A 115,343-nucleotide genomic window follows, 5' to 3' on the forward strand; every position below is an offset into this window, starting at 1 on the left:
CACATCCCCATCGGATCCGTAAAGCGCAGCGGGTTATTCTCCACATACGTATACGCATTGAGGCTGCTTGGGCGGTTCATGAAGCCTTCGAAGCTGTCCTCCTGGATGAAGCGGCCCAGGCCGGGATCGTACCAGCGGGTGCGCAGGTATTGGAGTTCGGTGGTCGCGTCCCAATACTCGCCGGAGTAGCCGAAAGGATTGTCAACTTGCTCTTCTACGGTAAGGGGGTTGCCCCAGATTATCGTAGGTGTAATGGTTTAACTGGGTGCCGTCCGCAGCATACAGTCCTGTAACGTCGCCGTGACCGTTATGCAGGTAGTAGGCTTTGCTGCCGTTAGTATTCTCGCGGTAGAGTAATTGTTCTCCACGGGCATAGCGGGCCTTGAAGGTAACGGTATCGCCGCTCACGGTGCCTTCGGCAATGATGTTCATTCCATCATAATAGTAACGGGTGGTGGTAGCAACCCCGTCCACGGTCTCCGTGCGCTCGGTCATCAGACCATCGCCGTTGTACGCGTAGGTGACTACGGCCTCGCCACGGTTTACGCCTGTCAGTTGGTCCGCATCGTCATAGGTGTACTGAACTGTATCCGTATGCGGCACCTGCTGGCTGGATTGCAGCGTCAGGCGGTTGCCACGCTGATCGTAGGTATAGAGCTCGTTGCCTTCGGTGCTGCTGATGATCCGGTTCAACTGATCGTACGTGAAGCTGCCGCTGGTTGTGCCGTCGGTACGAGTCAGGATGTTGTCGTTGTCATCATAGGTATAGCCGAAGGTCTGCCCCAGGCCCCCGCCACTATGTGAGAGCTCGGTCAACCGGCCGAACCCGTCATGCCGGTACGTGGTGACCAAGGTCTGCGCGAGCTTCAACTGGTGGAGCTGCGAGGTCTTCAGGTAGTTCAAGTCCTCGATCGGCAAGCTATCGCGGTAGCTGTAGGCCGCCTCTTGGGTGCCCGAAGCGCTAACGCCTGTCAGCTGGTTGTCTTGATTATACGTGTACGTATACACTTCATCGAATGGATCGGTCATGGTATGACGCAGTCCGTTATCATAGTACGTATAGCTGATCCATTTGCCGTCCGGATACGTGATTCGCTCCACCTGGTTGTTCGGATAGTACGTGTAGGTGGTCGTTCCCGTCTCGTCGGTCATGGTCTTGCGCTGGCCGTTCTTCTCGTACGTGAAGCTGGCACTTTCGCTGCCGCTTGTCCAGCCTGTCAGGCGGTTACGTGCATCAAATTGATTGTTCACCGCCATGCCGCGGCGTGTCGTGCCCCCGGTCAGATTGCTGTTGTCATCGTACGTGTACCATTCACTGCCCGTGAGGGAATCGGTCTTGGACAACCGGCGTCCCCACTCATCATAGGTGTAGCTGAGTTGAGAGGCATCTGCAAACACCTTGGTCGTCAGGTTGCCTAGCTTGTTGTATTGGTAAGACGTCAGCTGCGGCGCTGCGAGTGCATCAGGAGTCTGAGTGATGGTCTGCAGCCGGTGCAGTCCATCATTGCGCATACCGGTTACGGAACCAAGTGCATCTGTCTGCTCCGTCTGGAACGGATCGCCATTCACCTCGTAGGCCGTAGACATGGTCGTTGCAAGACTGCCGGTTAGCGTATTGGCACGCTGCGTGCCCGTGGTACGACCCAGTTCATCTGTTGTGTTGGTCGTGACCTGCCCGTAATCGCTCGTATGCGTCGTCTGGCGCAGCACGTCATTGTAACTGGTCCCGACCACTCGGCCTTCTGCACTGGTCACGGCTACGAGGCGGCCAGCCGCATCATACGTATACTCCGTACGCTTGCCTTCACCATCCAGACTGTAGTCGAGCTCGCCAACCTCGTTATAATGACGCGTCTCCACATCGTAGAAAATAATATTATTACTGTTATCCTTCTGCTTTTGCATTTGCAGCTTGTGTGGACGGCCCAGCCCATCATGAATCCAACGGGTCTGACGCCCCTCCTCATCGGTCATCTCCAAGACCGATTGTTGGTTAATCGTATCGTAGCTGAAATCATAGGTGCTGACGCCGGCTTCAATTTCTCCATCCACCTTCGGATGGGTCACCTGTGTAAGCCGACCTACGGCATCGTACATGTAGGACTGCGAGGATAGCTCGGGCGTGCCTTGCTTCACTGCATTCCCATCGTGGTAGGTCAGGACTCGGCCAGTTGCCAGATCATAGGTATACCGCTGTTCAATGGTCCGCTCATTTCCATCCTCGTCCAGATATTGCTTGATGGAAGTCGGATAGGCATGCTTTGTCGTCCCGTCATAGTCGATCGTTGTACGTTGGGTACGTGTGCCCTCAAGCTGGCGTGTCATCTGCGTGACGTTGCCATAGGCATCATACAGATAGCTCTCTTGCTCAGTGGCAGGCTGACCCTGCTCATCCAGATACGACTGAACGACCTGATTCACTTGTGGCAGCTCTGCATCTACCGTGTAAGCCATATCCAGCGCTGTGACGCCGCCAATCATCGTCCGCTCGGTGGTCATCAATCCCGGATAGTGATTAGCATACGTATAGTCGCTAATATGTCCGCGTGCATTGGTGAAGCTGATCATATTGCCATACGCATCGTAGCTATATTGCTCGGTTAGCGTGTCGGTGGCGGCAGGATCCACCGTGTAATCGGTGCTGACCTCAGACAAGCTGGTTGTCAGCTCAGTTAAGGGATCGTAGGCCATCTGGATTTCTCGGCGATACTCCCCCTCCTTCTCCCATGTCGCATTCGTCACTTGATGCTTGCCGTTCAGTGTGTTCGTGACAACCAGCTTGTTCTCAGGTGAGATGTGACCCGGTGCGTTCGGGTTGCTGATCATCGTTTCTACCGTGGTGTAGCCGGTGACGGAAGGATCAGTGAAATCCACATCATCATAGGTGAAATTCACACGATTCTTTTTGCGGAAAATCCCTTCTCGAATCTCGTCATACCTGCTGGTCACCCGCGGATAGCCGATGACGCCATGCTCACCCAGACGCTTGTCGGCTGTTGTGTATTCGAAGGTCGTCCGGGAACCCGTAGGGTACGCAACCCGGGTCAGTCCAACGTACAACACGCTGTCACTACCAGACACCCGAGTATCATAATCCACGTTTACGTTAAGCTTGGTATACTCGTAGGCCGTCGTCTCCCCATTCTCATTGGTGACGGAGGCAAGCTCGCGTTCCTTGTTCGTGTTACTGATCAGCCGTTTCCGGTACACAATCTGTTGACCGTCTCCGTACCCGACTGTCATTGAATTGGAAGTATAGGCAAAGGTAATCTCCCGGTTCAGCGTATCAATAATCCGGTTCATTAATGGATATTGCATGCCTTCATTCACCGGATTATTGGCATACTCCACCACGATGACATTGCCATACGCGTCCTGGCTGCCGATCCATTTCCCATCCGCATCAAAATACACGGTGGTGCCTACCGTATCGCTCAGCTCAAAGGCTGCTGTGGCGCTTACTGCTGCTTCCGATGCATCTGTTGTCTGCAAGACGGTCGATGACGGACCAAAGGACAAATCCTGCAACGGATATCCAACCAGCCCCGCACCTCCGCTGGCTGTCTCATAAACCGACCCATCAGGCAAATGAACGAACATGGCTCCATCACGCATTTCAAGCGACGGAAAGGCAAAGGACCAGCCTGCGCCCAGATTGTAGGTGCGCTCCTTATAGGTGTCCTGTTCCATATCTGTTCCGATACCTGAGCTACCGCTGATAGCAAACGGCTCTTCCAAGTGAGCGGTATTGCTCTCATAGAGTCGTGTAATTGCGACATCCAGCCCATTGCGTCCCGGCAGGACGAAGTCCGTTTCCATCCAGCGTAGCGTACCGGATACCGGCGAGATCTGCTCGCCTTCGGAAGCGCCGGAATAAGGCGAATTGGCCACCATCTCATAGATGGAATGCGGTGTCGCTACACGGTTCAGCGTATCAACGGTGTCTGGACTCTCAACCGCTTGTACCGGCGGCGGTACGGGGACGGTTACTAAACTGATGACCAGACAGATAAGCAACAGACGATGCCATAATTTATTGTTCATGGGATGGGATTTCCTCGCTTTCGGTTACTGGAGTGACAGCGTCCGTCGATTCAAGCTCATCCGCTTCAGTCATCGCGGTTGTAGACACATCGCCAATGAACTCACGCTGGGTCAAGTTGCCTTGGGCATCATAGGTGAACACGATGCGTCCTCCCGTGGACAACTGCATCTCGCTCAGGCGCCCTTGTACATCATACGTGTAGGTGTACAGCACGTCGGCTCCAGTCATTGCTAGCAAATCGGCTGTAGACTCCTCCATTGAGAGTTCATCGGTTTGAAAATTCAGCACCTGGGTTAACTGGGCTGGGTAAGCCAAGTCAGCCCCGCTGAAGCTTAGGTCCAGATAACGCCGCTCGCCTTCGGTTCGCAGCACGGGCAACACATCTTGTTCTGTGCCCGCAGCGTCGATCAGCTGGAGCGGTTGCAGGTTCCATTGCGCCAGATCGGCATGAACGGGAAGTGAACCTACCAGCTCATACGTGAAGGTGTGAGGCGCATCCGCCGTGTGAAGTGTCCACGTTTGGACGAGCGTGTCGGCGGTTATATGTATCGTAACATCGGTGTCTAGCCACGCCGTTAGATAGGATAAGAGATTCGGTTCGTCCGTTGCCATGTCAGCTTGTGCAGAGCTGGCATCGACCGGCAGCCACTCGATCTGACTGTCTTCGAATGCGACGCGCCATCCTTCGGTGAATTTCGTGGAGACGGACAAGTCAAAAGTCCCTGCTACCTTATGCCACGTATTGTCTTGTTTTTGTTCTTGATCCACATCATCCGTATCCTCCATGGGCAGCTCTTCGACAGAGTCCGCTGCTGGGGGATGATTGTCGTTCCCTTCTGTTCCTGGGTCGTCCTGTCCCGTCTGTACTTCCACTCCCTGTTGTCCTGATGGATGTTCCGCTAGGGTTCCTGCAGCTGCCGGTACCGTTAATAGCATGGCTGCCATCGAGGTGATGGCGACATAGCTCCAACCACGTTTTTGCATGACCATTTCGTTTCATTCCTCCGACTCATATGGATTGGTCGACACACACTCCTTAAGACCCTTCCCACCCCCTGCCTTGGAGACTAGTATTGTTGTCCTCGCATCTCATGGTAGTCTAATAGACCCATGATGACACAGGGGGTACTTACACTACTTCCAGAAACATGAAACACTTCCGTTAAAAATAATTTTCTCCTTGACACAGCCAATAGACCTATGCTCATTGGCATAGGCCTCCCTAATTCCACTGTTTTAACGTGCCTTATTTCCCTTCAACCAGCCCCTCAATCTGCACCATCACACGCACCACATACGCCTCGGAATCGCGCAGCACGACCTCATCCTGAAGGTACTCCTCATACGCATCCCCAATGACGACATACTGATGTTTGTCCAAGTAATCAAAAATTTGAGGGTAGATTTTATCGGTATCTCCATAATTCGCTTGGGCATAGGAAACAAGGTAGAAACCCTCCGGCATATACACCTGTTCGTGGGCCTGTGTGGTCATCCGGCAGAACATATGGGATACGCCGTCCCCATCTCTGTGGAGCAGATCTTCCTTCGGTACAATGACGCCATTGGGATAACCGAGCGGGGCATGCTCCTGCTGCAGACGTTGCTGAAAATCCTGCCAGAGCGCCTCCGGGAATTGCGCCTTGGATCCGTGTACGCGGCGGCTCAGTAGCAATGGTACCCGAGGCTGCTCGATGACGTGCATCCGGGTTGTGTCCACGTGCATGGATTGTTCAATATTGTCGGCCCGCCTACTCACCATCTGTCTGGTCTGCTCCAGTCTGGCCAGCTGCAAGCGGAGCATCGCCTCCTGCTGTCGCAGGAGTTCTAGTGTGCCTGCCGGGGTGCGCTGCTCCAGATGCTGCCGGATGTCCTCCAGCGACATCCCCAGGTCTTTGCAGACTTGGATCACCCCGATCGTATCTAACTGGCTCCGATGATAATACCGGTATCCGTTGCCGGCTACATACGCGGGCTTGAACAGTCCCAGCCGATCATAGTAAATCAACGTTTTGCGTGGCACATCGGACAGCTTGGAAAAGGTACTAATCGGTAACAAATCGGCTTGCTGCATCATGGTTTCCTCCGTCGCCCCGTTCTTGACTGTATAGTCGCTATACAGCTTATAATAGCACGAATACCGGCCTAGTTCCTTTACAGGAATAGGTTCAACTTACATTAAGTGAAAGGCAGGCCTAACGAATGAAACCTACCATACCAACGGAACGATTGATTCTCAGAGCATTTTCGGAGGGAGATGCTGAATCCTTTTTTGCCTATGCCAGCCAACCCAGAGTAAACTGCTTCCTCAGGGATAAAGTCGCCACCCTGGAAGAAGCGGCTGAGAAGCTGCAACAGAGAAGCCGTGAGGATGACTATTTTGCCGTATGCCTGAAGGAAAACGGAACATTGATTGGCGAATTATTCTATCACAAGGAGGAGCCCGATACGTTCAGTGTGGGCTGGCATTTCAATGCGGACTGTGGGGGTGTGGGCTATGCCCGGGAAAGCGCGGAAGCCCTGCTCCGCTATCTGTTCCTTGAACAAGAAGCCAGGCGAGTCTTTGCTTATACAGAGGACGATAATGTGCCATCCCAAAAGCTCTGCGAGAAGTTAGGCATGCGCCGGGAGGGCCTTTTCATGGAATTTATCTCGTTTACTACCTACGAGGACGGCACGCCAAAATATGAAAACACGTACCAATATGCTCTGCTAAAGAAAGAATGGCTGCACCAGAAATCTAGCCAAGTGGTTAGCCGATAAAAAGCAAGACGGCAGTCGTTGGAGGCTGCCGTCTTGCTAATGAACCCCCTCAATCGTCACCTTTCCCCAGAACGACACAAAGGCTGTAGTTGTGAAATTCGGAGGTTGCGCCTGCTCATTCTCGTAGGGCCCGCCGCAGTTATATTCCAACCAGACCTTGCGGCCAAAAGGAACCTGCCACATGCTCTTCACCCCACAGTCTTCACAGTTGAACCCACACCCGTCAGACACTTCGGCGTTCAGCTGCTCGAATGCGCCAATCGTACGCTTTTTTGCATAAGACTCACTCAGCCAGGGACTCCACCTTGCAAGCATCATCAACGACACCAGACCGATTAGGACGAGCACCATCAGACTTAAGGAGCGTTGTTGCCATTTCACGATCCCTCACTCCCTCCGTATGCTCCAATATAGACGTCCGGCAAAGACGAAAGTTTCAAAAAAACAGCAAAGAACGAGATCTCGCACGTCAAGTGCTTCGACCTCGTTCTCCATTTAGTAAACTGTCACCCCGTTGCCCAGCACCGTCCGGTTCTGCACAGGGTTGCCAGCCAGATAGATCTTCTTCAAATTGGTTAACGGAAGCAGCGGCTCCAGATCCAGGATCGCGTTATTCTCCAGATGTAGGACCTCCAGCTGCTGCCAGTCCTTCATGAACCCGAGACTCTGAATAGAACCATCCTGCAGCTCGAAGGATCGGAGTCCGGTCAACCCGGTCAAATACGGGGTAATCAGGTCCATATTGCTGATATTAGCTCGATCAATCTGATAATAAGATCCATTCAGTATCAAATGCTCCAGCGTATCATTCTGGTAAGGCGGTTCCGTTAGAATATCGAATCTGCACTCTATACACTCCAATGTCGTGACATGCTGAAGCGCGAATAGTGCTTCTGTCTCTTCATAGAAATACGTTTCCTCTCCCCTGATCGTCTTCAACGCAGGAAGCTGATTCAGGGCTGCCACCTCTAGCAATTGGGAGCCTCTCCTCATATTAAGCTCCGTCAGCTGGGTGAAACGTACCAAATGCTGTGCATTCAAGCCGGTGTCTAAGTCCACGCTCAGCGATTGGAGATTGGGCGCTTCCAGCGTTGCAATAAATGAGGCTGGCAGATTGGCCCGTCGGACATGAGGCAGCTTTAGCGCCGGTGTTGTCCCATAGTAGCTTGAGATGGACAGCTCCGTCAGCGAGGTGAGATTTTCAACCACCTCCAGCGACTCAACATCCCCACTGCTGGCAAGCCGCAGCTTCGTCAACGACGTTTTGTCCCGCAGCGGTTCCAGACTGACCAGATCTGTCGATTCGATATCCAGTACCTGCAGGCTTGGCATATTTCGTACAAAATCAATGGTCTTCAGGTTGAACAGTCGCTCAAGCTTCAGCTCCTGCAGTTGACTAAGAGCAAAAAGGCTGCTGAGATCTGTCACGTCAGTTCCCACAATCGTCAACGATTCCAGGTTACTCATGGAAGAAAGCCAGTTCAGATCCTTCACAATGTCCACCTTCAGCGACCGCAGCGGCAGCTGTTGCAGGAGATGAAAATCCGTTACTTCATCGCTGGCATAGGTGAGGTGTAGAGACTGCAAATTCGAGAATTCCAGCAATAAAGCCATTTCATCATTACTTCGTATCTGAGTCGTCAGATGCAAGATCTTCGAACGGTCCCCAAAATAGCGGGCAAACGAACGGAAGGATTCATTAAAGCTGGCCGAGTAGCTCTTCAGTTTCTCCATATGGCTGTATGTAATGCTATCGCTGCGGCCGATATCGTATTCATTATTGAAGGCAAGTACGGTCAATCCGGGAAAAGCTTCAAAATCCTGTTGCTCAATTTCTTGCGCATTCAACTGCTTGTCAGCAATAACGTAATCCACCAGCTTGGCCTGCTCATTGGTGAACGGGTCATCGAAGCTGTAGGTGAAGTGCCACTGGTTATCCTGCTTGACGGCAGACAAATAACGCAAACTCGCCAGTTCCTCTTGTGTAGGCGATGCAGCGCCCTTATTAAAAATATCTCTCATCATGAATTGCAGCACTTCGCTCTGCGGCTCGGTGCGAATGACGTGGTTAGGCTGAAGCGAGCGGGTGTGACCTTCCTGATAGGAGGTCCAGATATAAAAGACCAGAATCGCCAAGAACAGAATGATGAAGCCCAAGGCCCCTTTCACAATTGTCTTGGATACTGTCTTGGCCGGGGCTGGCACAGCCGTCCCGTGATAATGATGCACCGACTGATCGACATAGTACACATGATTTTCCTTGAGCAACAGCTCCGTTCGGCAAAAAGGACACTTGAAGGTGCCTCCATCTTGTCGCTCGATTGTACCGTTGCAGTTGGGACAATTCAGTTGAATAAACGGCACCGGCCGCCCTCCCTGCTTCCGTGGAATAAGTGCAAATTTCAGGCTGTTGAAAAATAAAGCCTACAGTCACGGATCGATCTTACGATCGCTGTTGTCCCCAGATTTCTTGGTTATCTACCCCCTATAAGGAGAGAAATCCGGGGACAGCGTATGCTTTCGAAGCTAGCTTTTCTGCGAAAAGCTTGAGGCGAACGCTCCGAAGCATATGCTCCCGAAGCCGCTTTCTTTCAGAAAGCGTTGACCAGATTCGATTCCGTGCCTCTCCGGCCGTTTTCAACAGTCTGAAATGAATAGTATGTAAATTAATACGCAAGAATCGAATCAAGGTAGCATTTTAGTCTACTCTATGGATTTTAGCACATTTTGGTATAATATGAAGGTACAACAGACTTGGGTTGGGAAGTATCGCCTCTAGAGCGGAGGTGATGCGTATGCTATTTTCGTTAACTGAAGTGGTTATGCTCGGCATGCTCCTGCTGGCGTTACTCACTTATCTGCACGAACGAAAATAACCCGCCCAGGTTATCGGCCAAGGGAACGGGTTATTTTCTCTAATTCTTTGGGGGTTTCCCACCCAAATATGTTGTACGGGGAGTCGGACGGCCATCCGGCTCCTTATTTCTATCCTAATCATAACATGATGGTTTCATTCATGCAATTTCCCTTTCGTATCTCTTTAACTACCACTCACACCCAGCGCTTCTTTTGCCATCTTCACATAGTCTTCTACGCCAGAGACCAAGGCAAACTCGGCGATCGCTACGGCATAGGCCGCGTCGACCTCGATAATATGCTCCTTCATCTTGGGCCAGCTATTGCCGCCAGCTTGCTGGTAGGCATGGATCAGAGCCTCCAGACCTGCTTCGCCGAATGCTTTGTAGGTAAACACAAAATCAATGGAGACATCCGTTACCTTAGCCTCTGTCCAGTCGATTAAGCCGGTCACGTTCGCATCCTTATCAATCATGGTATGACCGGCATGGACGTCGCCGTGGATCAGTCCGGTGGTCTGAGGCCACATCTCTTCATCGTTAAGCCATGCCTGCCACCGCTCCCATAACGCCTCGCCTACACCAAACTGGGCCTTTACCGCCTCCATCCGCTGCTTCATGGAAGCTCTTGCTTCCTCTGGTGTATGCACGACCAAGCCCAGTGCCGCAGCCTTCTCTCTGGGCAGCTTGTGAAGCTCTGCGAGTACACGGCCAAGCGAGGTGTGAAAGGCTGGTGGTACATTGTCAGGATCGAGCTCCCACACATAGTTGCCTATGGCGTGATCGATGGTCCCTGCCGGTACACCGTCCAACTTCTTGTAAGCAATAAGCTCATCGGTGTAAATAGTCCAATGCGGGGCCTGGAAGGTGGTCGCCTCTTCGTGAATCAGATCCAGGATTTGCTTTTCCACCTTGGTTCGGGGCATGACGTCTTCACGCCGCGGTAGTCGCAGCACCCATTCCTTCCCTTGCTCATCCAAGGCAAACACCACTTGAAAATCAAGCCCCGACTCATTGAATTCCATCGTGTCTTCTTTAATCTGAAGCTGATGTCTTGCTGCCATCTCCAACACCTGGTGGATGTCTTTACTCATGGTTATCCCTCCGTTCTTGTCATTTGATTGGCTACGGCTTCGAATAGCAGTTCTCGCATCCGCTCATAATTGTAAGGCTCCAGATTCCCTTTTTGAGCTCCGATGAGCATAGCCGATTTCAGCACACCGGCAATGACCTGCGGTTCTTCTTCGATTAAAGCTCCCACGGCTTGCCGCGATTGGATGAACTCCGTGAGAGGAACAATGCTTCTCAGGTTCTCGGAGCCTACATAATATGGATTCAGCTTACGGCAGACCAGTTTATACTCTTCCAGGTCATAGACCATCCGCGCTGTCAGTACATTTGTTTCCATGGCCATCACCATCTCATGCAGATAAGTCTTGATTGCCGATCTGGTATCTCTTGCAGCCGCAACCCGAGTCCACACCTGCTGTTCAACCCGCTCTCCTTCCTGAGCAAGCAAGGTCATATAGAGCATTTCTTTGGATTCAAAAAATACGTAAAACGTACTTTTGGCAATTCCGACCGACGATGTGATTTCCTCAAGCGAGGTACTCTTAAAGCCCTTATCGACAAAAAGACGATACGCCACGTCAAGTAAATCAGTCCTTAGGCTTTCTTTTTCGGCTGCTGTAAATTTAGCTATAGCTTATTGCCACCTCCATATCACAAAAACATAAAAACAAATTGTTAATTTGTTTTTATAATAATGGGAGAAGGGCAAAAAAGCAAGCTTTGTTCACGCCAAAAAGCAGATCACATCGACTGCAATCTGCTTATGGGCCTATTCTTTTGTTTCTTTCCATTGTTGAGCGTTCTCCGCAGCATGGTCACTTTAAGATTCTGACCAGTTCACAGTCAGTTCAATGACGCCTTCCCGGCTCGCCATCGCTCCGCCAATCACCGACCAGTGCTGTTGCGTATTCGGGTCCGTTCCTTGAATGATAATGTTTTTATCATCCAATAGCGAGGCTGCGTCCGTCATGCCTTTGTCGTCAAAGTATTGCTTGTAGAGCTGGGATACCGTCTTCATATCTTCTTCCGAAGTAAAGATAACCATCGCCGATTTTTTGCCTTCGTTTTCGCCGGAATTGGCAAAGGTAATCACCGCATCCTCAGGTAACGGGAAATCATCTGGCAACTCTGCGGGCAGCTCATCTGAAGCAGACGAAGAGGTAGTAGGGGTATCCTCTGGGGCCGGCTGCTCATTGGTCCCCGAGGTTGCTTCCGTATTTGTCGGTCCGTTTGCATTGGCAGGCTGATCGTTTGTATCGCTACAAGCGACCAAGGTCAACATGAGTGCCAGAGAGGCAGTGGCCACCCAGGTCATTTTTGTCTTCTTCATCGTCATTCACTCTCCGTCTTCTTGAATTCTTCCGTTATTTACTCTTCATTACCCAAAAAGACATGGAAAAATAAAGCAAGGTCAAAAATATTTTTCGACGGTGTTCCTGAGAAGATGCTCTGACACACAGAAGACTGGCGACGAGGCTGGATAAAACCAAATAAGACCACCCAACTCCGCTGAATATGCGGGACTTGGGTGGTCTCATGGAGTTTGACTAATTTTACTTGAGCCTATTCTAACCGATTATTAGTGGGATACTCCGGCAGACTGCCAAGCCGTTCATTGCTCCAGAAAGGAAAGCCGTTATGTCCGTATTCGTGACTCCGGATGTACCGGCGGAAGTGCTCACCCGGCTTCGGGTCCCAATCGATGAGGCCGCCGGGTGCTGTATCCCGCTCTATTGAGGGCGATCCTTCACCGTTGCCATTGACAGCCGCTACACTGTACACGGCATAGACCCCATCTTCGCTAGGTGCACCGTCTGTGTCCACGGTATCCCTCGCATCCACAGCTTGACGGGTCTCCTCGACGTTCAGAGCATGCCGAACCTTTCCCGCCTTCGGATCAACACCAATCGTCTCGTCCCGATACGAACGAGCTTCACCCTCGTACACGAGTTCACGCTCCGCGCGAACACCGCCACCTACGATCTGCCTGTACAGCCGGTAACACTTCGCCCCGAGTACCATGCCCCATGACACCTCAACTGCCCCATCCTGGCGTCGCAGCCGCAGACCATCCGGGGCACTTGGCGCCTCGGCCGATGGATAGATCGGATAGGGCTCGCTCCACCGGCCGGCTGCCTGCCCCCGCCACGGACGCAGCCGCACATGCAGCTTGGTGCCGGGCACCAGTCCCTCCAGGCGGTAGCGCGCTTCACCGATACTGTCGTGTGCAGTACGCCATGAACGGCAACCATCCCGGCTCACTGCAATCTCATAGCGGTCGGCTCCCGCAGCCGCATCCCAGGCCAGCTCTGCTGCCCCGGGCCCAACGAGCCAGAGGTGCAGAGGTCCCGCCTCTCCAGGAGCCGCGTCGCCAGCAGTCCACTGCCATTCCGAGCTGCCGGCCGGGAGGGTGAATGTCAGTACAGCCTGCCCGTTAGGACTACTCCGCCAAACTGCGGTCTCGCTCACTTCTCCTCCAATATAGAGATGATGTGCTTCCGATCCCCACGACGCGGGCAACTCCAGCCGTACGCTCATGGACTCAGCTGCAGCGGCTTGACCGCTCAGCTTGCCTCCGGTGGTCGTGAAAGCAAATCCACCAACCTCAGCCGCGCGATCTACTGTCGGCTTGAAGCCTGGCGTAACGGTCACACCCGCACCAACTCCAACCTCGTCAGAGCCTGACGCACCCGCCTCCGCTGCTCGACCTGCCGTTGCCCAATTCATGGCATCCACCTGCCCAGCCCGGTCGTTGGCCTTACCTGCGCCGCTATCTGGCTCAATCACCACCCGAATACCAGCGACCGCAAGCGAGCGTCCACGGAACAGCGCTGCTTCCACCTGCTGCCCATCATACCGCCGAACGATGCCCGCATAGCCGTCAAAAACCAGTTCTCCATCGTTATGCCTGATTCGGGTTGCGCTGCGGAACACCTCGTCAACCCGGCCGGCCAGTGTCACCCGGGCGCCATAGCTCGTCGCCTTCACATTCAGAATCTGCGGCTGCCAGGACCCACGGTGGGTGACGACGGTGAGGAAGTCGCCGAAGCCGTCATAGTAGCGGCCTATTGACCCGTCAGGATAGCCCTTGGCTGGCCGGTTCAGCTTATACGTACCCGGCGGCAGCTGCGGGCCGTCTACGGGGCCCGCCAGTTGAACGGGTGACGCGGCCACTCCAGGCTTCAACTGGTAGATCGCAGGCGCGGGATCGTCGCGATGCGTGAACCAGGAGAAGCGCCCCCGTACGCGCATATCTGCCACCTCATCATAGATGACAATATAGTCATTGCCCGACATCAGCACACTGCGGGAGCGATAGTGCGGTCGCGCCGATGGCCCTGCCTCCAGGAGGGCAAATTGGGCGAAGCCGAAGTCATGTAGCGGTGCCGTCAATTCGTGACGGCCAATGCTCTTGTATTCGTGCCCGTCCAGCACCGCGAAGGTCGAGCTGCCCTCCCCGGTTCCCATGTTGTCATCGCCGACGTCCTCGGCACGGTTGTAGCTGTAGCGCTTGCCGTCCGCATAGTAGTAGATAATACCGTTGCCACCATCGCCCGAGCGGCCCCAGCGGTAATTGGGACCCTCATCAATCTGCTGCAGGTGGACCGACATTTCACCGCCAGTCCCCACACCGGAACGCAGGACGAAGCCATAGCCAGTATATTTTGCCGATTGCAGCTGCGGCGGCGTGCCAGTATTGGCTGCCGTCTCGCCAGCCAGCATTAACCGCCAGATATCGCCGGGCTTGCGGCTCTCGAAGCCCGCCGAGTCCACCGGGCAGACCGCCAGCAGCCGCTCTGCCAGCAGCGGCTCGTAGCGCAGCAGCATCTCGCCCACCAGGCGCAGCGCATACGGCGGTAGCTGGGGATCCTCATGCACACCGGAGTGCGCACCTTGCTGCGGATAGGAACGACCCTGCGGCAGCGGCGCACTAAGGCTGTTCAGCAGCCAGTCTGCCAGCTTGGCGAGATTGGGATACAAGAGTGTGTGATCGCCATAGGTCTTGTACAGACACCAGGCTGCCCGCACGGTAGGCACCAGCATAGCCCAAACGTAACAGCCCAGATTTTCCGTCCAGCGGCCACCCTTGGCATCCCATGCCGGCACATCCGGACGGGTGTGATACTTCAGGTTGAGCGCCATCGCTTTTTCAACATGCGCCCGCCACCGACCCGCGTGTGGATGATTAGGGAACAACGCCGACATATAGGCCGGTACCATCTTGTAGTCCGCAAGGAAATTCGGATGCCCGGCCAGCATCGTCTCGATGGGCGCCACGTACTCATCCTCCCGCACATACGCCATGAAGACGCTCGCCGCCTTCAACCGTCGGAACTGCTCTGGCGTCATCGCACGCGCAGACAGATCGAAGACCGGTGTCCAGTAGGCAAACTCCCGGCTTGCCACCGGCGCCGTCCCCTCGACCTGATTGAACTGGAAGCTCAGCTTGCCCACAATCTCCTCCATATCCTCCGGTACCGGCGGTCCTTGCAGATCGAAGTACCAGAGGTGCATCGTGTCCGGCAGCTGCTCTGGATCGAACAATCGCGGATAGCTCTCCTGCGGCTCCTCCCAGTCCAGTACCCAATCCTTGACCTTATCGAGCGCCAGAAAACAGTGCCACAACGCCAGCTCGTCGATTAACGGCAGCTCGCTGCCCACCGCTGGCTGCTTGATTGCGGCTGTTGCCTCCGCCGCTTGCTGCCGATCCGCAGGGTAGAGCGCAAGCTTGGTGGAGCGGATACCTGAGGCCAGCGGATAATGCCAACTCAGCAGCTCGGACTGGCCTGCCTGCTCTGCTGCGTTCACACGCTCCGCTCCCCCCGATTCACTGACTCTCCGCCCATACTTGAAGCTGATCGCCAACGTATCCGACGAGCGCCACAGCGCATACTCCCCGTCGTTCCACCGTAGCGGATCGCCATGGAATAGTCCTGCAGCTAGACCCTTTGCTTCGTCGACAAAGGCCATGGAGCGGCCCCGGCGCCATGAATGAGAGTTGTCGTAGGGGATGATCCGCAAAGGGAGCTCTCCCTGCTCTTCCAGATAGGCATCGATAGCCTCTTCGCCCCGGCTGCGGGTATAGCGCCAGGTAGGTGCGAAGCCATGCCACACGATATCCAGCCTGGCACCTGCCGCATCCTGCATCTCCTCCTCGAGCTCCAGATAGGGCATCGAGGCGAAAAGCCGGAGCTGCAGGACATACTGACCGCCATCCTCCCAGATCACCGTAATCCGCTGTTCATGCAGGACGGGACCGGCAGCCAGACATTTGCTCCGGATCTCGCATATTTGCCCCGGACCGACCAGCCTGGCGACTGCCAGTTCACCGCCATCAGGGCTGCCGATACGGAATAGCTCCATTTCATTTGGAAGTTTTTCTTCCTTGCCCGAGGTCAGGGTGAAGCCGCCATCCGGAAGTTTCACTTGGATGAGATGGTTACCGAATTGGAAGCCTCCCTCATTTTTATAATAGGTTCTGCCTTGATTCACGCAGCCTTCCTCTACCCCCCGCTCACCAGCTTGCGGTCCGTAATGCAGCTCATACCGGTGCTTGCCCCCTTGCGGCAGGTCTGTCAAGAAGCATACCTCACCCTGAATCACGAAGCCGTCCTGCAGCTCACTCTCCACCACCTGCACCGGTAGCGGCTGTCCGGTACTATTCAATAGCCGGAAGCTCTCCGGGTGTGCTTCGCGAGGTGCGAACGTGACCGGATAACGGACGGGAGATAGCGGCCATGCATACTTGTGATGATGCAGGTGATCTTGCAGTTCAATGACATATATACCCATCGTAGTACCTCCTGTGCCCATGGGTAAAACGTGCTGTGCACGCACAGCACGTTGATCCCTAGAAGCATTTAATCAAGTAGACTATTGCAACGAGTCGTACAGCTCCTGAGCCTCTGTCCGCAGCTGTTCGCCACCCATACTGTTCCACTGCTCTACGAAGCTGTCAAAGTAGTCGATCGGCTGATCGCCCCGGATGATGGCGGCGTAGGCTTCGATCTTCAGCTTTTTCAGATCGCCCCAGTATTGACCTGCCGACGGCAGAATGTCTGGCTTACCGAATAGATCCGCGACCGGATTGCCCGCGTATGTTTCATTAATTTCTTTTAACCGCTCACCATAATACTTGTAGAAAAGATCGAAGTTCGGACGGCCGCCAAAGAACGTCTCGCCGCCTTTGATTCCCTCTTCTCTCAGCTTGACGGTATCGTCATACGGCGGCAGCTGCTTCACGCCCATTGTCAGGTCGGTGCCATTGCGATATTCCCAATGGGTGCCTTGTTGGCCGTACGCTAACTCGACGAATACCTCTTCATCGTTGATGACGCTATCAATGATCTCGAGCGCTCGCTGGATCTTCTCTGGCTCATTCTCCATATGGGCACCGAAGTGGATGCCGTTGGCCGCCGTTCCCCATGACCAGCCGCCACTCTCCCCGCGAGGTCCGGTTGGCAGCGGACCGAATTTAATGTCTCCCTCCGGATTGATATTTTTCAGCGCTGAGAGTGCCGAATTTGGATCAGTTTCATCAATAGAGAAGATTGAGGAATTGTCATTGTAAGCAAAAATTCCGTCAAGGAACTTCGGCCCCAGGTCCTGCCCAGTGACAAACTCTGGATCAATGTAGCCTTTTTGATACCAGTCGGCCAGCAGGGTCAGCGCTTCTTTGGCTTCTGGCATTACCGCACCGTTCATCATCTGGCCGTCACGCTCGGTCCATTGAATCGGCATAACCCCGAAGGCGCCGAAGATCTTCTGGAACGTCAGGTAATCCGAATTGCCGTTAGAGCTCATGCCGTATACCCCGATGCCCTTGAGGGCTTCGAATGCGGCTTCCATCTCTTCAATCGTACCTGGAATCTCGGTCACACCAGCTTTCTCCAGCAGGTCGACGCGCCAAGATCCGGGTGTCGTTGTTTTGCCGCCGAAGAGCGTCGGGATGCCGTAATTCTTGCCACGATGCTCGGTGTAGTACCAGCCCTGCGGGGCATTGGCATCCAGCTCTGCCTTTGTCCGAGGCGCGTATTGCTCGATCATCTCCATCGGCACCTCGGCAAGGAGTCCCTGATCGGCATATTTTTTCATCTCATTGGGATCCATGACGATCATGACATCCGGCACATCGCCTGTCGTCATCATGATCTGCTGGCGCTGGGCATAATCCGCACGAGGAATGGAGACAATGTTCAGCTTCACATTGAACTTCTCTTCCACGTACGTCTCGCCAAAGGAATCCGGCAGCATCACATCATTGACCATCCAGGTCAGCTCAATCGTCTCCGGCTGATCGTCACCCGGCTGGTTCTCCCCCGCTTGCCCCGCATTTCCGCCAGGCTGCTCTGTCTGGGCCGGCCCGTTATTCGGCGTATTATTGCCAGAACACCCCGCCACCACCAGCATGATGGCCATTAGCAGCAAAGCAGCTTGCAGTCCCCAGGTTTTCTTACCTTTTCGTTGACCCATCGTATGTCCCCCATTCGCATTGTCAATTCATCTATTGTATAAAGTCTTTCGACCCGATACCGCATTACCCTTTTACGGAGCCCAGCATAATTCCCTTCACGAAGAAGCGCTGGATGAACGGATACACACACAGGATAGGCAGCGTCGCGATCATGACGGTTGCCGCCTTCAGCGTTTCTTTGGAATAGGAGGTGGCGTGCATGAGCTCGGTTTGGGAAGCGAGCGCGTCGCTCTCCTCGATAACCGTGCGGCGGACGAACAGTTGTAGCACCTGCTTGTCGAGATCCTGAATGTAGATCATCGCGTCGAACCAGGCGTTCCAGTGACTGACCCCCGACCAGAGGGCGATCACGGCAAGCACTGGCATCGACAACGGCAGCACGACCGAGGTGAAGGTTCGCAGCTCGCCGGCACCGTCGATTTTGGCCGAATCAATGATTTCCTCCGGGATCGACTGGAAGAAGTTCCGCATGATGATCAGATTGAACGCCGTTACCACACCTGGCAGCAGCAGCGCCCACATGGTGTTGAGTAGACCCAGATTCCGAATGAGCAGATACATCGGGATCAGGCCGCCATTGAACAACATGCTGAACACGAACAATTTCATAAACAGGCCACGATGCGGAAACGATTTCCGCGATAGCGGATAAGCCGTGAGCGAAGTGAACACCAGTACCAGCGTAATGCCGCCCACCGTCCGGATCGTTGTATTGACAAAAGCCTGCAGGATGCCGCTCTGCGTCAGTACCTTGTTGTACGCCTCCAGCGTCGGGTTCATCGGCAGCAGATGGAGACCCGGCATCTTGGCATCCACCGGCGTACTGAGCGACATCGTCAGCGTATACATAAATGGATACAGCGTAAGAAAGGCGAGCGCCAGCAAAAGCACCATATTCACGCCGTCAAAAACCTTCTCACCCCATGTGCGATGATGCATAACCTTTCCCTCCTACCAGATCCCCTGATCTTTGTCGTAGAGCTTGACTAGCCGGTTCGCGACGACGACCAGGAGCAAACCAAATGTGGAGCTGAACAATCCTGCCGCAGCACCCAGCTCGTAGTTCATCGTCAGCAAGCGGCGCAGCACATACGTATCCAGAATGTCGCCGACCTCGGAGGTCGTGGCTGTCATCAGATTGTAGATCTGATCGAAACCAACGGACAGGAAATTGCCGATCGACAGCAGCAGCATAATGGTAATCGTCGGTGCCAGCGCGGGTAGCGTAATGTGCCAGATTCTGCGCCAGCGGCTAGCGCCGTCTGCAACGGCCGCTTCGTACAAGGTCGGATCAATGCCGGCCAGCGCAGCAAAATAGATGATGGAGCCCCAGCCTACGCTCTGCCACACGTCTGTTGCCACGATAATGCCATAGAAGTAAGACGGCTCAATCAGCCAGCTGACTGGCTGGACCCCGAAGTAGCTAAGGATGCGATTGAACCCGCCGTCCCGGCCAAGGAACGTGAACAGAATACCGCCCAGGATGACCCACGAGAAAAAATGCGGCAAATACGTCACCGTCTGTATGGTACGCCGGAACCAGTTGAGCCGAATTTCATTCAGCAGAATCGCCAGGATGATTGGCGCCGGGAAGACAAAAGCGTATTTGAGCAGCGCGATGATGAGCGTATTGCGCAGCGCATTGGTGAAGCCCGCCCCTGCAAACAAGTACTCAAAATGCTTTAGCCCCGCCCACGGGCTGCCCAGGATCCCGTCGATGATCCGAAAATCCTTGAAGGCGATGAGGATGCCGTACATGGGCACATATTGAAATAACAGAAACAATAGAAAACCAGGTAAAAACATAAGCAGCAAATATTTATTCGACGCATAGGAACGAATCGCTGCGCGGAACCGATTATGCTTCACCCTATCCCTCCTAACGCAGTTGGTATCGGCTCAGGTGTATGTGGCCTGCTCTTACTGTAGAGGGGAAGGGCGTTTCACTTCCATTCACACTTTTTGAAACCGTTCACACCAGTGGTGACAAGGGTTTGGAGGCTCGGCAAAAGGGGGGATTTCATTCGGAATGCTTGAGAGGCAGGCTACTTTTGAGGGGGATGAAGAGGATGAGCTGTTTTTGGCAGGTGGTTGGGGGGGTGGTGGATGGATTGCGCTGAACTTAGTGAGATATGGCGGACGGATGGCAAGTGGATCATAAACTGCATCCACATCATGGGCAAGAATACGGTGATATCAGCTTTACCATCCAGATGCTCGGTATGGACGATGCGGTTTTTGTTGGAATCGCTAAAAGTTACGAGAAGAAACCAATCAAACCAACTGACAAGAAGGCATATGAGATGCTTCAACAGTTTGTATATAAATGCAAGGACAATACGGTTAATGTCTTAGGCATCGTTGTAGTTGGTTACCTTGAATAGGGTTTTGTAGCGATTCTTCAAGACTTGGCAGGTAAATATCGAAAGAAGGTAGTGATGTGGACTCACGAGGAACTTATGTTAGTAACTGACTTCGCCATTAGGAGTTATGGTTTAACAACTGCAGAGAACATAAAGGAATTAAAGGCTGATGTCATACGAAGAAAAAAAATCCAGCAAGTTAACTCGCCACAGAGTTCACTCCATAAGGCAAGGATGGTTTTAAGAAACACCATCCTTGTCCACTTCATTTACTGACCCTTCTAGAGGCCACTTACTTGATAAATCGGTACATAGATAGGTCATATTGCGATCTTGTTAAGGATGAAACCAATCTTGTAGCATTGTTACTAAAGGAAATGTCATCCAAATTATTGTTCGAGAGAAACGCCCCTTCAATATCGAGTATTTTCCCTGACTTAATGTATCGGGACAACTGCAATGCAAGATACTGTGCCAGTGAGTTTTTTTCGTTCGTCCCTTGACCTCCCACCTGGTATCTAAGTTCTGAAGCTATCTCTGGGAATCGATCATTGAGTTCAATAGCTATTTGATAAGCAGTAAGAAAAGGAGTACCAAAATGATGGTCAGACTTACTAAGGTATTCCACATTGGAAAGAATGTCCCTGATTTTCGACTCAATACCATGAACTTCCCATACACTCACACAGATCGCCCTCCGTTTAAAATTTGTTGTCTTCCACTGTAAAATTAGTCCAAAAGATTACTTGTTTATCTCATATCACCCGCCGCGGCTAAACGTAGCTGAATTACTTATTTTTGTCCCCTGGGATAAAATCATTTCGACACCACCTAACAAAATTGTAAGAATGGGTAAGGTAGGTTTTGGCAGTATTATTTTTAAGTGTTCCAATTTTCAAGTTCCCTGTTACCTCTTTCTCATACGCTTCATACAGAAGATCTAACTGCTTAATGAAATCTTGTGGCGCTCTCATTGGAAACAACTCCTCTACTTATATATTAATTCCAATATATCTGATTATTCGCATAAGTAATCAGAGCAATGTGATTAGACTGATGTGAGCGAAGACTGTGACTATAATAGTGAATATACAAAAAGCAGGTAGTTAGATACCCATATGAAAATAAGCTGCCTTTAATCACGACAGCTGTAGAACCCCTTAGGAGAGATTAAATTCACCCTCTAATGGGAAGGAGCCTCTTTGAATTAGTTCTTTTTATATGAAGGATAGATTTAAGCACCTCCAATTTATATGTAAGTGTAGTTGACTTTTCTTTATATAGTTCTATAACAGCAGTAAGTCCTCCGATCAGCTTTACCGAACTCAGCATCGTTACACAGACTCAATGTCCCGCATGTCGATCCAGTAGCCATCAATGAGTATACGCTGCCGCTGCACGTGGACGCGGTCGACACAGCCTGTCACTATCTGCTTCTCGTACGGATGGTATACGCGCAGTCCTGTGCTCCAGCGACTCTGCCAGGCACTCCTGCATTTGCTCAAGTTCTTGCTCATCCAGATTAATGCGATCCCGGCGCTGGAGCAGCCGCCGCTGTTCCTTGTGCCTTGTACGATGCTCCGGCAGTATCATGCGGCTCGATTCCCACAGGCCATTACCTTCTAGTTTCTCTACCATTAAGCTCCCTCCTTGATTTGTCCGACAGCAATGATATTGACCAGATTGAGGAAACGCGGCGCCTGCGCCTTATGGCAATAGACATGAGCCCGGCCATTCTTGCCGTTGCGGACATCGACGACCCTCTCGCTAAAGTTACCGCTCTGGTCCATATAGATGATTTCGCCGGTTCTGCCAACGTATTTTCTAAACATGATGCTCCCCCATTCGAACATTTGTTCTTACATATAAAACGAACAAACGTTCTTAAATCAAGAAGAAAAAGAGCCATGCCGGATTACTCCGCTGGCTCTACCTTTAATCGTGCTTAGAGACACTTCAAAGTTGATACTAACTTTTCGTCTATTAGTTATTTATGTTTCGATGTTAAAAACAACCAAGACCAGATGTTTGTAATTGTAGTGAGCGATTCCAAGTATCATTCACTTTAAATCCAACAGGGACACCATACATTTCAGCTCCGATTAAATAATATCCTTGTATAACAAAGTTAGCCGTATCTTTCTCCCAGCATGTATTAGAATACGTTTTAGTACCAGTTGTCTGATTCCATGTTACTGCAATTTGCAGACCAGTTAGGTAGGAGGAAATTGATGATACACCAGTGAAATATGGTCTACTGTTGCCGTTGGTGCGAAATTCATAGTCATAGACAATCGCTATATTTTTCCAAGCAGCAACCCCACCCAGTACTCCGGCAAATGGTGCCCACCAATTCAAAGTGTGTGATGTCTGATACATAGGAGTAATAGTTGAATCAGTCTTCAGCGGTACTTCTAAAACAGATTTCTGAACGGTATCAACCTTCTTTAACTCACTTACTGATTCTGCCACAAAAGATTCATATTCATCAAAATCGTTGAAACTCGGTAGAGGTCCATTCTTTTCGAGCTCTTCCAATTCGCTGTCGCTTAAAACGAAAACTTCTACTTCGTATTTTTGAGCAATTTCTTTCAGTTGGGAATCATCTAAAACGTTAGTCTGTGCAGCTACAGGTTGTAAAGAGACTGAGAGTATAATAGTGGCTAGGACGAAAGAGAGAAAATTCTTTTTTCTGATTTTCAATGGTTTATATCAACCCTTTCTGTTATAATAAACCAATGATATCACAGCAGGAACATATTTACAATGAATATGCATAATTTCCTTCTGCTGTATTTAAATATTTATTATGGGAGTGAGATAAAATTATGAAAAATAACAAATTAGTTAAAATTTCTTTACCAGTAAAAGCGATTATTCTAGCAGTGTGTTTGTTACTACCATTAATCTCAATATATTTTTCCAAGTATGAAGCAATGGATGGCAACCGATATGCCTTAGGGTTACCATTTCGATTTTTGAGTTATTATGGTGAGAACTTACCTGCTCATAAATATGAGTTATTTACATGGGATGTCTTTACTCAACATGTTACGTTTAATGTACCTCTATATTTTCTTAATGCCTTCCTTGTTTTTTTAATTATTCTTGTTGTAATTCTACTTGTAGTACGTACAAAAAACACCAAGCGAACTACTTCCGCTAAGTAACAATCACACACTGTTCATTATTTTGGTCTACTAATGTCCTTGTTCTTAATCTCTCTCACTAACTGCATAAATTGAAGATTTACCACTTTAATATGGCTTACTATTGGGCACCTCAATCTAGGGCAGTCTTCGTTTTTTCAGCTCACGTTTGATCGTGCTTTCACTAATTCGGGTCATGCGAGAAACTTGCTTGATAGTATTCTTATCGAGTAAGTCAATCGCATGATCAATTTGCAACTTTGAAAACTTGCGTGGCCCCCCCTCTCTGAAGCCAATTTTCTGTCTTGCAATATCTTTCCCTTCCTCTGTCCGCTCTACAATCATGTCTCTCTCAAATTCAGCAAATGTGAAAAAGATATTTCTGATTAATCGAGAAGTGGCCGTGTTATCCATACTGCCGATGTTTTGGATATGCACCCTAACACCTCTATTAATAAAATCATTCACAATCTATGCTCCTTGAATCATACTGGGATCGAATCGATCCAGTTGCGTAGGAGGATCGTGGTGGAGTAACTGCCATATGGCAGTTGGATGGGGCGGCGTAGGAGGATGGCGGTGGATTAACTGCCTTTTGGCATGTCGCCCGGCCCCCTGTCCCCCGCCCGACTCCTACACGTAACATTCTGCACCTAACCCAGCTTAAGAGCGTCATTCGAGCTCATTCAAGTAACAGCAAAGAGGGAGACTGGACTTGGCCCGACACTAAGCCGCACCACCCCCACTCTCCCTCCCCCTCTCTCTCCTTACCCCGCCGACTTCTCGCGGTATTCGCCCGGTGTCATGCCGAGCCGTTTCTTGAACACGCGGAACATCTGCTGCACACTCGTATAGCCGATGGCATCGGCGATCTGCTGCATGGTCAGGTCGGTCTCCACCAGCAGCTGCTGCGCATGCTCCAGGCGGATGCGGGTCACATAATCAATGAACGTCTCGCCGAGCTGCTCCTTGAACAGCTTGCTCAGGTACGAGACGCTGATCCCCATCTCCTCTGCGACCGTCTGTAGCGATAGATCCGATACATAGCGCTGGTGAATCAGCTCCACAGTTTGGCGGATCATGGCATCGGTCGTGCGCCGCTTCACGGAATCCATATAGCCCACAATCGTGGATAGCAGACGGGTACGAAACCACTGGTCGATCTGCGGAATCGATTCCATGCGGAAGAAGGATTCATACGGATTCTCGCCGAACACGGCGACGATATCCTCCTCGTACTCCTGCACCAGTCGGATCACAGCAACCAACAGCTGGAGGTAAAAGGTCTTGGCCATGTGCAGCGACGCAAGATCCATCTCCAGCTTCGAGCGGAACTCGCGCAGGCTGCCGGCAGCCGCCTCTGCATCCCGCGTGCGGAGCGCATGCAACAGATCCTGCTCCTCAGCAGCAGGATATTGAACCAGCCGCTCTGCTACCAGCGTCATGTTGGCATATGGCAACACTTCATCGTAGGCATTGGCCAGATTCATATGCAGTGCCTGGATCGCCTCCCGGTAGGAGTAGACCAGGGCATGAGCCGTCGCCACCCCTGTACCGACGCCGATTGTGATCGTCTGCTTCAGGATCTGTTTGACGACCGAACGAAGCCGGTCAGCCAGCTGGGCTGGTAGCCCTTCGGCCTCCTCACCGCTCGGATAGTTGACGATAAGCACCGTATGGCGATCGGTGATGACCGTTTCAATGCGAAAAGGGACTTCTTCCGGCTGCTGCAGCTTGCTCAGCTCCGTCCCGATATTGGACACGGCGAACAAGAACAGCTCCCGTTCTTGGCGGAAGGAGCTAGTCGTGGAATCGTCCATCTGAGCCAGCAGAACGCCGTATCGGTCATAGGGGAAAATCTCGCTGTTCTCCACCTCATGCGCCAGCCGGGAGATATCCAGGGCATTCCCATGGATTAGGGCATGCAGATAATGCGTACGCAACAAGGGCAGATGGATCGTCTGCCTGTGCTGCCCCTCCTTGACCTCTTCAAGCAACCGGTTGACCTGATCGCCGATCTCCGTAATCGCGTCGCCTCCGGTTGTCGCTCCACCCGCAGCCTTTCCAGGGGAGATTCTATCCAGAATGGTACGGATGCTGCGCTGAAAATTACTATGCGTAAAATATCCCGCATACACAGACAACAGACAAAGAACGACGGTGATGAGAATAATCGTCTGCCCGAACCGTTCAACCTGCTGACGGGGGACGCTGGATGGAACGGCGATGGCATAGGTCCAGCCGCTATCCGGAGACTGTACCATGGACAGGAAGTGGCGATCCACCTGGCGGGAAGCAGAGCTGTCAGGAGCGACGAGTGCCATCTCGCGGAGGAACGATTCGTCTCTTCCTCGATCGCTTGACCCACCTGGCATCTGAGCAATCAACTGGCCTTCCGCATTCATCACCAGCAGTTGGCCGTTTGAGTCCAATGGGAACCGGGCCATCGTCCGGCTGAGGAAGTCCGGCAGCAGATTGACCACAATAGCCGCCTTCGGATGATTGGACAGCATCGGCAGCACCCGGATATGAGACAAGGTCTGAACCGAATGATCATTCAGGAATACCATTTGTCGGGGCGTGACCCACATCTGCGATTGGCTGGACTCCACCATTGACTCCACATGCCCGAGCCAGGATAGATCCCGGAATACCCGAGCTTCATGTGTATACGTTACCAAATCATGACTGATTACAACCTGCTGACCCATATGATAGAAGTATATCGAATGAATCGTATCGGTCACATTCTTCATCCGGAGTAAAAGATCACGCACCTCATTGACCTTGGGCACCGTTCCCAGCTTAATCCCATTCGGGACATTCATGACGTCTATAATATTGGATTGCAACGCCAGCTGACTGGTCATCTGCTCAATATTCACCATGTTGGCTTCGACTTGATGCCGGACCTGAGACAGACTTTCCATAGAGGAGCGGTGAATCTCCTCCTGAACGATCCGGGCGCCCATCATATACATTAGGGTACCGAAAAGGATAACGGGAACAATCGATAGCAGCAGTGTATGTGTAATCCATTTCTTCACCCGGCGGTCCCCCTGTATGTGACGGATTCTTTTTCTCCTATCATGCCATATCCGCCATTCCGATACCATTAACATTTTTGGTTGTGGGCATGAGAATCCCTACGTGACGGGCTTTTCGCTCCGCCTTGCTCCGCGAACGCAGTAGGGTCGAACAGAGAGATATTCTCGTTAGTATTTACTAGTTAAAAAAAATGAAATATACCAATAAGAATAGGCTTCCGCCAATCATGATGGTGTAAAAGAAATAGCCAAACCAGCGTATAGGCCAGGGCAGCGTTTTGAAGTCGACGCGCTTGCTGGGCATGCCCATAATCGTCCGATGATGGTCAGTGGCGTCATTGAATGAAGGCACATCTGTGGGCGTGTGGCGAGTCTCTTCTTTTTTCTCATTGACATCGTAATGCTTCATAGGCTCCTCCCTTCAACCAATGGTAGGACACCTTGAGTATAGTGGCAGCTTCCAGGTTTTTCAAGGGCGTTACTGATCCCAATGCGCGGTTTCGATATCGATGAGCCAATGACTCTTGAGCATGAGGGCTCGTTCAATGCCAGCGATTGCAGCGGCAACACCGAGGGTAACATTACTCCAAATAGACAGCTGGATGGGCGATTCAAAGGTACCGATTCGTTCAGTGACCGGGGGAATAATGGTGATGGTTTCAAGGAGCTGAGGCAAGCCCAAGGCAATGGAGATCAGCAGGATGACAACGGCAAGCATACCAATGCTGGCGCTAAGCGTCGGAAATCGGCGATGCACCCACATGCGAAAACCTCGGATGGAACGTTTATCGGGGGATACGGAAAAATGGTCTTCTGTAGCTGTAACATAACGAATACCATTGATGCCGCTAGACCCGTGTGTGATTTCAATGACACCATTGTCTACGGGTAAGGCTGCCGGGAGTTTCGAGAAGGCTACATGCCTGTTCTCACGGTACAAATCGACACAAGGCTCTTCTGCAAAATACTTCGATTTTATCGCGTAGGGTGTGGTTATCCCGCTCTGATGATTCGTAATTCGAATGTGGAACAAAGAATGCGTGAATAGGTTCCATACTCGGTATGGTTTCAACAGATGTCCATCGCCCGGTTTTACTTTTTTCAATTGTTTCCGACGTTTGCGTTGGCGAAAGTATTGAAACATTGGATGGAATACCTCCTTGGTTTAAATTTGAATGAGCATTTTAAATCCTGATCGATCAATCAAATTTAAATCAAAAAAATAGGGCTGCTTTACTCACGTTTGGTTAGTGGTGAATCATTTTTAAAACATTCTTTGTCACCTGTTCCGTGTAATGCTTGAAGCTCAACACACTCTCGTCTAGGGGCAATGACATGGATAGTGACACAGCTCCTCTAATCATCATGGTAACCACTCGCGGATCCAAATCATCTTTAAACGCCTTGGATTCCACTCCTTTTCGAAGGAGCTCCTCTAACAAGACGCTCAGCTCATCCTCAGGTCGCAATTCTTGCCGAAAATAAGGTACATTATCTGGGTTACGGACATTAAATACAATTTCCAATAACGCCGTGGTGTTCCCCCGTTTTGTCGCGCGGTATTCAATCCCGGCTTCTATAAAAGCCATCAATTTTTCCAGAATGGATGATTTCTGTTCCACTCGCTCTATGATAAAATCTTTCTCTAGCTCAACCAGATAGAGCAACGTGTTGTTCATCAAATCTTCCTTGCCCGAGAAATGGTACGAGATAAGCCCCGTACTTGTATTTGCTTTGTTTGCGATTTTGGACAGGCTGGTGCTGAAATATCCGATTTCTGTTAGAACCTCAATTGCAGCATGAATAATCTGTTCCCTGCGGGCATCAGCGATCATATATTGTTTGTTTTTCATCTCTTTATCCCGCCTTTTTCAAAGTAGAGTTGAATGATCGTTTTTATTTTTGATCGATCAATCAGTTTTATGGTAACGCTCATACAGTCTCCTGTCAAGTTAGAGCTGTCTCGTCCTCAGATTGAGACACAATACCTCAAGATGCAACGTATCCCCCCGAGTTGTCGTATATAGTGTTAGCTTACAAAAAAAAGGAGGCTGCACGCGATGGAGTTATATTTCAATGACCGCTTCTTCAGCTCCGGCCAAACGGATATTATGAACGCCGAGGAGGCCCGAATCGGGAGTGTCGATCTGGAGAGCATGATGACGTCAAGTCTCTCGGTGTATGGCGCTGACGATGCGCTGCGGTACTCGGGCAAGTTCCGATTCTTCTCGAACAAATGGGAAGTGTCAGATTCGAACGGTAATATAGTCGGCGTGCTTCGCATACGGTTTTCGTTTTTCACCAAGAAATTTGAGTATGAGACTGACACTCGTGGCGTCTACTCCATTGAGTCACCGGGGTTCTCGCGCGCCTATACTATCCATGACCACAGCGGGGCGACCGTCGCTTCGTTTGACCAGATTAACAACTGGCTGCAAGCCGGTGCATTCTGTCTTCGCAACCAATCGCCCCTGCTCGATGATTACGAGCTCATTGCCGTAGTTCTTGGTGTGCACAACATCCGCAAACGAAGCAATGCAGCAGCTGGTGGCAGCGCTGGCGGGGGAGGTGGGGGCGGCGGCTAATCTACAGTCGGTCCCCCACTTCCCCCGCCAACCGTATCACTCTGCACAGGTCTCAGCCCGCCCTCCCACTGGATGTCCAGCGATTTGGAGCTAAACAGGTCGGCGCCGTTGGACACCTGAAAGTGGAGATGCGCTTCACTGGAGTTGCCCGAGTTGCCGGCCAGGCCAATGATGTCGCCTTGCTTAACTGTGTCCCCTACCTTCACGGTAGCCGAGCCTAATTTCAAATGAGCAAGCGAGCTAAACTCTCCTCCGTGGTCTATGACGACGACGTTACCTGCTGGCTGTTGGTCATTCATTACGCCGACGGGTTCATTATCCGGGATGTCGTTGATGACTGAGACGACAATGCCGTCAGCAGGGGCAAGCAGTGGTTGTCCGAAGGCATAGTAGCTCTCATTTTTCGTTGGATCGCCTGCATAGGAGTACCCGTCCTTCACAATGATAAAATCGTAGGCATGCCGCTGGTCCTCGTATTCCGCATGATAATTAGTTACCACATCATCACCGCCCCAGAATACGAACCATTCCTCCTGAAAAGGCAGCGCATAGATCCTGTTGGTCAACTGAGGTGGGGTTGGATTGACCGGTGGCATGTCTTGTAGATGCAGACCAACAATGATGCCATCCGTATCAAAAGCGACGCGTACGGCCATCTTCCGGTCGGAATCGGTCCACATTCGCATATCCTCACCATTAATGACGAGCTTGTTAATAAGCACTAATTCGACGCCAGCCAGTGACTGGTCAATCACAGTCTTCAAATCGGACAATGAGATGTCTTGTTGAAACTGTTTGCTCAATCTGGTATAGATGGCTTCGGCGTTCCCCTCCATTAGCAGCGTAGAGAAATTCTCAGGTGTAACGGTCACTTTTTTTTGTTCCATACAAATCCCTCCTCCATTATCATGGTCTATCTTACCAGATTTGGTGTTGTCTCAGATATTCCTATTTCCCTTATCACCGCTTCCATTGCACGTCATGCTCTGATGAGACTACACTCGCCGAACCCTACAAGTAGTACAACTTACACCCTACGCTACCGCTGGGCCGACACGCTAACGAAACTGGGTAACGCTATATCGCACAAAAAGGAACTTGCAGCATCCTAACGAAACTACAGCGTCTTATTGGGGCCTCACGTCGCATGTTTTGAAGGTTTTGGAGCAAATAAGGTTATGTAGTTTCGTTAGCTTTCGTAATTTGGTGGGTTTGGGCGAAATAAGGCATAGCAAGGCCCGGAGCTGCTGGAGCAGATCCGGGCCTGTAAATGACTATTCCGCTCGCCACAACTTTAATGTGAGGCGAAGAACCGGGGCGGACGGGCGGATGCTGGCGAGGCGGTATTCCCCATTCCGATTGCCCCAGCGCCCCTCCTCCAGCTCCAGATGACTCTGCGTTAACAGGCTGTAGCGAGAAGCACCCAGCATCACGGTTAGCTGCACCACATCTCCGATCCGCTTGATCGTCATGCCGCTCTCCTCTGCACCGTTGCTGCAGAAGAGCGGCACCCTGTAGCGGATCATCCCTGTCGTCGGCTGCGCACGCATCATCTCGCGAGGCACCGGCACTTCGTCGGTCCCCCATGCTTCCACCTTAGAGCCACCTAGCTCTGAACCCGCGCCGGCCGCCAGTATCTCGCTTACCGTGCCGCCATATGCAGACCCTCCGTCTAACGCCAGCACCTCGCCTGCCGAGTCGCCATGCGCACGCATTCCATCTAACTCCAAACCAGCCTGGATATCCAGTCCATCCAGCGACAGCGTATAGGTCTCCCGCAAGGCAAGGCCTTCCGGCATATCGCCTCCCGAATAGACAACCGTGAATGCTACGCGATCCGCCTCTTCTTCCTGTACCGTGACCCGGTGCTCCAGCCCCGTGCCCATCTCCGCAAGATAGGCGAATGTCCCATCTGCCCATTCCCAGCCTGGACCAATGGCCACGGCTCGCGCAGAGACGCCTTCCGGCAACAAGTATCCGGGATTCCCACTTAGCGGCGAGGACAGTCCCAACTCAGCAGGTATCCCATTGCGGTGGTAGCGTCCCACCCCCGTCGCATCATACCCACCATTAGCGGCGAGATCCAGTTGGATAGACTGTCCGCCAGCTGCAGCGACGAGCTGGTGAAACGCTGGCGAGGTGGCCAGCACATAGCCGCCGACCTCCGCAGGACAGGGTTGCTCGGGAATGCCGTCATCGGCAAACAGATAAGCCATATAGGCAAAGCTGCCGAGCGTCACCATATACTTGTCATAGTAGGCATACGGCTCGGTCCCATAGCCGGAATCAATTCTGTAGCCGTTTTTGACATGACGCGGCGGCGCCATATCCAACACCCAGCAGCGCACCGCCCGAACCGACAGTCTCGCGCTCCGCTTGAACGCGCCCGCCAGCTTGGCCCGGCCCGCACGCTGATGACGGGCTGCCTCATACTCCGCGCACGCAGCGGCTAGCGCTTCATTGAATTGAAACTGGCTGCTGCGTCCGCCGAAGGGGATATGCCCGGCCGCTGACTGCAAGAACAATGTCATCATGCCCCCGGACTCCAGATGACGATCCAACTCTTCCACATATGGCCCCTGATAACCATAAGCCAGCATCAGCTGAATATGGCAGCGGGAGGCCAGATCGTAGAGCAGCGGGCAGCCGGGATCGCGGTACATACCGTTTTCGTCGAATTTGCCAACCTGAATCGGCCAGTGGGCATTCAGATAGGAAGACGCCTCAGTCATGCCCTCTGTCTCTCGCAAATACTCACCGGCCATATTGTACAGGTTAATATTATGCAACCGGCTAGGATCGGAGACGGCATCCCGCGTATGGACATAATTAACCTCGGGATCGATACCGGAGAGTAGAGCCGCCCAATCTTGCTGCTGCGCCACTGTAACGTGGGGCCTCATCGCCTTGTAGGCCAGCAGCAGCTCCTTGGTGGCAAAATCCGCCATCTGGTCCCCAGTCATCCGGGGCAACTGACGACAAGCCGCCTCCATCATGTGCTCCCACAACGGCTGCAGCTCCACCCGCCAGCCAGCACTTATGAGTCCGCCCAGCACACACACGATACGAGAGAAGGCCTGCATATCCTTGGGCTTCCCTTCTCTATCCCTTCCCCAATTCGAGTCCGCGCGTTCCAAGGCGTACCCCGCGAGGGAGGCCTCCATCAATTGAAGGTAGGCCTCTTTACTCTCCCCGGTCGGTACAAAATCCACAGGCACTTCCATCTCGTCCATATAGGTGTATAGCTTGGAAACCGTTTGACTTGCATTCATGTTCATCTTCAAAACTTCCTTCTTCACTCCGTCGCTCCCGACGTAAACTGGAACGTACTGCTCACTGTGGAGCCATTGGCATTCCGAGCGGTGACCCGCCAGTAATACAGCGTGCCCGGCTCCAGCTCTGCCAACTCATAGGTGGTACCTGTGACCGTTGTCTGCACCAGCGGATCGGTGAAGTTAGCATCATCCGCAATCTCAACCGTATAGGTATCCGCTCCACTCGGCGCGAACGTCCGGTTGGCAATCGTCTGGGTCCAGTTCAGCGTGACAGAGGTACCTGCTAACACAGTATTATTGGTTGGTGAAGCCAAGGTAAAAGCAGCTGGCGCAGCGCCTGTAATATCCAGATGGGCCACATTGACACTATTGTTCGCGGCCGAGCTGGTGTTGACGATTTCTACCGTATGCAGGCCCGGTGTCGCGATACTCAAGCTGCCTTCATAGCTCTGCCAAGCGCCCGTCAGTGTCCATTCGGTATCCGGCACGATCTGTCCGTCCACGCGCACCCGCAACGAGACGGCGGGACCATCTCCATAGGCGCGCAAGGCAAACGAATAGTCTCCCGCTTCCGGGAAATGAACCGACCAGCGCATCGGCTGCGCGCTTTGCCAGATCTTGCCCCAGCCCAGCGGCGTCTGCTGGGCGCTGCCCGGCCAATCGGATGCCGTTTTGCGCTCATTGGCGCCTAGGGCATATTGCCCGGGGAATCGAACGGGCGCCAGCACTTTCTCCGGTGTCGTCACAGATACGGTATGGCTTGGCGGTGATTCCTGTCCCGTTCCTCCAAGCGCAGTAATATGGAATGCATAGTTGGTCTGCTGCTGCAGGCCGGTTACTTCATAGCTGACTGCTCCCGAACCCGCCGTTCCGACAAGCACACTGTCCTGGTACACCCCGTATCCCGTCAGCCCGCGGTCATCCAACGGCGGTGTCCATTCCAGCACTGCTGAAGCGTCTGTGAATGATACCACGTGCAGATTTAGTGGTGCCCCTGGGATGCCCGATGGTGTAGAGACGGAGGTCACCGTCGGCCCCGGCTGCACCGCCGTTTGTACAGCAGCCGTATGGGTGTCCGTCGTCCGGACGTAGAACTGGTGCGGGCCGCGAACATGGCTCAAGGAGAGAATATAGCGTTTGCCATCCGTCACATCGCGATCCGTTACGTCTGCTTCAACCATCGAATGCACCACGCCGTCCACAATGAGCTGTACATCATGAGGCAGATCATTGTCCGCATCCGTGTACACGACGGAATAATGAAAGGTTGTCTCCTCATCTCCAGTTAATGCATGAACCTCTGTATCGGACAAGGCCGGCGCACTGCCAGAGGTCTCGTTGCCGGCATAGATGTTGTCGATCCACACATCACCCGCCTGTGTACCTCCGCGTAGCCAGAACGTCAGCTCAATCGCGCTTTTGTTCAGGTTCGCCATCTGATCCAGATCAATCCGAAGTGTCGTCCACTCATCGGGCGCGGTCATCAGACCGCCGTTCACGTCCCGCGCGTTAATCTGAGCCTTGAATTGCAGGCCCGGATGGCGGCCGGAGTTTTTGAATGTGACATAGAGATACTGGTAACCCGACAGGTCGGCCTTGTAATGCCAAGGCTGGAACTTGGCCTGCGCCTGTGGCGAAGACGGCTCATGCGTGAAGATGCCGACTGAAACGCCGTCCTCGATTCCCCGGACATAGCTGCCGTCTGTCGTGTTGGCCGGTTGAGACCCCTGAGTCCACCAGTTCATCCACGCCAGATTCTGGCTGCCCCAGATTCCTCCGCCTTCGAAGTTATCGAATAACAATGGAGCCTCGGGACTCGGCAGTGGCGGAGCCACGGTGTAATGGGCATTTGCAGACACCACGCCTCCACTACCCTCCGTTCCTTTCGCCCTCAACCGCCCATTGGCATAGGGCCGGGAAGCGCTAGTATCCACCGCCCCCTTCCAGACCTCGCCGGTCTGCGTCATCGCCGTGTTGCCCAGTTGCACATTTGTTACACCTGGAGATGCTGCTGCAATGACCTGCACCTCGCCGGTGACGAGATCACCGATCTGCGGGCTCAGGATCGTTAGGGCATCGTCGCTTCCAGCAGGTACGGAAGGCTCATCCAGCGCGCCAAGCGCTATAATGGAGTAGAACAGGCCTGCCTGAATACTAATGCTGAACTCGTTGTAGCGCCATTGATGGACGTCATCTATCAGCATCGTCCGATCCTGATACCATGGACTTGTTACGCTATTGGGAAGGGTCGGATCCTTCACATTCGGTCCACTCACCATCGCACCAGGAATGATGATGCCTGGATTATTGGGATTACGGATTTCCGTATCGAACCGTGTGTGCAGATAGCGGACATGGTTCTCCCCTACGCCGGATACCCAGCTGGTGCTCCAAGGATTGTTGCCGAATACCCAGTACAGCCCTTTCTTGGCGGCGCTGAGCACCTCCGGGTCGCCGAACAGCTCGTAATAGCGGACCAGGTCGCCTACATACGAGACATGAGGCTCGTTCACCCCGAAATTGCTGAATTCATTCAGCACACCATAAGGTGTGTCCTCGGCCACCGACATGAAATAATCGACGCGGGACTTCAGCAGCTCCTGAATGCGCGCTTGTGTGACCGCATCCGCCACAGGATAGAGCTCGACCATGGCCATCGGCCGCATACTCCAATAATTGGTGGAGCTGATGTCCCCCTCCTCCAGCAGCGCCACTCGCTGCACCGCCCGATCATAGTAGAGCGAATCTCCGGTCAGCAGGTAGAGCTCGACCTCTGCCCACAGCATCGCGTTGGTGATATCGAGGTTCGTATGATAGCTGCCTTGCGACTTTTCCCGGTTAATGTAGGCATATTCGTAGGTTTTGACGGCTCCGGCTGCAGCTCTTGTCCTAAAAGCCTCTGCATCCGCATCCGTTATAGCATACTCATCCAGCCAAGCCTCGTAAGCGCGTGCCGCCGAAGCCATCACGCCTGCAGCTTTGAAGGAGCCTCCGATGCCGAGCCGTCCAACCGTACGGTCATCCGGATTGCCCACAGGAGACAGCGGGATATTATCCGTCAGCAGCTCCGGGTGCCGGAAGCCGCCTTTCTCCGGAATATCGAACACGGCGCCATCGAACTGGTCCGTGAACTTCAGCACATACTCCGTCGCCACACGCACCTCGTCCAGAATATCCGGGACGCCGTTATGGTCATAGTCAAATTGCACGGTATCGGACTCGACAAACCGCAGGTAAGATAGCGCCAGCTGGCCGCCCACCCATTGGTTGCCAGCGTACTTGCCGTAGTCACCCGCATCGTAATGGCCGCCTGTCAGATCGTAATGCAAGCCGGGGGCGGGCCGGGTGCCATCCAAGAGCGTGATGTCATAGGTGGCGAAGACATCGTTCTTGTCCCAGGCATCATCCAGATGTCCGGCTTGATGGTACGCCTTTGGCGACAACGGGGTGTCCGTGTAGCCGGTCGGCAGCACATCGATCGTGTCGACACTCGCCCGCAAGCTGCGGTAGAAGGCTGTCATTTCATCCCTGTAGCGCAGCCAGATGTTGTCTTCAATGAGGAATAACGGCGACTGTGCCCCTCCCGCATGCAGCCGCAAGGCGGCTCCAGTCTGCTGAAGGACGGTAAAATCAGCCGTATACACATGCTCGCCCCACACGAATCCTTCGTACTGCAAGGTCCCGTTGAACACAGCACTTCCGCCATCCGGCACAATCGAAAACGCCAGCTCGGGCAGCAAGCGTGGGGACACGACAGAGCCCAGCTTCATGTCCTCCTTGCTGTAGCCTGCCTGGGACACGGCCACCTGGACGGATGCGGCGTTGGTGGTGCTGGCAGCATTGGCAGCCTTCCCCCTGTTGCCACCAGGAATCCATACCGAAGACAAAACAAGCAGAAGGGCCAGCAGTGACAGCGTGAGCTTACGGTAGCGTACGTACAATATACACAACCTCCCGGTTTCGTTATGCGGTCAGCCTTTCAGCGAACCGATCATGACACCTTTAACAAAATATTTCTGAATAAACGGATACACGCACAGGATTGGAATGGTCGCCACAACGATCAAGGAGTATTTGAGCACCGCCGCCGCATGGGCATTTGCAATTTGCAGCTCAGGATCCATGATCATGCTGACATCCACCTGATTCATAATGAGAATCTCGCGCAAAATGATCTGCAGCGGGTAGAGCGAACGATCGTTAAGGAACATCAAGGCGTTGAAATACGCGTTCCAGTGACCGACTGCCGAAAACAGCGTAATAACGGCGATGACCGCCTTGGAGAGCGGCAGCACGAAGGAGAAAAAGAAACGAACGTCACTGCAGCCGTCGATACTGGTGGCCTCCACCAGCTCCTTCGGAATCGAGGATTGGATAAACGTCCGCGCAATAATCATGTTGTACACGGATAAGGCACCTGGAATGACCATGGCCCACATTGTGTTCAGTAGTTGGAGATCCTTCATCAGAATATAGAACGGAATCAGACCACCGCTGAAGAACATCGTGAACGTAAAGAGCATCATGAACAACCCGCGCCCCTTGAGCCCAGGTCTGGAGAGACCGTAGGCACAGGTCATCACGACACACACGTTGAGCGCAGTCCCCAGTATCGTATACAGGAAGGTGTTACCGTACGCTCGCAGGATATCCTTGTTTTTGAATACCGCCTCATACCCCTCCAGACTGAAATCAACGGGCCACAGCAGCACCTGGCCGGAGGAGACGGCGTTACCGGAGGAGAACGAAGCCGACAACACATACAACAGCGGATAGGAAACCGCAATGAGAACAAACGTCAGACAAAAGCCTGAAATGATGTAATACGCCCGATCTGAAGCCGGATGGGTAGAGAACTTCTTTTTCTTCTCCTTGTAAGCGCCCATCTGCGCTTGGGTCTTTGCCATAATTCACATTCCTTCCTACCACAAGCTGGTGTTGCTGAATTTCCTGGCGGCATAGTTCACCATAACCAGCAACGCGAAGTTAATGACAGAGTTGAAGAGGCCAATAGCGGTAGCGAATGAAAAATCCCCTGTACCGATCGTGAGGCCTACCTTGTACACATAGGTGGATATAACCTCACTGCGGGAGATATTCAGCTCGTTCTGCATCAGGAACACCTTCTCGAAGCCAACCTCCATGACGTTGCCTACCGCAAGAATCAGCATGATCGTCGCCGTGGGCAGAATGGAAGGAAAATCGATGTGTCGTACCCGCTGCAGCCGCGACGCACCATCGATCTGAGCCGCTTCGTGCAAATGCTCGTCGACAGAGGACAAGGCGGCAATATAGATGATGCTGCTCCAGCCGATACCCTGCCAGATGCCAGACCAGACGTACAGATGCTGGAAGGCTCCAGGGTTGGCGAATGCATCCGGCAGCATGTCACCTGTGAAGAACGTATACAGTGCCCCGAAGGCGCCCGTCCGCGGGTTAAAGATCTGCACCAGCATACCGACGATAACGACCGTCGAGATGAAATGGGGCATATACGAAACGGACTGGACAATTTTCTTGAATTTGAGGCCCGTAAAGGAATTTAGCACCAAGGCGAAAATAATAGGCAGCGGAAACGAAATCAGCAAACTGTACAGCGACAGACTGATCGTATTCCAGATAATCGTCTCGAACTGATAGGATTCGAAGAAGCGCCGAAAGTTTTCCAGCCCGATCCACTCACTGCCCCAGATACCGAGATTAAAGTTGTAGTTTTTGAATGCAATCTGAACCCCGGCCATCGGTACATAAGCGAAAATAATAATGTATATGGTAGCGGGGAGCAGAAACAAGTAGAGCTGCCAGCTCGGGAGAAATTCTCTCTTCGGGTGGTTTAACGTTTTGTTTGCTCGCATAAACTGGTCTCCGTTCTGGTCCGGTTGCACAATCCGGAGACAGGCGCTAAGCGCGCCTGCCCGGATCGGTCCGAACCGTCTTGTTATTCCGAACGCTCGTATGCAGCCTGGATAACCTCCAGGTATTGATCCAGCCCCATTTTGTTCAGCTCAGCCAGATAATCATCCCATTGCGTAAGTGGACGGTTACCGGTAATGAACGCAACCGCGCTCTCATTGACATAGTTATCAATAGCCGTTTTGCTGTTGGCAATGTTGCGCAGCTCTTCCGGCGTGTAGTTCAGCTTGACTATGACTTCCTCAGGGAAGGTTGGAACATATCCCTCCATGTATGCGGGACGCCAGTTCGGCACCGTATGGTCCTCGCCTTTCTTGAGGTTGGAGGCCGTGCGGCTAATCTCCAGCGGACGGTAGGCCGGGTTGGCATCATTCCAGTGCTTATTCTGCGGATTGTTCCACAGCGAAGGATTCAGCTCAGCCACGGCGGCAGCCAATCCTTGCGATTCTTCAAAAGGACCCAGATAGTCCGCCGTGACAGCCGGGTCATCGCTCCAATCCACATCTTTTTCCCCGTAACGACTTGCCAGCGACATCTCCGGGTCCAGCATGAAATCGCCAACCTTGAAGGCTAGCTCCGGATCCTTCGCGTCTTTGGTAATAAACCACAGCTGGGTTGGCAGGGATGGGCTATACGGCGTCGCTGCCAGTCCAGAAGGCCCCGTGACAGGAGGCAGCAGCGTCATCTTGCTGTCCAGCTCCGGTCCAAATGTGCTATAGCTGCCTGCTGTTACCATGCCGGCCATACCGCCTGGCACGTTGATGAGTGCCTTCAGCTGCGTCTCATCCTGCGTGAAGGATTGGGAGGAGAACAGCCCTTCTTTGACCAGCTTGTTCATGTACTCCAGCCCTTCCTTCCATTCCGGCTGGGTGAAGGCAGGATACACCTCGCCGTCCTTCACATTCATGTAGCTCTTGCCCGGATCCGCGTAGATAAATGCGTTCATCAGATAGACACGCGGATTTTGCGACCAGCCATTCAGCGAGCCCACCAGGCCGACCTCATCCCGTCTGCCGTTCTCGTTTGGATCCTGTTCTACAAAAGCCTTCAGTGTCTCGTACAGCTCATCCGTCGTCTGCGGGACGTCCAATCCCAGTTTCTCCAGCCACTCGCCGTTGATCCAGGCCCGGTTGGAGCCTTCGTTCCATTCGTTCGGCGCATAACGAGGCAGCGCATAGACCTTGCCGTCCGGTAGTTTCATGGCGTTGTAGACAAAATCCTTATCCGGAATGTTATTGAAATTGGCTGCAAGCTCCGGGTTGTTCAAATACTCATCTTGTGGGATGAACACGCCCTTGGACGCGTAATCATACACCGTCGATTCATTTAAATAGATGTTGATGACATCCGGCAGTTCTGCCCCGGAGGATACCATCAAGGAGAGCTTCGTTAATGCCTCCTCCACTTGACTCGGCAGCTCCAGAAACTCCAGCTCGACGTCCATCGCTTCCTCAACGAGCTTTGTATAATGATTGGTTTTATAATCTTCCACGTTCGGATTGGCTTGCACGGCTACCGTAATGACGGGACGCGCCCCTGTTCCTTCCCCTTCACCTGCAGGTGTCGTCGTATTCGGCTGGTTGTTGCCGGAACAGCCTGCCAGCAGACCGCCCACCATTGCAAAGGCCAGTAGAGATGCTGGCAGCTTCTTTCTTAGTTGTACTTGTTTCCTCACTCTGTATTCCTCCCTTTTAATGATTGAGCCATGAGATATCAGATCGTTGAAAAATAGTGCCTACGGTCACGGATCGTTCTTCCGATCGCTGTTGTCCCCTGATTTCTTGATCATTTGACCGCTTCAGCGGTTGAAATCAGGGGACAGCATATGCTTCCGAAGCTAGCTTTTCTGCGAAAAGCTTTCAGCCGAGCGCTTCGCTTCTCCAGAAACGATTCCGTGCCTCTTCGGCCTTTTCAAATATCTGATGGTATCGCTTTCATTCACATTGTAGAATGTAGTGCTCGCGGCGAAAACCGCTAGTTCTTGAAACCGCTGTCAGCGGGTAAGAATCGGGGCACTATCATTTTTGGATGGCGCTGTCATTCCGTATGATCGCGGTGATTTGCCCGCCATACGGTAGGTGTGACGCCGTGTTTTTTGGAGAAAGCGCGGTAGAATGTATTCTCGCTGCCGAACCCGCACTGCCGCCAAATCCAACTGTTGGCCTGCTCGGTATCCAGCAGGAACTTCTCCGCATTCGTCAACCGGATGTCCTCAATGTACTTGCCGAGGGTTTTGCCCGTTTGCTCCTTGACGAAGGAGAACACATATTTCTCGGAGATGAGCAAATCGCTGGCAATCGTTCCAGCCGACAAGCCAGGATCATTCGCGTGCTCCCCGATATAATTCAGTAGGTTGGCCTTCAGCTTGTCGTTATTGCTCTTCTTGCTGCCAATAACGACCTCACATAATTCCAGTGCTGTCCGCCGCAGCTGATCCGCGAGCCGGACGATATCCTGCGATTGATCATAGACTGGGAGCTCCAGCAGCCGCTGATCTTCGCCGACTGTCCCGCCACCGATTACGTTATAGGCACTGGAAACGGTCTGGCGGACGGAGAAAAACAGCTGCAACTGGTCCTGCTCGGGCAGCGAATAACTGACCAGCCGGCCCAGACACCCATCCATAAGCTGACTCACCAGGCTCGTTTCACCTGCAATCAGCGCATCATATAGCTTTAACAAGACGGCATTATCGAACGCGGGACCCGGATCAGCCCCAGCCATTGGCTCAAATAGGTAGACCCCGCTTGCCACTTCATTTTCGTTAATGCCGAGTGCGTATTTGGCCTGCTGATAGGCTGCCTTCGCTGCTCCCGGACCCGACATCGTCTCACTGAGCCCGATGTTAATCGTAACAGGAAGCGGCGCGTCCGCAGATAGCGAGCGGATCAGCTCGGACAAGCGGGCTTTGAGCTCCTGCCGCCCTGCCCGTTCTTCACCCGGGTCAAGGAACAGGACAAATACCGTTTCATCAGCATGAAAGTTCAGGGCTAGCGGTCGCTGACTCAGCATGGAGCCGCATCCCGCCTCCAGCCGCAGGCCCATATTTTGTTGAGCGGCTCTGGACATGGCTGGGCTCTCATCCTCTGCCCGATAGACCGCCTTCGCCACCACGAACCGATCGAATGCAGGGCCGAAATACGCGGTTGCCTCTTCTTTTTCCCGCTCCGTAAACACACCGAGGATCAGCAGATGCTTGGCAATGGAATACTTGATGGAATCGTTCAAGGCCTCAATTTGTCCGTGCTGCTCTTCATTAATCGTATGGATTTCAGTAAAGGCGTTGTTCAGATATTTGAATTCATTATTGAGGGTAAACCCGGTCTTGGTCGAGCGGGATGCCGTATCTACCAGCTTCTTAATTGAGAGCGCCTCTCTTATGGAGAACAGAAACGCCAGCAGCACGATCAACCCAACCCCCGAGACAATATAGAGCAACACCAGTTGCAGCAGCGAATTGACGTTATGCTCGAAGGAAGCGGCCGGTATACCGACCACCGCCGTTACCCCCAGCAGCTCACTCGGCTGTGACAGCGCGAGATACGACACGCCAGACACTTCAATGCCATCAACCAAGCCGCCGGTAGGCCCCACCTGTTCCAGCGGATGAGCAGCATCATAGTTGTGAGATAGCAGCATACGCCCCTCGCTGTCCGCGATATATACGAAATGATCCGTCCATTGGTCCGCATAGATCAGCTTGTCGAGCAGATCTCTGCGATCCAAATCAATGGCCAGCACGCTTTGCGGCTCAAAGGCATTGAAGTAGGAATTGTTGACGATAGCGGTCATGCCGTCGAACGGTTCGCGGCTATAATAGGAGGAATACACCTGCTCCGCCGGATACAGCTTCACGATATAGTTCTCGCCGAACAGCCGCTGCTGCCACTCCTCCGCTGACAGGTTGCTGTATTGGTAGAAGCGTCCATACACATCCTCATAATCGTCCGCAGAAATATGGTTGGAGATGAATACCGGATTGTCCTTAAAACGCAGATACGCGTTGGAGTACATGTCCTGGGTCAAGGCCAGATTTTTCAGCTTGGTCTGCACCACGTGGATATCCGGATAGTACTCACTCGAAGGGTCTCCTTTCAGAAAAAAAAGACGCTTGAACGCCTCCTCCTGACGCAGCATATTCGTAATCGTCTGGGCCTGCAGCACCTGCTGCTCCAACAGCTCAACGCCATCCAACAGCTTGGATTCACTATTGTCCAGTGTTAACTGCTTGGCCAGCCCGTAGGATTTGTAATACAGCGGAACAATCATGAGAAGCAAAATGACCAAAATCAGGCCATATTTCATGAATCGTTTGCCAAAAATCAACCCTGCTGGATGTCTCTTCATCCATTCCTTCATTGTCATTGCTCCCCCTTACCCATACTCTCTATTATGTAGAAATCGCTTTCAAAAACCCGAACTTCCTAGACATTCATGCATTCAACAATATAGCATTTTACCCTTGGGTTAAACCTTCAATTTCTGCTAACCACTGTCACAGGGTACGAATATCCTTGATATGACGGGCTTTTTGGCGTTGGAAGTAGCCACTCGGTCTGGCGACAGACCGAAGGATAGCATTCAAACAAGCTGGCGTGAAAACACAAGGTTTTCGTCCCAGTTTTATGTCTGCTGCTTCGTCCAATTGTGCCGCTTGCTGCGCTAACGGCCACCAGTGCCGCTATTACAACCAAATCGAGCTACTTTAATTTCTAACGGCCACCAGTGCCGTTATTTGTAGGTTTTTGAGGGTTCGGCAGTCTGTTTGGGCACAATAGGCGCATATATGGCCGTTAGAAATGTTCAGCCCCCTTTTCAGGGCAAATAAGGGGATATATGGCCGTTAGACGGAGCGGGGGCGGGTGGTGAGCAGGATCGGGGCCGGGTGGTGAGCGGGATCGGGAGCGGATTCCTCGCCGCTGAACCGTTCCTCCCAGCTGGGGAATCCCGGGCTGTTACCTTTGAATATAATCATGGATTAGCCTCCTCCAGATTTCGTTCCAGCAGGGCTCCCAGCCGCTGGGCCATGACGGTCGGAGAGAGTGGGCGTTCGTGCTTGAACCACCACTCCACGACACCAACGATCGCCGCACCCAGGAATTGGTGATCCACCTCCTGCGCTGTCGTGATTTCACTCTCGCTACGCTTTAACTCATCAAGGAAAAACGCCAGGAAATGGGCGCGAAAAAACGGACTGCCCTTACTCCCCAACATGGCAGAGAAGAAGAGATAGTGGTGTTCAAAATAGGCGAACCATACCTCTCCCATGCTAATATAATCGGCGTCATCCTCTGCCTTCTCACAGACCTCTCGCATCTCGTCAATATGTTCTTTGATGAGCTTATCCAGCAGATCATATTTGTCCAAATAATGAAGATAGATCGTTCTCCGGCTCACATCGGCGCGGTCCGAAATATTTTGAATGGTAATCTGATCAAACTGCTTCTCGAGCATCAACTCAATAAAGGCCCTTTTTATCGCTTCTTGAGATTTGCGTATTCTTCGATCGGTCTTCGCCACCCCTAGTTCACCAGCTTTCCTATAGAAATTGCACAATACAGGCAAAGGTGCGAATTAATACACAGAACCTGCTTTTTTAATCATGGTGAAATTTTAATTTCTGTTTACAATTATACATAGTCGTTTCTTATTACACTAGTGTGCATTTACTACGAACGAACAAAGGGGCCTATCTATGAAAATTGCAGTTATAGGAGCAACCGGTGGAACAGGGAAAAAAGTTGTAGAACGCGCCCTCGAGTTGGGGCATGAGGTGGTAGCTGTCGCCCGGCGGCCCGAAGCCGTCGCATCCGCTAACCAGCTTACAATTCGAAAAGGAGATGTATACGATGCCGCGAGTATGGTTCTTGCCATTTCCGGTGCCGATGTGGTCATCAGTTGCATTGGTCCACCCAGCAACATCTCAGAAGACCCAGCCAAGAAGGGTAACCTTCTCGTAAATCTCCGTGCGGGAATGAAAGTCATGGCAGCCAATTTCTCTCCGGGAACCATCATGTCGGAGGGCATGCCAAATGTTGTGGCGGCTTGTGGGCGCGCTGGCGTGAAGCGGCTGATTATGCAGAGTGGTATTAACCTGACCGACGGCAAAGAACTAACGCTGGGCAATCGGCTGGCTGTAGGTACGATGCGACGCATCTTTTGGCGAGCGATCAAGGACAAAGCCATGGCCGAGCATGCCGTGATGAGCAGCGGGTTGGAGTGGGTCATTGTGAGGGCATCCGTACTGCAATTTGCAGATGGTACTTTGAACTATACAGCAGGCCCTGCTGCTCGCATTGCTCCCCTCCAGGCCCTACCTTTTGCCGATTGTGCAGACAGCCTGGTGCGGGCAGCAGCTAGTGAGCCGGCGTGGACCCGCAAGATCATCAATGTTGGGCGATAATCGTGTGAAACGAAACCTCCTTCCCCTCGTATAAGAGCTTTACACGAGTGAAAAGGAGGTCGTCAGAGTGGAGCTGTATTTTAATGATCGCCTATTCAGCAGAGGCCGGTCCGAGATAAAAGACGCCAACGGCGTGAAGGCCGGAACCATAGATCTGGAGCGCGCCAGAATCTTAAAGATGACCTCGGACCTGTCTGTCTATGGACCGGACGCGCAGCTGCGCTGCTCCGCCAACTACCGCTTTAGGTCCAACCGCTGGGAGATTAGTGATGCGACTGGCACCCTGCTGGGTTGGATGAAAATCCGCGCTTCGTTCTTCAGCAAGAAGTTCCAGTATGATGCCGACAGCCGCGGTGTCTATACCATCGAGGCGCCTGCGTTCTCCCGCTCCTACACGATTGTTGATCAGAACGGGAGTCGTGTGGCCTCCTTCGAGCAAACGAACAACTGGCTGCGTCCCGGCGCGTTTCGTCTACTGAACGAGTCTCCGCTGCTCGATGATTATGAGCTGGTTGCCGTCATTATGGGCATTCACAACATTCGGAAACGCGAGAATCGGTTTGAGCCGCCGGACTAAACTAGTCGAAGCCTCCATTACGCCGCTCCTTCTCCGCTCTGCTGCTCATTGCGGAAACCAGGCGGACCACCTTGTCCTCCTCTTCCGCCGCCTCCTCCGCCCTGGGAGCCAAGAGCTTGCAAATTGACAGACGACGCATCAATCAGCGCACTGTCATCCTGCTGCTGTGCTTCCGTTGTCGACGGGATCGTCCCATCCAGCTGCCCCTGAATACTCTCTGCGCGGAGTACGCCCAATTTCTTGAGTTCGGCAACTCCCGCCGTAAACTCCTCGTAGGTATAAAACGCCGTAGGATCGTTCTTCACATATTCATCCATCAACGCGCTCATTTGATCAATCGTCTGCTCGAACTTGCCATCTGCGAAATAACCATCGACGATTTCTTGCAGGTACTGATGATAGGTGTCCAGATATTCAGGCACTTCAAGCAGCTTGGCCAGCAATGGACGCTCCTCCATATCTATGCCTGATACCGGCGTATCGATTGGGAAATTGACCACACTTGATGCGCTGCCCGCTTGGAAACCACCGAAGGCTAGGTTGTAATCCCAAGGAAGAATGCTAATCTGGCCATCGTTCTCGTACAGATAGTAGTTGTGGCCCATATTAGAAACATAGCTGTCGAGGTTAACCACCACCGTGTGAGCGGCAAAATACCGGAGCACAGCGTCCACATCCACATAGGTTTCCAAATCGTTGCCTTCAGAGAGGTTCTTTAACGCTTCAATGACGCGCTGATGATCTTCTTCATTTGTCTTGGTCTCTGCATTGTCAAAGATGGCGGAGTAACTATCAATCTCATCATCGGTATACTGAAGGGAGACGCCATTGGCCGACATCCCTCGCATGCCGCCCATGCCACCTCGATCTTCGCCGTCCTGGCCAAACATGGGTGGTACGCCATCAAAATCAGGCCAATTGCCCTCCTCTCCCTCTGGCATAGCTGGGGCCCCATCTGCTCCGTCAGGCATCCCTTGCTCGCCGGCTGCTCCCATTGGTGCTTGGCGCTCGCCATTCATACCTTCGGGCATTGGTCGCTCACCATTCATGCCCTCCGGCATCTGTCCTCCGCCAAAGCCCCCTGCGCCCATCTCCGATTCAGGCTTATACATTTCGCCCTCGCCATTAAAGACCCGGTCGCGGTAACCACTGTCCATTTCCTCTACAGCCAGATAGAAGCCCCAGGTCTCGCCGTTAAGCGAGATATCTGCAAAAGCGAATAAGGGTGCATCGACGCCGATATAAGACATGATGTCATAAGAGAGGTATTCTTTCAGACTCGTCGCATCGGAGAAATTACTGTTCAGTACGATTTTGTCGAGCCCGAGCCAAGTCTGGTCCTCCACATACTCGTCGAATTTAATTTTGAAGCTGTAGCGGTCAGTTGTATCATCCCGCACAACCGCCGAGAGACTGGAATTGCCCTTTGGACGAATACCGACATTTTCAATGGTTGTACCGTTGATGGTAATGTCTGCTGGAATATATTCTTTGTCCGCCGCATTGTCCAGCATCGTCTGCCATTCGGTTTCATCCACAGAGATTGCGAAGGTCATGATCTGCGTTTTGTCGATCTCCTCCGCATAACCCAGCGATACATTCCGGATTTCGCTATCTGAAACCACCTCAGTCGATGCAGAATCAGACGTTTCCAGGGAATTGGAACACCCCGCAAGCATCCACCCTACCGTTAGAACCAACAACAAGCATATAACCCTATGTGTTTTCTTAATCATGGTATCCTCGCCTTTCCTTCAGCTTAGCGGCTCGATCTCAAGCTCACTGTGCTGAGTATAGCGACTCAACCTTTAAGAATCCTTAACACGACATTTTGACTCTTTGTTGACCCTACCCAACAGTTATGTTGTTTTTTTATAAATCTGATTTAATTTTTCTATGGAGGGCTTCCCGGGCAGGGCTTTATACTTTTTCGAGAGATACACATTTTTTATTGAAAAATCCAATGTGTGGAAATTAAATCATAAGATCGTGCCAATTTGAGATAGCGGTTACATAGAAGACGGATTGTGTGTACCTCCCTTTGGCAGATTATATTTGAAGGAGGTTTTATTTGTGATCCACCCCTATACTCCAGGTCAAGTTGATTGTGCCCCAGAGGAAGTTGGCTATGAAGCTTCGAGAATTGAAGTGCTTCATGCTCACTTCCAGAAGTTGATGGACGAGAATAAAATTCAGTCCGCATCCTACTGTGTATCCAGGTATGGAAAAACCTTTATGCACGGCGCCATAGGCCCCCGCTCCTTCCGCAAAAACGGGGAACCTCTACTGCCGACAACGATCCATCGCGTGGCCTCGATTACCAAAGCTGTCGTCACCGTGGCTATCGCCAAGCTGGTTGAAGACGGACGACTCCGATTCGATGATCCGGTAGGCAGCTTCCTGCCACCCTTCAATGTCGCTCCGTTCAACACAATTGATGTGTACAGTCTGCTCACACATACCTCGGGCCTGTATCCGGACTGCGCTAGTATGGTGCCCTATCATAAGTCGTATTGGAACCTCATCTCCGATTATTTTCAAGGCTATGATGCTGCGAACGGTGAACCGGACTGGATTACTGCCTCCCTTGGCCTTGGGATGAACAAACAGGTTGGCGAGGAGTGGCAATATTGCTCTTATGGCTTTTGTTTGCTAGGGGAAATTATTCATAAGGTGACTGGCTATACCGCAGCCCAATATATTGAAGAACAAATCACTGAGCCTCTGGGTATGCAGGATACGCGGTTCGAGCTGACACCTCAACAAGCCAAGCGCTCCATCATCCGCAATGAAAGACGCGAGGAGCAACTGAATAATCTGATTGAAGGGCGCCTGCCTGAGCCATCCTCCTTTGAGAAGCTATGGGATACCGTTCCTCCAACCGGAGGGGGGCTGCACTCCACTCCATCTGACCTGATCCGCTTCGCGAATATGCTGCTGGGCATGGGTAAATTGGGCGACTGCAGGATGCTTGGACGCAAAACCGTGGAAAAAATAACCACCCGAACGCTACATGGCATCCCTGATTATTGCTGGGGCAGCACGAACCCTGACAGGAGCTACGGTATTGGACTGGATATGCGGACAGGTCCAGGGTACCTCTATTCCCCATCGACGTACCTTCATGAGGGCGCTGGCGCCTGCTCGATGGTGATTGATCCCACCGAACAGCTCGCGGCTGTCTGGTTTGTCCCTTTTACGGATGATGAGTGGCATGGCGATGCCTTATACAATGTAACGAATATTATCTGGTCAGGGCTCAATTAATGTCTGGCTTCAAGCATCAATGGCGGGTGTTCAAGACGGTGGCGGATGTGACCTACAAGGAATGGGGCGCCTATCGTACTCATTCCATGGTATCGATTATCGTAGGTCCCGTCTATTTTGTGGTACAGTATTTCATCTGGACAGCCGTCTATGGCGATCAGAGCTCTTTACAGGGCATCGAGTTATCCCAGATGATTCGCTACTTCGGAGCCACTGCGCTGATCGGTTATCTCATCATGGACTTTGCCGACTGGAATTTGTCCATGCTCGTTCGCACAGGCAAGTTTCTCACTTTCCACCTGAGGCCAATCCATCATCGCTCCTTCGCCTTGTTTCAGAAGGTCGGTCATCGGCTCCTGGGTTTTCTGTTTGAATTTCTCCCCTGTTTGCTTATTTTCATCTTTATCTTTGGGGTGGATATGCGGCCAGCAAGCTATCTCTGGTCGTTCCTGTCTGTTGCGCTGGCATTTCTCATGAATTTCTATGTGAACTATACCATCGGCTTGACCTCATTCTGGCTCGTCCAATCCAGCGGCATCCGTAGCGCATTTATACTGGTTGCCGGTATTTTTTCCGGGGCACTGATTCCGCTTGATTTCTTTCCGCAATGGCTTCAGATTCTTCAATTCTTCTTGCCCTTCCAGTACATTGTCTATATGCCCGCAATGGTATTTACCGGTCAGTATTCATTAGGCGGCATACAGCTTGCTATGGAACAGGTTGTCGGGCTCCAAGCAGTCGCCGTACTCATTACCTTCGGAATGAATGAGCTTGTGCGACGGCGAGCCATGAAGCAGTTTACTGCCGTTGGCGCTTAATTGACTTGTGAAGGGACACGTTCTGCCATGAAACGGTATTTCAAGATCTACTGGACATGCATGCGATCGGCTTTCCTGGCCGCTATCGCGTATCGCATGGATTTCATTGTGAGCAGTATTATCACGCTTGTTGGCAATGTTTTGTTCCCACTCGTTACGCTTCTGATTTATAGGTCGGGAGCCAGCTTTCCTGGCTGGACGCTGTACGAGGTGCTCCTCATCCAGTCTGTATTTACGATGTCCGGCGGACTTGCCAATCTGATCTTCGGCGGTGTGTTATGGACGACGATGTCCCACATCCGCGAGGGGAGCTTTGAGGTTATTCTGCTCAAGCCGCTGAATCCGTTGTTCTTTATTGTTGCCACTACCTTTTCGCCTGACAGTATCGGCGTGTTGGTGGGAGGAATTGCGCTCTTTCTATTCTCCGTCGCCCATGTGGACGCGATTCCGCTCCTGTCCTGGCTTCCTTTCGCCGCGCTGTTCGCCGCTGGCACAGCCGTCATGGCCGGCATCACCCTGATGATGGCTGCGATGTCCTTCAAGTGGGTGGGCAATTCCAGAATATCGGAGCTCGCAGACAGTGTCCTGCACTTTGGCAAGTATCCGCTCCCGATTTTTCCAAAATCGATTCAAGCCGTCATGACGCTAGTAATCCCCGTGGGCATGGTCGGATTCCTCCCCGCCTCTGCCCTTCTTGGCCGAGTGGAGGCGACTGATTTTGCAGCGGTGCTGCCTTGCTTCTTATTCATGGCTGCAGGAGCCTGGATTTATCGACATATGATACGTTTATACGAGGGGGTAGGCGGATGAGACCGGTTATTGACGTCCAACACTTGACCAAGACTTATCGTACATACAAGCGAGGAGCGGGCATGGGTCAAACGATCAGAAGCTTTTTCCGCCGCGAAGAAGTTATCGTGCATGCCGTGAAGGATATCAGCTTTGCTATTGGTCAGGGGGAAATCTGCGGGGTACTAGGTCCAAACGGAGCCGGAAAATCAACCACGATCAAAATGCTATGCGGAGCGCTATATCCTACGTCTGGAGACATTCAAGTGCTGGGCTTCTCCCCTTCGCGTGACCGCAAGCGCTATGTGAGCCGGATCGGTGCCGTATTCGGCCAGAAATCCCAGTTAATCTGGGACATTCCGCCCATCGATAGCTTCCATATGAACAAGGCCATCTACGGCATTTCGGATGCTGACTTCAAGTCTCGTCTGGAGGAGTTGGCCGAGCTGCTGGATATTGCACACGTGATGGAAAAGCCTACCCGGGTTCTCTCCCTGGGTGAACGGATGAAATGTGAATTCGTGATGGCCATGCTGCATCGGCCCGACGTTCTCTTTCTCGATGAGCCGACGATTGGACTCGATGTGGTCGCCAAGGTCAAGATTCGCGAATTTGTCCGGGAAATGAATCGCAAGCAGCGCATGACCTGTATTCTGACGACACATGATTTGGAGGATGTAGAGGAGTTGGCTCAGCGGGTGATCGTTATCAACCATGGGGAGAAGGTATTCGACGATTCGCTGCAGAGACTACAGCTGTTTCTGGGAGATAAGAAGCTTGTCCGCTTTACCTTTACGGATTCCACTCGCGGTGCCCATTTTGAGAATGCCTATACTCGGGTTATCGAGCGTCCTTCGGATCTTCAGATTACGTTAGAGGTGGATACCTCCCTTATCTCAATCAGCGAGTTTATTGAGAGCATTGCAAGGAAGCACCATTTCTCCGACATTGCGGTCAAGGAGCTCCCCATCCAGCAGGTCGTCATGAAGCTATACGAAGGGGAGCAAAGCCCCCCTGATATGCAATCAACTCCGGAAGTCTCGCTGTCGCGTTAAACGCACAAGTCTATCTAACACCGCAGCAACAGCAATGCCAATCGTATATCGCACCAAATCAACGACAAGGAAGCCTTTGCCCAATACAAGTCCACCAAGCACGGTAGAACGAATCGCATGGATCCAATCCGCCTGGTACAGCTGGCTGAACTCGATGGCGAAGCAGAACAACAGACTCCAGGCCATTGCAGTAAGCAGGCTCCCGCGCGGGTTGATAAACCTGAATCCATAATAAATCATGGCCGCCCACAAGGCATCACCAAAATGGCTGACAATAAATGATGGTAGATGCGCTGCATAAGCTCTCGACCCCAACCCAAGCAGCATAACGACTACAATGAAGAGCAGATACATGAGGCGGAGCTTTAGCATTTTATTATGGATTGGTTTCAATACGCCCACGTCCTCGGCCGCGGTTGCTCCACGTTCAGCATCTTGACCAGCATTCGTTTTCGCATGTCCTGCAATACGTCCTGATATTCAGGCTTACTGACGACATTGTCATATTGCATGGGGTCTTTTCTTAAATCGTACAAGGCTTCTCTACCATCCGACTCGCACAAATATCTGAAATCCTTGGTCCTGATATTCTTCCAGCCATGGAACTCCATGAGCGCAATCTCTTTCCCTGCGAAGGGTTCGTTGTGGAGCAATCGACGAAAGGACTCGCCTTGCATAGCCCCTGGGATCGGGATGCCTATGCATTCCAAGAGGGTTGGCAGCACATCAACTGCCTCGACAATTCCCTCAAACGTCCGTCCCGCCCCCTTAATCCCCTCATTCCACTGGAGAATACAGGGGACACGGCTGATACAGTCTTCGCCTGGATAACCCTTCTGATACCGCAGGTGATCGCCCAGATACTCGCCATGGTCCGATGTAAAGACAATCATGGTATTGTCCAAAATGTCCAAGCGTTCTAACTGCGCCACCAGCTCACCCACATAATGATCCACCTCACTAATCATGGCGTAGTAGCCATGCTTGACCGAGCGCAGCTCCTGATCGGAATAATAGGAGGCTGAACGCTGTTCATCGAGGTGCCCTGGATAGTCGGGGATTGATAAGGTGTCCGGATCGTATAAGTCCAAAAATTCTTGCGGAGCTACCCACGGCGTGTGCGGCGAATAAAAGCCCGCGATACACAACCACGGCTCCTTATGGTGCTGCTCAATGAACGCTTGGGTTTGATCCGCAACGAATGCGGAATGCGTCACATCTGATCGACCTGGAAAAGCCACCGCCCGCTTGGGCTCCCGCTCCGGATGTTGGATCGTATCACTTAAGCCCATAACTTGCTGCCAGGTCTCAGCTGCGGGTGGCATGCCCAGGCTCAGGTGCTCCAATTGGTCAGGCGCTTTGGCGCGCACCCAGGCGCGGTACGCATCCTCATAGCATCCCGGCTCATCGGATATGGCCAGGTGATGGAATCCGTAGCTCGGATGAACGTCACGATGATCCCTATTGGCATGCGGGAGAAAATGCAGCTTCCCCATGTTCCCCGTTACATACCCATAATTCCGCACGACCTGCGGCAGCGTCACTACGGATTCAGGAACAGGCACTCCCATGTGAGTAATCCCGAGGGCCGAAGGATATCTTCCGCTCAGGAAACTGACACGGCTAGGCATACAGAGTGGATTTTGCACAAAATAGTGATCCAGATTGACGCCGTTCTTGGCGAGCTTGTCCAAATTGGGTGTGTGGATTTCAGTGTTTCCGTTGGCCCCCAGCGCATCCCATCGCTGCTGATCGGTATAGATGAGTAGAATATTCGGTTGCTTCATGCTGCATCACTCCCTATCGTTCGCTTCATTAGGACAAGTGTAACCCAACCGACTATCCGCGACAAACCAAACCTTCTCCCCTGCCTCTTCAACCACTACAACCAACGAACTACAGATAATCCAAGCTAAAGAACACCATCATCAGTCCCACGATGCACATGATCCACGAGGCTGCCGATCCGGCATGCTTGGCCAGCTTGACCTGAAGCCATGCCAAGGGTCTCTGCATCGCTTGCCCGGATACCATGTGCACGATCAGCAGAAGCAGGGGTGGAAGAATCATGATCAGATTATACCCCGCGATCAAAGGGAGCCACTGAACCACATCCAGCTCCGAGGTCGTCATCAGGCCAATCGCGGCAAAGTACGGCAAGGCCGTTCCAACTTCAATTAATGCCGTCGTAAAGCCAAGTCCGACCATGGCGGCCTTGCTCTTGGTTTTGGGCTTGGGCCACTCGGCTTTGCGGCGTTTGGGGTAGTAAAAGCTGGCGATGAACAAGCCTCCCCCGATGATCAGCATGGTCCAACTGACGATTTGATGTTGGAAGAAGGAGGAGAAGGCCACCAGCAGCGCATCCAGCCCCAGCATGAAGGCCACCCCGACTGAAAAATAGAAGCCCGCAACTGTAACCAAATAAAGCAGGAGCCGGGAACGCAACCGCTCCTGTTCCGTTAACAATAGATAGACGGTGACGGCAACAGTTGCAGGACTAAGCATGTCTAATAGCGCTAATCCTCCGATCATCCCCAGGAGTTCATTGGTCATTGGAGATTCCCTGTTTGATCAGATACCCCACGCCCAGCCCGATTAATACACCTGGCAAGGCTTGATCCAGCATCAGTCCAACCCCTGCCCCGATAATAACACAGGCATAAATAATAACATCTTCCCGTTTCATAAGTTCGCTCCTTTTCGAATGATCTCATTCATCAAGGATTGATTATACAAAATGACGCAACGTCAATTTCAAGGGGGTTCCTAGAAAAAGATGACTGCCAGGTACGTTTCGACGAAAAGTCCAGCTAACTTGGATTTGAGGATTGTGTTTCAGAGTTATCGCCTATTACCCCAACTTGAAACGAACAAGCAGGAAGAGTAGTATATGGAAGAAGAACCGCTTAAGGCGGATTCCATTCATTCGAAAGCTGGAGGTGCCCTGATGAAGTACAGAAGACTTGGGTCTACGGAATTGAAGGTGTCTGTTGTCGGCGTAGGAACTTGGCAGTTCGGAGGAGATTGGGGCAAGGCATTCACGCAGCGTGAAGTGGATGAGATTCTGGATAAGGCGTACGAGCTGGGCATCAACCTGCTCGACACGGCGGAATGCTATGGTCCGCATCACCGCTCGGAAACGTTCATCGGCGACTACCTGTCGCGGCGTGGACGAGACCGCTGGGTGCTTGCTACGAAGTTCGGTCATCATTGGGAGGACAAATGGCAGCACGATTGGTCCGCAGCATCTGTGCATCGGCAGCTGGACGAATCCCTGAAAGCGCTACAAACGGACTACATCGATCTCTATCAGTTCCATTCCGGCGATAACGACGTGTTCGACAACGACGAGCTGTGGACAATGCTGGACAAGCAGGTGCAGGAAGGCAAGATCCGGAACCTCGGCATCTCGATCGGCAGTAATGATAATCTGCATCAGACGAGCAAGGCGAAGGAACTGAACGCCAAAGCCATTCAGGTCGTCTACAACCGGCTCGACAAAAAGCCCGAGACACGCGTATTCCCCTCCTGCATTGAGCAGGATCTGGGCGTACTTGCCCGCGTGCCGCTGGCAAGCGGCTTCCTGAGCGGGAAATACAAGCCAGGTGCTGTGTTTGAAGACAACGTGCGGAAAAACCGCGACCGTACGGACATGGATGCCCAACTGGCCGAGGTCGAGACGATCGCAAGAGAGGAAGTGCCTCAGGGCACCGACATGGCAACCTGGGCACTGGCCTGGTGCTTGAAGCATCCAGCCGTGACGACCGTCATCCCCGGTTGCAAGAGCCCCGAGCAGGTTGAAGCCAACGCGGCCTCCGCGTCTCTGGAGCTCGTGAAGGATGATCATCCGCAGGCCTGGAAAGCATAAGACCGTCGGTTAGCTGCCGCGAAGTGTAGATTGCGGACCCCAACCTGTTGCGACGGACATCCGTGTTGGAGCCTGAGATGGAGCGGAAGGCTTTCGCAGCCCCGGGCTTTGGTGCCACGTGGAGCGGGAGACGTTACGCAGCGACATTGATGCGCAACCACATCCTCGGATCCGGTTGCGTATCAACGGCCTTAAGCCGCCGGACCTTCGGGTCCGGCGGCTTCACTCTGTGCGGGAAACAACTGGCCGCCGCTAGTCCGCTACGGGTTTTCGACTCGTAAACTCGTCGAGCAACGCATGCGCCTCCGCACTGGAATTCACGTTCACTAATCGATTCCGAAGATCACCTGCTCGGAATAGCGATCCTGCAGGTCCAGATGTACCAAACTATAGGCCGATTAAGAAGTCATGTGTCCATTCTACTTATCCATTTCCATGCTGAAGAATAACAGGTCCAATTAATCCCGTTGGTTCTTGCTGACCGTATACGGACAGAGAGTCGCGCTGTGCTTTACCAAGTGTATTCGTTACATCAACTGTAATGCGATTTTGTCCTTCATGGATAAGCACTCCGATCTCAAACCTATAAGGTGGACTTATCCGCACACCTGCAGGTAATCCATTCACGCTTACCTCAGCAGTCTCGTACACTTCTCCAAGATCTAGCCATACCGGTTCTTTCTCATGGCCCCATTCAACTGTTGTCTCATATCGAATCGTTCCCCCGAAGGTTGGCAGCTTCTCTGGTCGTCCCATATCACATAGCGTGTCAAGCAACTCATATTTCGTAAAATTCGGGTATTGCATGGCATCTGCGATCTCAACCGTCCATGGTCCTGCTACAGGAGTAACTGTAGGTCCGATGGGAGCACGAGTGATAGGTTGTACATTGTCCGTACCCGCTCCAACCAGTACAGCTACAGCCTCGTAAGGGGCCAACTTCAACAGCAAACTTTTTCCCTTCTCCCCCTCGCTAGTTTCGGGAGATATCACTTCATTATGATAAGCATCGTACAGGTAGAAGTTACCCTGCAGAGGAATAGCCAATGTTGTGTCAATGGCTCGAAGGGGATGCTCATTCACGAACATAAACACATCCATGTCACTATGTGCTACGTGAAAGCTTCTTAAATAGGGCTCATAACTGCTTGCTTCTATTTCATAGTAGCCAGCCTGCTTCAATGCAGCAACAAGATCAGGCAACTGGACAGTCTGTACTGAATGTAAGTTTTGCAATTGCTCAAGCTCATATTGTACATCTTCTCCACAGCTAGCGCGAAGGGGTAATCCACTCACAAAGAAAAGAGGAAGTCCTTGCTCTGCAAGACTGCATAATTGCTGTAAACTACCTGCAGGAAGTGCCTCGCAATATGGAATGATAAGACACTCGAATGTTTCGCCATGAGACTTCAACGTCCCGCTCTCCACCTGAATATCACCGAATAGTGCATCACAAGGGATAATATCGCAATCGATCTGATGTCGCATCAATTCCTTGACCGGCTTATGAAAATACATGTACTCACCGGAAGACCATTCCGCCTCAGCATGATAAAGTACAGCAGCTGTAGCTTTATGCTCCCCTCCGGATAACAGATGGCACATACGATTCGTATACCGGTTTAAATAGTGATAATATTTAAATTGAGGATTATGACCTTGCGCATACATATGAGGTGGACAGTCTGGGTCCGGGTATTCTTTGGCTGAGAACGCATGGGGAACAAAGTGATTAATGCCGCGAACGAGCATATGATCCGTAAGCCATTTCATGAGCTTCAGACCCTCCGTCCAGCCATAAGCGCCAAACACCTCCGCTAGCGCTCTCCCTTTCTTCTTTGGATCCAGGTGACCGAGTGAAGCCCCCATTTTTGCCATGCCGTATTGGAAAAATTCACTATCCCCATCAGCCGCTGCCCATCGAAACGGGACTTCGTCGAAGCCAGGTGCCAATTGCCATAACACGACATCTACACCTGCCATGTCTTGCCCCCACAGCGCACGATAGAAATGTCCAGCTCCACAACCAAGCCGTGCATGCACATTGTTATCTTCGATAATATGACCGATATACTCGACGCCCCGTTCTCGGCACCAGTTACCGATCTGCATGCCGAAGTTCTCCTTGTACAAGCTACTGACTAGATCCATATATATATATCGGAGAGATGAGGATTCCTCACCGCAGTCATGGAATAACAGCGGTAATTGACACCTGTAATCCGCACCTAACCGATCCCTAAGTTGATCTGCTAATTCCCCACTCCATGGCAGTGGCACAGGACGACCCGGCTTCGAATGAAACTCATAGGTGTTGGGATCATTGTAGAAACCTGGTTCGTCAGAGAAGAAGCCAGCAAACGTATGTCCGAAGTCGTCCTTATATCTCGCATAATATGCCTCATATACGGTATCAATTAGCAGTCGAACTGAATTTCTATTCAGCGGATTAAAATAATCCTTCATTTGCGGACTTCCACCCTCATCCGTCTCTTCTATAACAAAAATGCGCCAGTAGCCTTCCGGGACGGGCCAATAGAGCATTCCTCCCTCTACGTGGGATGTGACATCAATCATTTGTCCTGTTAATGCTCCGTTGGTCGCATCGCGCTCGGCTGCGATAACAGCATACAAAGAACGGTAGCCCCCTGAAGGTTGTTCTATAATGAATGAAGCGTAGGGCGCTGGCCCCAAGGCATCCATATGGCGCTCACTCAAAAAAAGTCTTCGCAGCTCTGAAGGCCCCTTTTTCAGCTTGCCGGCCACGTGTCCGGTCGGAAAATGATCATCATCCCATGCCCAAACCCGCATCCCTAGCTTCTTTGCTTCATCCATAATGGCATCTGTAATTTTCCAGAACGGTTCACACAAAAAATCCGGATGCGGACGCGGCTCTATGGTTACCGCTCGAATGCCTGACTCGTAAACTTTACGTATTTCTTCACGCATTGTTTCTTCATTTTCGCCTTGTAACCAGAATAAAGGAAGGATATAGTTATCCTCGCGTGCCTCTAATACCGCCTGTAATCTATTGTTCATACATTTTCACACTCCTTCATGACAGGAAGCTGGCCCGTCAACTAAGAAATTGAGGGGCGACCAGCCAATTAATTATAGCCTTCTAAAGTCTCAATTGCCTTTTCAAATCCATCTTGATAAAAGGCACTGACCGATTCCACGCCCAACGCTTTCAGCTTTTCGATGATTTCGGCTTTCTTTTGATCATAAGCAGCTTGGTCCTTAGACATAATCAGTGTTGGAATAGCAGTCATGATATAGTCATTAATCTTTGTCTCGGTGCGCTTTTGATCTGCATTTGCAATCGGTATGAGAGAATCAATTCCTTGATTGACTGAATTTTTAAACTTCCTCATTTCAATAACACCCAACTTACTGTCTGCTCCATAATGTTTCATGTATTCCTCGTCAGCTGCTGTATATGATTCCTTGACTACATCTGGCTCGAGGAACAAGTCAAGACTTTGACCGTTCTCTCCCAGTGAATCATAGTCGAGTCCCACAATATTCTCATATTTATGGATAGCTTGCTGTGTTCGATAGTCGGGATTTGCATTGATTTGATCTATGGCCTCTGGCTTCACTTGATATTCTCCATTTGATTCTGACCATATAACGTCCTGTACACCAGTGAATACAGTTCGTGCTCCCTCTTCCGAATACAGATAATCTAACAGTCTGATCACCGCCTCGGGATGTTTTGTTTTAGATGAAACGACATAACTGCGGCTCGAGAAACCGAATGGCACAGAACGGTCATACCAAGCTGAATACTCCTCTGTATCTGCTAGCGGAATATCTTGATATGCAGCCAAACCATTTGTCGAATCTGCCAATCTCGCGTTAATTGAAGAGATAAACCATTCTGCATTTACCGCCATAATTTGACCCTCATCTACTTTCTGTCCAAAATTAGAACTATTTTGGGTAAAGCTTTCAGGGTCCAACAAACCTTCACGATAGGCCTTGTTGTACAGACTGCTGGATTTCCAAAGCAAAGCGCGATCATCCAAAATCGGCACGTATTCTCTGGATTCATTGTAATAATTGTCGAAAGGGCCAAACGTGTTCAGACCGGAATATTTCGAATAAAACGTGCTAAAGTGATAGCCCCACATTCCCCAGTCCGCAAAGGTAGAGAAGCCGTAAACCTTTTTTCCATCTGCTGTAGTCGGATGGTTAGCGACCATGTCCTTGACCACCTGGATTAGGTCGTCCTCATTATTAATTGCAGGTAAGCCTAATTCCTTGTAATAATCCCATCTCAGAAAATTTCCGTACTGGGAAGTGGCAATAGGTGACTTCTCCTGCTTGGCACGAGCCGGAAGCACGTATACTGCATCCTCGCCCCCACTGAACACATCACGACTATACTGAAGCGCCATCGCAGCATTTTTTTGAAGGTTTGGCGCTTGATCAAGATAAGGTGATAGATCAAGAAGTTCTCCTGCCTGAATGAGTGGTCCGACCATGTCAGGCGATATCATGGTCAGATCAGGCAAATCTCCACTTGCTGCCATGACTTTAATTTTGTCTGCATTTGTTGAGATTTCCATATCCATGATTACACCAGTCACACGTTCGATCTCTTTTGCAACAGGGTCTTTCTGAATACCGGAGACAATCGGAGTTGTGCTTCCTGGCACATACATTTTTACGGTGACGGTTTCTGCGGCCTGCGAACTATTGTCGTTTGAGGAACGATCATTCTGATTGCTACTATCCGAATTTTCACCGCAGCCTGTAAGCATTAAAACAGTACACATGATTAAAACGAGCGCTTTCATTTTGTGATTAACCATCCTTCATCCTCCATTTTTGTTTTTTATAAACCATCTTCGACATGTTTAACGTTCCTACTAGCCTTTCACAGCACCTAACATGATGCCACTTACGAAGTAGCGCTGAATGATCGGGTAGACCAGTAAGACTGGTATGGTGACAACCATCGTCACAGTCATTCTCAATGAGAAAGGTGATATCTGGTAACCAGCAGCATTGCCCCCTTCCTTCACCTGGGCCGCAATCATTTCCGCTTGGTTCAAATATTGCAACAAGATATACTGAAGCGTATTTAACTTATTGTTGTTAATAAGCAGTAAATTGTCCATCCAAGTGTTCCATTGTCCCACTGCAGTAAACACGGCCACTGCTGCGAGAACGGGAATGCTTAAGGGCATCATAATTCGAGAATAGATAGTCCAATAACCAGCTCCATCCATGCGCGCCGATTCCTCAAGAGCGGATGGTACATTCTCCATAAACGTCTTAATCAGAATAACATTGAATACAGAAACTGCTCCTGGCAGCACATATAGTAAGAAAGTATCATTTAGATGATAATTGCGCATGACGATATACCAAGGAATCAGTCCAGCATTTAAATACATGGACAAAATCGAGATCCGGTACAAAATCTTCCGACCTGGCAACTCCTTTTTCATCAGGGTGTAAGCAAATATGCTAGAGAAGAATAATGAGATAACCGTACCTAAGACTGTTCGCAATACGGATATAATGAAGGCAAGAGCTAACCCTGGAAGAGCGAACACTTCCACATAGTTTTGTAAGGTGAAGCCCAAGGGATAAAGGGCTACAATGTTACGAGAAGACTCAATTGGGTCGCTGAAGGACTGAATCAGTATGAAATAGAACGGGTAGAGACAGATTAGCAAAAGCAAAGTAAATACAATTAAGTTAGCTATCTGGAACACCCATTCGCGCCATCCCAATTTCATAGTCGCCATACGTTTTTTTCAACTCCTTGTTTATAGAATGCCACGATCAGCAATCTTGCGGGAAAGCAGATTGGCACCAAGTAACAAACAGATACTGATAATGGTTTTCAAAATACTAAAAGCTGTCGCTACTGGAACATCGTTCAAAGCAAGGCCAACCTTGTACACATAATAATCTAGGACCTCCAGTTTTGATTGAACAAGTGGATTCATAAATACGTAATATTGTTCAAAGCCGTTTGACAATAGCGAGCCGATGTTGAGTAATAGCAACACAATGAACGTCGGCATCATTCCAGGAACAGTGATATGCCAAATTTTCATATATCGGCCTGCTCCGTCTACATCCGCAGCTTCATGCAACTCTCGGTCTATTGAAGCGATAGCGGCGAAAAAAATAATCGCACTGTACCCTAGACCTTTCCAGATAAACAACGCCGCCTGAAAAAACCATGCCCATTGATTGTTTGCCATCGGATTGAGAGGAGTATCGATAATACCGATCTGCAATAGAATACGATTCATCAGCCCACTTTCTGGAGAGAACAATGCGAACGATAAGGAGAACACGATAATCCAGCTGATAAAATGGGGCAGCGTGGAAGCCGTTTGAACAAACTTCTGGTACTTCTTCCACTTCATCTCTGACAAGAAGATCGCGAACAGTGCGGCTAACGGCAGACTTAACAGACCAAGAAAGCTAATCGCAAGCGTGTTGAGTAATACTCGAAGAATATCTGGATCTGAGAACGCAATACGAAAATAATGCAAGCCCATAAACTCAGCTTGGCTCAGCCTCATACCGATTCGGTAATCAAAAAAAGCATATATCCATCCGAAGATTGGACCATAAGCAAACAACAATAGAAAAATGAACGACGGTAGCGCCATGCCTAAAAGTGTAAATCGCCCCACCGTCCAGTACCGTCTCTTATTATTGAATGCAATTGATTCTGAGATACTCACTTGTGGCTTCATTTATCTTTCTCTCCTTTCTTATTTTTCATTCTAGCAGCGTTGCTATTCCAGTTCGACTTCAAAAAACTCACATTTCACTTCAATATTTTTGTGATAAGTGCAGACCATGTTAGCGCAAAAAGGCCATCAAAACTTCAGTCTTCCCTGAGTGAAGTTTTGATGGCTCGCCTTCATTATTTTATATGTCTCCGCGAAATTCAGCAGGTGACAACCCGGTAGCCTTCTTGAAAATAGTAAAGAAATAATTTGTATTTATATACCCACTCTTCGAAGCTACTTCTCCAATTTTCAAAGTGGTTTCGAGTAGCAATTCCTTAGCCTTTTCTATACGTATCATATTCAAGTATTCCGTAAATGATTGTTCAATTTCTTTTTTAAATTGCTGTCCCAAATAGGTGGGATGAACACGAAATGTCGCTGCAACTGTCTTTAAATTAATACTTTCTACATAATGCATTTGAATATAATCAATGACCTGACCAACAAGAGGCGTCGGAGAATGTTGTCTCTCAAGGACAAACTTCATATGTTCTTGTGCAACGATGGATAGCCAATTCTTACAGTCCTCAACTGTCTCCAATTCGAAAACGTTTGACAGCATCACATTCATGTCCGTCCATCTCATTTGAATACTAGCATCGAGGGACCTGGTGGCCCTGGTAACCGTGAAGAAGATTTCGACGACCATGGCCTGAATGAATTCTGGTGTAATGAATTCTAGCGTCTTTAGTTCGGCGAACGTTCTGTCAATATGCGTTACAACCGCTTCGATGCTTCCGTTCTTTATGGCTCCAGCAATCTCTATTAAATAGGACTGTAGATCGAATGCTTTTCGTGAAACCTCAGCGGGAACATTCTCAAAAAAGACGACTTTATTTGTCCCTGCAACCATGCTAAAATTCAACATTTTTTTAGCATGATGATAACTCTTATGGACAGAGCGATGGTCTTTGACATAGCCTCCAACTGCAGTAAATACATCTATTTTCAAGGTATGCTTCAAGTTTCTCATGCACTCATTTAGTCCATCCTCCAACTGATTACCACATTTCTCACTGTCAACATTACAAAAAATAATAATAAGCTCGTCATCCAAGTTATAAAACGGGATTGATTCAAATTTACTGTTTAACGTATCTTGGCATATATTTCGGACGGCAAACCTTAAGCTGATTCGATCGTTTTGAAATGTTTCGGGTACGGAGAGTACTTTAATGACTGCGACCGAAAAGCCTTCTGCTTTGAGATTGATCTGCGAGAGTTGTGCCTTTTGACGAAGTTCACGCTCTCGGATGTCTCCAGTTACCCACATGTACAATGTATTATCTCGCAGTACATGGAGACCTTCTCTAATCTCAATTTGTTTGGTAAATTCATTTTCCAGCTTTTTCTTCGTTTCAACTAGCGTAAGCGTCAATTCCTTGGCATCAACCGGTTTGAGCAAATAATTTTCAATTCCAATCCGGGCAGCCTGTTTAACGTATTCGAAGTCATTATAGCCGCTTAGCACGATAAATTTTATGTTCCTCCCCCATTCGCTCGCAATTCGAATCAGATCGAGTCCATCCATCTTGGGCATTCGAATATCAGTAATAATAATGTGTACTGTATAGGATTCGATAATTTCCAATGCTTCCTTGCCATTAGAAGCAAAGCCGACAATGTCTAATTCGAGTTCATCCCAATTAAGTAACGCTGGTAAGCCATCCAAAATCATCGGTTCATCATCAACAATTAGTACTTTATACATCGGCTCCGAACTCCTCTACCTTCATTGCGGCTAAAGTGATGACTACCTTTGTACCCTTGCTGGCCTTACTTTGAATATGGATACCATAATTTGACCCCATGGCTAGCCGTATGCGTTCATTAACATTCTTCAAACCAATGCTGTCAGTATCCTGTTCTGGAGTTTGAAGTTGATTAAGAATATGGTCCAATTTCTCCTCAGGTATGCCGCTTCCATTATCTTCAATTTCAATTCGAATAAGTTTTTCTAGCTTGATTGTCTTAATCCATATTTGATTGTCTGATAAGCTGCCATCAAAACCGTGGATCACATAATTTTCGAGAATGGGCTGCAATGTGTGTCGCATGATACCATAATCTAACGTTTCTTCGTCAATTTCAAATGATATCCTTAATCTGTCGCCAAAACGAATATGAAAAAGCTCTAGATATAATCTAATATTTTCAAGTTCTTCATTAATAGTCGTAATAGTCTCTTTATCAACTGCGTTACGAAATAACTTGGACAAAATAAATATCATTTCTGCTGCTTCTTCAGCACCAGTACTGATTGCCCTGAGTCGTATCGCTTCCAGCGTATTATAAAGATAATGAGGATTGATTTGCGCTTGTAAAGCAGACATCTCCGCCTTTCTCTGACGAAGTTCAGAGATATATACTTTATTGATATAGTTCTGTAGATCATCGCACATTGTATTGAAACCATCAGAGATCTCATGCAGTTCGTCCATCGACTTCGGCAGACGTATTCTAGTTTCTAAAAAGCCTTTCCTAACTTTGCGAAACGCAGTCAGGATGGAGCTAATTCTGTTTGAGAATACTTTGGTCACAATGAGAGAAAAAATAAACATAATTAATATACACAGGGAAGATAAAAAATAGACGAGTTTCTGCATCCATTTTATCTCGGAAAGTGCTTCTATTTTGTGCATGGTACCTACGATCCTCAAATCGAGTTCCTCGCTGTATACTTCATTGTACAGCCTAGCTTGAGAATCAAAGCTCCTTAGTTCTTTATCCAGCTTTACTATCGCCTCGCTCTGGTGCTCTCCCTTGTTACCGCCATCTGTAGTATAGATAACATTGCCCTCACCATTTTCAATATGGATCATTCCTATCGGCTTCTCATAATGTTGCTTATACGTTTCTTCGATACCAGTGGTATTAAACTCTACCAATAGTATCCCCACTGTCTCGTAGGTTTCGATTGATTTCAAATTTATGGCCATTGTATAAAAAGACCCATCCACAATAGAGTCGGTCAATCTTCCAGGATAAACGGAAACTTTTGTACTGTTCTTCTCCATTTTCTTCAACATCCCGTTATAGTCCGCCATGCCTGCATTTATAATTGTGGTCCGAAATCTAGACACATTGTAATACGAATCCGTCGACAGCTTATATATGCTAACTGCGGTGATGTTTGAGTCGAAAGCATATACTGACTCCATATATTCAATCAGGCGTTTGCGAGAGAAGAAATATTCGTTATCCTGCGAGTTAGGCTGTTCAAGAAAGATGGACGGACGCTCTTCGTTACCAGATCGGTAGTGAATGTGCTGGGCTGCTTGGAGCAGTACCCCCTTTTTTTCTTGAATGTAACGTTCCACATTGTATAGCACAAGCTTATTGTAGTTGATACTGCTTTTGAGGGAATCGCTCGCGAAGCTACCCGTAATAATTTGTGCCATTATGAATACAGAGACTGCAAAAATGACAGTATAAATTAACAAAACCTTGTGGAAAAATTTCATCCCCCTAGTAAACATGTCAGGCCTCCTATCCAATAGCAGTCAAATCGTAGAGTAGCATAACCTATACAATACGTCGACTACTTGTATGCCAGTTAAGAACACGACACGTCAAAAAACGGGAGCGCCGTAGTTGACACTTCCCGTTTTTTTTCTTTTTGTTTTTCGGCAATTTTCAACAGCTTACAGCTCGCCTGCCACTTCCAGCAGCACTCCGCTCTCTGCGCACGCCAGCTGCAGCTTCTCATCCGGCTGTTGATCCGTGATGATTCGATCCACGCCAGATAAGCCTGCAAAGGAAACGAGCATCCGGTTCCCGAACTTGGAATGGTCCAGCAAAATGTTGCATTCCGAAGCCTGTCGGATCGCGATCTGTTTGATCTCTGCCTCATAGAGGTTGGAATTACTGAAGCCATGCTCCATACTGAGACCAGTCGCCCCGAGGAAAACCCGGTCGAACGCCATGCTCCCCAGGTTCTGTGCAGCGATTGGCCCCACCAGCGAATTCGTGGCTTCCAGCAGCATACCACCGGTCATCAGCACCGGGATTTGCTTGACCGAGAGCTCTGTTGCCACGTTCAGTGCGTTCGTCACCACGGTAATGTTCATCCCGGTCGGCAGAAACTTGGCCACCTGCAAGGTGGTCGTCCCTCCATCAATAAATACGGATTCTCCCGAGCGAATGAAACTTGCAGCATATCGTCCGATCCGAGCCTTCTCTTCCATCAAGATGCCCGCTCTCTCCTGCAGCGCGATATCCTTGCCGATGAAAATCGCACCGCCGAAGGTACGCCTGACCGCCCCCGTCTCCTCGAGCTTCTCCAGGTCGCGACGAATCGTCATCTCAGTCACATGGTAGGCTTCTTTCAAAGTCGCGATTCGCAGCTCACCTTCACGGGAGAGGTGCTCCAGCATCTGCTGCTGTCTGGCGTTCAACCCTTGTGTTGCGCTTGGTTTCATAAGTAATGGCCTCCGATGACCTCTGGTATGCCTCTATTATCCACGCTCATGGGCTGACATTCAACTCCAACTACTCATCCTCTACCACGACAGGCATCCGCTCCACCGACGGATCGGTGAAGATATCCAGCTCATCCCTGCTCGTACTGGAGAACTCGGAGATGATGGCCCCCTCCGCTCCGCTCTGAAACCAATGGTACGTGCTGGGCGGAATCGTGTATTGCTCGCCAGGCGAGAGGATAATCTCATGGAACACCGTGTAGGAGGACTCACTCCCTGCCGGCAAGATCGCTTGCCCATTAGGCGTTGGCTCACCCTCTACATATAACAGCACGCGGCCCCAGCGGCAGCGGAACGTCTCCATCTTGCCTGGCATACCGTCCAAGGAAGGATGCAGATGCTGAGGACAGGTCTGTCGGGGGAATAGGACCAGCTCTTTGGCACAATAACGATCTGTGTTCACATATGTGATCAGTTGGAGACCCTGGACATTCAGATTGCCCAGGCCAAAACCGGCTACCTCGATATGGCCCTGTTCTTCCTCGCTTAGTACGATGCCTGCAGTAGCAATCATCGCGGCTGCACGTGCCTGCGCCTGTCGGACTTCACTTCTTGTAAGTGTCATTCCCATCCCTCCTGTCTATCTGTGTCGTTCGTTCATGGTGCAGCCGCTTCCCAGATTGCTCCCCCTGGGCGAGGAGACCAGCCTGGCAGGGTCAAGGACAGATCCCGTTGTTGCCAGCCTGAAGCGATGCGTGCCTGCACCTTCTCCCAGCTCGGAATACCACTGATCGCGTCTGCCTGCTCGACATTACACGCTCCCGTACCGACGGCGCCAAGCACCATTTCTTCCATGGTCAATCCTTTGGCAAGTCCAGCCAGAAAGCCTGCGATCGTACAATCGCCCGCCCCCGTCGTACCGACCGTCTCGACGACATAGCATGGCGCCAGCAGCTGCCGCCCCGTCCAGTTCTCCAGTCTGTTGGCCGGAGGCGCGCACCTTCCCATGGATTGCAGACGTTCGGGATTCGCTGTCGTCCGCAGATAGAGGCCATGCTCGCCAAGCTTCAGCCCGACAATCGCGGCTCCCATGTCCAGCAGCTGCTGCGATAACGCTTCCAGCAATTCGCCATCGGCGCAAGCCAGGAGCTCGGTCGTACCGTGCGTCTCACACAGTTCTCGATATTGCTCAGGCCGCAGCATATATAGAATCTCTTCGAAGCTTGGCAGGAACACATCCACCAGCGGCAAGACGCGCGCCAGAACCTTACGCCAATCTACCTGCCCCGCAGGCGAGTCTGGCTCCGGCCTTGCCATGTCCAGCGAGACCGTCACTGCATGCGCCTTGACCCTGGACAACAGACGCTCCAGCTCGGCGCCTTCCTGCTCATACATCCTGCGCATGAGCGGCGGATAGCCGAAATGGAACAGCCTTGTGCCTGGGAGTGCTGCATCCGGCACATCCGTTGCCGTGAACGTATCATTGGCTCCCGTACAATGCAGGAAGATCCGGTCCACTCCAGGCGGACTGATCACCAGCGAGTAAGAGCTGTGCTCACCGTGAGCGACGATCATTCCTTCGGAGAGCGAACGCCCGTAGGCATTGAGGCTGTTCAGAATTGCGTCGCCGAACAGATCGTGACCGATCTTGCCCATCAGCTGGACGGGCAATCCTAACCGGTGCAAGGCCAACCCTGTATTGGACACCGTCCCCCCAGTCGACAGCTGGACCGGGCCGATGTCTACCAGCTTGCCGGGAGCGAGCAGTTCTCCGATCCCTTGTCCCTGGCCCGAGTTGTGCATCGCCGGGATGACGTCCAGACAGATATGTCCGGCTACGATAATATCCGGCCGGACCTCCACCTGGCTGCTCACACCAAGCCCTCCCAGTCGACAGCTACGGTGCCGCCCGAACGCTCGGATGCCAGCGCAGCCGTGAACAACGCGTGACTCCCCGCTGCTTCCTCTGGTAGGGCACAGGTGAAGCGCTGACTCATGCCGTCTCGCCCATGAACGATCTCATCACAGAATGCCGCCCACATCTGCAGGATCGAATCCGAGAAGCCAAACTCGAAGATGCCGCCCGTAATCGTGCCGTAAGCCGATTTATAAGGTGCATCGACAATATGCCAGGCCTGCTGTCCTCCTGGTTCATAGGGCAGCGAGGCAACCTGTTTGGGATTCTTCGTCGTAAACTCCGCAGACATCGCGGTGCCTTGGATGCGAATAAACCACGTATTCGCATGTCCCGGCGCAATCCGCTTGGTCGAGAGCACCATCGGAAATTGCTGCGTCTCCGTCTTCACTTCACAAGCAAGAATCGCATTGTCCCACGTCTCACAAGGTGCGGTTCCGCCTTGACCATCCGGACGCTCAGCCACGATCTGGGATAACAAGGCACGGACGTTTGCCGGCTTCCAGCCAAACCGCATGGGCAAATGCAGCACATGCAGGCCGAGATCACCCATGCAGCCATATTCACCGTTGGTGGCGATTCGGCGTTTCCAGTTGATGGGCTTGGTTGGATCAAGATCGCTCGAATGCCAGAAGCCTGCCTCGACCTCGATAATCTTGCCGAACTTCCCTTCATTCACCCACTGCACGAGTTGCTGCGCCCCCGGGAAAAAAGGGAATTCAGAGGAGCTGCGCACGACAACTTGAGGGTGTTCCTGGATGGCGGCCAGAATCGCCTGGTTCGCCTCGCGATCGATCCCGAACGGCTTCTCTCCCAACAGATGTTTGCCGGAGCGGATAATGTCAATATAGATCTGTTCATGCAGATTGTGCGGGACCGCGCAGTAGATCGCTTCCACAGCAGGGTCCGCCAGCAGCTCCTTGTAATCCATATACGCTTGCTTGACGCTCGGCACCTGATCTTGGAACCACTGAGTCGCTGCCGGATTCGCATCGCACACGGCGACGATTCGCGGCTCGAAGTCCACATCGGTCAGATGACACCAGCGTGCTGCCGCGCTTGCGAATTCCTTGCCCATCAGACCGCAGCCAATGACGCCGAATGAGATGATCTGCTTGGTCATCGCTGCGCTTCTCCCTTGAGAATCGCCAATGCTTGCTCCGCTGTCGCGCCATCATGAACCACGCTCATGAGCGCAGCCGTCATGCCTGCTGGATCCGGATGCTGCACGACATTGCGACCATAGACGATACCCGAGGCACCTTGCTTCATGAGCTCGACCGTGCGCTCGACAATCTCTTCATCACTCGCACGTCCGCCACCTCGCACCAATACCGGGATGCCAGAGGCCACCTCAATGACGCGGTGATATTCCCTCACGTCATCGCAAGGGTCCGCCTTGATAACATCTGCGCCAAGCTCGACACCTTGACGCACCAGCGGCATAATCTTGTTCAGGTCGCCATCTACCATATAGCCGCCTTTCTCTTCATTCGGCAGCATGACGAGCGGCTCAACCATCAGCGGCATGCCGTACTTCTCGCATTCTGTCTTCAACAGCGCCACATTGCGCACGCATTGGTGATGCAACTCGGGCTGGCCCGGGAGCAGCAGCAGATTGACACACACCGCGACGGCATCGAGACGAACCGCCTGCTCGACTGCGCGGTCGATCAGCTCGCTGAACAGGAAGCGCGGCAGTTCATTGCCATAGATGTTGGCCGCATCCGTACGAAGGACAAGTCCAGGCTTCTGCTTGCCGGGGATATTCTGCAAGTGCCTCGCCTGCCCTGTACTTAACTGGACGCAGTCCGGCCCCGCCTGAACGACGGTTTCTACTGCAAGCTGCATATTCTCAATACCAGACAAAAAGGAATATTCATTAAAAAAACCGTGGTCGATGGCAACATCAAAGCATTTGCCTTGAGCGCTGAACATGCGGTTTAGCCTGACTTTAGTTGACAATTACATCTCTCCTCATAAAAACAGTATGTTTATGTTCGTTTATAACATTATAATATAACAAACAAACATTTTCGTCTACCGTAATTTGTGAGAGGATATAACAAGAGAAGCTGCGCATCCCGTGTGCACACTGCGCGTATGCAAACAAAAAAAGACCCTTTCGAGTCTTCATCACAGTCGTGTATTAAAAACAGGAACCGGGCTTACGATTCATTGCGCATAGTGGTTAGCAAAGAGACGGTGTCTACGAGATGATTATCAAAAATCTGCTTGGCTACCACCAACAATTCCTGAATGAGCGGGTCCCGCAAGGAATAAACCACCGATGTCCCTTCCTTTACCCCCCGGACAATATTTTTGTTCCTGAGTACCGCCAGTTGCTGGGAAACCGCCGACCCCTCAGACCCCAACACGGCCTGCAGCTCGTTAACCGTCTTCTCACCTTCGCTGAGCACCTCCAGAATTCGGATCCGCATCGGGTGAGCCAGCGCTTTAAAAAAATCCGCTTTAAACTGCTGAATATTGTCGTGCATCGTCATACCACCTCCTACAAACCGAACAGGTCTTGTCCTAGCATATAGCATTCATTATATAATATATTCCCCCTTCCGCCAGCATGAACGAGCAAATAAACGATTATACGGGAATTAAAGGCTGTTGACACGGTTGACAGAGAGCCTGATCGGGACTTATATTCTATATATTCAAATAATCAGATATTTAAAAAAGAAGGGTTGATCATGTTCCGTTCGGATCGCTTCGAAGGCTATTCGGTTGCTTCCTTTCGCCAGGATGTGTTGTCTGGTATCGTGGTCGGCATCATTGCCCTGCCTCTGGGAATGGCTTTTGCCATCGCTTCTGGCGTTAGCCCCGAATACGGCATTATTACGACTGTCGTAGCCGGTATTCTGACTTCTCTGCTTGGAGGCTCGCGGTTCCAGATCGGCGGTCCGACCGGCGCATTTATCCCGGTTTTATTCGCCATTGTCATGCAATACGGGTATGAGAATCTGTTGATTGCGGGGTGTCTTGCAGGGGCGATGCTAGTGGTCATGGGGCTGCTGAAGCTCGGCTCGCTGATTCAATTCATCCCCCGGCCGGTTATCACCGGCTTTACGACCGGAATTGCCGTCATCATCTTCAGCGGCCAGCTCGCTAATTTTCTGGGACTTAGCGATCTGCCTAAGCATGAGGACTTTCTCTCCAACATGCGGGAGATTGCCCTTCATGTTACTCAGATCAATCTCTATGCCGTGGTCATTGCCTTATCTGGCCTCGCCGCCATGCTGCTGACCGCACGGTATGCTCGCAAGCTTCCGCCGGCTTTGACAGGGATTGTTATCGCGACTGCGGTTTCCATGTTATTGTTCAAGGGGCAATCGGCTACCATCGGCAGCGCATTCGGCGTCATGTCCGGCTCCTTCCCTGCCCCGGCCTTGCCCGAATTCACCTGGGCCCGCATCGTCGAGATGCTGCGGCCTGCCCTAGTGATCGCCATGCTTGGCGGGATCGAATCGTTACTGTCCGCTGTCGTCGCTGACCGCATGACAGGCACCAAGCATAACAGCAACAGGGAGCTCATTGGCCAGGGCATAGCGAATCTCGTGACGCCGCTGTTTGGCGGCATCCCCGCGACCGGCGCAATCGCCCGTACAGCAGCCAATATTCGCAACGGCGCCGTTTCCCCTCTGTCCGGCATGATTCATGGACTATTCGTGCTGTTGGTATTGCTGCTGCTCGCACCTTACGCTTCGCATATCCCCTTGGCTGCCATGGCGCCGATCCTGATGGTGGTGGCTTGGAATATGAGTGAACGCAAGGAGTTCGTTCGCACCCTGCGCACCAAGACCGGGGATTCTCTCGTCTTGGTCGTTACCTTCCTGCTGACCGTGTTCGCCTCGCTGCCGACGGCCGTGGAGGTTGGACTGCTGCTGGCTGCTGTCATCTTCATCAAACGGATGAGCGAGTCAATGCGGATGTCGCGCGTCCTTCCCGACACGGAGCAGCGGCATGGTAAAGTAAACACGCGCCGGGTCGAACTTGGACACGCTTGTCCACAAGTCCGACTCCTCTCGGTCGAGGGCTCGTTGTTCTTCGGCGCGTCGGGCGGGCTGGCCAGCGCCATCGCCGTCAGGGAGCTGGACGGAGCCAGGATCGTGCTGCTGCGGATGGGCAGAATGCCCTACCTTGATATGACAGGCGAGTCCGAACTGGGAGAGCTGCTGGAGATGATCTGCCAGTCAGGAGGACAGCTGCTGCTGTCTGGACTGCACCGGCAGCCCGCCAATCTGCTCGCCAGGACCGGTCTGCTCGGCAAGGTTGGGGAGGATCAGATCTTTGCGCATACCGGTGAAGCCATCGCACGCGCCCTGGAGCTGCTGGATACCGATCGATGCAAGGGATGCACCCGCTTTGCCTTCCGGGAATGCGAGGCTCTATCAAGGCAAGATTCATCAACAGCCTGATGATTCGTTCCCAAGGCTGAAGATGATGTCATCCTTTGGATTTCGCAATTGAGATCATATAAGCTTGCTCTCCTTATGCTATCCTGATGATAAGAAGGGAGAGGAAGCTTATATGCAGCAAGACGAGATCGAAAAGGTAATGCGTTATATAGAAGAGCATCTGACAAGACCGTTTTCGTTACAGGAGGTAGCGCAACACTGCAACTATTCTCCCTATCACTTTTCCGTGTTTTTTCATCGGACCTTCGGTGAGACGATGAGAAGCTACCTCCGCAAGCGTCGGCTTACCCGTGCAGCAGAGCAGCTCAGAGATACGGAACTTAGCATTCTATCCATTGGGTTAACCTTCGGATACGGCTCGCAGGAAGCCTTCTCCCGAGCATTCGTCGAGCGATTCGGGCTCACGCCTCGCCAGTATCGGGAGACGCAAGCGCCGATTCAGGAAACGTATCCCCAGCCCCTCCTGCTGCCATCGCAAGGAAATGACGGGATACAGAAGAAAATTCAGCACCTGCAAGAGCAAATAGGCGCACCCGCTGAGGTGAACATTTTGCATGTGCTTAACGGCTCTTGCATGCTGGAGCGATTCAAGACGAGCGAGCTGATGCAAGACGATGCCACGTATGTCTCCTTTAATGAAGCCATGTGCTGGGGAGAGACGGACCCCCAGGTGTTCTCGCCATCGTTTAACCAGAGAAGAGTACATGCTCTGCAGACGACGGAGGCCGAATACCGCAGCATCGTCATCGAGTCGCTGCGGCCGCTCTTCGAGGAGCGCTTCGATATTATCGTCCTCTGGTTTGGCGACGATATGTTTTGTCAGCTCAATCTAATTACGATGCTGGCCTACCTGGACCAGATCGGCTATGAAGGTGATGTTTTTTTCTGTATGGCGCTGGAGCGGATCGATGACATCCTGGCGGATGCGTATGAGATTGACCCTCGCGGCTATGCGGAGATCTACAAGTCAGTGCTGTGCGAGCATCGGAAGCCCGACTCGGCGATGATGCCGGTGACGTATCAGGCAATCCGCATGTACTTGTCGTATCGGGGTCCCGACAGCCCGATCATCCGATATATCCAGCGGCATCGCGGCAAGGAACATCTCGTAGCCGACCTGCTGAAGCAGTTTCCCGACTATGGGCTTGGCGACCGGCAGTATGAATGGATGATTAATCAATTACGGACGCCATGAGCGTCCGCTCAGGACTGGGAGTGCTCAATTATCACTTGAAAAAACTTCAGCGTCGCCTGAATCTCTGATTCGGTCAAATGACTCATCGCCGCTACGAATCGCTCCTCAAACATTTCGTGCATGGCAACATGCAAATCAAAAATCTTTTTGCCCTTCGGGGTAAGCGAAAAAAAGACCTCTTTTTTATTGTCCACCATCTGGCTTCGTTTGATGTACCCCTCTTGAAGCAGCTTATGGCTAATCTTGGAAATGCTGGCTTTGGACAAATTCATTTTCTCAGCAATTGATGTATTATTAATCGGCTCATGGGTACCGATGCAATCCAGCACATGTACACTTGTCAAATTGCTAGGAATAGCGGTCACGCCATGTATCTCTGCCAATTCCGTAAACTGGCTGCTCTCTGCTGCAAACACTTGCTCGCTTAGATGTGTAAAGTGAAGAAACCGCTCGTACAGCGCACGCTTTAACCCCTCAGACATGATGTAACCTCCCCTTACCAAAACGAATGGCTTTCGCCACACTTAAATCATTTATTGTTTACATATAAATAATTTTATCATCCAATTACATCCCGGTCAATTGCTAAACCTTGCTATAAAAAGAAGTTGACAGCAATATCACTTGTATAATATAGTTTCCTCGTTAACAATAATTATATAGGGTGCTGCAAAGGAGGACCGACTGTGAATCTTGTCCAAACGATCATGGAACGGCGAAGTGTTCGGAAGTATAAAGGTGAGCCTGTTCAAGTGGAATTAATGAACTCCTTGCTCCAGCAAGCCGCAAGCTTGTGGACATCCGAGATGTCGTCCCATTGGCGTTGCCTTTATTATGACTCCATGGAGGCGCGCGTAAGATTGGCAGAGAGTATGATCGCCAAGGTAACAGGCAGCCAGTGGGGGAAACTGATTCCGTCGAAGGTAACAGGGCTGCTCACCAAAACCGTGCTTAACACGCCGGCTCTTCTCGTTTTTATTGCGGAGGATGCAGCCAATGAGCGACAACGTGACGAGAACTATGCCGCCGTCTGCAGCATCATGCAAAACCTTCAATTGCTTGGCTGGCAACACGGATTGGGGATGCTCTGGTACACAGAACCTTTCATGAGCAATCCGTCCTTTTTTAATGAAATTGGCCTGAAGTCAGGGGAACGGTTAGTCGGAGTATTAAATATTGGCTATTTCGATAAATCGCCTAAAGCCCGAAAAAGAACGCCTGCAGAGCAGAACTGGACGGAACTCGCAGCAACGGCGAAGCCGACTCAAGCTGCCAAGGGCCAGTATGTAGCTTCCAAGGACGTCCTGGAAGCCTTAAACATTGCCGTTTGGGCGCCAAATGACGGCATGCGCGAGCCCTGGCATTTCATCTATGTGACCGATCATGAAGCCGTCGCGCGGCTCACACCCTCTCCTGTCAATGGCTCGCCCTCCTTCCTTATCGTTGCGGCCAAAAAAGAAGCCGACCCGCACAAGCAACAGGAGGATTATGCCGCAGTCTGTTGTTTGGTTCAGAACTTCCAACTCGTCGCTGCCGATAAAGGCTGGTCTGCTCGTCGTTCCATCCCGGAATGGATCTATGAACATCAGCTTCCTATATCGCTTCCGCTCGATCCGCAAGAGCGAATCGTTGCTGTGCTGGAAATCGGGACTGCGACGCAGACTCCTTATTCACCCGCCACTTCACCGACTTTTAATATCGCACGCCTGTGAATACGAAGTAAACACAAAGATGATCCCAAGCTAGTCATGGCCAGGGATCATCTTGGGTGGTACCTCTCTGTCGTTCATTGGTTCAATGTACTCGTAAACTCGTCGAGCAACGCATGCGCCTCCGCACTGGACTTCACGTTCACTAATCGATTCCGAAGATCACCTGCCCCCGAGAATCCGCGCACATAAATCTTGAAGAAGCGCGTAAGCGCGCTGAACGAACGCGGCACCTGCTCGGAATAGCGATCCTGGAGATCCAGATGCAGGCGGAGCAGATTCAGCAGCTCTTCCGTGCTATGCGGTCTTGGCTGCTTCTCAAAAGCAAAGGGATTCGTAAAAATTCCTCGTCCAATCATAATCCCGTCCACGCCATATTGCTCTGCGAGCTTCAGGCCGGTCTGACGGTCCGGAATATCCCCGTTGATGGTCAGCAGGGTATTCGGAGCGACCTCATCCCGAAGCTTCTTAATCTCCGGAATCAGTTCCCAGTGCGCATCGTATTTGCTCATTTCCTTGCGAGTACGCAGGTGAATGGACAGATTGACAATATCTTGTCTGAGCACATGGGTTAACCAGTCGCGCCATTCGTCTACCGCTTTGAAGCCAAGCCTTGTTTTCACACTGACTGGCAATCCTCCGGCCTTCGCAGCCTGAATAATATCCGCCGCTGTGTCGGGACGGCAGATCAGTCCGCTGCCCTTTCCATTGTCGACCACATTGGGAACTGGACAGCCCATATTAATATCAATGCCCTTGAAGCCTTCCTTCGCCATCCCGATGCTCATCTCGCGGAAGTGTTCCGGCTTATCTCCCCAGATATGGGCCACAATCGGCTGTTCGTCCGCTGTAAACGTCAGACGACCGCGCACGCTTTTGTTTCCTTCCGGGTGACAATAGCTCTCCGAGTTCGCAAACTCCGTGAAAAACACATCGGGTTTGCCCGCGTTGCTGACGACATGACGAAACACCACATCCGTCACATCTTCCATCGGCGCCAGGATAAAGAAAGGCCGTGGCAATTCACGCCAAAAATTTTCTGTCATCACTAAGACTCCTCCATCAAAATCAGACCCCATTGTACCAAACTATAGGCCGATTGAGAAGTCACCGGTCGTTTTACTCCGTCACCGTCCACGTATCCATGGCGAAATCACGAACCGCCTCGTGCTCATGGCTCCGGTACGCTCTCAACCGATCAGCACTAGCCCGATTCCACAATAATGCCTCTCCAGCTACTTGTATCAGAGACAGCCCTATCACATGTGACTGCCACTGCGGTCTATCATTCATTCGGTCTACGAGATCTAACAAGACTTCGGGTTTCCAAAAGCCCTGGCTGTCTCGGACAACCGCAGCGACCTGCCTACTGACGAAGTCCAGCAGATGTGGCTGGTCATGCAGTATGCGAATGACCGGTTCCAACCCAGCGTCCGCTTCTTCCGACTGATTCCATTCAATAATGGCCAAATGAAGGTTAATCACGTCACGCTTCATTGTTGCGTGCGGTTCAAGACAGTTAATAAGACCACGATATAAAGGAATGAGTAAGCGTCTGGTATGTTGAGGCAATTCCATCAATCTGTCTAGCAAGGCCAGTAGACGCTGCCGATGTGGCAGATCCCGCTCTGCCCCGGCTTCCCACTCCGCCCTCGTCACCGTCTCAGCCAACTGCTTGCATAGACCGATGACCTGTTCGTTAATCTTCCCATCCCTGCAAGCCGCAAGGAGAGGATTCAATGCCGTTCGCCATCTGGATGTATCATTCAGGTCAGCAATCGCTTGGCAGGCACAAGCCGCAATCTGTGTCTCATTGCCATTGACCCAACGGCTCAGTGTATAGAGCGCGTCTCTTCCTATAACCCCGTCTGCATGACTTGCGATTCCTGCAATCAGTTCTACATAACTAGGTCGACTCTTCAATGGCAGGGTATCCGGCTGCTGATCCAGCAGGCTTCTGGCAATATCACGTTGCTGGGAGGCGGCCATATCTTTCAGTATGATCCAACTGCGCTCATCCTCTAACCATCGTCTTGCCGCATGTCCGATGGCAATCATGACATCCTTATGCACGTTGGGCTTCTCGTACTCCCGCAGCAAGAGTTCCATACTTGACGTGCTTTTATATGTACCAAGCAGCCGGATGGTTTCCTTTCGAACGGTTATTTTCAAGTGCTCCCGATTCAGGAGGGTTGAGAGAATAGTAGTGAGTTCATCCGGATTCATTCTACGAACGCATCTGGGGATGGAATACATCGCAACACGAGCACGGTCCCCATCCAGATTATCGAGCAACACAGGAAGTGCCTGCTCCGGCTCTTCTCCCAGGGAATACGCATGCAATGCAGCCTCCACCACATGCACCTCTTTATCCTTCAATAGCTGTGACAGGGCATCCGAGGCATAATCCGGCATCTTCGTTAGACTTCGAATGGCCGATGCCCGTTCATAGAAGCTTCGATTCGCATCCAGGGCGACTCTTTCGAGCAGGGCAGCAAGCGCCTTCTGCTGTCGCGGTAGCCACCTGTGGAACCCGTCTTCGGCAGGTACCAGATAGATCGTTTTGCCAGATAGATACTTGCCTTTGATTGATTTCCCCGATATGTATGGGTCCAGCCAGTCCTGACGCCTCAGGTGCACATGCATAAACACGTCGCGGAACGAAATGAAGGAGGGATCCTTGGCAAGCAGAGCTTTTACCCGCTCATCCCGTGTTTCAACTGGAGCCAGCCAGTGATGGATGGCTTGGTGGGACACCGTTTTCGCCTTCACCAGCTCCTGCAGCAGAAGTTGAAGCTTCGGTAGACGTTCACCTTTTTTGCCAAACGTATTCGCCATCCGCAGAACTAAGTTATAGCTTTCCCGCTTATTAGCTTCTAAACCCAAGGTATATACCTCATCAAATAAGATCGCTAGAGCTTGATCAGGCACACTGTCCCAGTTCAGCGCATGCGTCATAAATTGCCCGTCCCGCACTGCCATTCTCCCGAACGTTCGCAAAGCAAACTGAAATAACCGGTTCCCCGGGTCCGAAGCATGTTCCCGCAGCAAAACAAAAGCCAGCTTTTCCACGGAAGCCCTCGTATCATAAGAAGTATCTCTGGCTTCCACGACACTGTCCACTAGCAACGACAGGTCTTCTACATGCGCCTCCATGTACATATAGGCTGGGCAGTCCGATAATGCGCCCATAACAGCGCCGCGCACGGGATCTTGATCGTTTTTGACCCTGGTCAGGAAGTGTAGTGTCTCCTCCATCCCGGTACGTGACAAGGCGGTGCTGCGTATAAGGTGGGTATAGGCTGCCGCACGCTCATCCGCGTTGGATACCTGTACGGCTTCCTGCAGTTCTTCTCTTGCATGGATAATCGAGCGGCGCGCCGTGATTTCGAGCGTACGGTCCCGGTATTCACGAATGTCTCGAATGGCCAACATCCGAATAGCTTCCTGTTCGCGTAGACGATGAGGCAAGCCATCCAAAAGCGCTACCGGGAATAAACGCCGCTGGCGGCCCTCTTCTCCATAAGCCGCCTCGAACACCTCCCCACGCCGGGAAGGCGCCAAGGCATCCAGTATCTTGGCCACATGCATGGGATGATTATGCAGCAAGGCAGCCAGTTCTCCCCATTGTTTCGTGGAAAGCAGTTTATTCCGGGTTAGAATGCCTCCAGGCACGCCATGTTGGAGCAGATCATCCCTTGCCTCTTCTCGAATCAGGAGCTTGAATACCCCCTCCGGGCTGGCCTGGAACAGAGTGCCCAAATGCTTGCGTAGCACGGGATGAATGAGATGATGAGGTCCATGCGCCAGAGCACACTCCAGTACAAAGGCTGGTCTCCCTGCACTCAATATGTGGACGGCAGTAGAGAACCGCCACCAGACGCTGACCTTCTCCTGCTGCGTGGCGTTCTGCAGAACCGATTGCATATGTTCTGTCACTTGGACTGGATGTCTCTTCGCCAAGTTCCGCCAGCTCTTAAGCGCATACCCCAACTCGGGGAGCGTACGTTGGACCGTGTGCTCGCTGCATGCGGGGAGCAGGGAGGCAGCTTCGCTCGCGCCCCACTGGGCAAGCACGAGCGGCAGCAGCCGTTCCGCCCAGTCCTGATGTCTCGCAATCACGATGCTGCCCAACAATTGGCGGCGACCATGGGCCGATAAAGTCAAAACTTCGGATTCGATTGAATAATCCGGGTCGGTCATAACTATAGGTAGCAATCCAGCGGCACGGCCCCTGACCCCTGCCTTGGGATGCTGCAAAGCAAGCTGAACTGTGGGTGCATCCTTCGCCGTACTCGCGCCTGTCAGTGCCAAATGGCCTTCGTAAGCACTACCGCTTGTCAATAGAGCTGCAAGTAGGGCTGAGTAACCTGGCTCTCTGCCATGATCCCGTCCCAAGAGTGCCATGCGCTTCATTCGATCCGAATACCGCAGCGCATCTAGTTCCTTAAGCAGCTTATCTTTGTCCAGTGAAGCTTGGTTAATGGTCATCCTTCCACTTCCCTTCTATAGACCTCCCAAATTTTAGATGATATCTACCATCATACAACAATCATTCAATCGATCGTATATTCCTCCTATCTTCGAGAAAGATTCGAGATAATCAGTATGAAGAATTTCCCAAAAAAATATAGCGGCGCACGGCGCCGCTATATCGAGAAACGAAAGGTGATCATCTCCCCTTCATTTGGGTGATTCCCCATCTCTTCCGTGTAGTTGCCTTTCGTACAGGCCTCAAGCGTCTTACGCCAAAACCGTTGGGCACGCTCATTTCGAATGGTCGGATTGGTCTGAAGTTCCCAATGTCCGGGCATCTTCTCCAACAGTTGGCGCATCACCTGCTCACCAACTCCCTTCCCTCGGTACCAACGCAGCAAAAAAAACTCATTCAAATAATAATCAATCGTAGGAGGACATGGAATATAAGGCGAAGTTGCGACGAAGGCCAGTCCCGCCGGGAGATCATTAACTTTAATAAGATAGGGAAACAGTACGCCAGGGTGCTCCCACCATATATCAAAAATTCGATTTTGCTCGGTTAGTGTCCGAGTATCATTGTCTTCAAACACGCCGTAACGATTCGTTTGACGCTCCCAAATCTCAGAAAGATCATGGAGATAAAGCGGATAGATATTATTGATGATAAACTTGTCCTCACTGCTACACAGCTGTAACTCAACATTCATGGCTTGCCATCCCCTTAAATTGGTTAATCAGTTGTTAACTAATCCAAAGTGTACAGGGTCTCGCCTATAAATCATAGGCAGACAATGCTTATAACTGTTTATGCAATCAATGAAAAGGCTCGTGTCGGGTACCATCCCAACCGAGCCTACAGTTATCGTTCTTTTTTATACACGATCTTTTTAATAGTGTCTTCAGAAAGACAGTACGACTCCGAAAGCTGCTCAATTCCTTTGCCATTCCGGAACAATTGTTTGATCTCTGCATTTCGCTTTTGCAGATACGCTCTTTGACCCGAAAGATGCCCCCATTTTTTCCTCTCCCCTTTTGGAGAAGGGACATACAGCACCTTGCCTTGGACATATTTTTGAATTTCAATAAGTAAATGTGTAGGTAAAATTTCGCTTGCCGATACATATTTCATTGGCTTCGCCCTTTCAATCTAGAATTAGATGGTCAGGTGGCAAAGCCCGCATGACAAACGGACTACTATTGTTAGAATATAGTGCGGTTAAGTCTTGTGGCCCCATGCAAATAACCGCTTCGCCTGTCACGTAGACTTTGCATGGAGCGAATCCTGAAACCTAACATCGCAGCAAGAATGAACGGATTCCTGGTCATTACGATTCCCTCTCTTTCTTTAAAACATAGGATTTGTTAATCGATTTTCACAGGTTCAATGACGTCGAATAGAAATGGACTTCCCTTTAAAAAGTCTCTTATGTAGGCTAGGGCATATTTTTGCTCAGCAATCAAACTGACTGTTTCTCTCGGATCAGAGGCATGATGGCAATAGTTCTCGATCATGGTCATCACAAAAAAAGCATTCCAGCTGACGAACATAATTCGCTTCCAGCTTTCTTATGCGTTCGTAACCTTGGATCAACATCCATCGATGCTTGGGCCAAAGCCCCAGCATGGTGCCTGCTATATCGTAAAGATAATATCCATACCCACACCTTCCAAAATCAATGAGAAAGGGCTGATCATCAACAAAAACCATATTCCCTGTGTGTAAATCTGCATGAATAAGTCCATACACTTGGTCATTTTCAGGTATCGCATGGAGTTCAGTTAAGACTTTCTCGGCTGCTTCCTGGTACATCATCCACGCTTCATCAGATAAGAAACACGAATAGTACTGAGATAACCTAGTCAATTTACGCCTAAATTGATCTGCTCCCCACTTAGGCCGAGCAAAATTAGCAGGCGGTTTGAAGCTCCCGGTGGCGTTGTGAAGCCTCCCAATCAGTTCACCCATGTTGTAGACACAGGTATCTGTAAATTCTCGACCAGCAGGCTCTCCTTCTACCCAACGCATCATCGTCACATAAGGGCACCGATATCCTGCTTCGGTTTCCACTTCCAATACATAAGAGCCATCATCGCTTGCTACACCTTCGGGTACAAGGAGTGTATTGCCTTTATTTAATGTCTGCAATAATTGTAGCTCCGAACGGATCTCGTCTTGGGTCAATCGATCGGAATGAATACGAAGCAGATAATTGTGGTTTGTAACATTGGTTTCAATTTTGTACGTAATCGTATCCGATAGTTGAATGAACTGTATATGTTCCCAAGCCAAGTCATACCGTTGGATGGCTGTTAAAGCGACTTTCCTTGCTCTCCTTAGTAGTGACTGCCTATTCTCATCCGTATCATATCTAAAAAATTCTTTCACATGATACACCTCCCGCAAGGATTGTGATGAAGGCAAGTATACCAATAGTAGTGCATTGGAAATAGGCAATAAACAGTTGGAAACTATATTCTACCTAACGATTAAAACTCTGGACGTTTTCTATTCTCAGCCGCTCTTCGAATGTTTTTAACAAAAACATCGACATCCTGGTTTTGAAGAGTAGACATGATCGAATCCGTGTTTAAAAAACCATTCGGGTTGTTTGGTTTGGATTGAACGATACCGTTCTGGACTCTCCAGATGCCGTCTTCGTACATATATGACCAATAATAGTTGTCTTCCGTTTTGTTTAACAGCAGGACAACCTCTTCATGGGTCTCCAGATATGATGTTTCTGGACTCGTCTTCGCAGTTCCGTGTTGCAAAAATGTGATGGCGGCTTCATCTAACTCACCGTAAATGACTTCCTCTATCGCAACAATAGACGGCGTCACATCGTAGGTAAAATTAACCTTCTCAGGCAGTCCAGCGTTTCTGTTGAATGGCCCTTCTTGATCTACCACTGTACCTCTGACGATTAAATCGACAAAATACATTTCTTCTTCCAGGCTTCTCGTTGCCACAGGTGTATCGCCAGGTGAACTACTACCCAGCGAAAAACCTACTATTACCAATAAGCCCAATGCCAAGATCGCAACTGAAATTCTACTAAGCACAATTCCACCTTCTTCTAAGCGAAGTATCATGAAGAATGGTCCTCATCCTCTATGTATGAAAAAGCCCCTGCTCCACCATCGTCTTCAACCGTCTAACATCCTCAAACGCGTCATATTGGTCATCCTGCAGGTACTCAATGGACACCGGGCCCGAATAGCTGCGACGCCTCAAGGCGTGGAAGATCCATTCAAAATCAACGGAACCCTGCCCCAGCCGGGTCTGCATATGGCCGTAGGCCGCATCGCGCAGATGCACATAAATGCTCCGGTCCATGAGCCACTCGGTCTCCCGAAGCGGTACGCCTTGCATGACAAGATGACTGGGGTCGTAGACGACCTTCAGATCCGGCACCAGCTCGATAAGGGCTCTGGCTTGATCCAGCATCTCAAATGGGCTGAAGACGTGTAGCTCAAGAGCCAGCTCCACTCCGGAAGGGACGGCAATGGCTTGCATCTCCTTCCAGGTGGCCGCGCAGTCCCGCACGACGTCGGCATACGGACGGGACGCGTCTCTGGCTCGTGGTTGAATGACGGCGATGGATACAGAAAGCTTGTTCATCAGCTGGATCATCGCTTGCATCTCCCGTTTTCTGGACGCGATCGCCTCAGGGGCTCGGTCATGAAGATCGGTCCGTGTGCCAATGTTCAGTGCAATAGGAGTCAATTGGTACCGCGTGAGCAGATCGGTGATACGGTCGTATCCCGCTTCCCCTTGATCGGCCAGATCCTCCGGGTTGATGTGTGCCCATCCGTGGATAGCCAGCAAATCGACGGTCGAAAACCCGTTTTCCTGAATGCTGTGCAGAACTGACTCCAACTCCTGCTTGTACCCGACTGTCGTAGAACACGCAATATTCATCGCCAGCCCTCCCTTTCTCAGCGTACAATTCTCAAATCGTATTCACCCGTATGGCATAAAAATATTGCACAATCGGATGCTTGAGCTTCACCTTCTCGCTAATATTCAAGATCCGCTTCTTCCCGACGCGCCGGTCGATCAGAGCTAACACATTCAATAGGATATCGTCGCTCTCCAGGCTCTCTTCAATTGATGTAGCCAAGAACTTCGTAGCGACGACCATGAAGTTGGATTTACTCAAAGCAGACTGGGCGGTCATAAGCTCCTTGGCCAAGACCCCTATTTTTCGACCTCTTGCAATGACCTGCAGACGCTCCTCCGGTACATTCCCCTGCGTCTCTTCTCGAAGCGCATCGAGCTCTTCCTTACTGATTGGAATTTGAATCGAGGCATCCTGCTTGATCTCTTGCTCCGACTGATACCAGCGAATGCGATTGGTGGGATCATTCATTTGCAGGACATTTTTTTTGTTGACCGTCAGGTAACACTGACCGGCTTTATCAGGGACATACCGATAGCTGGTGGCCCGATACTCCACTTTCCCCTGCAAGGCCGGACTGAGAAAACCCTCCAGTTGTTGCTTTACTTTGCTCCAGGACATGAAACCTCCTAAATATTAGATGATATCTACCATCATACACTAACCTACTCAATGATCCTACCCAAGTTCTGAAGCAGGGGAGCTGAGTAAAATTCCACTAATTGCACATACTCCAATTACATCCCGTTTTTATCCTGGAGGTTTGTGCCTATGAACAACTCCCGCCCCATTCATATTCTATCGCTTTTCTTTATCATTCTTCTCAGCCTGGGCATGATGAATCATGTCATGATTATCCCGATGCTGCTCGGGGCTGCATCGCGGGATGCATGGCTCGTACCGATTCTCTTTTTCCCTATTCTCGTACTGTGGCTCGCACTCTTTCACTACATTCTCAAGCGAATATCCCCCTTATCCTTCAAGGATTGGCTGGATCATCGCTTTGGCCGGACGATCTCGTGGTGCCTACGGATTTTCTTGTCCCTCGTGACCCTATTCATGGGCATGACTACGCTATTCGATACGGTGAACTGGACAACCACAACCTATCTGCCAGCTACGCCAATCGTTGTCGTCGCAGCCCTATGTCTCATTGTCAGTGGAACGGTCGCTGTAATCGGCATCGGTCCCCTTGCCATTACCTCCGGTGTGCTGCTGCCCCTCGTCAGTCTGCTTGGCTACTTTGTCTCGTTTACCAACCAGAAGTATAAAGAGTACAAGTATCTCTTTCCCCTTCTGGAACACGGGTGGAGCCCGATCTGGCATGGTATGGTCCATGTTGCAGGTGGCTTACTGGAGCTATGGGTCGTTCTCATTATTCGGCACCGGATAAAGGGACAGATTCGCTACTGGCATCTGCTTGGGCTTTTTGCTCATTGGGCTTATCATTGGACCCACAATTGGCGCGATCACGGAGTTTGGTCCCATTGAAGCTGCGTACCAGCGTGATCCTGCCTATGAGCAATGGCGGCTTGTGAAGATCGGTCGATTTATCGAGCACGTGGACTTCCTCAGTATCTTTCAATGGCTCAGCGGCGCTTATATCCGGATTGCTTTAGCAATTTATCTGAGCCTTGAGCTCTGGAATCTGCAGCAGTTAAAGCACCGGGTGATTGCCACTTTTTTGATTAGCGGCTTCTTACTTCTTGGCACTGTGGTCAGGTCTGCACGAACATCGATTGAGCTATTTCTTCAACAATTGCAATTTCCCGTATCTCTTACCATCTCCCTGGCACTTACTTGCTTCCTTGGATTGTTCCTGCTTCTCTTTCGTCATGGAAAGGATGAACCTCTATGAACAGTGCAGTACATACTATCGATGAAGCCGTCCTCCGACAATGGTTTGCAGATTGCGGAGACGTTACGTGCATCTCGCATCCCATCGGTAAGGAAGAGCACGACCGCAAGGTATGGCTTATTTATTCCTCCGGCCTGATCGACAGCTCCAAAATCACGCAGTTTGTGCTGCCCCCGCTGCAGAATATCCCGCTAGGGATCGACAAAACCATCCCGCTGCTGCCCATCGAGCTCGTCGCACTCCGACCCGATCAATACAACGAACAAGAGATCGGGACTCTCGTATTCTCTGGCAAGCTTGTCCTTTTTTTCGAGGCCAATGCCAAGCTCTATTTTTTTGATATCGCAGACATCCCTGGAAGACCTCCAGAAGAATCGAATCTGGAAGTATCAATTCGCGGCCCCAAGGATGGGTTTACGGACAATATTGAACAAAATCTGGCTCTCATTCGCAAACGTATCCGCTCGACGACGCTATCCTGTGAACTCTGGGAGCTCGGCACTCGCTCACAGACCAAGACTGCCCTGCTGTACCTGAAAGACGTAGCGGAAGATGAGATGATTGACGACATTCGAAACCGCCTCAATCACATTTCCATCGACTCGATCCTAACCTTAGCTCATTTGGAGGATGTGCTTAACGATTCGCATGTCCCCCTGTTTCCTCTGCTCGCCCATTCCGGACGCCCGGATTTTATTGCGCAATGTTTAATCAACGGCCGGTTTGTTCTCCTGCTTGACGGCAATCCTACAGCTTCAGTTGCGCCCGCGACATTGCCGCTGCTCTTGAAGAGTCCGGAGGACGCACACTTTCCTTTTCTATCCGTTGCTTTCGCAAGATTTCTGCGTCTGATCGGGTTCTTTATCTCCATCTTCCTGCCCGGATTCTTCATTTCGCTGAACAATTTCCATCAGGATCAACTGCCTTTTCCCTTGCTGGCGACGATTACGAATTCCCGGTTAGGGCTGCCCTTCTCGGCGGCGCAGGAAATGCTGTTCATTCTGATTCTCATGGAAATCTTCCGGGAAGCCGGAGCACGTCTGCCCACCTCTATAGGCCAGACCTTAACCGTGGTGGGCGGCTTAATCATCGGGGATGCGGCAATCCGCGCAGGCCTCATCTCGCCTACCATGGTCGTCGTCACCGCCATCACGATTGTCGCCTCCTCGACGATTGGCAACCAGACACTGGGTGGGGTACTAGCCACCCTGAGATTTACGGTATTTTTTATCTCGGCCATCCTCGGCTTGTTCGGCTTTTTTATGTGTTTTCTGCTGCTGCTCATTTACTTGGGCAGTATGAATTCATTTGGTGTGCCTTACTTATCGCCTATCGCACCGCTGAATATCCGCGACCTGCCCAAGGCCCTTTTTAAGCTGCCTAGAAAAGAGTACCGGCGGCGGCCAGCGGCGCTCAACACCAAAGAACCCGACAAAGGAGAGGACCAGCAATGAATGGGCGTACCTGGAGAATCACCTCGTGGTGTAAACGTCTCACAAAAACAGCTCTGCTGCTGGTGGCTCTCCTTCCCCTGACAGGCTGCTGGGATGTGAAGGAAGTCCAATATATCAATTACATTACTGCATGCGGGATTGATTATGTGGATGGTGAATTTATTACTTATGTTCAAGCCCTTGATTTCTCTGCGATTTCCAGTAGTGTGAATGGCGTAAAACAAAGTGGGGAGCCTGGCGTCTGGGTGGGAAAAGGGACAGGGAAAACCTTGAATACAGCCTTCAACTCCCTCTTCAAAACATCGCAGCAGACCGTTTCCTGGGGACATACCACCGCTTACGTCCTAACCGAACGAGCATTGAAGAACCGGGATCTGCAGCTGTTTGAAACCATCTCCCGTTACCAGGATACAAGAAACCAGGCCTGGTATTTTGGGACGCAAGAGAACCTGGAAGAGCTGCTCCTGGCAACTCCCTTCTACAAACAAACACCGCTCGTATCGATTCTGCATGAGCCGGAAAGCACCTATGTTCAGCAGTCGGTCCTGCCGCCGCAAACGTTATTGCGCTATATGTCCGAATCGCGCGAGCCAGGCATGACTACCTATTTGCCAACACTGGCTCTGAACAAGACGCAATGGAATGAGAACGGCAAGCCCCATCCCATGCTCTTCATTGACGGCGCCTTCTTTCTGACGGGAGAACAGTGGAACGGCTGGCTCTCACGAGACCAGTTATATGGGTACCAATGGTTGAACAAACAAACGGTTACTGCGCCCATGCTGCTGGAGGATCAGCCATCCAATGCGTCCGTGCAACTAGACAAACCGAAGTTTACCATTCATTCATATATCGAGGCAGATACCATGAAGTTCCGCATCAAAGTGAAGCTTACCGGCACCTTGCTGGAGCTGGATGATGACATGGAGACATCTCAGGTAGAAAAGCTTGCAAGCCACATCGTCAAGGACAGCATCCTTAAGGTATACCGGGAAGGGATTGCTATTCAGGCCGATGTCCTGCGACTCGGCGATAGGTTGTATCGCAAGCAGCCTGATACATGGCGCAAACTTACCTCCAACGGCCAGCGTTTCGCGCTGAAGGAAGATTCTATCGCGAGTCTTGAAGTGAACGTGAATTTGCGTTCCGCCGGACGTTACAAGCTGCCGGATTTGAAATGATGTGAAACTGTTCTTGCAGCCTACCTGGTCAGTAGCGGCAGCTCTTCAATGGGCAGCAAACGTGAATCTTCAATCGCTGCCGTTCGGTGTCCAATACCGCTCAAATATTCTTGATGACTTGAAAAAGCAAGGAACGACTGCACATTACTCTGGCGGATCAACATGACAAAGTCCCATCTTTCATCCTCGGGCCCGATGAGGAATGCACCGCCAGTGCCAAGAAACATCATGTCTCCTCCGCTCTCACGAAGATAGGGCAAGGTATGTTCAATATAGAGGTTGAATGCCTCTGCTCCGCTGATGGGTTCCTCCGGTTTCAGTTCGGGAGTAGCTGTATAGTCGGCCACATCACGAAAACGCAATAAGTTCAACATAATGACATTGCCTTTTATATCACGTTGCATGAACGTCATGCCTGCGCGTTGTGAGGGTTCGATGTAACGAATCGTTTTAAATTCAGTCATAAGCAGCTCCTTAATGTTTTTTATCACTGTCTTTCGCCAGTAAACGCATCAACGGCTAATTTTCGAATATGGTTTCGGATATCTGGTGCCCACTCTGCGATGCTGTTGTAAAAACGATCGGAATCGCCAGCATAGAGGAATCGGAGGGCTTCTTCGTATTGCGGAAAGTTTCCGGCCATGGCTGTCATAAAGTGATAGATCACCTCTTGTGACGCTCGCACCTTATTCTGACCTCCAACGCGGCGCGCCTCGTCTATCAACTTACGCAAAGTCACTGAAGCCCCACCAGGCTGGCCCTTAAGCCATTCCCAATGACGTGGCAATAAGGTAACCTCACCGGATACAACCCCCAGCTTAGGACGTCCAACCCGCCGAGGGGAATCGTCGGTGTTCTCCAATTGTCCCAACACACCATCATTCCGAAAATCAACATCGATTTGCTTTCCTGTAGCATCGTCAAAGATAAGCAGTTGTACCCATTCTCTCTCCTCTAGTGTTGCCTTTGCATTAGAAATTACGTGTTGTAACGAACCTGTTGCAACCATTTCCACACCTAAAAATGCCGTGTAGTTAAGGCTGGTATCGTCATTTTTCATACAGCACCCCTCCCTTAAAATCCTCGTTATTTTACCCGGATAAAATAACAAAGTCAATATTACCCGGGTAAAATATCGATTGGCATAGCCGACCAAAAGAGCCGATACCCAGCCGCCAAATAAAAAAAGCGACGCTATGCGCCGCTTATCCTTTTGGTGGAAGTAATATTATGTTTCGTCTATGTACACTCCTTCAGAAATGCAACAGCATCATCGTAGTTATTCCAGTGACTTTCTGTGGTATGCTCGGATTGTCGGGCCGAACGCTTTAACTGGAGTTTGGAGATGGCACCCGTGACGACGACTGCCGCCCGCTGCATGCCGAAGCTTAAGATCGACTTCTGATGCTCAACTAATTTGACTTGCGACTCTGGTGAGAACGCTTGCACTTCACGCATATCAACAAGGACATCAAATGCACCACCCAAGTCCCTGCTTAGCGTCTCAATTTCACCGGTAACCCGATCAAAATCTTGTGGTTGTGCACTCTGATACCACACAATCTCAATAATCTTATTTTCCTTATCGAACAGTCTAGCAGATGACGTCATCGCCTAACCCCCGTGTATATGATGATAATTTTTCCATATGCCTACATACACTTATTATATACCTTTTGAATCAGGAAAGTGAGTCTTTAGGACTATAAAATAACATTCATAAAAGTAGCCCCTCACCAGACTAGCTAGCCTACTAAATTCTTGAACCGCCTACGTTTCAAGATTAGTTTATTGCAGACAATTTTTATCTTGGCACCTGAATGCAATAGAATTTCATGTTGTAAATACTTATCATTATATGACGTTATTTCATCATAGGCCCACTCTTCAAGTCCATTTTTATCTTCTTCAATTATAAAATATTCCTCGTCTCGATCCGTGCTATACACCTTTTTATTTCCATCGAATGCAAAATCAAATTTCTTTACACCAATCCAATTAAAAACAAACTCAAACCCACTACAATCGTATACTACCGCTTTGATAGTTGTAGGATCCACAGTGTTTTTTAAGATCGAAGTATTCTCAATCTCCAGGCTCTTAAGAACATGATCATACATGGAGTATTGCATTATATTTCGAAAGGTTTCTTTTGCTCCGTCCTTCACGGCAACACCATGTCCTAAATGAACTCCGGATGTTTCTAAGAGACTGATCCCCCTGCTCTGACGACCGCTCTGGTGCGTTACAGCGGCCGACCAGCAGGTTGCCAGACAAATAGAGGAACATTGGTGCGTTACAGCAGCCGACCAGCAGGTTGCCAGACAAATAGAGGAACAAAGGTGCGTTACAGCAGCCGACCAGCGGGTTGCCGAGCAAATAGAGGAACATTGGTGCGTTACAGCAGCCGACCAGCAGGTTGCCAGACAAATAGAGGAACAAAGGTGCGTTACAGCGGCCGACCAACTGGTTGATGGACACATCTTATCCACAACATACAAAAATCATAGCTTCCTATACAACAAAAAAATGCTGTGTCTAACCGTGGGGCCATACGTATCCGTCCTCGAAGTGGAGCTGCCACTCAAAATCCAACTGTTGCACGGACTCGCCATCCAGCTCCAGCTCCGGGTAATCCGTAGCATAGTGGATGGTGTAGGGAATCACGTATTCGACAGTTGAGGAAGATTCTCCAGTCTCGTCTGTCGGCATTTGCGGGTCGGAGAGGATCCCTTGGTCACTCGCAAATTGCTCCAGGGTCACGGATTCATCAATCTGCCCTGAAGCAATTGCCATGTTATAGTGATTCTCTAACTCTCTGTAGAAAGCGGGTCGCGGCACTGCCTGCTCTGTCAGATCGATCTCATCGTATACCGCTCCGTCTTTTTTAACTTGCAGCAGCACTTTCTCTAGTCCAGCTCCCGGAATCCCCGGATCTTCTAATTCAAAGAAAAATTCCGTCGCCATCCGCTCATCTTCCGTTGAAGTTGCCCCGCCCACATTTTTCACTCGCCGAATATATAGTTCATCATGCAATGACAGCGGGAACCCCCCGGCGTTCAACAGCCGCTGCCCGCTCTCGCTTCGCTCCCATACGCTAATCTCATAGTTATGCTCCACAGACAGCTCAAGCCCGGCACCGTAGCGCATCCCGCCTTGCGGCTCAAGCGCTACTTGCAGTGGCTCACCTTCACTTTCTCGGTTCAGGGTGACTGCAATTTCAGCCGATGCAGCTACCTCGGTTAGTTCAACCTGCAGTTCAATCTTCGCTTGCTTTTGCTCTATATTCACATCGGTCCACGCATAGTCAAATGACTTCACCACATCGTCTTTGGTCATCAGTTCGTGGCGGACGCTGCTCAAGATGTCATGCTCCAGCTGCTGTACCTGCTGCTGAAGCATGCGAAATTCCGTTTCTCGCTCGGCGTTGCTGCTGCGAACTGCACTATGAAGCGTGTAACCGATATATACGACTGCCAATGCATTTATCACCAGCATGATCAAGATCGGCTTTGATTTGTCCATTTTACCTCCTTGTCACTCAACGTATGGTTCCCATTATATACACATTTTTCATGCGTTGGGAATAAGCATTCTAGTATTTTATTTTACTAGCTTGACGTACTCTTTAAATCGATGTTAGTATACCTAACATAAAAGATAGAAGGAGTTGGGAGATATTGTTTACCATTGAGAGGCGTAGCAGACGCTACGCCGAAGGAGAGAAGACGAATTCAAGTCTTAGTCGCTCTTCCTCTAAGCGATTTTTCAAGAAAAGTTCCGTTGTTTCAGCCGCCCTATCCCTTTCACTTATCGTTTCAGGATTGCTGCCTGCTGCAACCACAAGCGCGTTAACTTATGTAACTCCACAAGAAGGATTGACTTGGCAAATTCACGATGCTTTTGCTCCTAATCTGGACACCGGTAGCATTCGAGCTGCAGCCAATACCCCCATTCAAGGCTTTGGCAATATCTTCGTACAGGTATCTACTACTAATCCGGAACCACGAATGAATGGTCAGATGATGAGAGATTTTGGACTTACATATAATGGTGCAGATACATTTGAAACGACGAAATCTGTTAACCTCGGCAACGTCTGGATTACTCGCGATGTTTATATTGCCGGCTCAAGTAATCATGTCCGTTTCTTCGATACCTTTACCAACACTACCACTCAGCCTATTACTGTCGACGTCTCATTTGGCGGTTCCCTCGGCTATAATAACGGTGCTTATCAATCCAGCGTCAGAGATACCTCAAGCGGGGATACAACGATTACGCCTGAAGATTCATGGGTGCTGATTGCCAATCAACGCACGCAGGATCGTCCGATCGGTGTCGTTCTCGGAACACCCGGGCCTTTTGCCGGAGCCATGACCGGAACAGGCAACCAGCAGCAGGGTCCGTTTGACACGCCACTTCCCACGAGTGGCAATGACGCCAACTTTTATGGCTTCATTAACCAACTGACGATTGAACCAGGCCATACCCAGTCACTCATCAGATACGTCTACGCCGGAGAGATCGGTCCTGATGGATTGACAAGCACCGCAGCATCCCTGGAAGAAATCGCAAAAACACCCGATCTTACCAATCTGACGCCAGCGGAAGTGTGTACCGTGAGCAACTGGGACTTGAACGCGTTGGATGATGCGTTAGAGGACTTCAACGCCGCAGATTGTGCAGGTGTGACGCGACTGGACATTCCAAACGCGCCAGCTCCTGCAGCGCTGTTCACTACATCGAGCTATGATGTGTTCGACAAAACCATCGAGCAGCTTCAGAACGACATGGAGAATGGCATCACGACTTCCGAAGCCATTACCCGGGCTTATCTGGATCGCATTGCAGCTTATGACCAAGGCCAACTGGGCTTGCACTCCTTCCTGCATGTTTCGTCCACTGCCATAGAGCAAGCGCGAGCGGCCGATGCGGAACGCAGAACAGGTCGCACGGGAGAGCTTCTGGGTATTCCGATTGCCATCAAAGATATATTTGATACAAAGGATATGCCAACAACCGGCGGTAGCAAGGCGCTCGCTGGCTGGCAGCCTCAGTCCGATGCTTATCAGGTGGAGAAACTGCGGGAAGCAGGCGCCGTGATCATCGGTAAAACGAACACCTCAGAATTTGCCAACAGCGGCAGCTTCAGCGAAAGCGGCTGGATGCAAACCTGGAATGCGCTGTATCCTTCCAAGACCTCCTTCGGCTCCAGCGGAGGCTCAGGGACTTCTGTAGCGGCAAGCTTTGCTTCGGCGGCCTTGGGCTCGCAAACAGGCGTCTCCTTGTATGCACCGACTACCGGCGCAAGCTTGACGACGTTCCGTGGTACTGACGGTATGGCCAGTACGAACGGCGTGATGCCCCTGACTTGGGGACAGGACTATGCCGGACCGATCGCACGGACGGTCACAGATCTTGCTTATCTACTCAATGCGACAACAGGTACAGACCCGGGAGATATATGGACTGTTGATGCCGATACCAAAAGACCGGAAGACTGGACAGCAGCCTTGGATGCCAATGCCTTGCAGGGCAAACGGATCGGCTACATTCCAGCAGCCTTCGTTTCCTCCTTTGCTGATGACGGAACGGGCCAGGCTGTCATGGATCGTTTTCAGGATTTGGTGAGCGCCGGGGCTGAGATGGTTGAGATGACAGCGCCCGACACTAGTACATTAGGAACTAATCCGGGTGGAGGAAAGCAAGGAGCTGAGGGCTGGGCGCGTTACATCTCGCTGCATAACAACTTCCCTTATGCTACAGGTGATCACTTGCTGGCTTCGGATGATGTGTTGGTCTACAACAAACGCAACTTGAACATCCGTACAAGAATGACCGACACCGAAGTTGAAGGTTATATTGCCTACAGAACGAGATACAAGGAGATTATTGCCGACTGGATGACTGCAGCCAATGTCGATATCCTTGTCTATCCAGGATTCATTAGCGATATGTACAACAACGATGCGGCATCCGCTTCACTCAGCTCGGACCGGGCTAGCGGCGTGCTGACTTCCAATGTGGGCCTTCCGACCGTAGTTGTGCCGGTAGGTACCAGCCCTAATGGGTATTCCATCTCCATGCAATTAGTAGGTAAAGCATGGGATGACGCTAATGTCCTTGCCATGGGTTATGCACTGGAGCAGCAAACGGATGCTCGTACGGTAACGACCTATGTACCGGCATTGAGATATCAAGGGCCTTCTACGCCTCCGGTTTATCCTGATCCGACACTACCGCCAGTTACTGAAGAACAAGAACAAGAGCAAGAGAACCAGGAACAGCAACAAGGCTCCCAGCAGGAGCAAGAAGGTACGGAGGAGCCTCTGCCGGAAGTTGAATCGTTCCCGGATACCCTTCAGCATTGGGCGAAGGCTGATATTGATTTCCTCATTCAAAAAGGATTGTTATCCGGCTATCCAGATGGAACTTTCCGCCCTAATGTAGGCATTAGCCGTGCAGAAGCGGTAAAGGTATTGGCTGTCCAGCTTGAATTGGGCGCTTCACCGAGCACCTTTACAGATGTATCTGCTACCCACTGGGCCTCGAATTACATTGGGGCCGCGGCTCTATCCGGCGTTCTGAATGGGTACACAGATGGAACTTTCCGGCCAGACATGCAGCTGACCCGGGCCGAGATGGCAGCTCTAATCGTGAGAGCCTTCCAGTTAAGCGGTGGCAGCGGCAGCTCCACGTTCTCTGACGTGAGCAGTACTTCCTGGGCCTTGGAATACATTGAGGCTTTGACAGCAAACCAGATTACCAATGGCTATGAGGACGGCTCCTACCGTCCAGACCGCATGATTACACGGGCAGAATTTGCAACTATGATTGCTCGAATCCTTAAAATGTAAATCTCAAGACGGCTGCTTGTTTGTTAAGCAGCCGTCTTTTGTTGTCAGGGGAACGGCGAGCGTCGTCCAACAAAAAAGGGGGGCTGTCCAAAAAGTCAGTGAAAGCTGACGGTGGACGGCCCCTTTAAATAATCACTTCTACTCTAACGGCAGCCAGAGCGCTTCTAGAGATTTTCTAACGGCCACCACAGCCGCTATTTCGCCCAAATTGAGTCGCTTTGAATTCTAACGGCCACCAGCGCAGTTATTGGAGGGTTTTCGAGGCTCCAGTGGTCTGTTTGGCCACAATAGGCGCATATATGGCCGTTAGAAATGATGAGCTACCTTTTCAGGGCAAATAAGCGCATATATGGCCGTTAGCTGGGAGGGCAGCGAGGACGCGCAGGGTAGGCGACGCCTAGCAAGGTCGCCGGCTGGACAACCATCTTCCTCTTATCTAACGGCCACCACGAGAGCGTCGATTAATAAGCCGACCCCAAAGGGGAACCTGCTAACGGACATCAGAGCGCTTCTAAAACCAGACCTTTCGGCTGAAAACGCGTGAATAACGGCGCTCCTGTCCATTAGAATTGCAAATGGGATTTTTAAGGCCTAATAGGTGCTGTGGTGTCCGTTAGAGCCCCAGCCAGCGCTTTTCGTTTTGTCGATTTTCAAGACAAAAAGGCTGGACGGCAAACCTAACGGTTTCTCGCCCAACCTTTTTTTGTTTGGGGACTTATAGGATAGCCCCTTTGATAGGCGTGTCTAGCTTGGACCGCCCCTCAGCACAATCGGATGAAAGCTCCCGGAATCCCATACGGTACCGGTGCCCCAGCCGTAGAAGCCGCCTTCCGAACGTGCAACGGTTCGAGAGGCTTGCGAGTCAATTGTAGCGCCTAGAGGCATTTCTTAAGATCGGGTTCGGCATACTCGTACCCCAATGCATCGGCAACCGGCTTGTTAGTGACCCGGCCGCTATACGTATTAAGGCCAGCCAAGAGACCACCGTCCTCGCCCAGAGCTCGGTGAACGCCTTTATTGGCAATCTGCAGGAGATAAGGAAAAGTAGCTGCTTCCAGCGCAAAGGTCGAGGTCCTCGGGACCGCGCCCGGCATATTGGCCACGGAGTAGTGAATGACGCCATGCTTCTCGTAGCACGGCTGATCATGGGTCGTTACGCGGTCGATCGTCTCGATCGAGCCGCCCTGGTCAATCGCGACATCAACGATGACTGATCCCTTCTTCATCGTCTTGACCATCGCTTCGGTGACGAGCTTAGGCGCCTTCGAGCCTGCGACCAGCACGGCGCCGATGAGCAGATCGGCGCTCGCCACGGCCCGCTCCATATTATAGGCATTGCAGATCAGCGTCGATACGCGGCCGCCAAAGATATCGTCCAGATAGGCCAACCTGCTTTTGCTCACGTCCAGGATTGTGACACGAGCGCCAAGTCCGATCGCCATCTTCGCGGCATTCGTCCCGACCACCCCGCCCCCGATGATCACGACCTCGCCGCGGCTGACGCCGGGCACACCGCCGAGCAGGATCCCCATGCCGCCGTTATACTTTTGCAGCAGCGCCGCCCCAATCTGCACGGACATGCGACCAGCCACTTCGCTCATCGGAGCCAACAACGGCAGCTGCCCGTTAGGGAGCTGTACAGTCTCATAGGCAATTCCCGTGACCTTCCGTTCCATCAGCATCTCCGTCAGCGGGCGGTTGGGAGCCAGATGCAGATAGGTGTACAGCGTCTGCCCCGGCCGGAACAGCGCATACTCCTCTTCGAGTGGTTCTTTCACCTTGACGATGATTTCCGCTTGTTGGAACAGCTCTGCCTTATCGGCCAGCAACGTCGCGCCAGCCTCCACATACTGCGCATCCTCAAAACCGCTCCCCAAGCCGGCTGCCTGCTCAACAAGCACCGTGTGCCCGTTCCGGGTCAGCTCACTGACGCCGCCCGGCGTCAGTGCCACCCGATTTTCGTTGTTCTTGATCTCTTTCACCAAACCAATGATCATTGCCTATCCCCCCGTAGATTAGACCAGTCTGACTTCAATTCCGGCTTCTTCAAAGGCCGCTATTTCTTCCTTGTTGGCATTGTGATTGGAGATGATGCAGTCGATCTGGTCGATGTCCGAAATATGCGAGAAGTCGGCGCGACCAATCTTCGTATAGTCCGCTACAACGATCGTCTTGTTCACCCGCGCGATCATCTGTCGGTTCAGCTCTGCTTCCATATGATGATAGGTGGTCACTCCAAACTCCGAGCTTACGCCGTCAGAGGAAAGAATGAGCTTATCCGCTTTGTACTTGCTGAGCTGACTAATGGCGTCGTCGCCGGAGGTGAATTGATATTCCCCGTTGAAGTTCCCCCCGAGCAAGACGACGAACTTGATGTTCGGGTTGCGACTTGCTTCCTGAACAACGGATAGGGAGTTCGTCAGGAGAATCAGATTTCTCTGCTCCTTTAATTCTCTCACGACATATAACGGCGTTGTCCCCGAGCCAAGGATGAGCGTATCGCCATCATTGATCATCGCTGCCGCTTCCATCGCAATCCTTCGTTTCTCCTCCTGATTGGCTTCCATCCGGTCGTTGAAGTTCATTGCGTAGTAGCTCTTATAATTGCTAATGGCACCGCCATGTACGCGCTCGAGCAGTCCCTCCTGCTCCAAGGCGTCCAGGTCCCCCCGGATCGTAACCTCGGATATGGCGAACCGCTTGCTTAATTCGACCACCTTGACTTTGCCTTCTTCGTTCAGCAGGGATAGGATTGTTTTTCTTCGTTCTTCCAGGTTCCTGTCCATATTCGTCTCATCCGCCTTATTCGTTAATAATCACCGTCGGCCAGCCCATCAGCTCGCCCAGCTCGGTTAGCGCTCGCAGCACATCCCCGTAGACGATAGCGCCATGATGTGTGCCGCCCTGCCGGCTATAGGCCGTCAGGAAATCCGCGACGGGCACGGGCGGCTCGAACCAGCCGCGTATACTGCCTGCCATCCGGTCCTCTCCCTCGACCTCCGTCATCGTAATCGGCGAGAGGATTAGACGATACTCGCCCTCTCTGCCCGGCGCCAGGTTAACATAGACCGCCTGACCGCCGCGGAACCGCCCATAGGCGACCACCGGATTGTCCGCATCCGTGAACGGGAAGCTCATCTCCCGCAGAACGGGCTTGCCGGAGCAAACCTTGAGATTCATCTCGCCCATATGGCTGAGGAAGACGCGGTTATGCTTCCAGTCCGGACAGAACATCTCGGTGAAGGACGTCTCTGGGTAGACCGCCAATAGCGCACCCACCAGCGCCGCCGTCAGCACATCCCCTTCACCTGCGTAGCCGATGCCTCTGCCCATCGCCTTGCTCACCTCGAGGAACGGCATGCTGGATAGACCGGATTGTCCGGTTACATCGAGGAAGTTGACCGTAAATGCGGTCAGCCGATGCTCCTCGATCAGCTGGCGCATCGTAAGGCAAGCGCGCGTCGACTGTCTGTGGACGGCAGCATCGACGCCGGCCGATTCGTACGCGCGCTGATCCTCCTGCATCTCCTGCTCGATCGCCGCATCGGAGATAGCGGACGCCGCTCCTTCGCCCAGGCTGCTCGCATCCAGAATGACGGTCTCCAGCCCGATTGTGCGGCGCAGCACGTCGGTCGGCACATCGAAGTCGCCCATGCCCGCGAACGTCTTGCCTAATCGGCCGACTCGGGCATGCCGCAGATGATGGACAATCCGGGCCGCCTTGACGCCCTCAACCACACGATCCAGCACATCCGATTCCGACCAATGGCCGGCCTCCAGCAGGAAGCGCTTATCGCTGCGCAGCAGCAGATTGCACAGATCCTGCACGCCGTGGATGCCGTGATTGTACATTAGCTCTTCCGGGTCCTGCTGCGGACTGTAATCGTACGTCGGCGTCGTATCAAGCACGATCACCGGCAGCTCCGTCGCGGCGAGGACGGCTGCCGACTCCAGCGACGGCGAGTAGGCCAGATGCAGCGTCACCAGCGCATCGACTCCCTGCGTCTCGAACCGATGGACGGCCTCTGCGCACTCGGAACGAACCTTGCACATGCCGCTCTCGACCACCTCGACCCCTCTCTGCTCGAAGGAGCGAACAATCGTCGCGTAGAAGGCCTCGATCCGTGGCCGTAGTTGCGCGAAGTAATCATCATACAACTGGATGTACAGCGGCAGCAAGCCGATCCGCAGCTTCTTCATCGGGCGACCTCCTTCACCCGTCCGATGAGGGCAGCCGCGTTGCCGTAGAATACATCCTCGATGTCCTGCCTGCTCAAGCCTTCGGCCTCGGCCGCCAGCCGGAACGCCTCGATCTGCTCGTAGAGGAAATAGGAAAGCTGCTCGGCCTCAGGGCCTTCAGTCTCGCGCATATTGCGATCGCCGGATACATCCCCGTACAGTCCGCGAGGCACGACATTTATGTACCTGCCCTGCTCGTAGATGCGCTTCATCCGCATGCGGACGATGGGCAGGTCGCTTCCGAACAGGATGCGCTTGGGCCCAACCGCCTGGATCAACTGCCGGAATACGTTCGCGTTGGTATTAGCGCTGAAGTCGAAGACCATGGTGCGGGTCTTGGCCAGAATGTCCAGCGCATCGCCCACATCCTCCTCGCAGTATGCCCGCCCGACATGGGCGATGATCAGCTTGAGCTGCGGATACAGCTGCTCGATCTCCAGCATCTGCGCCAGATTGACCGGGTCCTTGAGCCGGCCGTCTCTGGGGATATGCAGCATCGCCATCCAGCCGCGCTTGTTCAGCACCTCCAACTGATGTGGAGGCAGGAAGTCGTAAATCCGTATTTCCTTCTCCGGGATATAAGGGGCTGCATAATTCAAGTATACCTTGCAGCCGAGGAATCCGCCTCGCTCGATGTCCGCTTCGAAGGCGGCAGCGCTCTGCTCCGGCTTGGTCACCATCAGCGCAGGGAGCTTGCGGGCGGCCGCGCATTCACTTACGTAACGGTTGCCCAGCTCCAGATTGGTGCTTCTCGATACCTGCGAGAACATCAGCGGCGTCACCTGCTTGCCCGGCAGCATCAGCCGATACGTCTCCATCAGATCCTCAATGGAGTTGCTCGAGGCGACACGTCCAGGCCAGGTGACGGCTCGCACGAGTGCGGGATCGCTCGGCGCCACGAATTCCTCCAACCAGACATGCGTATGGATATCGATAATACGCTCCGGCAAGAACGGCTGCAGCTTCTGTTCATAAAACAAACGGTCGACTTCGTTGACTTCGAATAGTGTCCCCATCTAGGCCCCTCCAAGATTGCTGTATTGGTTAACAAAACGCTGGTATTGCTCGTCATAGAACCGGCTGACTGCCGGATCGGGCGTGCGCACGAGGGCCGGAAACGCCATCGTCCGCAGCGCCTCACGTTCGTCCGCATACAGTCCGACGCCGATGCCGGCCAGGATAGCGCTGCCTACAGCTCCCGCACAGGAGCCGTTGGTCGTCGCCAGCTCGATCCCGAGCACGTCGGCGACGATCTGCGGCCACGGGAAGGTCTCCGACGGGCCGCCTACCATCGTGACGGAGCGAGCCGCGAGACCGGCGGCCGCCAGCCCGTCAATCTTCATCCGGAGCAGATACGCCGTCCCTTCCATAAGCGCCCGCGCCACATCGGCAGGGGCGTAGGCCGACAGGTCGGCATCGGCCGCCCGCTCCGGATGCAGGAGCAGTCCGCCTGCGCCGGGCTGAGCGGTCGCCGCCAGTCGGCTGAACGTCTCGTTGCGGTCCGGCCCCGCCGATAGATACCGGCTGACGCATCGGTCGACGGACGTCGCAATGGCTGGCAGCGAGAACAACCCGCCCCACGCGCCATCAGGCTGAAGGAACGGATCGGTCAACAGCCCGTTGCCGATCGCTTGCGACCGATCCTGCAGCGGATAGAAGCCGACCCAGGAGGTGCCGCAGGAGAGCAGCAGTTGCCCCTCGCCGAGCACGCCCGCCCCCCGCGCGGCGCTCGGATGGTCAAAGGCGCCTAACACGACCGGGGTGCGGACCGACAATCCCGTCTGCCCGGCCGCTTGCGCCGAGATACGTCCGAGGACCGTGCCTGGCTGGTGGAGGCGCGGCAGCTTCTCCTCGGCGATCCCGAGCTTCGCCAGATAGGGAGCATACCAGCTACCCGCCTGCTGATCCTGCAGATAGAAGGTCGTCGCCGTCGAGCTGTCGATGCCCCATTCGCCGGTCAGGCGATAGAGGATATAGTCTGTCGTCATCCCTACCCGCGCCGCGCGATCGAGCAGCTCCGGCTCATGACATCTGAGCCAGGAAAGATGCGCCAGCGGGAAGCTGTCCAGCAGCGGCCAGCCGATCCGCTCATGGACCTCAGCCGCATCCAGCTTGCCGAATACCTCCGCGATCTCGCTGCGCGCACGCGCATCCATCCAACTGAACGCTGGATGCAGCGGCTTGCCTCCCTCGTCCAGGAGCACGGTGTTGCCGCTCGCCGAAGCGATGGACAGCGCGGCGAGCATGGCCCGGTCCGGCAGCGCTGCCGCAAGCTCGTGGATCGCGCTCGTGACCCGGGCGTACAAGTCGTCCGCATCGAGCTGCACCCGGCCGTCCACAGAAGTCTGCACCTGCACCTGGCGTTGCGCTCTAGCTGCGATCGTGCCGTCCGCGCGCAGCAGGACGCCCTTGACGGCGGAGGTGCCGATGTCCAGGCCGATGAGATAGCTCATGCTTGCGCGGCCTCATGCGGCTCTTGCGCAAGCTGCATGAGCGCCTCGTCCATCTGCGCCAGCATATAGTCGAGCATGGCCGTCGTGGCAATGATCGGCGGCTTCGTCAGCGCGGTCGGCGGACATTGGGCTTTGTACGTCTGGGAGCTGATATCGATGCACTTGCCATTGAGCTTCTCGGTGAAGCGCACCACCTGCTCCGTCTCGTGGAAGAAGATCGTCGCCAGATGCCCGCTACCCTCGATGCACATGATCAGCGACGGATATCGCGCGGCCAGCTCCCGCAGCTTCGTCTCGTAATACTCACCCATCCGTCCCGTATACGCCGCATTCTCCTCCGCGAAGCACATGGTTATGAGGTAGGCGAGCGCCGCCAGCTCCTCCTGGCCATTGGTGACGAGCGCTCCGAACTGGCTCAGCGTATCCATCTCGTGCGTCGTAAGAATGCGGGAGGCGGAGTATTCTCCTCCGGGGAAGCCCTTGCCGATAATGACGAAGTCGGGATCCAGTCCGTAGGCTCGGAACAGGAACATCCCCGGATACCACATACAGGACTGGATCTCGTCGCACATGACCGGCGTATCGTGAGCATGGCATAGCTCGTAAGCCTCCTGCAAAAACTGCCGCTCCAGCTTGATCCCACCATAATTCATCATGATAATCTCGTGGATGAATCCGGCCGTCTTGAACGGCGGTCGGTTGTACTGCTCCAGCTTGGCTCTGAAATCGTCGATGTCATTGATGTTGACCGGGCACACTTGGAGGATACCCGCGGCCTCCATCTTGTCGTACAGCTCCGGCCAGAGACCGCGCATCGTCTGGGCGATCACGGTCGTGCCGTGATAGTTGGCTCTTCCCTTGCCTTCATTGTCCGCGATGACAAAAAACACCGGCGTGCGGCCCTTGTACAGCGGCTCGGGGCTATGATCCTCCAGCTTGTAAAAGCGGGCCAGCATCATCTTGATCCCCGCCTCGCAGGCCAGGGAGCCGGTATCGAGATTGATAACGCGGTTCAGAACATGCGACTCCCGGGAGGACAATCGCGCCTCCAGCTCCTCCTCGTCGGCGCGGTCCAGGCCGTTCGCGGTCCGGATCAGCTCCCGCTCCAGCAGGCGGGTGATATGGCCCCGCGTATTGTTGTGCGTCGCATTGGTAATCCCGAGCTGCCGGGCGCGGTCGATCAGCTGATAGCCCGGGAAGTTATGTCCGAGCGGGATGTGGTAGTGCTCGCTCTTGGCGGCCAGATACAGTCGGCCGTCCTCGCCCAGACGCAGATAGCCCAGCCCCCCGAGCGGGCTCGCTTGCGGATTGGCGGCCTTGCGGAACGAATCAGTCGGCGCCCCCGAGCTGGAGCCTTGCAGCGGCGCGATTACGCGCTGGCCCACTTGGGAGAGCAGCCGATCCATCTTCTCCCTGTAGGCCTGCGGCATAAACTCCATTTCTTCATTTGCTAGCCTGTGCGCTTCCACAAGGTCCATATCTTTCAGTACCGCAGCCCCGGCCACGACCGAATCCATGTAATTCTGGCCTAGCAGCTGCGCCAGTGATCGCTTCACCGTCTTCATGGTTCCCTCACCCTCTATTTCGTTATGGTTATATTTAAATCTTATATACTTTCGTTTATATTGTCAATTTGTTTCTTTTTTATTTCGAAATAATAAAACTTAAGGATAGTCTCCAAGACGACGACAACTCAAAAGGACCCGTCAGGTTAAATCCCGACGAGCCCTTGGGCTGTTCAACTTCTATTGCCGAGTAAATGCTCGGGTAACTTCCAGTGGCCCTGTCCGACGTTCGCGGTTATCCATTCCGTTCGTGAGCAACGATTCGAATGCCGTCCGGCAATTCAAGAATATTGGGCTCCTTCAGGTTCTGGTTCCACCCTGCAGTGATCTGCCCGTAAGGCGTCGGAATGTGCCCCCAGCATGTCTTGAAGCCCTCGATGGGCTGCATCCGCAACGATATCGCTCGGTAACCGGGTTCAACCGGAGTGACACCCAATACACGCGATACTATCCAGTGAATAGGGGTCGCTGCCCAGCTATGACATAAGCTGATCCTGTACGAATCATACGCGGTGTAGGTGGTCAACGCATCATGAAAATCACGTTCATGCTGCAAAGTGATGCTTTCCCAGCAAGCTGTCGCGCCTTCGGAGAGCATTTTACCCCATACCAGGGAGACAACTTGCCAGGCCTTCTCCTGCAGGCCGAACCGGGAGCAGCAATCCGCTAGCCAGTAAGCCGACAAGGGGGTAATTGGATCCGACACCGTGTACCTCCGCAGGAAATGTTCCGCCTCCTGCTCCCCGACATACCCGGAAATAATCCCCAGCAGAGGGGTGATTAACTGCTCTCCCATCATGAATGGCTCTTCTCCGATGCTCGGGTACCCCCAGTCCGGGAGCGCATCCAACGCTGGCAGGTAACGCTTCAGCTTGCGCACATTCTCTCCCGTCAGACGCAGTAGCGCCTGCATGCAGAGATGGCCTTCGCCAGCATCCATCGGGACCCACTCGATGAGCATTGAATTCGACCGCATCAGCTCGCCACTGTCGGAGTGAATGTTATGGATCACTTGCTGGATATGCCGGTTTAATTCGCCTTCAAGCGAGAGCACAAACGCGTCGTCTCCGGTATGCAAATAATACTCCCATATATTGTTGATCCACCATAACGTATATGCGGGAATGTCGTTCATCCAGTAGCCGACTGGCGTTCCCTTGCCTAATTCCAGGATCGAACGTCGGAGTACCGACAGGTCGTCCCAGAGCACATAGTCGGCTTTGGCTGCCAGATAGAAATCATAAGCCCAGTTAAGCCGATCCCGTTTGATGCCGTCCCACAGACCGATCTGATGACAGATTCGGTTTGTGTGCAGCGACATATCATAGATGTCCCGTAACAACGGGGAATCCGTGTGCAGGCTACCGAGCTGCTGCATGGGAACAACGACCTCTTCCGGATACCATACCAGGTCAAATGCCTCTCCCTCCTCCACAAGGATCGTCATTCGGACATAACGAAGTCCCTGCGGCAGCGTGACTTGAGTGGCAAGCGGCTCCAGCCGGACAACCTCTGTCATCAGACCGGCATAGTTCTCCAGCTCCTGCAGCGACTCTGCGCCCTGCCAGATAATGATCAGACTCGACGAGCAACGATTGCGAAGATGGAAGCGCACGTTGTATTCCTTGCCCAGATCCACCGTGCACGCAGGCAATAAAGATCTGTCCAACCGTTGCAGTTGCTCATTCATATCAAGCCACTCGGCTTGTTTGCGCACATGATAGAACAGATGAAGCTGCTGCCGTGCCGGAACCGGCACCGACGGTACCCCCCGTCCCATTCCACTCACCTGCAGCCCTTCTGTGGATGAGCTAACTTCCGCAAGGCGGGCTGACAAATGGACCCAACCCGAGAGGGGCATCGTCTCAATATCGCCGAATCCGCCGGCGACGAACCAGGCCGGGGCGTCCTCTACATCGCCAAAGGGCTCTTCGCCAAGCAAGCATACCTTTTTAGCAGCTGTGCCGCCGGCGCTCCAGGAATCATCCGTACGGAGCCAAAAACCGTCCGCCGTCAAAAATGCCGCGCAGCCCACAGTCCGCTCATGCAAATGCATGCTGACCGGTGCCGTCGGCATATATACGGAGCAAGCGATGCGTAATCGAATCGTATGCTCCCCCGCAGCCAAGGTAGCCGGAAATGCAGCCATTCGGTGAAATGCGCATACATTGGCTGCACTTTCTTCCAGCTGCCCGGCCGCCATACCATCAATCTCCACCTCGACCGCTCCCGTCAAAGCAATGCGGAATTCCGCATCGCTCACAGGACTTTCCAAAACGAAGTTGCGGACCAGCTCTAGGCTTGGCGCCCCATGCAGATCCCTATGCCAAATCCACTGGGGGATACGTTCAGCCGTTCGCATACTCACCATCGTCAACCGCCCTCCTCTACAGCTTCAATGCGCCTTGTGTCATGCCTTGAATATAATATTTCATGCCGAAAGTAAAAATCAGCAACAACGGGATGGACGAGATCGCATACGCTGCAAATTGAGGGCCCATATCCGTAATGCCGAACTGCTTTGTAAAGATGGTTAGCCCCACGGAGATAACCTGCAGGCTGCTGTCCTGAATCGTCAACAGCGGCCATATATAATCATTATAAACGCCGACCGATTGCATGATGAACAGCGTTGCCAGAATGGGGAGCGAGAGCGGAAGCACGATTTGTGCAAAAACGCGGGCTTCCGAAGCGCCGTCCATACGGGCTGCCTCGAACAATTCCCCCGGCAGTCCAGCCATATACGTCCGGCAGAGGAAAGTGCCGAACACCTGGCCGCCGGCCGCGCTTGAGATGATGATCGCCCACGGCGTATTCGTCAGCCCCATATTCTTGTACAGCACGTACGAGGGAATCAAGGTGAGAACACTGGGAATCATCATCATAGCCAGCATCATAAGGAAAAGAACATTTTTGCCCGGAAATGATTTCTTGGCGAACAGGTAGCCGGACAGTGCGGACAATAAAATGACAGCGAGGCTCCCGCTCACAGCATAATACACCGTATTAACCACGTACCGCCAAATGCTATGAAATGCATCGATATAATTCGACCATCGAGCGGGCGAAGGCAGGGCCCAGAAATTGCCGAGGATCTGGGCATTGCTCTTGAGCGAGCTCAAAATCATGAATAAAATCGGAACTAGCGTCAGAAAGACAAGCAGAGCCAGCAGCACAATAATGGCTAATTGTCGGATCTTAAAGGACTTCAACATAGAACAGCCTCTCCTTCCTTAGTCTTCCGACGATCTGATGAATCGCATACTGAGTATCGTGATGACCAGGATGACCGCAAACATGCTGACACCCAGCGCGGATGCGTAGCCAAGGTCGTTGAATTTGGTCGCGGCATAATACATCTGCAGCGCGGGAACGTAGGTAGAATCCATCGGTCCGCCCCCGGTGACGATCAGAATACCATTGAAATCTTGAATGATGCCGATCAGCCCCATAATGATCAAAAACTTGAATTGGCCTGCCAGCAAGGGCAAATGAATCGACCGGATGATCCTTGGCAAACCTGCGCCGTCCATACGGGCTGCTTCCGTTAGTTCATGAGGAATGGCCAGTAATCCTGCATAGAGGACGAGCAATTGCAGGATGCCCACGAAAGGAAATCCGATAAAAATCAGCGCCCACAACGCGGTATTCGGATCTCCCAGCCAGCCGTGCGCCCAAGAGCCTAAGCCGATTAATTGCAGGAAGTGGTTGAACAACCCCATATTCGGGTCGTAAAAGTTCTGCCATATGAGCAACCCTGCTACGCCGGGAATGACCATCGAAGCCGTAAATGCAGTGCGGAATCCGTACTGCAAGGTCTTGCTCCGCAAATGGTAGATTAATTCCGCAACAATCAGCGGGGGAATTATCGCTTTTATAAGTCCGGTGACGATCAGGATCATCAAATTCCCGAGTCCCTTCAATACGTAAGGGTCTCGGACCATTCGCTCAAAATTGTCAAGGCCGATAAACGTGGTCTTGCCGCCGGGCTGCCACTGGTATAACGAATGGAACAATCCTGAGAAGGCCGGAAAATACATAAATATAAAGAGAAGCGCAAAGCTAGGGAGTAGTCCGGCGTATACCCATCTGGATCGCCATATTGCCTTAAACACACCAAATCGTTTCCGTTTTTTCAAATAGATCAACCAAGCCGTCACGAGAACGCCTACCGCCAGCGCGCCCGCAATCCAATAGATTAATCTCAATTTCGCCTGACTCTTCGCATCCGCGATGACGCTCCCGACATCAAGCGGCCGGATACTTCCATCCGCCTGGCCGGCGTAGAGAATCCTACCATCAGGTGAGAAAGCAACCGCCCGTCCGATCTGGCTGCCTTTAGACTCCCAGAGCTTGCTGCCATCTGTGTTGAATAAATAAAAGTATCCAGACAAATCCGACACAGCAAGTATTTGCTCTTGCATCGAGAAGGCGATCGAGGACACGTTGTCTCGTGTAGCCAGCGATTGGACCCTGGTACCTGTCTTGTCGAATAACTCGGCTTGCCTGGCATTTGTACCAATAGCCACCTCACCGTCATTGGTCACTGCCAGAGACTGGACTTGCCCCCCTGCGCCAAAACGACTTAGAAGCTTGCCGTCCTTATCCAGCAAATATACAAACTGATCGGCTCCCGCTGCCGCGATCCATAAGCCATTGGCCGACACCTTCGCCATCTTCAGAATCGAGTCCACCGGGTACGAGCCCGCAGTCTCGCCCGTTGCGGCATCAACCCGTACAACTTCTTTGTTGCGCTGCATCACCACGATAATGACCGAGCCGTCCGTCGAAGCGGAAACACTCTTCACCTGTCGCTTCATATCACTGTCCCAGAGAAGCTGTCCCTCCGATCCGTAAGCGTACAGATGTCTATCATCTGAGGCGACAAGCAGCGTTCCATCTTCGAGCAGATCAACAGCCGTAATGACATTGCCGGCGGTCGTTTCCATCAGCCGTTGGCCCTCCTGATCGAACACAACCGCTTTGGAACCATGACTCCCCATTGCCACGCGACTTCCATCCGCTGATACGGCAATCGAGGTAATATCCTCCGCCCCTTCGCTGGACCACTGTACTTGCGCCGAAGCATTCGACGGAGCGATTCCCAGAAGGAGCAGGATTGCCAATAGAATCCATGCTGTTCTCCTCATATGCCCTTCCTACCCTTCTCCAAAGCGATTGATCGACCAAAGCGCCCCACGCAAGTCCAATCTACACAGGCCGCCAAGGGCCTGTGTAGATTGGAGCCATTATTTATTGCGTACCGGCGGCCGTTTTTCCGGCGTGTTTAGATCCGACAACTCCAAATTCCGCTCTTTGAGCGCGGCTTCAAAATACGTATCGATGTTCGTTTGCAGCTCCTCCAAATATTGCTCCGTCGTAATGGTACCTGCAAAAAACTTTTGCACGCTGCCTACCCAGTCTTGAACGGAAGGCTGGTAATCCCACAATCCACGAGCCAAAATATTCGCTGCGCTGTCATATCCCTCCGTGTTGCCGATCGGGGCAAAATCCGCGAATGCGGCCGTCATCTCTTCCGGAAGCGTAATGTCCTTCAGGGCCGGTGCCCCATCCAGGGAAGCATCGGGACTGTTCTGAATCGCTTCGACGTAAACGAGGTACCCCTCGGGGCTCGTCAGGAACATCATGAAGTCCATATTCAAGGCGTTCTGCTCCGCCGATTTGTTGACGATTCCGTAGGAGCCTACTGGAATCTGAATTGTGCGCGCCGCCCCCTTCACTTCCGGCCCTTCCATGGAAGGCATGTTAAAAAATCCGTAATCGAACGGCTCGACGCCCCCGGTAGCGCCCGTCTTCTCTTCATCAGAGAAATCCTTGGGCAGCTTCCAATACGAACCCGGGGTAGACATCATCGTGGCAGCCTTGCCCGTCAGGAACAATTGGTACGCTTGCGTGTCCTTCACCCCGAAGAAGCCATCAGGCGTGTAGGAGAACAAGGTCTTCAGATTTTCGGAGTAGGCAGCCCATGCAGGGTTGCCCGCCACTTGAAAAGGTCCTGTTTTCTCCCGGATGGCCTTCCAGGCCCGTAGGGCATTCTTCGTCACTTTACTGTTTGCATCATTATAGGGATCGCTCGGATCATAAGACCAACTATCATCCACTTCTGGCAAATAGGTATAGTCCTGCGGCTCGGAGCGCGTAACGGTAACGAAGTCCCGCAGGTACTGGTCGGCGTAGATCCGGGCCAGCCAACCGGCCGTACTGCTCCACATCGAGTTCGCGTCTCCCGCCAGTCCGAGAGGAATATATCCGGCGGCCTTAATCTTGTCAAAGGCTGCAATCAATTCATTGAAGGTTTTCGGCGTCTCGGTCACACCTGCTTTTTCGAAAATCTCCTTGTTGTATACCCAGACAATCTGGACGGATTCAAAGTTCAGGTTCCACAGATGATCCTCCGCTCCAACACCTTCGAGATTAATACCCATGGCATCCAGATCAAATGATTCCTTCCACGCTTTGCCGGTGTAGGGATTTTCATTTTCGAAATAAGGATAAAAATCCACGAATTTCTGGTCATTGGCCAGGTTCAGAACCTCGTTGTTTGTAATGAGATCGACATCGGGCGTGCCCGCAGCAAATTGGGCCGTCAACCACTCTTTAAAGCCTTCCTGAGGCTTATGGTCAACTGTAACCTTAACGCCGGGGTTATGGGCCATGTAAGCTTGCGCAACAGCGTTCCACACCACGGATGAAGCATTGGGCAGCGAGATTTTAATTTCGCCTTCCAGACTGGACGCAGATGAATCATTTGTCGAGCCATCGGGCACAGGATCTTGCGGAGTCGTTTCCGGTGTGACGTTGTTACTACAGGCGGATAATAGTGCCGATACAACCAGCATAGTGATCAGCAGGATCATAAAGTTTTTCTTCCGCATGTCGTTCTCCCCTTATCATTTTTAAAATGTGGATAAAGCGCTTACTGATGATTCATACCTTTGTCGTCTCTGGGATTGCAAAGTATCCTTCATTTTATTTTGTATACTTTACATTTAAAAGTATACTCTACCGATCCATCCGTTGCAACATCTTTTTTAATGTGCCGTCACACACAAAAAAGGCTGTCCGCTCTCACGACAGCCTCTGCCCGCTCTTCTCGGCCTATTCACATCCCTGCTCAGCCTTCGCTTGAGCGCTTAGGAGGGGGCCGGCCCGGTGCTGCCCCGGGGAATCAGCGTAGGCACGATCTCGTCTTTTACGGGTTGCTGCGCCTCCTCTGCGAACTCGAATAATAGCATTTCCGCAGCGCGCTCTCCCAGCTTTCTCGTATTCTGGTTCACTGTAGACAGGGACGGATAGGCAATAGCACTGATGTTCAAGTCGTCATATCCCATAATACTGATGTCCCCTGGGACTTGCATCCCCGCCTTTCTGGCGGCATTCATGGCCCCAATCGCCTTATAATCGCTGGTTGCGAAGATGGCGGTGGGCGGACGCTCCAGCTCGATCAGCCGTTTGAAGCCCTCCGCTCCCAGCTCCATAGATTCCTGCTCCTCGTCCATGAAGACGACAAGCTCTGGTTCAAAAGGAATCTGATGCTGCGATAGAGCGAGCCGGTACCCTTGCAGGCGGAGCGAGAATTCCTGGTTAAGCTCCAATATGGACTTTCCAGTAAGAATCATGCCGATCCGGCGATGTCCCAGCGATATCAAGTGCTGGGTCGCCAGATATCCGCCGGTGAGATTATCTACAATGACATATGGAATCCCCAGGTGAGGGTAATAGAAATGGACCGTTACGATTCTCCGGTTCTCCTGTCGCCAGGCCGCAAGCCGCTCCATATCGAACGAATCGACAGCTGTGGTAGTCAATAGTACAATACCCGCCTGCGGATCTTCCGGCAGCTGATAGTCATCGCCTATATCCCAGAGGTGGAAATTCACGCCATTTTCCTCACACACCTCTTGGATGCCCTCGAACATTTCGCTGAAGAAGGGATGGCTGAACCGAGTCAAATCATGATTTAAGTGTGCAAAGAACAATGTTCGAATCGGCCGTGAGTCCGCATCTGCCGACTTCTCTTGGATAAAGCTTCCCTTCCCGCGAATCCGGTAGACATACCCTTCCTGCACAAGATCGGAGAGCGCACGGCGGGACGTAATTTCGCTGGTATTGTACTCCTTGGCCAGGTCGATCTGGGTCGGCAGTGGATCATGAGCGCGCAGCTCCCCGGTTTCAATCTTGCGTTTAATGTCGTTCATAATATATTGGTACATCGGTGTTTTATCCGATTTTTCCGATTCCATCATCCATCCCTCCTATGAATGGAATAAGTATACTTTAGAGGTTAGCTTTTCGCAACAGCAATAGACGGAAGGAGCATCGCTCGCTCTCCCTTCCACCTGCTGGATTCCGGTTCCCTCTACTGTCCTATGCGATGGAGATGTCCTCGCCTGCCCGGGTTGACCGAGCCTGATCCGGGAAGCGCATCACGCCGCTAAGCGAGATGATGCCGTCGGCTTCCGTCTGCTGCATCTGCTCCATATCAACCTCAACGGTGGCGAAAGCAGCGGGCACCGCGGCCTGTATAATCAGGCTCCCGTCCTCTTGCCTGTGCCATTCAATCCGCAGATCCCCATGCTTGGTCGGTATGACGCCTTCCGCCCAATCGATGCCCGGTGCAGGCGTTGGCCGGATCGCTACCTTGCCCGTCCCCGCTTCTGAGAGATCTGCGCCCAGGATCTCCCGGCTCAGCAGATACGTCGGAGACGCCCCCCAGCCGTGGGACAGGCTGACCGGGATGGAATCTTGCAGATAGGTTGGGGTGTGCCCCATGTATGGACTAGGGGTTGTGGGGAAGGGAAGCGCCAGATCGAACGTCTCCCACCAGGTTGTGGCGCCTCTCTCCAGCATGGCTCCCCAATAGCTCCTTATCAACCGCGTCGCTTCTTCGGCGAAGGCGTAGCGAAATAACGTTTCGAGCACGATATGGTAGAAGAACGCTCCGCGTATGGGCGGCAGGTGCCCGCCCGCGTACTGATCCTGCACGAAGGCGATGACTTCCCCCTCCTCCATAATCCCCGACCAGGCCGCGGCGAAGTTGGTTTGCGCGGTCACGCTGGAGGACAACCCCTCGTCTGTCAGACAATCGGCGTAGACAGAGGTGCCGGGCACGCGCAGCTGCGTCCGGATTTCCATACGCAGCCGTTCCGCCCGGCGGAGAAACGCACGCCCTAGCTCGGGTTCCTGCATCGTATCGGCCATTCGGGCGATGGTCTGCAAAAACTTGTAATAGTAGCAGGAGATTGCCGTCACGCGATCGCGTCTTTCGATGTCATCTGACCAATCGATAAAGCACCACCAGCCTTGGCGATCCGCCTTAGCAAACAAACCCGACTCGTCCTCCTGCTGTTCGAACCACGCAGCCAGGCGGACAGCATGCGGCCATATTTCCTGTAGGAACAAGTCATCGCCGGAATAGGCGTAATACTCCCAGGCGCCCAGCAGCCAAAAAGCACAGAAATCCGGCAGCAAAAACTGATTGCGATGCGGCCCGGTGCCAGGAATGGAGCCGTCTTTATTTTGAATTCTCGCCGCTTGCAGCAGCGATTTCCGGACAATATCCGGGTTACGATACGTTTGGTACACCACTTTGGCCATCACAACCGCGTCGGCCACCCACAAAGCGGCTTCGCGATGCGGACAATCTTCAAAATGGTGCTGGCTGTTGACCACCGTCGTATAACGCCCCGTTTCCCAGATGCGGTTTAACAAGTCGTCGCTGCAGCGAAAGGCCGGTTCTCCTTCGAACGGATAGTGAACAAAACGGACGTCCAGACGATGAACCTGAACCGCGGCGGGGGTCGCCATCGCCGCGATTTTCAAATAGCGGAATGCCCGGCGGCCCATCGGAGTCAAGCGGTTAAGCCCCTTCTTCAAAAGAAAGGTATCGGTCAGCAGCAGCTCCAGTGACTCGCCATAGAACAATTGTACAACTCCGCCTTCTTCCGCTTGAAGCTCCAGCTCCGGGAAGCCAACGATCTCCGAGCCAAAGTCATACGTAAGCTGCGGAAGGGAGCCGGGAGTCGAGGCATCCAGGACAACCACCTGCGCTTCCTTGTGGCCAAGCAACAAGGCCTCAGGCGTCTCCACCCTGCCCAAGTAAGATTCAGCCGCCACTACCGCCACCGGTTGTACCAACGTCTCCTGCAGCAGCGGAATCTCGCGAGGCAGCAAGCGCGGCCATGGCGCATCTGTCTGCTCCGTACGGGCGACGACGACGGCAGCCGGCCAAGCGGAGTCGTCGTAGGCTGCCAGCTCCCAGCCATCCTCCGCCTGGAGATCGATGATCTCGCGATAGCCACCCCACAGATGCAGCCGGCTTGCGTTCGGCTTCCAGCGGGGAGACCGTCGGCAGGGCCAGTCCGCGCCACTTGCAATCGAGCGTACCGGCACCTCAGCGTCAGATGCATCGAACAGATCGATCTGGCAGATCACCCCGCCCGGTCCTTGAAGCTGCTGCGTCACAATCTCTTCCTGTCCGAAATTATGAGCAATGATCGCCACAGCATTCGGCCCGTTATGCAGACAAGCCCCAATATCATAAGTATCGAATGACATCCACGACAGATCGGCGGGTGCCGGCCCCCTTCCCAGTTCATGGCCATTTATATATAACCTGTACGTTTGATTGGCCGATATCCGCAGGACGGCGCGAGACGGCAGCGATGCCAGGTCGAACCGTTTGCGAGTTTCCACGTAGACGTTATTTTCCTCCAATCCTTCGCTTGCCCATATCCATGCTGCTTGCCATTGTGCTCTATCCATAAATGACACCCTCCCACTGAGTGGATCAAAGAATATAAAAGTATACTTACTAAAATCATAATATACTTTTATCTATTGATCCGCAACAACTATAAGTTAGGGTGCCAATTTTCGACAAAAAAAGCGGTGAGGCAGATAAACCGCACCTGCCTCACCGCTTCTCTCATTCACTCAGCCATCGATTTGCAAAGTCGTACGATTGCTCACCGTTCCATACATGTCCGCCTGCAAAAACATGATGGACGAAACGATCTCCCGCCCCTGTCAATCGGTAAGCTCGAGCAGTAATCTCCACCTGCTCTGTCACGTTATCGACTCCCCGCTCGCCGTTCAGCGGATCCTGATCCCCCGTTTCGATCAGCAGGGCCCGCGGAGCGATCAGGGCAGCGACATCGCCCATATCTACATGCTCCCACAGCCCGGGGACGTAGTTGCAGGAGCAGTTGTACAACTTCAACAAGGCGTCTTTGTATCCGTAAAAGTAGCCGCTGACGATGGCGCAGCTCACCCGCTCATCAAGCGCCGCCAGCCACAGCGTCTGTAATCCCCCGCCTGACAACCCGCAGCAGCCGATATGGTCCTGACTGATGTCCTGCCGGGTCCCGATATAGTCGATAAGCCGCTGCAGATCCCATGTCCACATCCCAGTAAGCGATAATCCCATGCTGATCGCCATGACATTCAGGTGGTTGCAAGTACTGGACATAAACACGTGTTCCTCGTCGCCTTGCCCCGAGGATTCTCGACGTTCCCCGAATCCTCGGGCATCCGGGCAGAGCACGATATAGCCCCTTCGGACAAAGGACA

Annotated in this window: 95 protein-coding genes (1 of these 95 running past the window's edge); 19 read left to right on the forward strand and 76 right to left on the reverse strand. The window is 51.9% G+C overall.

Going from position 1 to position 115,343, the window contains the following annotated elements; translation table 11 throughout:
- The 4 genes from F556_RS39255 to F556_RS0120620 all read right to left on the reverse strand — a co-directional run.
- The coding region (locus F556_RS39255; protein ID WP_157272881.1) for an RHS repeat-associated core domain-containing protein at nucleotides 1–254 on the reverse strand (254 nt) is incomplete at its 3' end.
- On the reverse strand, nucleotides 202–4,044 hold the full coding sequence (locus tag F556_RS0120610; protein WP_020618893.1) for an RHS repeat protein: 3,843 nt from the start codon (nucleotides 4,042–4,044) through the stop codon (nucleotides 202–204). The genes F556_RS0120610 and F556_RS39255, both read right to left, overlap by 53 nt.
- Nucleotides 4,034–5,029 (reverse strand): RHS repeat protein, encoded by a 996-nt coding sequence (locus F556_RS0120615; protein ID WP_169447617.1) that lies wholly within the window; start codon nucleotides 5,027–5,029, stop codon nucleotides 4,034–4,036. Before F556_RS0120615 ends, F556_RS0120610 begins: the two co-directional genes overlap by 11 nt.
- Before the next feature lie 262 nt (nucleotides 5,030–5,291).
- Nucleotides 5,292–6,122, reverse strand: a complete 831-nt coding sequence (locus F556_RS0120620; RefSeq protein ID WP_083938075.1) for a MerR family transcriptional regulator — start codon at nucleotides 6,120–6,122, stop codon at nucleotides 5,292–5,294.
- A 125-nt stretch (nucleotides 6,123–6,247) separates the two neighbouring features.
- Between F556_RS0120620 and F556_RS0120625 the strand changes: the two genes are divergently transcribed.
- Nucleotides 6,248–6,808: a GNAT family N-acetyltransferase gene (locus F556_RS0120625; RefSeq protein ID WP_020618896.1), complete on the forward strand. Its 561-nt coding sequence runs from the start codon at nucleotides 6,248–6,250 to the stop codon at nucleotides 6,806–6,808.
- Between the two features lie 36 nt (nucleotides 6,809–6,844).
- Here F556_RS0120625 and F556_RS0120630 read toward each other — a convergent pair whose 3' ends face one another.
- From F556_RS0120630 to F556_RS0120675, 9 genes are all read right to left on the reverse strand, one after another.
- Nucleotides 6,845–7,189, reverse strand: coding sequence for a hypothetical protein (locus tag F556_RS0120630; RefSeq protein WP_020618897.1), 345 nt, complete (start codon nucleotides 7,187–7,189; stop codon nucleotides 6,845–6,847).
- 114 nt (nucleotides 7,190–7,303) lie between these two features.
- A complete protein-coding gene (locus F556_RS0120635; protein ID WP_020618898.1) occupies nucleotides 7,304–9,172 on the reverse strand; it encodes a leucine-rich repeat domain-containing protein in 1,869 nt (622 codons plus the stop codon).
- A 676-nt stretch (nucleotides 9,173–9,848) separates the two neighbouring features.
- The gene (locus tag F556_RS0120645; RefSeq protein ID WP_020618899.1) at nucleotides 9,849–10,757 is read right to left on the reverse strand and encodes a macrolide 2'-phosphotransferase; all 909 of its coding nucleotides are present in this window, start codon (nucleotides 10,755–10,757) and stop codon (nucleotides 9,849–9,851) included.
- Nucleotides 10,758–10,759: 2 nt separating this feature from the next.
- Nucleotides 10,760–11,311, reverse strand: coding sequence for a TetR/AcrR family transcriptional regulator (locus F556_RS0120650; protein ID WP_020618900.1), 552 nt, complete (start codon nucleotides 11,309–11,311; stop codon nucleotides 10,760–10,762).
- Nucleotides 11,312–11,554: 243 nt separating this feature from the next.
- A complete protein-coding gene (locus F556_RS0120655; protein WP_157272869.1) occupies nucleotides 11,555–12,064 on the reverse strand; it encodes a superantigen-like protein SSL4 in 510 nt (169 codons plus the stop codon).
- A 233-nt stretch (nucleotides 12,065–12,297) separates the two neighbouring features.
- Nucleotides 12,298–16,527, reverse strand: coding sequence for a fibronectin type III domain-containing protein (locus F556_RS0120660; RefSeq protein WP_020618902.1), 4,230 nt, complete (start codon nucleotides 16,525–16,527; stop codon nucleotides 12,298–12,300).
- Nucleotides 16,528–16,608: 81 nt separating this feature from the next.
- Nucleotides 16,609–18,207 carry an extracellular solute-binding protein gene (locus F556_RS0120665; RefSeq protein WP_020618903.1) on the reverse strand — a complete coding sequence of 533 codons (1,599 nt, stop codon included), beginning with the start codon at nucleotides 18,205–18,207 and terminating at the stop codon, nucleotides 16,609–16,611.
- Nucleotides 18,208–18,271: 64 nt separating this feature from the next.
- Nucleotides 18,272–19,147 carry a carbohydrate ABC transporter permease gene (locus F556_RS0120670; protein ID WP_020618904.1) on the reverse strand — a complete coding sequence of 292 codons (876 nt, stop codon included), beginning with the start codon at nucleotides 19,145–19,147 and terminating at the stop codon, nucleotides 18,272–18,274.
- A gap of 12 nt (nucleotides 19,148–19,159) precedes the next feature.
- Nucleotides 19,160–20,077, reverse strand: coding sequence for an ABC transporter permease (locus F556_RS0120675; protein WP_020618905.1), 918 nt, complete (start codon nucleotides 20,075–20,077; stop codon nucleotides 19,160–19,162).
- 263 nt (nucleotides 20,078–20,340) lie between these two features.
- On the opposite strand from F556_RS0120675, the gene F556_RS0120680 reads away from it, so the two are divergent.
- On the forward strand, nucleotides 20,341–20,592 hold the full coding sequence (locus F556_RS0120680; protein ID WP_020618906.1) for a hypothetical protein: 252 nt from the start codon (nucleotides 20,341–20,343) through the stop codon (nucleotides 20,590–20,592).
- Nucleotides 20,593–20,863: 271 nt separating this feature from the next.
- On the opposite strand, the gene F556_RS0120690 is transcribed toward F556_RS0120680, so the two are convergent.
- The 4 genes from F556_RS0120690 to F556_RS0120710 form a co-directional block, all read right to left on the reverse strand.
- Nucleotides 20,864–21,256, reverse strand: a complete 393-nt coding sequence (locus tag F556_RS0120690) for a hypothetical protein (RefSeq protein ID WP_020618908.1) — start codon at nucleotides 21,254–21,256, stop codon at nucleotides 20,864–20,866.
- Nucleotides 21,257–21,945: 689 nt separating this feature from the next.
- On the reverse strand, nucleotides 21,946–22,209 hold the full coding sequence (locus tag F556_RS34695; protein WP_245583106.1) for a YolD-like family protein: 264 nt from the start codon (nucleotides 22,207–22,209) through the stop codon (nucleotides 21,946–21,948).
- The gene (locus F556_RS0120705; protein ID WP_020618910.1) at nucleotides 22,209–22,403 is read right to left on the reverse strand and encodes a hypothetical protein; all 195 of its coding nucleotides are present in this window, start codon (nucleotides 22,401–22,403) and stop codon (nucleotides 22,209–22,211) included. The genes F556_RS34695 and F556_RS0120705 overlap by 1 nt, the downstream gene beginning before the upstream one ends.
- A gap of 172 nt (nucleotides 22,404–22,575) precedes the next feature.
- Nucleotides 22,576–23,274: a hypothetical protein gene (locus F556_RS0120710; RefSeq protein ID WP_020618911.1), complete on the reverse strand. Its 699-nt coding sequence runs from the start codon at nucleotides 23,272–23,274 to the stop codon at nucleotides 22,576–22,578.
- A 125-nt stretch (nucleotides 23,275–23,399) separates the two neighbouring features.
- Between F556_RS0120710 and F556_RS37965 the strand changes: the two genes are divergently transcribed.
- Complete coding sequence (locus tag F556_RS37965; RefSeq protein WP_157272870.1) at nucleotides 23,400–23,741, forward strand: hypothetical protein; 342 nt, start codon at nucleotides 23,400–23,402, stop codon at nucleotides 23,739–23,741.
- Between the two features lie 117 nt (nucleotides 23,742–23,858).
- On the opposite strand, the gene F556_RS34700 is transcribed toward F556_RS37965, so the two are convergent.
- The 5 genes from F556_RS34700 to F556_RS0120735 form a co-directional block, all read right to left on the reverse strand.
- Nucleotides 23,859–24,188 (reverse strand): recombinase family protein, encoded by a 330-nt coding sequence (locus F556_RS34700; protein WP_020618912.1) that lies wholly within the window; start codon nucleotides 24,186–24,188, stop codon nucleotides 23,859–23,861.
- Between the two features lie 299 nt (nucleotides 24,189–24,487).
- Nucleotides 24,488–26,767 carry a helix-turn-helix domain-containing protein gene (locus F556_RS0120720; protein ID WP_020618913.1) on the reverse strand — a complete coding sequence of 760 codons (2,280 nt, stop codon included), beginning with the start codon at nucleotides 26,765–26,767 and terminating at the stop codon, nucleotides 24,488–24,490.
- 178 nt (nucleotides 26,768–26,945) lie between these two features.
- Nucleotides 26,946–27,176 carry a hypothetical protein gene (locus F556_RS0120725; protein WP_020618914.1) on the reverse strand — a complete coding sequence of 77 codons (231 nt, stop codon included), beginning with the start codon at nucleotides 27,174–27,176 and terminating at the stop codon, nucleotides 26,946–26,948.
- A gap of 69 nt (nucleotides 27,177–27,245) precedes the next feature.
- Nucleotides 27,246–27,839 carry a hypothetical protein gene (locus F556_RS0120730; protein ID WP_245583107.1) on the reverse strand — a complete coding sequence of 198 codons (594 nt, stop codon included), beginning with the start codon at nucleotides 27,837–27,839 and terminating at the stop codon, nucleotides 27,246–27,248.
- Nucleotides 27,840–28,014: 175 nt separating this feature from the next.
- Complete coding sequence (locus F556_RS0120735) at nucleotides 28,015–28,620, reverse strand: TetR/AcrR family transcriptional regulator (protein WP_020618916.1); 606 nt, start codon at nucleotides 28,618–28,620, stop codon at nucleotides 28,015–28,017.
- 207 nt (nucleotides 28,621–28,827) lie between these two features.
- Here F556_RS0120735 and F556_RS0120745 point away from each other — a divergent pair, with 207 nt between their 5' ends.
- Complete coding sequence (locus F556_RS0120745) at nucleotides 28,828–29,352, forward strand: hypothetical protein (protein WP_020618917.1); 525 nt, start codon at nucleotides 28,828–28,830, stop codon at nucleotides 29,350–29,352.
- On the opposite strand, the gene F556_RS0120750 is transcribed toward F556_RS0120745, so the two are convergent.
- The 9 genes from F556_RS0120750 to F556_RS0120790 form a co-directional block, all read right to left on the reverse strand.
- The gene (locus F556_RS0120750; RefSeq protein WP_020618918.1) at nucleotides 29,349–30,239 is read right to left on the reverse strand and encodes a M23 family metallopeptidase; all 891 of its coding nucleotides are present in this window, start codon (nucleotides 30,237–30,239) and stop codon (nucleotides 29,349–29,351) included. The two genes, F556_RS0120745 and F556_RS0120750, sit on opposite strands and share 4 nt — an antisense overlap.
- Before the next feature lie 387 nt (nucleotides 30,240–30,626).
- A complete protein-coding gene (locus F556_RS0120755; protein ID WP_020618919.1) occupies nucleotides 30,627–32,630 on the reverse strand; it encodes a hypothetical protein in 2,004 nt (667 codons plus the stop codon).
- A 17-nt stretch (nucleotides 32,631–32,647) separates the two neighbouring features.
- On the reverse strand, nucleotides 32,648–36,568 hold the full coding sequence (locus F556_RS0120760; protein WP_020618920.1) for a glycoside hydrolase family 9 protein: 3,921 nt from the start codon (nucleotides 36,566–36,568) through the stop codon (nucleotides 32,648–32,650).
- Nucleotides 36,569–36,598: 30 nt separating this feature from the next.
- Nucleotides 36,599–37,534: a carbohydrate ABC transporter permease gene (locus F556_RS0120765; RefSeq protein ID WP_020618921.1), complete on the reverse strand. Its 936-nt coding sequence runs from the start codon at nucleotides 37,532–37,534 to the stop codon at nucleotides 36,599–36,601.
- A 15-nt stretch (nucleotides 37,535–37,549) separates the two neighbouring features.
- Nucleotides 37,550–38,482 (reverse strand): ABC transporter permease, encoded by a 933-nt coding sequence (locus F556_RS0120770; protein WP_020618922.1) that lies wholly within the window; start codon nucleotides 38,480–38,482, stop codon nucleotides 37,550–37,552.
- An 83-nt stretch (nucleotides 38,483–38,565) separates the two neighbouring features.
- Nucleotides 38,566–40,215, reverse strand: a complete 1,650-nt coding sequence (locus F556_RS0120775; RefSeq protein WP_020618923.1) for an extracellular solute-binding protein — start codon at nucleotides 40,213–40,215, stop codon at nucleotides 38,566–38,568.
- Between the two features lie 362 nt (nucleotides 40,216–40,577).
- A complete protein-coding gene (locus tag F556_RS0120780; protein WP_020618924.1) occupies nucleotides 40,578–42,899 on the reverse strand; it encodes a helix-turn-helix domain-containing protein in 2,322 nt (773 codons plus the stop codon).
- Between the two features lie 484 nt (nucleotides 42,900–43,383).
- Nucleotides 43,384–43,515, reverse strand: a complete 132-nt coding sequence (locus F556_RS39085; protein WP_020618925.1) for a hypothetical protein — start codon at nucleotides 43,513–43,515, stop codon at nucleotides 43,384–43,386.
- Nucleotides 43,512–44,060 carry a TetR/AcrR family transcriptional regulator gene (locus F556_RS0120790; protein ID WP_020618926.1) on the reverse strand — a complete coding sequence of 183 codons (549 nt, stop codon included), beginning with the start codon at nucleotides 44,058–44,060 and terminating at the stop codon, nucleotides 43,512–43,514. Before F556_RS0120790 ends, F556_RS39085 begins: the two co-directional genes overlap by 4 nt.
- A gap of 175 nt (nucleotides 44,061–44,235) precedes the next feature.
- Between F556_RS0120790 and F556_RS0120795 the strand changes: the two genes are divergently transcribed.
- On the forward strand, nucleotides 44,236–44,943 hold the full coding sequence (locus F556_RS0120795) for an NAD(P)-dependent oxidoreductase (protein ID WP_020618927.1): 708 nt from the start codon (nucleotides 44,236–44,238) through the stop codon (nucleotides 44,941–44,943).
- Nucleotides 44,944–45,010: 67 nt separating this feature from the next.
- The gene (locus F556_RS0120800) at nucleotides 45,011–45,520 is read left to right on the forward strand and encodes a hypothetical protein (RefSeq protein WP_020618928.1); all 510 of its coding nucleotides are present in this window, start codon (nucleotides 45,011–45,013) and stop codon (nucleotides 45,518–45,520) included.
- A gap of 17 nt (nucleotides 45,521–45,537) precedes the next feature.
- Here F556_RS0120800 and F556_RS0120805 read toward each other — a convergent pair whose 3' ends face one another.
- Nucleotides 45,538–47,145, reverse strand: coding sequence for a CotH kinase family protein (locus tag F556_RS0120805; RefSeq protein ID WP_245583108.1), 1,608 nt, complete (start codon nucleotides 47,143–47,145; stop codon nucleotides 45,538–45,540).
- A 448-nt stretch (nucleotides 47,146–47,593) separates the two neighbouring features.
- Here F556_RS0120805 and F556_RS0120810 point away from each other — a divergent pair, with 448 nt between their 5' ends.
- The 4 genes from F556_RS0120810 to F556_RS0120825 are packed head-to-tail and all read left to right on the forward strand — an operon-like array spanning nucleotide 47,594 to nucleotide 51,449.
- A complete protein-coding gene (locus F556_RS0120810) occupies nucleotides 47,594–48,787 on the forward strand; it encodes a serine hydrolase domain-containing protein (protein ID WP_020618930.1) in 1,194 nt (397 codons plus the stop codon).
- A complete protein-coding gene (locus F556_RS0120815) occupies nucleotides 48,787–49,605 on the forward strand; it encodes an ABC transporter permease (protein ID WP_020618931.1) in 819 nt (272 codons plus the stop codon). Before F556_RS0120810 ends, F556_RS0120815 begins: the two co-directional genes overlap by 1 nt.
- Nucleotides 49,606–49,632: 27 nt before the next feature.
- Nucleotides 49,633–50,415, forward strand: coding sequence for an ABC transporter permease (locus F556_RS0120820; RefSeq protein WP_020618932.1), 783 nt, complete (start codon nucleotides 49,633–49,635; stop codon nucleotides 50,413–50,415).
- Nucleotides 50,412–51,449 carry an ABC transporter ATP-binding protein gene (locus F556_RS0120825; protein ID WP_020618933.1) on the forward strand — a complete coding sequence of 346 codons (1,038 nt, stop codon included), beginning with the start codon at nucleotides 50,412–50,414 and terminating at the stop codon, nucleotides 51,447–51,449. The genes F556_RS0120820 and F556_RS0120825 overlap by 4 nt, the downstream gene beginning before the upstream one ends.
- Here F556_RS0120825 and F556_RS0120830 read toward each other — a convergent pair.
- The 4 genes from F556_RS0120830 to F556_RS38385 form a co-directional block, all read right to left on the reverse strand.
- Nucleotides 51,420–51,821, reverse strand: a complete 402-nt coding sequence (locus F556_RS0120830) for a ribosomal maturation YjgA family protein (protein ID WP_051108771.1) — start codon at nucleotides 51,819–51,821, stop codon at nucleotides 51,420–51,422. The genes F556_RS0120825 and F556_RS0120830 overlap by 30 nt on opposite strands.
- Nucleotides 51,822–51,838: 17 nt before the next feature.
- Nucleotides 51,839–53,236: a sulfatase family protein gene (locus tag F556_RS0120835; RefSeq protein ID WP_020618935.1), complete on the reverse strand. Its 1,398-nt coding sequence runs from the start codon at nucleotides 53,234–53,236 to the stop codon at nucleotides 51,839–51,841.
- Between the two features lie 109 nt (nucleotides 53,237–53,345).
- Complete coding sequence (locus F556_RS0120840; RefSeq protein ID WP_020618936.1) at nucleotides 53,346–54,002, reverse strand: GAP family protein; 657 nt, start codon at nucleotides 54,000–54,002, stop codon at nucleotides 53,346–53,348.
- Nucleotides 53,992–54,135, reverse strand: a complete 144-nt coding sequence (locus F556_RS38385) for a hypothetical protein (protein WP_020618937.1) — start codon at nucleotides 54,133–54,135, stop codon at nucleotides 53,992–53,994. The genes F556_RS0120840 and F556_RS38385 overlap by 11 nt, the downstream gene beginning before the upstream one ends.
- A gap of 261 nt (nucleotides 54,136–54,396) precedes the next feature.
- On the opposite strand from F556_RS38385, the gene F556_RS0120850 reads away from it, so the two are divergent.
- Complete coding sequence (locus F556_RS0120850) at nucleotides 54,397–55,317, forward strand: aldo/keto reductase (protein ID WP_026297418.1); 921 nt, start codon at nucleotides 54,397–54,399, stop codon at nucleotides 55,315–55,317.
- A 423-nt stretch (nucleotides 55,318–55,740) separates the two neighbouring features.
- On the opposite strand, the gene F556_RS0120855 is transcribed toward F556_RS0120850, so the two are convergent.
- From F556_RS0120855 to F556_RS0120910, 12 genes are all read right to left on the reverse strand, one after another.
- Complete coding sequence (locus F556_RS0120855; RefSeq protein WP_020618939.1) at nucleotides 55,741–58,356, reverse strand: glycosylhydrolase-like jelly roll fold domain-containing protein; 2,616 nt, start codon at nucleotides 58,354–58,356, stop codon at nucleotides 55,741–55,743.
- 68 nt (nucleotides 58,357–58,424) lie between these two features.
- A complete protein-coding gene (locus F556_RS0120860; RefSeq protein ID WP_020618940.1) occupies nucleotides 58,425–60,137 on the reverse strand; it encodes an extracellular solute-binding protein in 1,713 nt (570 codons plus the stop codon).
- A 57-nt stretch (nucleotides 60,138–60,194) separates the two neighbouring features.
- A complete protein-coding gene (locus F556_RS0120865) occupies nucleotides 60,195–61,082 on the reverse strand; it encodes a carbohydrate ABC transporter permease (RefSeq protein WP_020618941.1) in 888 nt (295 codons plus the stop codon).
- Nucleotides 61,083–61,103: 21 nt separating this feature from the next.
- Nucleotides 61,104–62,051 carry an ABC transporter permease subunit gene (locus F556_RS0120870; RefSeq protein WP_020618942.1) on the reverse strand — a complete coding sequence of 316 codons (948 nt, stop codon included), beginning with the start codon at nucleotides 62,049–62,051 and terminating at the stop codon, nucleotides 61,104–61,106.
- Between the two features lie 178 nt (nucleotides 62,052–62,229).
- Nucleotides 62,230–63,801 carry a response regulator transcription factor gene (locus F556_RS0120875; RefSeq protein WP_020618943.1) on the reverse strand — a complete coding sequence of 524 codons (1,572 nt, stop codon included), beginning with the start codon at nucleotides 63,799–63,801 and terminating at the stop codon, nucleotides 62,230–62,232.
- Complete coding sequence (locus F556_RS0120880) at nucleotides 63,794–65,569, reverse strand: sensor histidine kinase (protein ID WP_020618944.1); 1,776 nt, start codon at nucleotides 65,567–65,569, stop codon at nucleotides 63,794–63,796. Before F556_RS0120880 ends, F556_RS0120875 begins: the two co-directional genes overlap by 8 nt.
- A gap of 165 nt (nucleotides 65,570–65,734) precedes the next feature.
- Nucleotides 65,735–66,511 carry a DeoR/GlpR family DNA-binding transcription regulator gene (locus tag F556_RS0120885; protein ID WP_020618945.1) on the reverse strand — a complete coding sequence of 259 codons (777 nt, stop codon included), beginning with the start codon at nucleotides 66,509–66,511 and terminating at the stop codon, nucleotides 65,735–65,737.
- Between the two features lie 70 nt (nucleotides 66,512–66,581).
- Complete coding sequence (locus tag F556_RS0120890; RefSeq protein ID WP_020618946.1) at nucleotides 66,582–67,136, reverse strand: D-lyxose/D-mannose family sugar isomerase; 555 nt, start codon at nucleotides 67,134–67,136, stop codon at nucleotides 66,582–66,584.
- Between the two features lie 32 nt (nucleotides 67,137–67,168).
- Nucleotides 67,169–68,386: a carbohydrate kinase family protein gene (locus tag F556_RS0120895; protein ID WP_020618947.1), complete on the reverse strand. Its 1,218-nt coding sequence runs from the start codon at nucleotides 68,384–68,386 to the stop codon at nucleotides 67,169–67,171.
- Nucleotides 68,383–69,549 carry a Gfo/Idh/MocA family protein gene (locus F556_RS0120900; protein WP_020618948.1) on the reverse strand — a complete coding sequence of 389 codons (1,167 nt, stop codon included), beginning with the start codon at nucleotides 69,547–69,549 and terminating at the stop codon, nucleotides 68,383–68,385. The genes F556_RS0120895 and F556_RS0120900 overlap by 4 nt, the downstream gene beginning before the upstream one ends.
- Complete coding sequence (locus F556_RS0120905; RefSeq protein ID WP_026297419.1) at nucleotides 69,546–70,391, reverse strand: class I fructose-bisphosphate aldolase; 846 nt, start codon at nucleotides 70,389–70,391, stop codon at nucleotides 69,546–69,548. Before F556_RS0120905 ends, F556_RS0120900 begins: the two co-directional genes overlap by 4 nt.
- A 203-nt stretch (nucleotides 70,392–70,594) precedes the next feature.
- Nucleotides 70,595–70,924, reverse strand: coding sequence for an ArsR/SmtB family transcription factor (locus F556_RS0120910; RefSeq protein WP_020618950.1), 330 nt, complete (start codon nucleotides 70,922–70,924; stop codon nucleotides 70,595–70,597).
- 207 nt (nucleotides 70,925–71,131) lie between these two features.
- Here F556_RS0120910 and F556_RS0120915 point away from each other — a divergent pair, with 207 nt between their 5' ends.
- Both F556_RS0120915 and F556_RS34705 read left to right on the forward strand, forming a co-directional pair.
- A complete protein-coding gene (locus F556_RS0120915) occupies nucleotides 71,132–72,856 on the forward strand; it encodes a SulP family inorganic anion transporter (RefSeq protein WP_020618951.1) in 1,725 nt (574 codons plus the stop codon).
- 112 nt (nucleotides 72,857–72,968) lie between these two features.
- Nucleotides 72,969–74,051: a helix-turn-helix transcriptional regulator gene (locus tag F556_RS34705; protein WP_020618952.1), complete on the forward strand. Its 1,083-nt coding sequence runs from the start codon at nucleotides 72,969–72,971 to the stop codon at nucleotides 74,049–74,051.
- 8 nt (nucleotides 74,052–74,059) lie between these two features.
- Here the strand turns inward: F556_RS34705 and F556_RS0120925 are convergent, their stop codons facing one another.
- Nucleotides 74,060–74,533, reverse strand: coding sequence for a MarR family transcriptional regulator (locus F556_RS0120925; RefSeq protein ID WP_020618953.1), 474 nt, complete (start codon nucleotides 74,531–74,533; stop codon nucleotides 74,060–74,062).
- Between the two features lie 225 nt (nucleotides 74,534–74,758).
- Here F556_RS0120925 and F556_RS0120930 point away from each other — a divergent pair, with 225 nt between their 5' ends.
- Nucleotides 74,759–75,763, forward strand: a complete 1,005-nt coding sequence (locus F556_RS0120930; RefSeq protein WP_040717450.1) for a nitroreductase family protein — start codon at nucleotides 74,759–74,761, stop codon at nucleotides 75,761–75,763.
- A 74-nt stretch (nucleotides 75,764–75,837) separates the two neighbouring features.
- Here the strand turns inward: F556_RS0120930 and F556_RS0120935 are convergent, their stop codons facing one another.
- From F556_RS0120935 to F556_RS0120970, 8 genes are all read right to left on the reverse strand, one after another.
- Complete coding sequence (locus F556_RS0120935; protein WP_020618955.1) at nucleotides 75,838–76,806, reverse strand: tRNA dihydrouridine synthase; 969 nt, start codon at nucleotides 76,804–76,806, stop codon at nucleotides 75,838–75,840.
- Nucleotides 76,807–76,879: 73 nt separating this feature from the next.
- Nucleotides 76,880–80,251 (reverse strand): HEAT repeat domain-containing protein, encoded by a 3,372-nt coding sequence (locus F556_RS0120940; RefSeq protein ID WP_020618956.1) that lies wholly within the window; start codon nucleotides 80,249–80,251, stop codon nucleotides 76,880–76,882.
- A gap of 158 nt (nucleotides 80,252–80,409) precedes the next feature.
- Entirely contained in the window at nucleotides 80,410–80,946 is a 537-nt protein-coding gene (locus F556_RS0120945) for a GNAT family N-acetyltransferase (RefSeq protein ID WP_020618957.1), read from the reverse strand.
- Between the two features lie 152 nt (nucleotides 80,947–81,098).
- A complete protein-coding gene (locus F556_RS0120950; RefSeq protein ID WP_020618958.1) occupies nucleotides 81,099–81,368 on the reverse strand; it encodes a CD3324 family protein in 270 nt (89 codons plus the stop codon).
- 351 nt (nucleotides 81,369–81,719) lie between these two features.
- Nucleotides 81,720–82,625 carry a phosphotransferase enzyme family protein gene (locus tag F556_RS34710; RefSeq protein WP_020618959.1) on the reverse strand — a complete coding sequence of 302 codons (906 nt, stop codon included), beginning with the start codon at nucleotides 82,623–82,625 and terminating at the stop codon, nucleotides 81,720–81,722.
- A gap of 101 nt (nucleotides 82,626–82,726) precedes the next feature.
- Nucleotides 82,727–83,332: a hypothetical protein gene (locus tag F556_RS0120960; protein WP_020618960.1), complete on the reverse strand. Its 606-nt coding sequence runs from the start codon at nucleotides 83,330–83,332 to the stop codon at nucleotides 82,727–82,729.
- A 19-nt stretch (nucleotides 83,333–83,351) separates the two neighbouring features.
- A complete protein-coding gene (locus F556_RS0120965; RefSeq protein ID WP_020618961.1) occupies nucleotides 83,352–84,161 on the reverse strand; it encodes a sugar phosphate isomerase/epimerase family protein in 810 nt (269 codons plus the stop codon).
- Nucleotides 84,162–84,192: 31 nt separating this feature from the next.
- The gene (locus F556_RS0120970; RefSeq protein WP_020618962.1) at nucleotides 84,193–84,762 is read right to left on the reverse strand and encodes an SF0329 family protein; all 570 of its coding nucleotides are present in this window, start codon (nucleotides 84,760–84,762) and stop codon (nucleotides 84,193–84,195) included.
- Nucleotides 84,763–84,912: 150 nt separating this feature from the next.
- Between F556_RS0120970 and F556_RS34715 the strand changes: the two genes are divergently transcribed.
- Genes F556_RS34715 through F556_RS0120985 form a run of 4 tightly spaced genes read left to right on the forward strand, consistent with a single transcriptional unit; the run spans nucleotide 84,913 to nucleotide 88,634 of the window.
- Complete coding sequence (locus F556_RS34715; RefSeq protein ID WP_051108761.1) at nucleotides 84,913–85,632, forward strand: GerAB/ArcD/ProY family transporter; 720 nt, start codon at nucleotides 84,913–84,915, stop codon at nucleotides 85,630–85,632.
- Nucleotides 85,633–85,675: 43 nt separating this feature from the next.
- On the forward strand, nucleotides 85,676–85,999 hold the full coding sequence (locus F556_RS37250) for a hypothetical protein (RefSeq protein ID WP_020618963.1): 324 nt from the start codon (nucleotides 85,676–85,678) through the stop codon (nucleotides 85,997–85,999).
- A complete protein-coding gene (locus F556_RS34720; RefSeq protein ID WP_020618964.1) occupies nucleotides 85,996–87,453 on the forward strand; it encodes a spore germination protein in 1,458 nt (485 codons plus the stop codon). The genes F556_RS37250 and F556_RS34720 overlap by 4 nt, the downstream gene beginning before the upstream one ends.
- Nucleotides 87,450–88,634 carry a Ger(x)C family spore germination protein gene (locus F556_RS0120985; protein ID WP_020618965.1) on the forward strand — a complete coding sequence of 395 codons (1,185 nt, stop codon included), beginning with the start codon at nucleotides 87,450–87,452 and terminating at the stop codon, nucleotides 88,632–88,634. The genes F556_RS34720 and F556_RS0120985 overlap by 4 nt, the downstream gene beginning before the upstream one ends.
- Nucleotides 88,635–88,654: 20 nt before the next feature.
- Here the strand turns inward: F556_RS0120985 and F556_RS0120990 are convergent, their stop codons facing one another.
- The 6 genes from F556_RS0120990 to F556_RS0121010 form a co-directional block, all read right to left on the reverse strand.
- Nucleotides 88,655–89,098 (reverse strand): DUF1330 domain-containing protein, encoded by a 444-nt coding sequence (locus tag F556_RS0120990; protein WP_020618966.1) that lies wholly within the window; start codon nucleotides 89,096–89,098, stop codon nucleotides 88,655–88,657.
- Between the two features lie 23 nt (nucleotides 89,099–89,121).
- Nucleotides 89,122–89,694, reverse strand: coding sequence for a DUF2239 family protein (locus tag F556_RS0120995; RefSeq protein WP_020618967.1), 573 nt, complete (start codon nucleotides 89,692–89,694; stop codon nucleotides 89,122–89,124).
- Nucleotides 89,695–89,873: 179 nt separating this feature from the next.
- Nucleotides 89,874–90,245, reverse strand: a complete 372-nt coding sequence (locus F556_RS0121000; protein WP_020618968.1) for a hypothetical protein — start codon at nucleotides 90,243–90,245, stop codon at nucleotides 89,874–89,876.
- 134 nt (nucleotides 90,246–90,379) lie between these two features.
- Nucleotides 90,380–90,754, reverse strand: a complete 375-nt coding sequence (locus F556_RS34725) for a hypothetical protein (protein WP_169447618.1) — start codon at nucleotides 90,752–90,754, stop codon at nucleotides 90,380–90,382.
- Nucleotides 90,747–91,115, reverse strand: coding sequence for a hypothetical protein (locus F556_RS37970; RefSeq protein ID WP_157272874.1), 369 nt, complete (start codon nucleotides 91,113–91,115; stop codon nucleotides 90,747–90,749). The genes F556_RS34725 and F556_RS37970 overlap by 8 nt, the downstream gene beginning before the upstream one ends.
- Nucleotides 91,116–91,172: 57 nt before the next feature.
- Nucleotides 91,173–92,159, reverse strand: a complete 987-nt coding sequence (locus F556_RS0121010) for a hypothetical protein (RefSeq protein WP_020618970.1) — start codon at nucleotides 92,157–92,159, stop codon at nucleotides 91,173–91,175.
- A 353-nt stretch (nucleotides 92,160–92,512) separates the two neighbouring features.
- Here F556_RS0121010 and F556_RS0121015 point away from each other — a divergent pair, with 353 nt between their 5' ends.
- Nucleotides 92,513–95,494 carry an amidase family protein gene (locus tag F556_RS0121015; RefSeq protein WP_020618971.1) on the forward strand — a complete coding sequence of 994 codons (2,982 nt, stop codon included), beginning with the start codon at nucleotides 92,513–92,515 and terminating at the stop codon, nucleotides 95,492–95,494.
- 875 nt (nucleotides 95,495–96,369) lie between these two features.
- Here the strand turns inward: F556_RS0121015 and ald are convergent.
- The 13 genes from ald to F556_RS34735 form a co-directional block, all read right to left on the reverse strand.
- The gene (gene ald / locus F556_RS0121020; protein WP_020618972.1) at nucleotides 96,370–97,491 is read right to left on the reverse strand and encodes an alanine dehydrogenase; all 1,122 of its coding nucleotides are present in this window, start codon (nucleotides 97,489–97,491) and stop codon (nucleotides 96,370–96,372) included.
- An 18-nt stretch (nucleotides 97,492–97,509) separates the two neighbouring features.
- Nucleotides 97,510–98,280, reverse strand: a complete 771-nt coding sequence (locus tag F556_RS0121025) for a DeoR/GlpR family DNA-binding transcription regulator (RefSeq protein WP_020618973.1) — start codon at nucleotides 98,278–98,280, stop codon at nucleotides 97,510–97,512.
- A gap of 16 nt (nucleotides 98,281–98,296) precedes the next feature.
- The gene (locus F556_RS0121030; protein WP_020618974.1) at nucleotides 98,297–99,694 is read right to left on the reverse strand and encodes an L-arabinose isomerase family protein; all 1,398 of its coding nucleotides are present in this window, start codon (nucleotides 99,692–99,694) and stop codon (nucleotides 98,297–98,299) included.
- Nucleotides 99,691–100,749 carry an amidohydrolase family protein gene (locus F556_RS0121035; RefSeq protein WP_020618975.1) on the reverse strand — a complete coding sequence of 353 codons (1,059 nt, stop codon included), beginning with the start codon at nucleotides 100,747–100,749 and terminating at the stop codon, nucleotides 99,691–99,693. The genes F556_RS0121030 and F556_RS0121035 overlap by 4 nt, the downstream gene beginning before the upstream one ends.
- On the reverse strand, nucleotides 100,750–102,186 hold the full coding sequence (locus F556_RS0121040; protein WP_020618976.1) for a xylulokinase: 1,437 nt from the start codon (nucleotides 102,184–102,186) through the stop codon (nucleotides 100,750–100,752).
- Nucleotides 102,183–103,751 (reverse strand): aminotransferase class III-fold pyridoxal phosphate-dependent enzyme, encoded by a 1,569-nt coding sequence (locus tag F556_RS0121045; RefSeq protein ID WP_020618977.1) that lies wholly within the window; start codon nucleotides 103,749–103,751, stop codon nucleotides 102,183–102,185. Before F556_RS0121045 ends, F556_RS0121040 begins: the two co-directional genes overlap by 4 nt.
- Nucleotides 103,752–103,986: 235 nt before the next feature.
- Complete coding sequence (locus F556_RS34730) at nucleotides 103,987–106,122, reverse strand: alpha-L-rhamnosidase C-terminal domain-containing protein (protein ID WP_020618978.1); 2,136 nt, start codon at nucleotides 106,120–106,122, stop codon at nucleotides 103,987–103,989.
- Between the two features lie 16 nt (nucleotides 106,123–106,138).
- A complete protein-coding gene (locus F556_RS0121055; RefSeq protein WP_020618979.1) occupies nucleotides 106,139–106,966 on the reverse strand; it encodes a carbohydrate ABC transporter permease in 828 nt (275 codons plus the stop codon).
- Between the two features lie 18 nt (nucleotides 106,967–106,984).
- Nucleotides 106,985–108,901: an outer membrane protein assembly factor BamB family protein gene (locus tag F556_RS0121060; protein WP_020618980.1), complete on the reverse strand. Its 1,917-nt coding sequence runs from the start codon at nucleotides 108,899–108,901 to the stop codon at nucleotides 106,985–106,987.
- A 99-nt stretch (nucleotides 108,902–109,000) separates the two neighbouring features.
- Nucleotides 109,001–110,647 carry an ABC transporter substrate-binding protein gene (locus tag F556_RS0121065; RefSeq protein WP_020618981.1) on the reverse strand — a complete coding sequence of 549 codons (1,647 nt, stop codon included), beginning with the start codon at nucleotides 110,645–110,647 and terminating at the stop codon, nucleotides 109,001–109,003.
- A 258-nt stretch (nucleotides 110,648–110,905) separates the two neighbouring features.
- The gene (locus F556_RS0121070; protein WP_245583109.1) at nucleotides 110,906–112,018 is read right to left on the reverse strand and encodes a GntR family transcriptional regulator; all 1,113 of its coding nucleotides are present in this window, start codon (nucleotides 112,016–112,018) and stop codon (nucleotides 110,906–110,908) included.
- Between the two features lie 121 nt (nucleotides 112,019–112,139).
- The gene (locus F556_RS0121075; protein WP_020618983.1) at nucleotides 112,140–114,536 is read right to left on the reverse strand and encodes an alpha-L-rhamnosidase-related protein; all 2,397 of its coding nucleotides are present in this window, start codon (nucleotides 114,534–114,536) and stop codon (nucleotides 112,140–112,142) included.
- Nucleotides 114,537–114,699: 163 nt separating this feature from the next.
- On the reverse strand, nucleotides 114,700–115,343 hold the 3' portion of the coding sequence (locus F556_RS34735) for an alpha/beta fold hydrolase (protein WP_020618984.1). The gene runs 433 nt beyond the window's last position; 644 of the gene's 1,077 nt are visible here — the last part of the coding sequence; its start codon lies beyond the right edge, outside the window — the gene reads right to left on this strand; the stop codon is at nucleotides 114,700–114,702.

Origin of the sequence: Paenibacillus daejeonensis DSM 15491, assembly GCF_000378385.1 — a bacterium.
GTDB classification, from domain to species: domain Bacteria; phylum Bacillota; class Bacilli; order Paenibacillales; family Paenibacillaceae; genus Paenibacillus_D; species Paenibacillus_D daejeonensis.

Coding starts and splice junctions, on each gene's coding strand:
- F556_RS0120610 (WP_020618893.1), bottom strand. CDS start 4,044: ATGAACAATAAATTATGGCATCGTCTGTTGCTTATCTGTCTGGTCATC.
- F556_RS0120615 (WP_169447617.1), bottom strand. CDS start 5,029: ATGCAAAAACGTGGTTGGAGCTATGTCGCCATCACCTCGATGGCAGCC.
- F556_RS0120620 (WP_083938075.1), bottom strand. CDS start 6,122: ATGATGCAGCAAGCCGATTTGTTACCGATTAGTACCTTTTCCAAGCTG.
- F556_RS0120625 (WP_020618896.1), top strand. CDS start 6,248: ATGAAACCTACCATACCAACGGAACGATTGATTCTCAGAGCATTTTCG.
- F556_RS0120645 (WP_020618899.1), bottom strand. CDS start 10,757: ATGAGTAAAGACATCCACCAGGTGTTGGAGATGGCAGCAAGACATCAG.
- F556_RS0120655 (WP_157272869.1), bottom strand. CDS start 12,064: ATGAAGAAGACAAAAATGACCTGGGTGGCCACTGCCTCTCTGGCACTC.
- F556_RS0120660 (WP_020618902.1), bottom strand. CDS start 16,527: ATGGGTATATATGTCATTGAACTGCAAGATCACCTGCATCATCACAAG.
- F556_RS0120665 (WP_020618903.1), bottom strand. CDS start 18,207: ATGGGTCAACGAAAAGGTAAGAAAACCTGGGGACTGCAAGCTGCTTTG.
- F556_RS0120670 (WP_020618904.1), bottom strand. CDS start 19,147: ATGCATCATCGCACATGGGGTGAGAAGGTTTTTGACGGCGTGAATATG.
- F556_RS0120680 (WP_020618906.1), top strand. CDS start 20,341: ATGGCGGACGGATGGCAAGTGGATCATAAACTGCATCCACATCATGGG.
- F556_RS34695 (WP_245583106.1), bottom strand. CDS start 22,209: ATGGTAGAGAAACTAGAAGGTAATGGCCTGTGGGAATCGAGCCGCATG.
- F556_RS0120705 (WP_020618910.1), bottom strand. CDS start 22,403: ATGTTTAGAAAATACGTTGGCAGAACCGGCGAAATCATCTATATGGAC.
- F556_RS37965 (WP_157272870.1), top strand. CDS start 23,400: ATGAAAAATAACAAATTAGTTAAAATTTCTTTACCAGTAAAAGCGATT.
- F556_RS0120725 (WP_020618914.1), bottom strand. CDS start 27,176: ATGAAGCATTACGATGTCAATGAGAAAAAAGAAGAGACTCGCCACACG.
- F556_RS0120735 (WP_020618916.1), bottom strand. CDS start 28,620: ATGAAAAACAAACAATATATGATCGCTGATGCCCGCAGGGAACAGATT.
- F556_RS0120745 (WP_020618917.1), top strand. CDS start 28,828: ATGGAGTTATATTTCAATGACCGCTTCTTCAGCTCCGGCCAAACGGAT.
- F556_RS0120750 (WP_020618918.1), bottom strand. CDS start 30,239: ATGGAACAAAAAAAAGTGACCGTTACACCTGAGAATTTCTCTACGCTG.
- F556_RS0120755 (WP_020618919.1), bottom strand. CDS start 32,630: ATGAACATGAATGCAAGTCAAACGGTTTCCAAGCTATACACCTATATG.
- F556_RS0120765 (WP_020618921.1), bottom strand. CDS start 37,534: ATGGCAAAGACCCAAGCGCAGATGGGCGCTTACAAGGAGAAGAAAAAG.
- F556_RS0120770 (WP_020618922.1), bottom strand. CDS start 38,482: ATGCGAGCAAACAAAACGTTAAACCACCCGAAGAGAGAATTTCTCCCG.
- F556_RS0120780 (WP_020618924.1), bottom strand. CDS start 42,899: ATGAAGGAATGGATGAAGAGACATCCAGCAGGGTTGATTTTTGGCAAA.
- F556_RS39085 (WP_020618925.1), bottom strand. CDS start 43,515: ATGATTATATTCAAAGGTAACAGCCCGGGATTCCCCAGCTGGGAGGAA.
- F556_RS0120795 (WP_020618927.1), top strand. CDS start 44,236: ATGAAAATTGCAGTTATAGGAGCAACCGGTGGAACAGGGAAAAAAGTT.
- F556_RS0120815 (WP_020618931.1), top strand. CDS start 48,787: ATGTCTGGCTTCAAGCATCAATGGCGGGTGTTCAAGACGGTGGCGGAT.
- F556_RS0120820 (WP_020618932.1), top strand. CDS start 49,633: ATGAAACGGTATTTCAAGATCTACTGGACATGCATGCGATCGGCTTTC.
- F556_RS0120825 (WP_020618933.1), top strand. CDS start 50,412: ATGAGACCGGTTATTGACGTCCAACACTTGACCAAGACTTATCGTACA.
- F556_RS0120830 (WP_051108771.1), bottom strand. CDS start 51,821: ATGCTAAAGCTCCGCCTCATGTATCTGCTCTTCATTGTAGTCGTTATG.
- F556_RS0120835 (WP_020618935.1), bottom strand. CDS start 53,236: ATGAAGCAACCGAATATTCTACTCATCTATACCGATCAGCAGCGATGG.
- F556_RS0120840 (WP_020618936.1), bottom strand. CDS start 54,002: ATGACCAATGAACTCCTGGGGATGATCGGAGGATTAGCGCTATTAGAC.
- F556_RS38385 (WP_020618937.1), bottom strand. CDS start 54,135: ATGAAACGGGAAGATGTTATTATTTATGCCTGTGTTATTATCGGGGCA.
- F556_RS0120850 (WP_026297418.1), top strand. CDS start 54,397: ATGAAGTACAGAAGACTTGGGTCTACGGAATTGAAGGTGTCTGTTGTC.
- F556_RS0120855 (WP_020618939.1), bottom strand. CDS start 58,356: ATGAACAATAGATTACAGGCGGTATTAGAGGCACGCGAGGATAACTAT.
- F556_RS0120860 (WP_020618940.1), bottom strand. CDS start 60,137: ATGGTTAATCACAAAATGAAAGCGCTCGTTTTAATCATGTGTACTGTT.
- F556_RS0120865 (WP_020618941.1), bottom strand. CDS start 61,082: ATGGCGACTATGAAATTGGGATGGCGCGAATGGGTGTTCCAGATAGCT.
- F556_RS0120870 (WP_020618942.1), bottom strand. CDS start 62,051: ATGAAGCCACAAGTGAGTATCTCAGAATCAATTGCATTCAATAATAAG.
- F556_RS0120875 (WP_020618943.1), bottom strand. CDS start 63,801: ATGTATAAAGTACTAATTGTTGATGATGAACCGATGATTTTGGATGGC.
- F556_RS0120880 (WP_020618944.1), bottom strand. CDS start 65,569: ATGTTTACTAGGGGGATGAAATTTTTCCACAAGGTTTTGTTAATTTAT.
- F556_RS0120885 (WP_020618945.1), bottom strand. CDS start 66,511: ATGAAACCAAGCGCAACACAAGGGTTGAACGCCAGACAGCAGCAGATG.
- F556_RS0120890 (WP_020618946.1), bottom strand. CDS start 67,136: ATGACACTTACAAGAAGTGAAGTCCGACAGGCGCAGGCACGTGCAGCC.
- F556_RS0120900 (WP_020618948.1), bottom strand. CDS start 69,549: ATGACCAAGCAGATCATCTCATTCGGCGTCATTGGCTGCGGTCTGATG.
- F556_RS0120910 (WP_020618950.1), bottom strand. CDS start 70,924: ATGCACGACAATATTCAGCAGTTTAAAGCGGATTTTTTTAAAGCGCTG.
- F556_RS0120915 (WP_020618951.1), top strand. CDS start 71,132: ATGTTCCGTTCGGATCGCTTCGAAGGCTATTCGGTTGCTTCCTTTCGC.
- F556_RS34705 (WP_020618952.1), top strand. CDS start 72,969: ATGCAGCAAGACGAGATCGAAAAGGTAATGCGTTATATAGAAGAGCAT.
- F556_RS0120925 (WP_020618953.1), bottom strand. CDS start 74,533: ATGTCTGAGGGGTTAAAGCGTGCGCTGTACGAGCGGTTTCTTCACTTT.
- F556_RS0120930 (WP_040717450.1), top strand. CDS start 74,759: ATGGAACGGCGAAGTGTTCGGAAGTATAAAGGTGAGCCTGTTCAAGTG.
- F556_RS0120935 (WP_020618955.1), bottom strand. CDS start 76,806: ATGACAGAAAATTTTTGGCGTGAATTGCCACGGCCTTTCTTTATCCTG.
- F556_RS0120940 (WP_020618956.1), bottom strand. CDS start 80,251: ATGACCATTAACCAAGCTTCACTGGACAAAGATAAGCTGCTTAAGGAA.
- F556_RS0120945 (WP_020618957.1), bottom strand. CDS start 80,946: ATGAATGTTGAGTTACAGCTGTGTAGCAGTGAGGACAAGTTTATCATC.
- F556_RS0120950 (WP_020618958.1), bottom strand. CDS start 81,368: ATGAAATATGTATCGGCAAGCGAAATTTTACCTACACATTTACTTATT.
- F556_RS0120960 (WP_020618960.1), bottom strand. CDS start 83,332: ATGATACTTCGCTTAGAAGAAGGTGGAATTGTGCTTAGTAGAATTTCA.
- F556_RS0120965 (WP_020618961.1), bottom strand. CDS start 84,161: ATGAATATTGCGTGTTCTACGACAGTCGGGTACAAGCAGGAGTTGGAG.
- F556_RS0120970 (WP_020618962.1), bottom strand. CDS start 84,762: ATGTCCTGGAGCAAAGTAAAGCAACAACTGGAGGGTTTTCTCAGTCCG.
- F556_RS34715 (WP_051108761.1), top strand. CDS start 84,913: ATGAACAACTCCCGCCCCATTCATATTCTATCGCTTTTCTTTATCATT.
- F556_RS34720 (WP_020618964.1), top strand. CDS start 85,996: ATGAACAGTGCAGTACATACTATCGATGAAGCCGTCCTCCGACAATGG.
- F556_RS0120985 (WP_020618965.1), top strand. CDS start 87,450: ATGAATGGGCGTACCTGGAGAATCACCTCGTGGTGTAAACGTCTCACA.
- F556_RS0120990 (WP_020618966.1), bottom strand. CDS start 89,098: ATGACTGAATTTAAAACGATTCGTTACATCGAACCCTCACAACGCGCA.
- F556_RS0120995 (WP_020618967.1), bottom strand. CDS start 89,694: ATGAAAAATGACGATACCAGCCTTAACTACACGGCATTTTTAGGTGTG.
- F556_RS0121000 (WP_020618968.1), bottom strand. CDS start 90,245: ATGACGTCATCTGCTAGACTGTTCGATAAGGAAAATAAGATTATTGAG.
- F556_RS34725 (WP_169447618.1), bottom strand. CDS start 90,754: ATGTATGATCATGTTCTTAAGAGCCTGGAGATTGAGAATACTTCGATC.
- F556_RS0121010 (WP_020618970.1), bottom strand. CDS start 92,159: ATGGACAAATCAAAGCCGATCTTGATCATGCTGGTGATAAATGCATTG.
- ald (WP_020618972.1), bottom strand. CDS start 97,491: ATGATCATTGGTTTGGTGAAAGAGATCAAGAACAACGAAAATCGGGTG.
- F556_RS0121025 (WP_020618973.1), bottom strand. CDS start 98,280: ATGGACAGGAACCTGGAAGAACGAAGAAAAACAATCCTATCCCTGCTG.
- F556_RS0121030 (WP_020618974.1), bottom strand. CDS start 99,694: ATGAAGAAGCTGCGGATCGGCTTGCTGCCGCTGTACATCCAGTTGTAT.
- F556_RS0121035 (WP_020618975.1), bottom strand. CDS start 100,749: ATGGGGACACTATTCGAAGTCAACGAAGTCGACCGTTTGTTTTATGAA.
- F556_RS0121040 (WP_020618976.1), bottom strand. CDS start 102,186: ATGAGCTATCTCATCGGCCTGGACATCGGCACCTCCGCCGTCAAGGGC.
- F556_RS0121045 (WP_020618977.1), bottom strand. CDS start 103,751: ATGAAGACGGTGAAGCGATCACTGGCGCAGCTGCTAGGCCAGAATTAC.
- F556_RS34730 (WP_020618978.1), bottom strand. CDS start 106,122: ATGGTGAGTATGCGAACGGCTGAACGTATCCCCCAGTGGATTTGGCAT.
- F556_RS0121055 (WP_020618979.1), bottom strand. CDS start 106,966: ATGTTGAAGTCCTTTAAGATCCGACAATTAGCCATTATTGTGCTGCTG.
- F556_RS0121060 (WP_020618980.1), bottom strand. CDS start 108,901: ATGAGGAGAACAGCATGGATTCTATTGGCAATCCTGCTCCTTCTGGGA.
- F556_RS0121065 (WP_020618981.1), bottom strand. CDS start 110,647: ATGCGGAAGAAAAACTTTATGATCCTGCTGATCACTATGCTGGTTGTA.
- F556_RS0121070 (WP_245583109.1), bottom strand. CDS start 112,018: ATGATGGAATCGGAAAAATCGGATAAAACACCGATGTACCAATATATT.
- F556_RS0121075 (WP_020618983.1), bottom strand. CDS start 114,536: ATGGATAGAGCACAATGGCAAGCAGCATGGATATGGGCAAGCGAAGGA.